This is a genomic window from Streptomyces longwoodensis, assembly GCF_001514125.1.
Classification (GTDB): Bacteria; Actinomycetota; Actinomycetes; order Streptomycetales; family Streptomycetaceae; genus Streptomyces; species Streptomyces longwoodensis.
In genome coordinates, this window is record NZ_KQ948556.1 from 274,185 (window position 1) to 375,517 (window position 101,333).

Annotated in this window: 95 protein-coding genes and 1 tRNA gene; 63 read left to right on the forward strand and 33 right to left on the reverse strand. The window is 72.2% G+C overall.

Features of this window, described 5'->3' with window-relative positions; translation table 11 throughout:
• Positions 1 to 71: 71 nt before the first annotated feature.
• The 13 genes from AQJ30_RS22695 to AQJ30_RS39450 all read left to right on the forward strand — a co-directional run bounded on the left by AQJ30_RS22695 (position 72) and on the right by AQJ30_RS39450 (position 9,194).
• The gene (locus AQJ30_RS22695) at positions 72 to 473 is read left to right on the forward strand and encodes an ATP-binding protein (RefSeq protein ID WP_067237079.1); all 402 of its coding nucleotides are present in this window, start codon (positions 72 to 74) and stop codon (positions 471 to 473) included.
• Between the two features lie 175 nt (positions 474 to 648).
• Positions 649 to 1,500, forward strand: a complete 852-nt coding sequence (locus tag AQJ30_RS22700; protein ID WP_067237082.1) for an RNA polymerase subunit sigma-24 — start codon at positions 649 to 651, stop codon at positions 1,498 to 1,500.
• On the forward strand, positions 1,497 to 2,318 hold the full coding sequence (locus tag AQJ30_RS22705) for an integrase (protein WP_067237084.1): 822 nt from the start codon (positions 1,497 to 1,499) through the stop codon (positions 2,316 to 2,318). The genes AQJ30_RS22700 and AQJ30_RS22705 overlap by 4 nt, the downstream gene beginning before the upstream one ends.
• Positions 2,319 to 2,496: 178 nt before the next feature.
• Positions 2,497 to 2,844 carry an SCO3933 family regulatory protein gene (locus AQJ30_RS22710; protein ID WP_067237087.1) on the forward strand — a complete coding sequence of 116 codons (348 nt, stop codon included), beginning with the start codon at positions 2,497 to 2,499 and terminating at the stop codon, positions 2,842 to 2,844.
• A 5-nt stretch (positions 2,845 to 2,849) separates the two neighbouring features.
• Positions 2,850 to 4,220 (forward strand): FtsK/SpoIIIE domain-containing protein, encoded by a 1,371-nt coding sequence (locus tag AQJ30_RS22715; protein ID WP_067237090.1) that lies wholly within the window; start codon positions 2,850 to 2,852, stop codon positions 4,218 to 4,220.
• Positions 4,221 to 4,306: 86 nt separating this feature from the next.
• Positions 4,307 to 4,987, forward strand: a complete 681-nt coding sequence (locus tag AQJ30_RS22720) for a DUF2637 domain-containing protein (RefSeq protein WP_067237093.1) — start codon at positions 4,307 to 4,309, stop codon at positions 4,985 to 4,987.
• Between the two features lie 15 nt (positions 4,988 to 5,002).
• The gene (locus AQJ30_RS22725; RefSeq protein ID WP_067237094.1) at positions 5,003 to 5,182 is read left to right on the forward strand and encodes a mobile element transfer protein; all 180 of its coding nucleotides are present in this window, start codon (positions 5,003 to 5,005) and stop codon (positions 5,180 to 5,182) included.
• A 16-nt stretch (positions 5,183 to 5,198) separates the two neighbouring features.
• Complete coding sequence (locus AQJ30_RS38760; RefSeq protein ID WP_168218148.1) at positions 5,199 to 5,354, forward strand: hypothetical protein; 156 nt, start codon at positions 5,199 to 5,201, stop codon at positions 5,352 to 5,354.
• 24 nt (positions 5,355 to 5,378) lie between these two features.
• Positions 5,379 to 5,684, forward strand: a complete 306-nt coding sequence (locus AQJ30_RS22730; protein WP_067237097.1) for a SpdD protein — start codon at positions 5,379 to 5,381, stop codon at positions 5,682 to 5,684.
• Entirely contained in the window at positions 5,681 to 7,057 is a 1,377-nt protein-coding gene (gene repSA, locus AQJ30_RS22735; protein ID WP_067237099.1) for a replication initiator protein RepSA, read from the forward strand. The genes AQJ30_RS22730 and repSA overlap by 4 nt, the downstream gene beginning before the upstream one ends.
• A gap of 16 nt (positions 7,058 to 7,073) precedes the next feature.
• Positions 7,074 to 7,244, forward strand: coding sequence for a helix-turn-helix transcriptional regulator (locus AQJ30_RS22740; RefSeq protein WP_067237348.1), 171 nt, complete (start codon positions 7,074 to 7,076; stop codon positions 7,242 to 7,244).
• Complete coding sequence (locus tag AQJ30_RS22745; RefSeq protein ID WP_067237102.1) at positions 7,241 to 8,614, forward strand: tyrosine-type recombinase/integrase; 1,374 nt, start codon at positions 7,241 to 7,243, stop codon at positions 8,612 to 8,614. Before AQJ30_RS22740 ends, AQJ30_RS22745 begins: the two co-directional genes overlap by 4 nt.
• A gap of 196 nt (positions 8,615 to 8,810) precedes the next feature.
• On the forward strand, positions 8,811 to 9,194 hold the full coding sequence (locus AQJ30_RS39450; RefSeq protein ID WP_067237105.1) for a DUF6083 domain-containing protein: 384 nt from the start codon (positions 8,811 to 8,813) through the stop codon (positions 9,192 to 9,194).
• A gap of 176 nt (positions 9,195 to 9,370) precedes the next feature.
• Here AQJ30_RS39450 and AQJ30_RS22755 read toward each other — a convergent pair.
• Positions 9,371 to 9,442 (reverse strand) — tRNA-Arg (locus AQJ30_RS22755).
• A 331-nt stretch (positions 9,443 to 9,773) separates the two neighbouring features.
• Between AQJ30_RS22755 and AQJ30_RS22760 the strand changes: the two genes are divergently transcribed.
• From AQJ30_RS22760 to AQJ30_RS22885, 26 genes are all read left to right on the forward strand, one after another.
• Positions 9,774 to 10,232 carry a response regulator gene (locus AQJ30_RS22760; protein WP_079084207.1) on the forward strand — a complete coding sequence of 153 codons (459 nt, stop codon included), beginning with the start codon at positions 9,774 to 9,776 and terminating at the stop codon, positions 10,230 to 10,232.
• Positions 10,233 to 10,353: 121 nt separating this feature from the next.
• The gene (gene nrtL, locus AQJ30_RS22765) at positions 10,354 to 11,469 is read left to right on the forward strand and encodes an ArgS-related anticodon-binding protein NrtL (protein WP_067237110.1); all 1,116 of its coding nucleotides are present in this window, start codon (positions 10,354 to 10,356) and stop codon (positions 11,467 to 11,469) included.
• A gap of 176 nt (positions 11,470 to 11,645) precedes the next feature.
• On the forward strand, positions 11,646 to 13,037 hold the full coding sequence (gene lysA / locus AQJ30_RS22770) for a diaminopimelate decarboxylase (RefSeq protein WP_067237114.1): 1,392 nt from the start codon (positions 11,646 to 11,648) through the stop codon (positions 13,035 to 13,037).
• A gap of 180 nt (positions 13,038 to 13,217) precedes the next feature.
• Positions 13,218 to 14,516, forward strand: coding sequence for a homoserine dehydrogenase (locus AQJ30_RS22775; protein WP_067237350.1), 1,299 nt, complete (start codon positions 13,218 to 13,220; stop codon positions 14,514 to 14,516).
• 6 nt (positions 14,517 to 14,522) lie between these two features.
• The gene (thrC, locus tag AQJ30_RS22780; RefSeq protein WP_067237117.1) at positions 14,523 to 15,581 is read left to right on the forward strand and encodes a threonine synthase; all 1,059 of its coding nucleotides are present in this window, start codon (positions 14,523 to 14,525) and stop codon (positions 15,579 to 15,581) included.
• A 337-nt stretch (positions 15,582 to 15,918) separates the two neighbouring features.
• Entirely contained in the window at positions 15,919 to 16,848 is a 930-nt protein-coding gene (gene thrB / locus AQJ30_RS22785; protein WP_067237120.1) for a homoserine kinase, read from the forward strand.
• Between the two features lie 426 nt (positions 16,849 to 17,274).
• Complete coding sequence (gene rho / locus AQJ30_RS22790) at positions 17,275 to 19,311, forward strand: transcription termination factor Rho (protein ID WP_067237122.1); 2,037 nt, start codon at positions 17,275 to 17,277, stop codon at positions 19,309 to 19,311.
• A 181-nt stretch (positions 19,312 to 19,492) separates the two neighbouring features.
• A complete protein-coding gene (locus tag AQJ30_RS22795) occupies positions 19,493 to 21,277 on the forward strand; it encodes a trypsin-like serine protease (protein WP_067237124.1) in 1,785 nt (594 codons plus the stop codon).
• A 216-nt stretch (positions 21,278 to 21,493) separates the two neighbouring features.
• Positions 21,494 to 22,627 carry an LCP family protein gene (locus tag AQJ30_RS22800; RefSeq protein ID WP_067237126.1) on the forward strand — a complete coding sequence of 378 codons (1,134 nt, stop codon included), beginning with the start codon at positions 21,494 to 21,496 and terminating at the stop codon, positions 22,625 to 22,627.
• 309 nt (positions 22,628 to 22,936) lie between these two features.
• Entirely contained in the window at positions 22,937 to 23,161 is a 225-nt protein-coding gene (rpmE, locus tag AQJ30_RS22805) for a 50S ribosomal protein L31 (protein ID WP_019326867.1), read from the forward strand.
• A gap of 106 nt (positions 23,162 to 23,267) precedes the next feature.
• The gene (gene prfA / locus AQJ30_RS22810) at positions 23,268 to 24,335 is read left to right on the forward strand and encodes a peptide chain release factor 1 (protein WP_067237128.1); all 1,068 of its coding nucleotides are present in this window, start codon (positions 23,268 to 23,270) and stop codon (positions 24,333 to 24,335) included.
• Between the two features lie 90 nt (positions 24,336 to 24,425).
• Positions 24,426 to 25,265, forward strand: coding sequence for a peptide chain release factor N(5)-glutamine methyltransferase (gene prmC / locus AQJ30_RS22815; RefSeq protein ID WP_067237353.1), 840 nt, complete (start codon positions 24,426 to 24,428; stop codon positions 25,263 to 25,265).
• A gap of 49 nt (positions 25,266 to 25,314) precedes the next feature.
• The gene (locus AQJ30_RS22820; protein ID WP_067237130.1) at positions 25,315 to 25,962 is read left to right on the forward strand and encodes an L-threonylcarbamoyladenylate synthase; all 648 of its coding nucleotides are present in this window, start codon (positions 25,315 to 25,317) and stop codon (positions 25,960 to 25,962) included.
• Positions 25,959 to 26,642, forward strand: a complete 684-nt coding sequence (locus tag AQJ30_RS22825; protein WP_067237133.1) for an arsenate reductase/protein-tyrosine-phosphatase family protein — start codon at positions 25,959 to 25,961, stop codon at positions 26,640 to 26,642. Before AQJ30_RS22820 ends, AQJ30_RS22825 begins: the two co-directional genes overlap by 4 nt.
• Positions 26,643 to 26,734: 92 nt before the next feature.
• Positions 26,735 to 27,973, forward strand: a complete 1,239-nt coding sequence (locus tag AQJ30_RS22830) for a serine hydroxymethyltransferase (RefSeq protein WP_067237134.1) — start codon at positions 26,735 to 26,737, stop codon at positions 27,971 to 27,973.
• A gap of 160 nt (positions 27,974 to 28,133) precedes the next feature.
• Complete coding sequence (locus tag AQJ30_RS22835) at positions 28,134 to 29,483, forward strand: MraY family glycosyltransferase (protein ID WP_067237137.1); 1,350 nt, start codon at positions 28,134 to 28,136, stop codon at positions 29,481 to 29,483.
• A 335-nt stretch (positions 29,484 to 29,818) separates the two neighbouring features.
• Entirely contained in the window at positions 29,819 to 30,232 is a 414-nt protein-coding gene (locus AQJ30_RS22840) for a Cg1360 family ATP-synthase-associated protein (protein WP_067237139.1), read from the forward strand.
• Between the two features lie 225 nt (positions 30,233 to 30,457).
• The gene (gene atpB, locus AQJ30_RS22845) at positions 30,458 to 31,279 is read left to right on the forward strand and encodes a F0F1 ATP synthase subunit A (RefSeq protein ID WP_067237141.1); all 822 of its coding nucleotides are present in this window, start codon (positions 30,458 to 30,460) and stop codon (positions 31,277 to 31,279) included.
• A gap of 74 nt (positions 31,280 to 31,353) precedes the next feature.
• Complete coding sequence (atpE, locus tag AQJ30_RS22850; protein ID WP_024884520.1) at positions 31,354 to 31,584, forward strand: ATP synthase F0 subunit C; 231 nt, start codon at positions 31,354 to 31,356, stop codon at positions 31,582 to 31,584.
• A gap of 42 nt (positions 31,585 to 31,626) precedes the next feature.
• A complete protein-coding gene (locus tag AQJ30_RS22855) occupies positions 31,627 to 32,172 on the forward strand; it encodes a F0F1 ATP synthase subunit B (RefSeq protein WP_067237143.1) in 546 nt (181 codons plus the stop codon).
• On the forward strand, positions 32,169 to 32,984 hold the full coding sequence (locus AQJ30_RS22860) for a F0F1 ATP synthase subunit delta (protein ID WP_067237145.1): 816 nt from the start codon (positions 32,169 to 32,171) through the stop codon (positions 32,982 to 32,984). The genes AQJ30_RS22855 and AQJ30_RS22860 overlap by 4 nt, the downstream gene beginning before the upstream one ends.
• Positions 32,985 to 33,111: 127 nt before the next feature.
• Complete coding sequence (atpA, locus tag AQJ30_RS22865; RefSeq protein WP_067237148.1) at positions 33,112 to 34,704, forward strand: F0F1 ATP synthase subunit alpha; 1,593 nt, start codon at positions 33,112 to 33,114, stop codon at positions 34,702 to 34,704.
• A gap of 19 nt (positions 34,705 to 34,723) precedes the next feature.
• Positions 34,724 to 35,641: a F0F1 ATP synthase subunit gamma gene (locus tag AQJ30_RS22870; protein ID WP_067237150.1), complete on the forward strand. Its 918-nt coding sequence runs from the start codon at positions 34,724 to 34,726 to the stop codon at positions 35,639 to 35,641.
• Positions 35,641 to 37,077: a F0F1 ATP synthase subunit beta gene (gene atpD / locus AQJ30_RS22875; protein ID WP_067237153.1), complete on the forward strand. Its 1,437-nt coding sequence runs from the start codon at positions 35,641 to 35,643 to the stop codon at positions 37,075 to 37,077. Before AQJ30_RS22870 ends, atpD begins: the two co-directional genes overlap by 1 nt.
• Before the next feature lie 121 nt (positions 37,078 to 37,198).
• On the forward strand, positions 37,199 to 37,573 hold the full coding sequence (locus AQJ30_RS22880) for a F0F1 ATP synthase subunit epsilon (RefSeq protein ID WP_067237156.1): 375 nt from the start codon (positions 37,199 to 37,201) through the stop codon (positions 37,571 to 37,573).
• A gap of 130 nt (positions 37,574 to 37,703) precedes the next feature.
• Positions 37,704 to 38,150: a DUF2550 domain-containing protein gene (locus AQJ30_RS22885; RefSeq protein WP_067237157.1), complete on the forward strand. Its 447-nt coding sequence runs from the start codon at positions 37,704 to 37,706 to the stop codon at positions 38,148 to 38,150.
• Between the two features lie 28 nt (positions 38,151 to 38,178).
• On the opposite strand, the gene AQJ30_RS22890 is transcribed toward AQJ30_RS22885, so the two are convergent.
• From AQJ30_RS22890 to AQJ30_RS22900, 3 genes are all read right to left on the reverse strand, one after another.
• A complete protein-coding gene (locus tag AQJ30_RS22890) occupies positions 38,179 to 40,002 on the reverse strand; it encodes a glycoside hydrolase family 18 chitinase (protein WP_067237160.1) in 1,824 nt (607 codons plus the stop codon).
• A 131-nt stretch (positions 40,003 to 40,133) separates the two neighbouring features.
• Positions 40,134 to 40,799, reverse strand: a complete 666-nt coding sequence (locus AQJ30_RS22895) for a response regulator (protein WP_067237162.1) — start codon at positions 40,797 to 40,799, stop codon at positions 40,134 to 40,136.
• A complete protein-coding gene (locus tag AQJ30_RS22900) occupies positions 40,796 to 41,980 on the reverse strand; it encodes a sensor histidine kinase (RefSeq protein WP_067237165.1) in 1,185 nt (394 codons plus the stop codon). The genes AQJ30_RS22895 and AQJ30_RS22900 overlap by 4 nt, the downstream gene beginning before the upstream one ends.
• Before the next feature lie 163 nt (positions 41,981 to 42,143).
• Between AQJ30_RS22900 and AQJ30_RS22905 the strand changes: the two genes are divergently transcribed.
• Entirely contained in the window at positions 42,144 to 42,677 is a 534-nt protein-coding gene (locus tag AQJ30_RS22905) for a hypothetical protein (RefSeq protein ID WP_067237168.1), read from the forward strand.
• On the opposite strand, the gene AQJ30_RS22910 is transcribed toward AQJ30_RS22905, so the two are convergent.
• Positions 42,674 to 43,246 carry a cob(I)yrinic acid a,c-diamide adenosyltransferase gene (locus AQJ30_RS22910; RefSeq protein WP_067237171.1) on the reverse strand — a complete coding sequence of 191 codons (573 nt, stop codon included), beginning with the start codon at positions 43,244 to 43,246 and terminating at the stop codon, positions 42,674 to 42,676. The genes AQJ30_RS22905 and AQJ30_RS22910 overlap by 4 nt on opposite strands.
• Positions 43,247 to 43,637: 391 nt before the next feature.
• Here AQJ30_RS22910 and AQJ30_RS22915 point away from each other — a divergent pair, with 391 nt between their 5' ends.
• Both AQJ30_RS22915 and AQJ30_RS22920 read left to right on the forward strand, forming a co-directional pair.
• Positions 43,638 to 43,961: an STAS domain-containing protein gene (locus AQJ30_RS22915; protein ID WP_067237173.1), complete on the forward strand. Its 324-nt coding sequence runs from the start codon at positions 43,638 to 43,640 to the stop codon at positions 43,959 to 43,961.
• A gap of 274 nt (positions 43,962 to 44,235) precedes the next feature.
• Positions 44,236 to 46,797, forward strand: a complete 2,562-nt coding sequence (locus AQJ30_RS22920; RefSeq protein WP_067237175.1) for an ATP-binding protein — start codon at positions 44,236 to 44,238, stop codon at positions 46,795 to 46,797.
• Positions 46,798 to 47,030: 233 nt separating this feature from the next.
• Here the strand turns inward: AQJ30_RS22920 and nucS are convergent, their stop codons facing one another.
• Positions 47,031 to 47,702, reverse strand: a complete 672-nt coding sequence (gene nucS / locus AQJ30_RS22925) for an endonuclease NucS (RefSeq protein WP_067237177.1) — start codon at positions 47,700 to 47,702, stop codon at positions 47,031 to 47,033.
• A 330-nt stretch (positions 47,703 to 48,032) separates the two neighbouring features.
• On the opposite strand from nucS, the gene AQJ30_RS22930 reads away from it, so the two are divergent.
• On the forward strand, positions 48,033 to 48,425 hold the full coding sequence (locus AQJ30_RS22930) for an SCO5389 family protein (protein ID WP_067237180.1): 393 nt from the start codon (positions 48,033 to 48,035) through the stop codon (positions 48,423 to 48,425).
• Positions 48,426 to 48,506: 81 nt separating this feature from the next.
• Here the strand turns inward: AQJ30_RS22930 and AQJ30_RS22935 are convergent, their stop codons facing one another.
• Positions 48,507 to 49,535, reverse strand: a complete 1,029-nt coding sequence (locus tag AQJ30_RS22935) for an LLM class flavin-dependent oxidoreductase (protein WP_067237183.1) — start codon at positions 49,533 to 49,535, stop codon at positions 48,507 to 48,509.
• A gap of 234 nt (positions 49,536 to 49,769) precedes the next feature.
• Between AQJ30_RS22935 and AQJ30_RS22940 the strand changes: the two genes are divergently transcribed.
• Positions 49,770 to 50,105 (forward strand): ATP/GTP-binding protein, encoded by a 336-nt coding sequence (locus tag AQJ30_RS22940; RefSeq protein ID WP_067237185.1) that lies wholly within the window; start codon positions 49,770 to 49,772, stop codon positions 50,103 to 50,105.
• A gap of 38 nt (positions 50,106 to 50,143) precedes the next feature.
• Here AQJ30_RS22940 and AQJ30_RS22945 read toward each other — a convergent pair whose 3' ends face one another.
• The 7 genes from AQJ30_RS22945 to mce form a co-directional block, all read right to left on the reverse strand.
• Complete coding sequence (locus tag AQJ30_RS22945) at positions 50,144 to 51,016, reverse strand: ABC-2 transporter permease (protein WP_067237188.1); 873 nt, start codon at positions 51,014 to 51,016, stop codon at positions 50,144 to 50,146.
• The gene (locus AQJ30_RS22950) at positions 51,013 to 52,365 is read right to left on the reverse strand and encodes an ABC transporter ATP-binding protein (RefSeq protein WP_067237190.1); all 1,353 of its coding nucleotides are present in this window, start codon (positions 52,363 to 52,365) and stop codon (positions 51,013 to 51,015) included. The genes AQJ30_RS22945 and AQJ30_RS22950 overlap by 4 nt, the downstream gene beginning before the upstream one ends.
• 125 nt (positions 52,366 to 52,490) lie before the next feature.
• Positions 52,491 to 53,261, reverse strand: coding sequence for an ABC transporter permease (locus AQJ30_RS22955; RefSeq protein WP_067237193.1), 771 nt, complete (start codon positions 53,259 to 53,261; stop codon positions 52,491 to 52,493).
• 2 nt (positions 53,262 to 53,263) lie between these two features.
• Positions 53,264 to 54,214, reverse strand: a complete 951-nt coding sequence (locus AQJ30_RS22960) for an ABC transporter ATP-binding protein (RefSeq protein WP_067237196.1) — start codon at positions 54,212 to 54,214, stop codon at positions 53,264 to 53,266.
• A 134-nt stretch (positions 54,215 to 54,348) separates the two neighbouring features.
• On the reverse strand, positions 54,349 to 55,287 hold the full coding sequence (locus tag AQJ30_RS22965) for a coiled-coil domain-containing protein (protein ID WP_067237198.1): 939 nt from the start codon (positions 55,285 to 55,287) through the stop codon (positions 54,349 to 54,351).
• Between the two features lie 183 nt (positions 55,288 to 55,470).
• A complete protein-coding gene (gene scy, locus AQJ30_RS22970; protein WP_067237200.1) occupies positions 55,471 to 59,352 on the reverse strand; it encodes a polarized growth protein Scy in 3,882 nt (1,293 codons plus the stop codon).
• Between the two features lie 231 nt (positions 59,353 to 59,583).
• Positions 59,584 to 60,024, reverse strand: a complete 441-nt coding sequence (mce, locus tag AQJ30_RS22975; RefSeq protein WP_067237203.1) for a methylmalonyl-CoA epimerase — start codon at positions 60,022 to 60,024, stop codon at positions 59,584 to 59,586.
• Between the two features lie 150 nt (positions 60,025 to 60,174).
• Between mce and AQJ30_RS22980 the strand changes: the two genes are divergently transcribed.
• Together AQJ30_RS22980 and meaB are read left to right on the forward strand one after the other, a co-directional pair.
• Positions 60,175 to 61,374: an acetyl-CoA C-acetyltransferase gene (locus AQJ30_RS22980; RefSeq protein ID WP_067237205.1), complete on the forward strand. Its 1,200-nt coding sequence runs from the start codon at positions 60,175 to 60,177 to the stop codon at positions 61,372 to 61,374.
• 63 nt (positions 61,375 to 61,437) lie between these two features.
• Positions 61,438 to 62,394, forward strand: coding sequence for a methylmalonyl Co-A mutase-associated GTPase MeaB (gene meaB, locus AQJ30_RS22985; protein WP_067237207.1), 957 nt, complete (start codon positions 61,438 to 61,440; stop codon positions 62,392 to 62,394).
• Positions 62,395 to 62,477: 83 nt separating this feature from the next.
• On the opposite strand, the gene AQJ30_RS22990 is transcribed toward meaB, so the two are convergent.
• The 4 genes from AQJ30_RS22990 to AQJ30_RS23005 form a co-directional block, all read right to left on the reverse strand.
• Positions 62,478 to 62,954 (reverse strand): MarR family winged helix-turn-helix transcriptional regulator, encoded by a 477-nt coding sequence (locus tag AQJ30_RS22990; protein WP_067237209.1) that lies wholly within the window; start codon positions 62,952 to 62,954, stop codon positions 62,478 to 62,480.
• A gap of 92 nt (positions 62,955 to 63,046) precedes the next feature.
• A complete protein-coding gene (locus AQJ30_RS22995; RefSeq protein ID WP_067237354.1) occupies positions 63,047 to 63,802 on the reverse strand; it encodes an AIM24 family protein in 756 nt (251 codons plus the stop codon).
• 38 nt (positions 63,803 to 63,840) lie between these two features.
• Positions 63,841 to 64,491 carry an AIM24 family protein gene (locus AQJ30_RS23000; protein WP_067237211.1) on the reverse strand — a complete coding sequence of 217 codons (651 nt, stop codon included), beginning with the start codon at positions 64,489 to 64,491 and terminating at the stop codon, positions 63,841 to 63,843.
• On the reverse strand, positions 64,491 to 65,123 hold the full coding sequence (locus AQJ30_RS23005) for an AIM24 family protein (RefSeq protein WP_067237357.1): 633 nt from the start codon (positions 65,121 to 65,123) through the stop codon (positions 64,491 to 64,493). Before AQJ30_RS23005 ends, AQJ30_RS23000 begins: the two co-directional genes overlap by 1 nt.
• Before the next feature lie 165 nt (positions 65,124 to 65,288).
• On the opposite strand from AQJ30_RS23005, the gene AQJ30_RS23010 reads away from it, so the two are divergent.
• Together AQJ30_RS23010 and AQJ30_RS23015 are read left to right on the forward strand one after the other, a co-directional pair.
• Entirely contained in the window at positions 65,289 to 65,633 is a 345-nt protein-coding gene (locus AQJ30_RS23010; RefSeq protein ID WP_067237214.1) for a DUF3817 domain-containing protein, read from the forward strand.
• Positions 65,630 to 65,923, forward strand: a complete 294-nt coding sequence (locus tag AQJ30_RS23015; protein WP_030187368.1) for an MTH1187 family thiamine-binding protein — start codon at positions 65,630 to 65,632, stop codon at positions 65,921 to 65,923. Before AQJ30_RS23010 ends, AQJ30_RS23015 begins: the two co-directional genes overlap by 4 nt.
• A gap of 132 nt (positions 65,924 to 66,055) precedes the next feature.
• Here the strand turns inward: AQJ30_RS23015 and AQJ30_RS23020 are convergent, their stop codons facing one another.
• The 4 genes from AQJ30_RS23020 to AQJ30_RS23035 form a co-directional block, all read right to left on the reverse strand.
• Positions 66,056 to 66,709, reverse strand: a complete 654-nt coding sequence (locus AQJ30_RS23020; RefSeq protein WP_067237216.1) for a TetR/AcrR family transcriptional regulator — start codon at positions 66,707 to 66,709, stop codon at positions 66,056 to 66,058.
• Positions 66,706 to 67,401, reverse strand: a complete 696-nt coding sequence (locus AQJ30_RS23025; protein WP_067237219.1) for a DUF4166 domain-containing protein — start codon at positions 67,399 to 67,401, stop codon at positions 66,706 to 66,708. The genes AQJ30_RS23020 and AQJ30_RS23025 overlap by 4 nt, the downstream gene beginning before the upstream one ends.
• Positions 67,398 to 68,168: a hypothetical protein gene (locus AQJ30_RS23030; RefSeq protein WP_067237222.1), complete on the reverse strand. Its 771-nt coding sequence runs from the start codon at positions 68,166 to 68,168 to the stop codon at positions 67,398 to 67,400. The genes AQJ30_RS23025 and AQJ30_RS23030 overlap by 4 nt, the downstream gene beginning before the upstream one ends.
• A 137-nt stretch (positions 68,169 to 68,305) precedes the next feature.
• Complete coding sequence (locus AQJ30_RS23035; protein WP_067237224.1) at positions 68,306 to 69,289, reverse strand: ArsR/SmtB family transcription factor; 984 nt, start codon at positions 69,287 to 69,289, stop codon at positions 68,306 to 68,308.
• A gap of 92 nt (positions 69,290 to 69,381) precedes the next feature.
• On the opposite strand from AQJ30_RS23035, the gene AQJ30_RS23040 reads away from it, so the two are divergent.
• The 4 genes from AQJ30_RS23040 (at position 69,382) to icmA (ending at position 73,520) form a co-directional block, all read left to right on the forward strand.
• Positions 69,382 to 70,656, forward strand: a complete 1,275-nt coding sequence (locus tag AQJ30_RS23040) for an MFS transporter (RefSeq protein ID WP_067237227.1) — start codon at positions 69,382 to 69,384, stop codon at positions 70,654 to 70,656.
• Between the two features lie 170 nt (positions 70,657 to 70,826).
• Entirely contained in the window at positions 70,827 to 71,336 is a 510-nt protein-coding gene (locus AQJ30_RS23045) for a MarR family winged helix-turn-helix transcriptional regulator (RefSeq protein ID WP_067237229.1), read from the forward strand.
• 70 nt (positions 71,337 to 71,406) lie between these two features.
• Positions 71,407 to 71,745: a DUF3817 domain-containing protein gene (locus AQJ30_RS23050; RefSeq protein WP_067237232.1), complete on the forward strand. Its 339-nt coding sequence runs from the start codon at positions 71,407 to 71,409 to the stop codon at positions 71,743 to 71,745.
• Between the two features lie 74 nt (positions 71,746 to 71,819).
• Positions 71,820 to 73,520 (forward strand): coenzyme B12-dependent isobutyryl-CoA mutase large subunit, encoded by a 1,701-nt coding sequence (icmA, locus tag AQJ30_RS23055; protein ID WP_067237234.1) that lies wholly within the window; start codon positions 71,820 to 71,822, stop codon positions 73,518 to 73,520.
• 125 nt (positions 73,521 to 73,645) lie between these two features.
• On the opposite strand, the gene AQJ30_RS23060 is transcribed toward icmA, so the two are convergent.
• Complete coding sequence (locus AQJ30_RS23060; protein ID WP_067237237.1) at positions 73,646 to 74,266, reverse strand: TetR/AcrR family transcriptional regulator; 621 nt, start codon at positions 74,264 to 74,266, stop codon at positions 73,646 to 73,648.
• Positions 74,267 to 74,519: 253 nt separating this feature from the next.
• On the opposite strand from AQJ30_RS23060, the gene AQJ30_RS23065 reads away from it, so the two are divergent.
• The 4 genes from AQJ30_RS23065 (at position 74,520) to AQJ30_RS23080 (ending at position 78,977) form a co-directional block, all read left to right on the forward strand.
• Positions 74,520 to 75,491, forward strand: a complete 972-nt coding sequence (locus tag AQJ30_RS23065) for a tetratricopeptide repeat protein (protein ID WP_067237240.1) — start codon at positions 74,520 to 74,522, stop codon at positions 75,489 to 75,491.
• Between the two features lie 646 nt (positions 75,492 to 76,137).
• Positions 76,138 to 76,770 carry a DUF6230 family protein gene (locus tag AQJ30_RS23070; protein ID WP_067237242.1) on the forward strand — a complete coding sequence of 211 codons (633 nt, stop codon included), beginning with the start codon at positions 76,138 to 76,140 and terminating at the stop codon, positions 76,768 to 76,770.
• 118 nt (positions 76,771 to 76,888) lie between these two features.
• Positions 76,889 to 77,536, forward strand: a complete 648-nt coding sequence (locus AQJ30_RS23075; protein ID WP_067237245.1) for a DUF6114 domain-containing protein — start codon at positions 76,889 to 76,891, stop codon at positions 77,534 to 77,536.
• Positions 77,526 to 78,977 carry a hypothetical protein gene (locus tag AQJ30_RS23080; protein WP_067237247.1) on the forward strand — a complete coding sequence of 484 codons (1,452 nt, stop codon included), beginning with the start codon at positions 77,526 to 77,528 and terminating at the stop codon, positions 78,975 to 78,977. Before AQJ30_RS23075 ends, AQJ30_RS23080 begins: the two co-directional genes overlap by 11 nt.
• A 107-nt stretch (positions 78,978 to 79,084) precedes the next feature.
• Here AQJ30_RS23080 and pyk read toward each other — a convergent pair whose 3' ends face one another.
• The 3 genes from pyk to pta form a co-directional block, all read right to left on the reverse strand.
• Positions 79,085 to 80,515, reverse strand: a complete 1,431-nt coding sequence (gene pyk / locus AQJ30_RS23085) for a pyruvate kinase (RefSeq protein WP_067237250.1) — start codon at positions 80,513 to 80,515, stop codon at positions 79,085 to 79,087.
• Between the two features lie 73 nt (positions 80,516 to 80,588).
• Positions 80,589 to 81,800 carry an acetate kinase gene (locus AQJ30_RS23090; protein WP_067237253.1) on the reverse strand — a complete coding sequence of 404 codons (1,212 nt, stop codon included), beginning with the start codon at positions 81,798 to 81,800 and terminating at the stop codon, positions 80,589 to 80,591.
• Positions 81,797 to 83,887, reverse strand: coding sequence for a phosphate acetyltransferase (pta, locus tag AQJ30_RS23095; protein ID WP_067237256.1), 2,091 nt, complete (start codon positions 83,885 to 83,887; stop codon positions 81,797 to 81,799). Before pta ends, AQJ30_RS23090 begins: the two co-directional genes overlap by 4 nt.
• A gap of 190 nt (positions 83,888 to 84,077) precedes the next feature.
• Here pta and AQJ30_RS23100 point away from each other — a divergent pair, with 190 nt between their 5' ends.
• Entirely contained in the window at positions 84,078 to 85,103 is a 1,026-nt protein-coding gene (locus tag AQJ30_RS23100) for an ATP-dependent 6-phosphofructokinase (RefSeq protein WP_067237259.1), read from the forward strand.
• Between the two features lie 12 nt (positions 85,104 to 85,115).
• Here the strand turns inward: AQJ30_RS23100 and AQJ30_RS23105 are convergent, their stop codons facing one another.
• The 3 genes from AQJ30_RS23105 to AQJ30_RS23115 all read right to left on the reverse strand — a co-directional run bounded on the left by AQJ30_RS23105 (position 85,116) and on the right by AQJ30_RS23115 (position 88,373).
• Positions 85,116 to 85,850, reverse strand: coding sequence for a DNA-binding protein (locus tag AQJ30_RS23105; RefSeq protein ID WP_067237260.1), 735 nt, complete (start codon positions 85,848 to 85,850; stop codon positions 85,116 to 85,118).
• Between the two features lie 169 nt (positions 85,851 to 86,019).
• The gene (locus AQJ30_RS23110) at positions 86,020 to 86,718 is read right to left on the reverse strand and encodes a response regulator (protein ID WP_067237263.1); all 699 of its coding nucleotides are present in this window, start codon (positions 86,716 to 86,718) and stop codon (positions 86,020 to 86,022) included.
• On the reverse strand, positions 86,715 to 88,373 hold the full coding sequence (locus AQJ30_RS23115; protein WP_067237265.1) for a sensor histidine kinase: 1,659 nt from the start codon (positions 88,371 to 88,373) through the stop codon (positions 86,715 to 86,717). The genes AQJ30_RS23110 and AQJ30_RS23115 overlap by 4 nt, the downstream gene beginning before the upstream one ends.
• A gap of 142 nt (positions 88,374 to 88,515) precedes the next feature.
• Here AQJ30_RS23115 and AQJ30_RS23120 point away from each other — a divergent pair, with 142 nt between their 5' ends.
• Entirely contained in the window at positions 88,516 to 89,937 is a 1,422-nt protein-coding gene (locus AQJ30_RS23120; protein WP_067237267.1) for a cation:dicarboxylate symporter family transporter, read from the forward strand.
• A 120-nt stretch (positions 89,938 to 90,057) separates the two neighbouring features.
• Here the strand turns inward: AQJ30_RS23120 and AQJ30_RS23125 are convergent, their stop codons facing one another.
• On the reverse strand, positions 90,058 to 90,687 hold the full coding sequence (locus AQJ30_RS23125; protein WP_067237270.1) for a TetR/AcrR family transcriptional regulator: 630 nt from the start codon (positions 90,685 to 90,687) through the stop codon (positions 90,058 to 90,060).
• Between the two features lie 193 nt (positions 90,688 to 90,880).
• Here AQJ30_RS23125 and AQJ30_RS23130 point away from each other — a divergent pair, with 193 nt between their 5' ends.
• The 4 genes from AQJ30_RS23130 to AQJ30_RS23145 all read left to right on the forward strand — a co-directional run bounded on the left by AQJ30_RS23130 (position 90,881) and on the right by AQJ30_RS23145 (position 95,912).
• Positions 90,881 to 92,671 (forward strand): MFS transporter, encoded by a 1,791-nt coding sequence (locus tag AQJ30_RS23130; protein WP_079084210.1) that lies wholly within the window; start codon positions 90,881 to 90,883, stop codon positions 92,669 to 92,671.
• A 108-nt stretch (positions 92,672 to 92,779) separates the two neighbouring features.
• Positions 92,780 to 93,166 carry a MerR family transcriptional regulator gene (locus tag AQJ30_RS23135; protein WP_067237273.1) on the forward strand — a complete coding sequence of 129 codons (387 nt, stop codon included), beginning with the start codon at positions 92,780 to 92,782 and terminating at the stop codon, positions 93,164 to 93,166.
• 2 nt (positions 93,167 to 93,168) lie between these two features.
• Entirely contained in the window at positions 93,169 to 93,483 is a 315-nt protein-coding gene (locus tag AQJ30_RS23140) for a thioredoxin family protein (RefSeq protein ID WP_067237276.1), read from the forward strand.
• Between the two features lie 191 nt (positions 93,484 to 93,674).
• Positions 93,675 to 95,912, forward strand: coding sequence for a HelD family protein (locus AQJ30_RS23145; RefSeq protein WP_067237279.1), 2,238 nt, complete (start codon positions 93,675 to 93,677; stop codon positions 95,910 to 95,912).
• 67 nt (positions 95,913 to 95,979) lie between these two features.
• On the opposite strand, the gene glgB is transcribed toward AQJ30_RS23145, so the two are convergent.
• Entirely contained in the window at positions 95,980 to 98,901 is a 2,922-nt protein-coding gene (gene glgB, locus AQJ30_RS23150) for a 1,4-alpha-glucan branching enzyme (RefSeq protein ID WP_425424169.1), read from the reverse strand.
• Between glgB and AQJ30_RS39455 the strand changes: the two genes are divergently transcribed.
• A complete protein-coding gene (locus AQJ30_RS39455) occupies positions 98,882 to 99,271 on the forward strand; it encodes a hypothetical protein (RefSeq protein ID WP_159052352.1) in 390 nt (129 codons plus the stop codon). The two genes, glgB and AQJ30_RS39455, sit on opposite strands and share 20 nt — an antisense overlap.
• A 14-nt stretch (positions 99,272 to 99,285) precedes the next feature.
• Here the strand turns inward: AQJ30_RS39455 and AQJ30_RS23160 are convergent, their stop codons facing one another.
• Together AQJ30_RS23160 and AQJ30_RS23165 are read right to left on the reverse strand one after the other, a co-directional pair.
• Entirely contained in the window at positions 99,286 to 100,674 is a 1,389-nt protein-coding gene (locus AQJ30_RS23160; RefSeq protein WP_067237285.1) for a maltokinase N-terminal cap-like domain-containing protein, read from the reverse strand.
• Between the two features lie 111 nt (positions 100,675 to 100,785).
• On the reverse strand, positions 100,786 to 101,333 hold a 548-nt coding region (locus AQJ30_RS23165), incomplete at its 5' end, for an alpha-glucosidase C-terminal domain-containing protein (protein ID WP_211279062.1).

Genomic DNA, 101,333 nt, shown 5'->3' on the forward strand with positions numbered 1-101,333 from the left:
CTTGCCTGCGAGTCGAGGAATACTCTGCTGCCTGCATCGTCTAGCCCCCTAGACGCAGGAGGAGTTTTCCCATGCCCAAGAACTGGGGCCGCAGCTTCCCCGGCCAGCCCTGGCAGGTGGCCGAGGCTCGTCACTTCGTCGCCGCCCTCTTGGAAGATGAGCCGCCCAGCCTGGTTGATGACGCCGTCCTGGTCGTCGGCGAGCTGGCCGCCAACGCTGTCCGGCATACACGAAGCGGCTGGTACCGAGGCTGGTTCCTCGTGCTTGTCGGCTTCGCGGACGACTTCGTACGTATCCAGGTCATCGACCAGGGCAGTGACGACGAGCCCATGGTGCGCAGCGTGAACAGTCCGGTGGACCAGGGCGGCCGCGGGCTGATGCTCGTCTCAGCCTGCGCGAAGGACTGGGGCGTGAAAGACCGCTCCGGAGGCGGGCGCTGCATCTGGGCCGACCTGGCGCGGGTGGATGTGTGATGGTCGGCCGCGGGGAGACCCGACCGGACTGCCTGCCGGGCGGGAGAAGGTGAGCCCCAAGGGTGTACCTCGGCGGCGGGCTGCGTTCTACGTGATCGGGGTGAGATCAGGACGGCGTCTCGCGCCCGTTCTGTCTAGGGCCCTAGACTCCTGGGTACTGCTAGGAGGTGAAGTCATGTCGGACGAGTTGCAGCGCATCATGGCTATCCAAGACCCGTACCTGCTCCTCCGCGAGGTCACGACCCGGTTGGCCGACGCTCAGCAGGAGGTGACTGAACTCGCCCGGCTTCGTCGCCGAGTGGTTCAGGACCTCCACGCGCAGGGCCTGTCGTACGCGCAGATCGCCACCAAAGCCGGTCTGAGCCGCGGGCGTATCCATCAGATCCGCCACACCGGGCCGGCGCCGGAGGGCGCCTTCCTCGGGCGCGGGGCGGTCGTCATCGCGACACCTCTGCGGCGGGACGACGAGCGCGGGCGCACGGTCGTCGCTGTGGACGACGTAAGTTCCGGCAAGCGGCTCGAAGATCTCGCGCGGTCGTACGGTCTCGACGTCACGTCCGAGCACGTGCCGGTGAGCGGTGACATCGACCTCGACCGTGACGGCCTGGTCGTCGTCTGCGGTCCGCGCATGTCTCAGCAGATGTGGGACACGTACGCCCAGGATCCCGTGCTGAACTGGGAGCAGGCGGATGACGGGCCCTGGACCATCGTCGACCGTCGAACCGGCGAGGTGTACCGGTCCGGACAGGACAGTGATCCTGCTCGTCCGTACGACGTCGGATACATCGGCAAGCTGCCCCGGCCGGACGGCAAGGGCTCGCTCCTCGCGATCGCCGGTATCCACACGCAAGGCTCCCTTGGCGTCGTGCAGTTGCTCGCGTCCGACCTAAACACCCTGTGGGGACAGGTGGGTGAGCACCGGTTCTCCACCCTCGTCGGCGTCGAGTACGACCCGGAGACCAGCGAACCGCAGTCCGTCGAACTGCTTACCCCCCTCTACCGGCACGACGAGGAGTCGGCCGCGTGAGGGTCACCCTCGCGTCCCTGCCCGCACAACCGGGCCGGGAGAACGAGGATTTCGCTGCTGCTGCTTCCGGGGCTGCTGTGCTCCTGGACGGTGCTGGCGTGGCCGGCGCGGATACCGGCTGCTCCCACGGTGTCGCTTGGTTCTCCTCGACTCTGGGCGGGGTGCTGCTCGGAGCCATCACCGCGCATGCTGGCCGGCCTTTGCCTGAGTGTCTGGCTGACTCGATCCGCGCTGTTCGGTCGCTGCATCAGGGCATGTGCGACCTGGACCATCGAGCAAGCCCTACCAGCACAGTCGTTGCCGTACGTGCCCGCGGTGATGCCCTTGAGTACCTCGTCCTCGGAGACTCCTCCCTGCTGCTGGCCGGCGCGGGGGAGGGACCAACCGTGGTCACTGATCGACGCCTGGATGAGGTGGGTAAGCGGCTGCGCGGCCCGGTCGACGCGTTGCCCGCCGGCTCTCCAGAACACTCCGTCGCCCTGGCTGACTACCGCGACGCCCTTACGGAGCTCCGGAACCGGCCTGGTGGCTTCTGGATCGCTGGGCCCGACCCGCGAGCGGCCGAGCATTCCCTGACCGGGGCGGTGCCATTGACCTCCCTGACCTCAGTGACGCTGCTCAGTGACGGGGCGACCCGGCTCGTCGACCGCTTCGAACTCACCACTTGGCAAGAGACCTTGGCCGTCGTCGATTCTTCAGGGCCGGCCGAGTTGGTACGCCGAGTGCGTGAAGTCGAGGCTGGCGACATCGAGGGGCGACGCTGGCCGCGCGGTAAGGCGCACGATGACGCCACCGTCCTTCACTGGGCGCTGCAGTAACCCCGCAACCTCACGCGAAGGCACGCCCGTATATCCCCCTAGACAGTTGACGGGGTGTCGGTCTACTGTTGTCGTCAACCCCCCTAGACAGTTAGGGCGGGCCACCCCTCTGCTGTCTAGGGGGGTAATCAGCGGAAACGGTGCCCGGTGGGGCACTGCCAACCAGTGAGGTTCAGAAATGCGTGTCATTCCCGTCGACGTCTCCTCCGCAACGCTGCTCGTGACCAAGCTGCCGGAGGTCAAGGTCAAGGACCGGCAGACCGGCGAGGTTGCCGTGGACCCGACGACGAACCAGCGGCTCATGGTCATGGAGCTGGTGTTCATCGCGCAGGGCGGCTCAGACATGATCAAGGTCACCGTTCCCGAGGCGGGTATCGGCGAGGGTCTGGTGCAGGGTGCACCCGTCATCCTGTCCGGCCTCGTCGCCCGCCCCTGGGAGAGCGAGTTCGGCGGGCGGATGCGTCACGGCATCGCCTACCGGGCCGACGCCGTCATGGTCAACGCCCCCGCGCCGGTGAAGGGCTGACCGTCATGACCGACACGGTGTGGGTGCTGACGCTGTGCCTGGTCGGTGTCGTCGCGCTGCTGGTGCTGCGTCGGCGTATGCCGGTCGCGTTCTGGTGGCTCGTGGGGTACCCGCTGGTCGCGCTGCGCGTGGTCACCACCTATCGGGCCACCATGGACGCCTGCGGCCTGACGGTTCCGGCCTCTGCTGTCCGCCGGGCCACGGCTCGCCTGGTCGGCAGGGAGGCGGCCCCGGTGCCCCCGCGTCGCTCGTTGCTGCTGCCGACCGGGTCCGGCCTGGTGATGCGCCTGCGAATGGCAACCGGGCAGGCTCCCGAAGACTTCATGGCTTCGGCCGACCGGTTGCGGCACGCCTGGGCGGCTCACGCCGTGCACATCCGACCCACCAAGCCGGGCTGGCTCGAACTCCGGCTCATCGGCTGGGACGTGCTGAACGATGTACGGCGTCCGCTGCGTCAGCGGAAGGGTGGGGGTCTGCTCACGTTCCCGTTGGCGCTGCGGGAGGACGGACGGTGGCACGTACGGGACTTCCGCACCGTGCCGCACGAACTCATCCTCGGAGCCACGCAGTCCGGTAAGTCGGTCTTCCTGCGCAACCTGGTCTGCGGGCTCGCCCGGCAACCGGTCGTGCTCATCGGTATCGACTGCAAGTGGGGCGTGGAACTGGCGCCGTTCGCGCCGCGTCTGTCGGCCCTCGCCGACACCCCGGACCGCGCCAACGACCTGCTGGACGCGCTGCTCGATGAGATGGAGGCCAGGTTCCGCCTCATCGGACTTAGCTCCGCGGCTGGTCCGGACGCCGTCCTCACCTCGGATGTGTGGGGCCTGCCTGAGAAGGTGCGGCCGGTGCCGGTCGTGGTCGTCGTCGACGAGGTCGCGGAACTCTTCCTCGCCGCCAACCGGGACGACGAGAAGCGGCGTGACGCCATGGTCACCAAGCTCATCCGTATCGCCCAGCTCGGCCGCGCGGCCGGCATCTACTTGGAGGTGTGCGGGCAGCGCTTCGGCTCCGAGCTCGGCAAGGGGGCCACCATGCTCCGAGCTCAGCTCACCGGCCGTGTCTGCCACCGCGTCAACGACGAGTCGTCGGCGAACATGGCGCTCGCCGACGTCTCCCCGGAAGCGGCCCTCGCCGCGACCGCGATCCCTGCCGAGCGTCCCGGCGTCGCCATCGTCGGTGACTCCTCCGGCGGTTGGTCCCGCATCCGGTCCCCGCACCTCAGCCTCGACGAAGCTGCGGCCGTCTGCCGCGCCACCTCCGCCCTCGTGCCAGAGCTGCCCCGCCTCGACGCCTTCCGGCCCGCCGTCGCCGTCGAGTCCGCCGGTACAACGGCTCCCGTCACCCCCGTGCCGACCGCGCGCCCGGTGACCGAATAACCCTCCTCCCTTCCCACGGTCGGCGTGACCGCCTCGCGCCAGGTTCCTACCCCTCCCATGCCTCGAACCGGAAGGAAGACGAGCCGATGCGTGCCCACCTCGCCCGCGTGGATGCCGTGATCGTGCAAGCCGTCATCGCGGGCGCCCTGTCCTTCGCCCACCTGCACGACCTCGCCGAAGCGGCAGGACAGGGCGGCTGGAAGGCGTGGGCCTACCCGATCAGTGTTGACCTGCTGCTGGTCGCCGCTTGGCGTCGCATGCGGGCCCACCAGCGGGCCGGGCAACCGGCCGGGGGAGCGCGGCTGTGGTTCCTGGTCGCCCTGGCCGCGTCCCTCGGCGCCAACGTCGCCACGGCCGGTCTCCTCGACCTGGACCACGTGCCCGCCTCGCTGCGGGTCGTGGTGGCCGGGTGGCCGGCCGTCGCCTTCTTCGGCGGAACTCTTCTGGCGCACGAACCACGAACGGCCGAGGCAACTCCGGTGCCCGTCTCTCCAACGCGGGATGCCGAGACGCCTTCGGCTTCACCGGTCGATGAGCTCCCTCGTGACGCCCTCCCGGCTCCGCCGCCGGACGACACCACGGACCCGATCCCTGCCACGGCTCCCGCTCCTCGGGCTGTCGCCTTGCCGCCCGCGCTCGTCGACCGCGTTCAGGCCCTCGCCGAGGAACACCGCGCCACCACCGGCCAACCGGCCGACCCCGACGCCGTACGCGCCCGGCTCGGCCTGCCCGCGTCCATGACGGCCTCCGTCGCCGCTCACCTCTGAGAAAGGACCGCCCCCGTGAACCCGCGCTTCCGCAACGTCCGCCGCTTCGGTCCCGTGCAGGTCGCCTCGTTCCTCGCCCGAGGCCGCAACCGCTACCTCGCCGCCTGCACCGCCCCCCGCTGCGACTTCTCCGCCGAGTACGACAGCCGCACCGCCGCCGAACTCGCCGCCCGCACCCACCGCTGCAAGGCCTGAGAAGGAGACCACCGCCATGAGCGTCCCGCTCTGGTTCGCCGTGCTCGTCGTCGCCGTCCTCGGCATCCAGCTCGCCCGCCCGCCGTGGTGGCTGGTCGCCCTGCTGCTCCTCGGCGGCTACCTCGTCGCCAACAGCGTCCTCGCCCCCGCTGTCGCCACGCTCCTCGACTGACCGCCGCAGAAAGGGACCACCGACGTGTTCATCCCGAAGTACCCGCCCCAGGACACCGCCCCCGCCCCCACACCGACAGTGCAGACCGTCTACCGCCCGGTGCCCTACGCCCCCGCCCTCATCCCGGCTCCGTCCGCCCCGCCGGCCCACCGGCCCTCCGTCCAACTGACCGCCGGAAGCACCCTCGCCCTGGTCGCCGGCGGCGGCGCCGCGGTCCTGGTCGTCGGCGCGGTTCTGGTCTCCATGCTCCTCGCAGTCGCCGTCACCGCCGCCTCGGTCGCGGTCTGCGCGGTCGTCGTCCGCTCGATCCTCAAGGGGAACAAGAGGTGACTCACTCCGCCGTCACGGCGGGCCTGGACCCGGCCACCCTCACCGACGTGCTGAGACTGGCCGGGTCCCCCGGCTTCGACCGCGTACAGGACCAGATCCGCCGCACCGGCGGATGCTCCAACCCGATCCACCTGCAAGGCTCGACCGTCACCCGCGACCGGGCCACCGGCCGCATCCTTCACCGCTACAGCACCGACAGCGAACCCGGCGGACGTCTCCGCATCGCGTGCGGCAACCGCCGCGCCTCCCGCTGCCCCGCCTGCTCCTGGACCTACGCGGGAGACACCTACCACCTCATCCGCGCCGGCCTGGTCGGCGACCCCACCAAGGGCACCCCGGACACCGTCCGCGACCACCCGCGCGTCTTCGCGACCCTGACCGCACCTTCGTTCGGCCCGGTCCACAACCGACCCGGCAACCGGCCGTGCCGCTGCGGAGCCCACCACGCCGAGGATGCGCCGGAACTGGGCACGCCGCTCGACCCGGAGACCTATGACTACGCGGGCGCGGTGCTGTGGAACAACCACGCCTCGGAGCTGTGGCGGTACTTCACGATCTACCTGCGCCGCGAGATCGCCAAGCGGGCCGGGCTCACGCAGAAGGCCGCGCACGCGCAGTCCCGCGTCTCCTTCGGCAAGGTCGCCGAGTACCAGAAGCGCGGGGCCGTGCACTTCCATGCCGTGATCCGCTTCGACGGAGCGGAGGGAGCCGACTCGCCGCCCCCGGCCTGGGCCACTCTCGACCTCCTCACCAGCGCGATCAAGGCTGCCGCTGCCCGCGTCGCGGTCGACGTGCCCCCGGCCGGTGACCAACCCGCCCGCACCCTGCGCTGGGGCACACAGCTCGACGTCCAGCCCATTGGCGCCTTCGACAAAGGCGAGGAGATCACCGAACAGGCCGTGGCCTCCTACGTCGCCAAATACGCCACCAAGGCGGCCGAGAACACCGGCACCGTAGACCGCCGCATCGGCAACAAGGAAGCGCTGGTCCTCCTCGACGTCCCCGAGCACCCGGCACGGCTCATCGCGGCTTGCCTCGACCTGCACCCGCTCTACCCGGACCGCAAGCTGCGCGACTGGGCTCACATGCTCGGCTTCCGCGGCCACTTCTCCACCAAGTCCCGCCGCTACTCCACCACCCTCGGCGCCCTGCGCCAGACCCGCGCCGACTACCGCGCCGCCCAACAACGCGAAGCCCTCGGCCTGCCCGACCCGGACGATGAGGAAGCCACCACCCTCACCCTCGCCCACTGGACCTACGCCGGCCACGGCCACAGCCCCGGCGAATCCTGGCTCGCCGCCACCATCCGCCGGGACATCCAGCTCAACCGCGACACCGCCCGCGAAGAAATCGCCGCCTTGGAAGGAGCCTGACGTGAGAGATGAGCTGATGACCGTCCCGCAGATCCTCGATGAGCTGGGCGGGGTTTCGCGGCGCACGTTCTACCGCTGGCGAGAGCTCGGGATGGGGCCCACGGCATTCAAGCTGCCCAATGGAGAATTGCGCGTTTGGCGGAGTGACTTCACCACGTGGTTGCGGCAGTTGGAGGCGGCGGCATGAAGTCACTCGACGTGAAGGTGTGGGGCGTCCGGAAGAGGAACACTAAGAAGTCGTCTTATGATGTCCGGTGGACTGTTGCCGGGAACGTCTTCTCCGAACAGTTCCGCACCAAGGGTCTTGCGGACCACTACCGGTCGAAGCTTCTCCAGGCCGCGCACGCTGGCGAAGAGTTCGACACGGGGGCGGGCCTGCCAGATTCGATGGTCGAGAAGGCGGCCTCGATGACCTGGTACGCCTTCGCCCTCAAGTACTTGGCCATGAAGTGGCCGCATGCGGCGCCGAACACGCGTAACGGGATCAATGAGTCCCTGACCGCCGTGACGATGGCCCTTCTCGATGAGCGGCCGGGACAGCCGCCCGAGGACCTGATCAGGAGGGCGCTGCGCAACTGGGCTTTTATCCTACCCGGACCGGACGAGCGCGACTTGCCGCCCGACGTCGCCAACGCCTTGCACTGGGTGGCCAAGGCATCGCGTCCGCTGTCAGACCTCGGGGACGCTGCGATCGGCAGGGCGGTCCTGGATTCCCTCAGGCTGAAGCTTGATGGGACGGCGGCCGCTGCGGAAACCGTCCGGCGCAAGCGGCGGACACTCGTCAACGCGCTGCACTATGCGGTCGACCTCGGGGAATTCAAAGAGAACCCGATTGCGAGCATCCGTTGGAAGAAACCGAAGGTGGTTGGGGAGGTTGACCCTCGGGTGGTCGCCAATCCGGCGCAGGCCCGTTCTTTGCTGACTGCGGTCTCCTACGTCGGTGGGTACGGCCGGGCGCGTGGCCGCCGGCTCGTCGGGCTGTTCGCCTGCATGTATTACGGCGCCTTGCGCCCGGCTGAGGCAGTCGGCCTCACGAATGCGGACCTGAAGCTGCCCGAGACTGGCTGGGGAACACTGCTGCTGAACCGAACGCGCCCCAGCGTCGGGAAGCAGTGGACCGACTCCGGCGAGACCCACGACGACCGAGGCCTCAAGAACCGCCCGGCGGAAGAGGTTCGGCTCGTCCCGGTTCCGCCCCAGCTCGTCGCCCTCCTACGGGAGCACCGCGACACGTTCGGCACTGCGGAGGACGGGCGGCTGTTCACCAATGAGCGTGGGGGAGTGGTCGGTTCCTCGACGTACTACCGCGTGTGGCAGGAGGCTCGTGCGCTGGCGCTTCCGCCGGCCGCGGTCGCCTCACCGCTCGCCGCCCGACCGTACGACCTTCGGCACTCGGCGCTGTCGACCTGGCTCAACTCCGGGGTGGATCCGACGGAGGTCGCCGAACGGGCGGGAAATAGCGTTGAGGTCCTGCTGAGCCGTTACGCCAAGTGCATCGATGGGCGGCAAGAGATCGCCAACCGCAAGATTGAAGATCTGCTGCGCGAGTACGAATGATCTCGCGCGTAGGCCGTTAGCCCTCCAGCCCGCTTAGGCCGGAGGGCTTCGCCGCGTCTCGGCCGTGTGCTGTCGGCCATTAGTTGCTGGCTGCACCTGACGGGTCGTATTTCGTCCCGCTGGCGGACGGTCGCCCCAGGAATTGCGTCCGGTTCGCGCTCTACGCCAGGACTGCTGGGCTGGCGACCCTCACGGTATGGGCGTCTTACAGGAGAAACCGCGGCGATTAGGCGGCGGGCAAACTCGCTGCCCCCATTGCGGGCTGTTACAGGACCGAGTGGCGACACTCGAACAGGACTGGGTGCTACTGGAGCCGGACATGCACCCGCTGGCTCACACAGTCCCGGCGGAGCACCGGTGGATCGAGCTGTCCGATGGCCGCGTGACGGTCTACGGGGTGTGTCCGCCGGATCAGTTCCAGCGGTGTCGGATCGAGCACCGCCTAGCCTGCCCGGCGCAGCCGCTGCCCGATCTGTGGCCGTGGCTGACGAGCCTGCGTGGGGAGAACGCGCGGCAGGCTGAGCGACGAGATGACCCCAAGCCCCCTTCACATCCGGAGGAGTGGCCGGACGCCGGCTGAGCGGTACCTCGGAAACCCAAGGGCTGACCAGGGGCGATGTCCCAAGGTTCCTGTCCACGAATAGTCCACGGACCCTGGCATACGGCCGCTCCGGGCCGCACACGCCTGCACATACGCGAAGACCCCGGCCTCAGCGTTTCCGCTGGTGACGGGGTCTTTGGGCACCTGATTCAAGGTGCCCCCGGCAGGATTCGAACCTGCGCACACGGCTCCGGAGGCCGTTGCTCTATCCCCTGAGCTACGGGGGCGTGTCGGTGCGGAGCTCGTTGCTCGCGGCGACGGGTAGAACACTACCAGCTCCGCCGGGGTGGTCATGAACCACTTAGCGGGGGAACGGTGCGTCCGCAGGCCCTCGGCCTGCCACTCCTGGGCCGCCCCGGCGAACCGGCGTCCGCGACGCAGCCAAGACGCCCGTGCCGGGGCCCGGTCAGACGCCGGTGCAGCCCTCAGGGAGACGTCAGCGTCGCCTCCGCAAGTCCCCAGCGCCCGCTCCACCCCCTACGCCCCCCACACCCCCCTCACAAGCCAGAAGTCCGGAAAACCCGGACGCGGTGGCCGAGGGCGACCTACTCTCGAGGGGTGCCAGGCGCGTCGGGGCGGGTTCTCGTTGTGGACGACAACAAGGTCATCCGCCAGCTGATCAGGGTCAATCTCGAGCTCGAGGGGCTCGAGGTCGTGACCGCGGCCGATGGTGCCGAATGTCTGGAAGTCGTTCATCAGGTCCGGCCCGACCTCGTCACCCTCGACGTCGTCATGCCCCGGCTCGACGGGCTCAGCACCGCCGCCCGGCTCCGTGCCGACCCCCTGACCCGTGACCTTCCCCTCGCCATCGTCAGCGCCTGTACCCAGTACGAGCTCGAAGCCGGTCTCGAAGTCGGCGTCGACGCCTTCCTCGCCAAGCCCTTCGAGCCCGCCGAGCTCGTCTCCCTCGTCCGTCGGTTGTTGGAGCGCCCGCCCGGGGAGGGCGGTAGCGCCACCGGTTCCGACACCGATGCCGCCCCGGCATCCAGCTCCACCCCCAGTCAAGCCGGCAGCTAGGTCCGCCCGGCTCCGTCGTGCTCCACTCTCCGTGCGCCCTCCGCACCCCCTCGTCCCACATCCCGGGACCCCCCTCAAACCGGCTCGCCTCCCCACCCCCCTCCTCCCCTACGCTTGTCCCGTGACCCCCGTCGAGCTCTCCCGCACCGTGCTGCACGCCGTCCGGCGTGCCGTCGACGCCGGGGACCTCGCCGTGGATCTGCACGGGCTCCCCGACCTCCCGCGGCGCGTCTCCGTCGCTCCGCCCGGGCCCGGCGGTCACGGCGACTACGCCACCAACGTCGCCCTCCAGCTCGCCCGGCCCGCCGGGCAGCCCCCGCTGCGCGTCGCCGAGGTGCTCCGCCCCCACCTCGTCCACGCCGCCGGCATCCGCGACGTCGAGATCACCGGCCCCGGCTTCCTCAACATCCGGCTCGACCGCGGCACCGGCTCCGGCCTCGTGCAGCGCGTGCTGACCGAAGGGCCGCAGTACGGGTACTCCGACCTCCTCGCCGGGCGCGTCTTCGTCCTCCGCGTCCCCTACGACGTACGCGCCGAAGTCCTCGCCGACTCCCTCTCCCGCATCGTCGCCTCACAGGGCGGCCGGGTCGAGGTCCAGCACGAGGAGTCCGTGACTTCATCGACTTCATCACCGCAGGCACGGCCGCTGTCCGTCGCCGACGGGACCCTGGTCCTCCGTCCCCTCCCCGCCCCCGAGGACCCCACCCCCCTCGGCCTCGACGCCGCCCGCTGGGCCCTGTTGCACCCCGCCCCCCACGACCGGCCCCGCATCAGCGCCGACCACCTCGTGCAGCGCGAGAGCAACTCCCTCTTCCGCGTCCGGTACGCCTACGCCCGCACCCGCGCCGTCCACCGCAACGCCGCCGACCTCGGCTTCGCGCCCCAGCCCGAGCGCTCGCCCCAGTCGACTGCTGACGCCGACGCGCCCGCGAACGCCGACCTCGACACCCTCCCCGAGACCCCTCTCCTCCGCCTCCTCGCCGACCACCCCCGCCTCCTCTCCTCCGTGGTCCCCGTGGACGCGACCCGTCCCGACCCCGGCACCCCCTCCCGCCTCACCCGGCACCTGGTCACCCTCGCCGACGCCGTGATCCCCTTCCTGCCCACCGTCCTGCCCCGCGGGGCCGAGAAACCCTCGGCCGCCCACCGTGCCCGGCTCGCGCTCGCCGACGCCGTCGGGGCGGTGCTGGCCGGTGGCCTGTCCCTGCTCGGCATCGACGCCCCCGACCACCTCTGAGCCATGCGAACGGGAACAGCCACCCAGGTCACCGACGCCACCAGGACCCACCCGGCCGACCACGCCGACCCGGTCATCCCGGCCCCGGCCCACGGGACCGCCCCGGCTCCGGCCCACGGAACCGCCCCGGCCCCCGCCCCGCCCCGCCAGAGCACACAGAGAGCCCCTCACCCGTCATGAGCCGTTCCGCACACCCCGCCGGGCCCCGTCACGCCGACGTCCTCCCCGAGGGGCACTACGCCGCGCCGCCCGCCGACCTCAACCTCCTCGACCCCAAGGTGTGGTCGCAGACCGTCCGCCGGGACGAGGACGGTGTCCTCACCGTCGGCGGGATCCCCGCCACCCGGCTCGCGGAGGAGTTCGGCACGCCGGCGTACGTCCTCGACGAGGACGACTTCCGGGCCCGCGCCCGCGCCTGGCGCACCGCCTTCGGGTCCGGTGCCGACGTCTTCTACGCCGGCAAGGCGTTCCTGTCCCGGGCCGTCGTGCGGTGGCTGCACGAGGAGGGGCTGAACCTCGACGTCTGCTCCGGCGGAGAGCTGGCCACCGCCCTGTCCGCCGGGATGCCCGCCGAGCGGATCGCCTTCCACGGCAACAACAAGTCGCCCGAGGAGATCCGCCGGGCCGTCGCCGCCGGTGTTGGGCGGATCGTCCTCGACTCCTTCCAGGAGATCGTGCGGGTCGCCCACATCGCGCAGGAGCTGGGCACCCGGCAGCGGGTGCAGATCCGGGTCACCGTCGGCGTCGAGGCGCACACCCACGAGTTCATCGCCACCGCGCACGAGGACCAGAAGTTCGGCATCCCGCTGGCCGGCGGGCAGGCCGCCGAGGCCGTCCGGCGGGCGCTGAAGCTCGACGGGCTGGAGCTGATCGGGCTGCACTCGCACATCGGGTCGCAGATCTTCGACATGTCCGGCTTCGAGGTCGCCGCGCACCGCGTGGTCGGGCTGCTGAAGGACATCCGCGACGAGCACGGCGTCGAACTGCCCGAGATCGACCTGGGCGGCGGGCTCGGCATCGCCTACACCAGCGGCGACGACCCGCGCGAGCCGCACGAGATCGCCAAGGCGCTCACCGAGATCGTCGGCCGCGAGTGCGAGGCCGCCCGGCTGACGACCCCGCGGATCTCCGTCGAGCCGGGGCGGGCCATCGTCGGGCCGACCGCCTTCACGCTGTACGAGGTCGGCACCGTCAAGCCGCTGGAGGGGCTGCGCACCTACGTCTCCGTCGACGGCGGCATGTCCGACAACATCCGCACGGCGCTCTACGACGCCGAGTACAGCGTCGCCCTGGTGTCGCGGACCAGCGAGGCCGAGCCGATGCTCAGCCGGGTCGTCGGCAAGCACTGCGAGAGCGGCGACATCGTCGTGCGGGACACGTTCCTGCCCGCCGACCTGGCACCGGGTGACCTCATCGCCGTACCGGCGACGGGGGCGTACTGCCGTTCCATGGCGAGCAACTACAACCACGTGCTGCGGCCGCCCGTCGTCGCCGTGCGCGACGGCGAGGCGCGTGTCATCGTCCGGCGGGAGACCGAGGAGGACCTGCTGCGCCTCGACGTCGGCTGATCCCGAGGGCCCCGAGAACAGAGGGGGCGCGAGGGCTGCGGGGCGCGGCTGGAAGATCTCCTGTCCGCCGCCCGGCGAAAATGAAATAGATGTCTCACGATCCGGACCAAGGGCAGGAACTCCGGTCCGGTGAGTGAGACTGGACCCACCGTAGACGGTAAGAGGAAACGAGGTCGGATGATGCGTACGCGTCCGCTGAAGGTGGCGCTGCTGGGCTGTGGAGTGGTCGGCTCAGAGGTGGCGCGCATCATGACGACGCACGCCGACGACCTCGCCGCGCGCATCGGGGCCCCCGTGGAGCTGGCCGGCGTGGCCGTCCGGCGGCCCGACCGGGTGCGTGCGGGCATCGACCCCGCCCTGGTCACCACCGACGCGACCGCCCTCGTCAAACGCGGCGACATCGACGTGGTCGTCGAGGTCATCGGCGGCATCGAGCCGGCCCGCTCGCTCATCACCGCCGCCTTCGAGCACGGCGCCTCCGTGGTGTCCGCCAACAAGGCGCTGCTCGCCCAGGACGGCGCCGCCCTGCACGCCGCCGCCGAGGAGCACGGCCGCGACCTCTACTACGAGGCCGCCGTCGCCGGTGCCATCCCGCTGATCCGCCCGCTGCGCGAGTCCCTCGCCGGCGACAAGATCAACCGGGTGATGGGCATCGTCAACGGCACGACCAACTTCATCCTCGACAAGATGGACTCCACCGGCGCCGGCTACCAGGAGGCGCTCGACGAGGCCACCGCGCTCGGGTACGCCGAGGCCGACCCGACCGCCGACGTCGAGGGCTTCGACGCCGCCGCGAAGGCCGCCATCCTCGCCGGGATCGCCTTCCACACGCGCGTGCGCCTCGACGACGTGCACCGCGAGGGCATGACCGAGGTCACCGCCGCGGACTTCGCCTCCGCCAAGGCGATGGGCTGCACCATCAAGCTGCTCGCGATCTGCGAGCGGGCCGAGGACGGCGCCTCCGTCACCGCGCGCGTGCACCCCGCGATGATCCCGCTGACCCATCCGCTCGCCTCCGTGCGCGGCGCGTACAACGCCGTGTTCGTCGAGTCGGACGCCGCCGGTCAGCTGATGTTCTACGGCCCGGGCGCCGGCGGTGCGCCGACCGCCTCGGCCGTGCTCGGCGACCTGGTCGCCGTCTGCCGCAACCGGCTCGACGGGTCCACCGGGCCCGGCGAGTCGGCGTACGCCGCGCTGCCCGTCTCGCCGATGGGCGAGGTCGTCACGCGGTACCACATCAGCCTCGACGTGGCGGACAAGCCGGGCGTGCTCGCCCAGGTCGCGACCGTCTTCGCCGAGCACGGAGTGTCCATCGACACGGTGCGGCAGCAAGGGCGGCCGGACTCCGACGGCGAGGCCTCCCTCGTCGTCGTCACCCACCGGGCCTCCGACGCCGCCCTCGGTGGGACCGTCGAGGCGCTGCGCAAGCTCGACACCGTGCGGGGCGTCGCCAGCATCATGCGGGTTGAAGGAGAGTAACCAGCAATGACCCACCAGTGGCGCGGAATCATCGAGGAGTACCGGGACCGGCTGCCGGTATCGGACACCACGCCGGTCGTGACGCTCCGCGAGGGCGGTACGCCGCTCGTGCCCGCGCAGGTGCTCTCCGAGCGCACCGGCTGCGAGGTGCACCTCAAGGTCGAGGGCGCGAACCCGACCGGGTCCTTCAAGGACCGGGGCATGACCATGGCCATCTCGCGGGCCAAGGAGGAGGGCGCGAAGGCGGTGATCTGCGCGTCCACCGGCAACACCTCCGCGAGCGCCGCCGCCTACGCCGTACGCGCCGGCATGGTGTCCGCCGTGCTGGTGCCGCAGGGCAAGATCGCGCTCGGCAAGATGGGCCAGGCCCTCGTGCACGGCGCCAAGATCCTCCAGGTCGACGGCAACTTCGACGACTGCCTGACCCTCGCCCGCTCGCTCAGCGACAACTACCCCGTGGCGCTGGTCAATTCGGTCAACCCGGTGCGCATCGAGGGCCAGAAGACCGCCGCCTTCGAGATCGTGGACATGCTCGGGGACGCCCCCGACATCCACGTCCTGCCGGTCGGCAACGCGGGCAACATCACCGCGTACTGGAAGGGCTACCAGGAGTACGCCGCCGACGGCGTCGCCGCCCGCAAGCCCCGGATGTGGGGCTTCCAGGCGTCCGGCAGCGCCCCGATCGTGCGCGGCGAGGTCGTGAAGGACCCGTCGACCATCGCCACCGCGATCCGCATCGGCAACCCGGCGTCGTGGAAGTTCGCCCTCGCCGCGCGCGACGAGTCCGGCGGCCTCATCGACGAGGTGACGGACCGTGAGATCCTGCGCGCCTACCGGCTGTTGGCCGCGCAGGAGGGCGTCTTCGTCGAGCCCGCCTCGGCCGCCTCGGTGGCCGGTCTGCTCAAGGCGGCCGAGCAGGGCAAGGTCGACCCGGGCCAGCGGATCGTGTGCACCGTCACCGGCAACGGACTGAAGGACCCCGACTGGGCCGTCGCCGGCGCCCCGCAGCCGGTCACCGTCCCGGTCGACGCGGCCACCGCGGCGGAGCGCCTCGGGCTCGCGTAGCACCCGCGCAGGTCCCGCCCGCCCGGGCCACACCCGGGCGGGCGGCACCGGACGCGTCAACCGCGCCCGACGGGGAACGTTCCCCTGTGCCGGGGCACGGAGAACTTGCGACACGCATCGTGCGCCTCCTGTGCGCCCTATGTCGCCGCAGAACCTTCCTTCGATAGGCTGTAGCGAACCCGCCCGCCGCATATGCCCCGCTCGCATGTGCCGCAGCGCAGCTGTTCCCGGACAGCGCCGCTCCGGCGGCCCAGGGTCTTCGTACGTCATCGAATGTCCAGCGAAGTCATTCGACTGTCATTCGACAGTTCCGCAGCTCAAGGAGAGTCAACGAGCGATGGCCGGTCCAGCGTTCCGCGCCGCCGCCGTCCGGGTGCGCGTCCCCGCCACCAGCGCCAACCTCGGCCCGGGCTTCGACGCCCTCGGCCTCGCGCTGGGGCTGTACGACGACGTGGTCGTCCGGGTGGCCGACTCCGGGCTGCACATCGACATCGCGGGGGAGGGCAGCGCGACGCTGCCGCGCGACGAGAAGCACCTGCTCGTCCGCTCCCTGCGCACCGCCTTCGACATCCTGGGCGGCCAGCCGCGCGGCCTGGAGATCGTGTGCGCCAACCGCATCCCGCACGGCCGCGGCCTCGGCTCCTCCTCCGCCGCCATCTGCGCGGGCATCGTCGCCGCGCGCGCCGTGACCATAGGCGGCGAGTCCCGGCTCGACGACACGGCGCTGCTCGAACTCGCCACCGAGATCGAGGGCCACCCCGACAACGTCGCCGCCTGCCTGCTGGGCGGCTTCACCCTGTCCTGGATGGAGGCCGGCGCCGCGCGGGCCATCAGGATGGAGCCCTCCGATTCCATCGTTCCGGTGGTTTTCGTGCCCGGGAAGCCGGTCCTCACCGAGACCGCGCGCGGACTGCTCCCGCGCACCGTGCCGCACGTGGACGCCGCCACCAACGCGGGCCGTGCCGCCCTGCTCGTCGAGGCGCTGACCAGGCGCCCCGAGCTGCTGCTGCCCGCCACCGAGGACCGCCTGCACCAGGAGTACCGCGCACCGGCCATGCCGGAGAGCGCGGCGCTGGTGGAGCGGCTGCGCGCCGACGGGATCCCCGCGGTGATCTCCGGCGCCGGACCCACCGTGATGGCGCTGGCCGACGCGGACTCGGCCGACAAGGTCGAGGCGCTGGCCGGTGCGGACTGGGCCGCCAACCGGCTGAGTCTGGATCTGCGAGGCGCGAGCGTGCTGCCGCTCGCGCCGTCCGGCGACATGTGACGCACGGTTGCCGGATTTCGAGAGGGGGAATGTTTGTTGGATCCGGTAGTGTTAACCTCAAGTCTGCACCCGACCTCACCATGGCGAGGTGCCTCGTGTCCCCGTCAGGGACAGACATTCTTCCGGGAGCTCCCCAAGCCGCACTGCGTTCCGTACGTCGTACCTGGGCAGTACGCCGTACACCGGCGCTGAGCGGCCTTCAGGTGGGGCTACCCCCGCTGGGGGAGCTCCGGAATCGGTGCGACCACGCCACGTGACCCCGGCACCGGGTGCCACGGCTCGAGGAAGCGCCATCACCAGATATCTCTTCCGCCGCTTTGGCGGACCACCGCCCCGGCTCCGTCCGCACAGCAAGGACCGGAACCGGACAGCACAACCGGTCGCCGAGCCAGACAGGCCGACGTCCGCTCCAGGGAAGGACCCTTCGTGAGCGACACCACCGATCTGATGGGCGCACGTGTCGAGGAGACCGCTGCCGCGCCCGCCACGGACGCCTCCGCGCCTGCCGCCGGTGCCGGCTCCCGGCGGCGCCGCGGTACCGGCCTCGAGGGCATGGTGCTGGCCGAGCTCCAGCAGGTCGCATCGGGCCTCGGCATCAGGGGCACCGCGCGCATGCGCAAGAGCCAGCTGATCGAGGTCATCAAGGAGGCGCAGGCCCAGGGAGGCGCTGCCGCGCCCCAGGCCGACGCCGCCGGTGACACCAAGCCCAAGCGCCGCGCCACCTCCCGCACCCGCACGGGCGAGGAGGCCGGGAAGAAGGCGGACGCGAAGGCCGAGCAGGCCCCCGCCGACCAGGCCGCGGCCCAGCAGCAGATCGACATCCCCGGCCAGCCCGCCGGGGGCAACGACGCCCCGGCCGAGCGCCGGCGCCGTCGCGCCACCGCCGAGGCGGGCGCCCCGGCCGGCGCGCCCGAGACCGTCGCCGCCGAGGCCAAGAGCGAGCCGAAGGCCGAGACGCCCGCCCAGCCGCAGGCCCAGCAGGGTCAGCAGGGCCCGTCGCAGCAGGCGCAGGCCGACGCCGGTGACGGCGAGGGCCGCCGCCGCGACCGCCGTGAGCGCGGCCGTGACCGCGACCGCGACCGCCGTGGCAAGGGCGACGACCAGCAGAACCAGAACCAGGGCGGCGGTGGCCAGCAGCGCCAGCAGCAGGGCCAGGGCCAGCAGCAGGGCGGCGGCCGCCAGGACAGCCGGCAGGACAACCGCCAGGACGACGGCTACGACGACGAGGCGGGCGGCCGGCGCGGCCGGCGCGGGCGCTACCGCGACCGCCGGGGCCGCCGCGGCCGCGACGAGATCGCCGCGGAGCCGCAGATCACCGAGGACGACGTCCTGATCCCGGTCGCCGGCATCCTGGACATCCTCGACAACTACGCGTTCATCCGGACCTCGGGCTACCTGCCCGGCCCGAACGACGTGTACGTCTCCCTCGCCCAGGTCCGCAAGAACGGCCTGCGCAAGGGCGACCACATCACCGGCGCGGTCCGCCAGCCCAAGGAGGGCGAGCGCCGCGAGAAGTTCAACGCGCTGGTCCGCCTGGACTCCGTCAACGGCATGGCGCCCGAACACGGCCGCGGCCGCCCGGAGTTCAACAAGCTCACCCCGCTGTACCCGCAGGACCGCCTCCGCCTGGAGACGGACCCGGGCGTGCTGACGACCCGGATCATCGACCTCGTGTCGCCGATCGGCAAGGGCCAGCGCGGTCTGATCGTGGCCCCGCCGAAGACCGGCAAGACCATGATCATGCAGGCGATCGCCAACGCGATCACGCACAACAACCCCGAGTGCCACCTGATGGTCGTCCTGGTCGACGAGCGTCCGGAAGAGGTCACCGACATGCAGCGGTCGGTCAAGGGCGAGGTCATCTCCTCGACCTTCGACCGCCCGGCCGAGGACCACACCACGGTCGCCGAGCTGGCCATCGAGCGCGCCAAGCGCCTGGTGGAGCTGGGCCACGACGTGGTCGTGCTGCTCGACTCGATCACCCGCCTGGGCCGCGCCTACAACCTGGCCGCCCCGGCCTCCGGCCGCATCCTGTCCGGTGGTGTCGACTCGACCGCCCTGTACCCGCCGAAGCGCTTCTTCGGTGCGGCCCGCAACATCGAGGACGGCGGCTCGCTGACCATCCTCGCCACCGCGCTGGTGGACACCGGGTCCCGCATGGACGAGGTGATCTTCGAGGAGTTCAAGGGCACCGGCAACATGGAGCTCAAGCTCGACCGCAAGCTCGCCGACAAGCGCATCTTCCCCGCGGTGGACGTCGACGCGTCCGGCACCCGCAAGGAGGAGATCCTGCTCGGCAACGAGGAGCTGGCGGTCGTCTGGAAGCTCCGCCGCGTCCTGCACGCGCTGGACCAGCAGCAGGCGATCGAGCTGCTCCTCGACAAGATGAAGCAGACCAAGTCGAACGTCGAGTTCCTCATGCAGATCCAGAAGACGACGCCCACCCCGGGCAACGGCGACTAGTCCCCGCCGACGTCGTACGGGTCGTCCCCCTCTTTCGAGGGGGGCGGCCCTTCTGCATGTGCACGTCCACGGTACGATCGCGCTCTTCGGTCGCCCGTTCGACCGCTCACCCAGAACATCACTTCCCGAGGGGGGACTTGTGGGTACACCCACGTCCGGGGGACGGCGTCACAGACGCCGTGTGCGCATCGCCCTGCCCGTCGCCGCGGCCGGCCTCGCCGCCGCCGTCGCAGGCGTCCTGCTGACGTCGTCCGCGCAGGCGGCCGAGACCCCGCCGAAGCCGACGGTCAGCGCACCGTCCCAGGCCGAGCTGGAGAAGCGGCTCGCCGTCGCCGTCGCCGGTGACGACACCCCGGGGCACACCGGCAAGGAGGCGCTGAGCGGCAGCACGGGCACCAGCACCCGTACCGCCGACCCGAAGATCATCGGCGGCACCGCGACGTCCATCACGAGCGCGCCGTGGATGGCGCAGCTGTGGTACGGCGACGACCGCGGCACCGCCACCACCGCCGACGACATCGGCTTCTTCTGCGGCGGCGTGGTCGTCGCCCCGACGAAGATCCTCACCGCCGCGCACTGCGTCCGCGACGAGTACAACAAGAACTACAGCTGGTACGCGCACGGCACCGTCATCACCGGCACCGCGCAACTGCCCACCGTTGACAGCAACGGCCAGATCACCGACCTGCACGGCGGGTCGTACAGCGGCGTCTGGCGGCAGTGGAACCACCCGTCGTACAGCCCGGCGACGATCAACAACGACATCGCCGTGCTGACGCTGCCCAACCCGGTCAAGGCCACGCCGATCCGGATGACGACGGCCACCGACACCGCGTCGTACGCCGCCGGCACCCCGGCCACGCTGTTCGGCTGGGGCCGCACCAGCTCCACCACGCAGGACATCTCCGACGTGCTGAAGACGGCGACCCTGCCGATCCAGTCGGACACCACCTGCGCGGGCGCCTACGGCGCTGACTTCGTCAAGGGCCACATGGTCTGCGCGGGCAACCCCGCCACCGGCAGCGACGAGGGCACCACCTCCGCCTGCAACGGCGACTCCGGCGGCCCGCTGATCGTCAAGGGCCGGATCGTGGGCGTCGTCTCCTGGGGCGTCGAGGACTGCGTCGCGAGCGGCGCGTACAGCGTCTTCACCAAGGTCTCGTCGTACGTCGGCGCCGCCTACCCGCGCGTGGAGGACACCAACCTCAACGGTGACCACCTCGCCGACCTGTTCGTGCGCAACGCCTCCACTAAGACCGCCTACGAGATCGACTCCAAGGGCACCTCGCTGGCCGCCCGCACCTCCTGGGGCAACTGGAACGGCTACAACCTGATCGTCCAGACCGACCTCGACCGGGACGGCTACCAGGACCTGATCGTGCGCCGGTCCTCCGACGGCGACGTCTTCTGGGAGCACTACGTGCCCGCCACCGACTCGTGGACGACCAAGCTGATCGGCGACAACTGGAAGACCCGCCTGAACATCGTCGCCCCCGGCGACATGACCGGCGACTACCTGCCCGACCTGCTGGCCGTGGACTCCACGGGCGCGCTGTGGCTGTACGCGGGCAAGGGCAACGGCGGCTTCGCCGCTCCCCTCAAGGTCGGCGCCGGCTTCAACAACTTCAACCTCGTGCGCGGCCACGGCGACTTCAACGGTGACGGCAACGCCGACCTGCTCGCCCGCAACAAGAGCACCGGCGCCGTGTACCTGTACCGCAGCAAGGGCGTGGCCTCCACGGCCCTGTGGCAGCCCGCGCTGAAGGTCGCCACCTGGACCAGCACGACGTACAACGCGCTCGTGACGGTCGGCGACCTCAACAGCGACGGCAAGGCCGACCTGCTGGCCCGCACCCCCGGCGGCACGCTCTACCTGTACAAGGGGACCGGCGCCAACACGACTGCGAGCTTCGGCACACGCGTCTCCCTCGGCACCGGATTCCAGCAGTACGACCTCCTCGGCTGACCCCCCAGGTGAGCGGGGCGCACCCGCTCCACCGGTCACCCGCCGTGCCCGTCCTGTCACCAGGGCGGGCACGGTCCGTTGTGCAACCCTTTCCCCGGTTTCCCCGTCTGAGGGACGGGGTGACGATGGAGCGGTACGGGTCCGTACGACGGACGGCACAGGCCTGATCCCGACCGCAGGGGGTATCCGACCGCGCACCGACGAACCGAGGAGCACATGTCCGCCGAGAGCACGCCGGAGCCCGGCATACCGGGTGATGACAACGGCACCACCGGTCCCGACGGCGGCAGAGGCCGCCGCAAGCCCCGCGCCCGTCGCCGTGGGCTGATGATCGCGGCGTGGACCGCCGCGGGCGTGGTCGTCCTCGGGGGCGCCGGCCTCGGGTACGTGTACTTCAAGCTCAACGGCAACCTCAGGAGCGTCGACATCGACCAGGCCCTCGGCACCGACCGGCCCACCAAGGCCGACAACGGCAGCGAGAACATCCTGGTCCTCGGCTCGGACACCCGCTCCGGCAGCAACAAGAAGCTCGGCGGCGGCACGGACGACGGCAGCGCCCGCTCCGACACGGCGATGATCATCCACGTGTACCGGGGCCACCGGACCGCGAGCGTGGTGTCCATCCCGCGCGACACCCTGATCGACCGCCCCGCCTGCACCGACCCCAAGGGCGTCACCCACGACGCCGCCCGGGACGTCATGTTCAACTCGGCGTACTCCACCGGCGGGGCCGCCTGCGCGGTCAAGACCGTCGAGTCGATGTCCGGCGTGCGCATGGACCACTACCTCGAGGTCGACTTCGCCGGCTTCCAGAAGCTCATCGACCAGCTCGGCGGGGTCCGGATCACCACCACCAAGGACATCGACGACCCCGAGAGCCACCTGCGGCTCAAGGCCGGCGCGCACACCCTCGACGGCGAGCAGGCCCTCGGCCTGGTCCGCACCCGGCACGGCGTGGGCGACGGCTCCGACCTCGGGCGCATCCAGCTCCAGCAGGCGTTCGTCAAGGCACTGCTCGACCAGGTCGAGCACGTCGGCCTGCTCGGCAACCCGAAGAGGCTGCTGGACCTCGCCGACACCGCGACGAAGGCCGTGACGACCGACTCCGGCCTCGGCTCGGTGAACTCCCTGATGTCCTTCGCGGACGGCCTGAAGGGCATCGGCGCGTCCGACATGACCATGGTCACCCTGCCGGTCCGGTACGACCCCGCGGACCCCAACCGGGTCCTGGTCGAACAGGCCAAGGCCCGTCTGGTGTGGAACGCCCTGAAGACGGACACGGCGATCCCGAAGGCGGCGACGACGGGGAACGCGACGGGTGAGGCGGCGGGTGTCGTCGCCTCCTCGTAGGGGGTGTGCCGGCCGTTCGCGTCTGCGGCCGCTCCGTGGCTCGTCGCGCAGTTCCCCGCGCCCCTGGAAGGCAAGCTGCGGCTGACCCACTCAAGGGGCGCGGGGAACTGCGCGAACGGCCACGAGGCACCCGCACCCGCCCGCGGCGACAGGGCCCCACCCCCGTGGGCGGCACCCGGGAATAGAACACCCGCACCCCCGGTTTGGGAGGATGGCGCCAGTCCTGGCAGACTGGTACGTCGGCTCCGGTTCACGCCCCCGCACCCCGCGGCAGGCGACCCGGCGCCCTCCCGGAACCTAGGAGACACCTTGAAGCGCGACATCCACCCCGAGTACGTCGAGACGCAGGTCAGCTGCACCTGCGGCGCGTCGTTCACCACCCGCAGCACCATCGAGTCCGGCACCATCCGGGCCGAGGTCTGCTCCGAGTGCCACCCGTTCTACACGGGCAAGCAGAAGATCCTCGACACCGGTGGCCGTGTGGCCCGCTTCGAGGCCCGCTTCGGCAAGGCTGCCGCCGGCTCCAAGAAGTAGCGAGCCCCTCTTCGCCGGTCCACGGTCGCGCCCCCGCCCGGGGCGTGCCCGGGACCGGCGTTTTTGGTCGCCCGCACTTCACCCACGTACGCAACAGGAGCCCAAGATGTTCGAGGCCGTCGAGGAACTGGTCACCGAGCACGCCGACCTGGAGAAGAAGCTCGCCGACCCGTCGGTCCACTCCGACCAGGCCAACGCGCGCAAGCTGAACAAGCGCTACGCCGAGCTCACCCCGATCGTCGCCACGTACCGCTCCTGGAAGCAGACCGGCGACGACATCGACACCGCGCGCGAACTGGCCGCCGACGACCCCGACTTCGCAGCCGAGGTCAAGGAGCTGGAGCAGCAGCGCGAGGAGCTGACGGAGAAGCTGCGGCTGCTGCTGGTCCCGCGCGACCCCAGCGACGACAAGGACGTCATCCTGGAGATCAAGGCGGGCGCCGGCGGTGACGAGTCCGCGCTGTTCGCCGGCGACCTGCTGCGCATGTACCTGCGCTACGCCGAGCGCGTCGGGTGGAAGACCGAGATCATCGACGCCACCGAGTCCGAGCTGGGCGGCTACAAGGACGTCCAGGTCGCCGTGAAGACCCGCGGCACCACCGAGCCCGGCCAGGGCGTGTGGGCCCGGCTGAAGTACGAGGGCGGGGTGCACCGCGTGCAGCGCGTGCCCGCCACCGAGTCGCAGGGCCGCATCCACACCTCCGCCGCCGGTGTGCTCGTCACGCCCGAGGCGGAGGAGGTCGACGTCGAGATCAACCCCAACGACCTGCGCATCGACGTCTACCGCTCGTCTGGCCCCGGCGGGCAGTCGGTGAACACCACCGACTCAGCCGTGCGCATCACGCACCTGCCGACCGGTGTCGTCGCCTCCTGCCAGAACGAGAAGAGCCAGCTGCAGAACAAGGAGCAGGCGCTGCGCATCCTGCGCTCCCGGCTGCTCGCCATGGCGCAGGAGGAGGCGGAGCGGGAGGCGGCCGACGCCCGCCGCAGCCAGGTCCGCACCGTCGACCGCTCCGAGAAGATCCGCACCTACAACTTCCCGGAGAACCGCATCTCGGACCACCGGGTCGGGTTCAAGGCGTACAACCTGGACCAGGTCCTGGACGGTGACCTCGACGCGGTGATCCAGGCGTGCGTCGACGCGGACTCGGCGGCGAAGCTGGCGGCCGCGTAGCCGCCCACCGGCGCAAACGACGTACCGAGGACGACACGGAGGACGCGCGTGCAGCAACCTTTTGGGGGGCGACCCCCGAGCCCCCGGAGCCTGCTGCTCGCTGAGGTGGCCCAGGCCACCCAGCGGCTGGCCGACGCCGGCGTGCCCTCGCCGCGCACCGACGCCGAGGAGCTCGCCGCGTTCGTGCACGGCGTCAAGCGCGGCACCCTGCACCTGGTGAAGGACTCCGACTTCGACGCCCGCTACTGGGAGGTCATCGCCCGGCGCGAGCAGCGCGAGCCGCTGCAGCACATCACCGGGCGGGCCTACTTCCGCTACCTGGAGCTCCAGGTCGGCCCCGGCGTCTTCGTGCCCCGGCCGGAGACCGAGTCCGTGGTCGGCTGGGCCATAGACGCGGTGCGCGCCATGGACGTCGTCGAGCCGTGCATCGTCGACCTGTGCACCGGCTCCGGCGCCATCGCGCTCGCCCTCGCCCAGGAGGTGCCCCGCTCGCGCGTGCACGCCGTGGAGCTGTCCGAGGACGCCCTGGTGTGGACCCGCAAGAACGTCGCCGGGTCGCGCGTCGACCTGCGCCAGGGCGACGCGCTGACCGCGTTCCCCGACCTCGACGGCCAGGTCGACCTGGTCATCTCCAACCCGCCGTACATCCCGCTCACCGAATGGGAGTACGTCGCCCCCGAGGCCCGTGACTACGACCCCGAGCTGGCGCTGTTCTCCGGCGAGGACGGACTGGACCTGATCCGGGGCATCGAGCGCACCGCGCACCGGCTGCTGCGCCCCGGCGGTGTCGTCGTCATCGAGCACGCCGACACCCAGGGCGGCCAGGTGCCGTGGATCTTCACCGAGGAGCGGGGCTGGGCCGACGCGGCCGACCACCCCGACCTCAACAACCGGCCGCGCTTCGCCACCGCCCGCAAGGCGCTGCCGTGACCACCCCCACCCACCACCCGCAGTACGTGTACGAGGAGGCCCGCTAGAGATGGCTCGGCGATACGACACCAACGACGCGACCGACCGAGTGACCGGTCTGCGCGAGGCCGCGTCCGCCGTCCGCCGTGGCGAGCTCGTGGTCCTGCCGACCGACACGGTGTACGGCATCGGCGCGGACGCCTTCTCCCAGGAGGCCGTCGGCGACCTGCTGGAGGCCAAGGGCCGCGGCCGCAACATGCCCTCGCCCGTCCTCATCGGCTCCCCGAACACCCTGCACGGCCTGGTCACCGACTTCTCCGAGCTGGCCTGGGAGCTGGTCGACGCCTTCTGGCCGGGCGCCCTCACGCTGGTCGCCAAGCACCAGCCGTCCCTGCAGTGGGACCTCGGCGACACCCGGGGCACGGTGGCCGTGCGGATGCCGCTGCACCCGGTCGCCATCGAACTGCTCACCGAGGTCGGCCCGATGGCGGTCTCCTCCGCCAACCTGACCGGCTTCCCGGCGCCGGAGACCTGCGACGCCGCCCAGGAGATGCTCGGCGACTCCGTCTCCGTCTACCTCGACGGCGGACCGACCCCCGGCAACGTGCCCTCGTCGATCGTCGACGTGACCCGCGAGGTGCCGCTGCTGCTGCGCGCGGGCGCGATCTCCGCCGAGGAGCTGCGGAAGGTGGTACCCGACCTCGAGGTGGCGAATTGACGGCCCCTGACGCGGGGCGTGGCATAGGCGACCGGGAGAGCGCGGCGGAGATCACCACGACCTTCGTGGGGCTGCCGCGCGACAGTTTCCGCATCCTCCACGTCAGCACCGGCAACGTGTGCCGCTCGCCCATCACCGAGCGGCTCACCCGGCATTACGTGAAGCAGCGGCTCGGCATCCTGGGCAGCGCGCTGGTCGTGGAGAGCGCCGGCACCTGGGGCCACGAGGGTGCGCCGATGGAGTCCCACGCCGAACAGGTGCTGGCCGACTTCGGCGCGGACGCCTCCGGGTTCGTCGGGCGGGAGCTGCTCGACGAGCACGTCATCCACGCCGACCTGGTGCTGACGGCCACCCGCGACCACCGCGCCCAGGTCATCTCCATGGGGCACTCGGCGGGGCTGCGCACCTTCACGCTGAAGGAGTTCACCCGGCTGGTGAAGGCCATCGACCCGGCCACCCTGCCGCCGCTGGAGGAGGGCGTGGTCCAGCGCGCCCGCGCCCTGGTCCGCGCCGCCGCCGCGCTGCGCGGCTGGCTGCTGGCGCCCACCGCCGAGGCGGACGAGGTGTACGACCCGTACGGAGCGCCCCTGACGTTCTTCCGTTCGATCGGCGACGAGATACACCAGGCGCTGGACCCGGTGGTGACGGCCCTCACCGGCGTCCCGGCCCGCACCGGCTGACCCGGCCCCCGGTCGCCGCAGCACCGCGGGCGTGCCCGGGGAGCCGGGCCTACATTGGACGTACGTCAGCGTCGACGCGTCCGGAGCCCGTCATGACCGTCAGCCATGCCCTCGAGGCCGACCTGCTGCGGCGGCAGGATCCCGAGCTCGCCGAGATCCTGCTCGCGGAGCGGATGCGCCAGGCGACGACGCTCCAGCTGAGCGCCGCGGAGAACTTCAGCTCACCGGCCGTGCTGGCCGCGCTCGGCTCCCCGCTCGCCAACAAGTACGCCGAGGGCTACCCCGGCGCCCGCCACCACGGCGGCTGCGAGATCGTCGACATGGCCGAGCGCATCGCCGTGGACCGCGCCAAGGCCCTGTTCGGCGCCGAGCACGCCAACGTCCAGTCCCACTCGGGCTCCTCGGCCGTGCTCGCCGCGTACGCGGCCCTGCTGCGGCCCGGCGACACCGTGCTCGCCCTCGGGCTGTCCCACGGCGGCCACCTCACCCACGGGTCGCCCGCGAACTTCTCCGGCCGCTGGTTCGACTTCGTCCCCTACGGGGTGGACGCGGAGACCGGGCTCGTCGACCGGGAGCAGGTGCGCACCCTGGCCCGCACCCACCGGCCGAAGGCGATCGTGTGCGGCTCCATCGCCTACCCCCGCCACCTCGAGTACGCCTTCTTCCGCGAGGTCGCCGACGAGGTGGGCGCCTTCCTCGTCGCGGACGCCGCCCACCCCATCGGGCTGGTCGCGGGCGGCGCGGCGCCCAGCCCGGTGCCGTACGCCGACGTCGTGTGCGCGACCACGCACAAGGTGCTGCGCGGGCCGCGCGGCGGGATGCTGCTGTGCGGCGCGGACCTCGCCGAGCGCGTCGACCGGGCGGTGTTCCCGTTCACCCAGGGCGGCGCGCAGATGCACACCATCGCCGCGAAGGCGGTCGCGTTCGGGGAGGCGGCGACGCCCGCGTTCTCCGCGTACGCCCACCGGGTCGTCGCCAACGCGCGCGTGCTCGCGGCCGGGCTGGCGGCGCAGGGCCTGGCCGTCACCACCGGCGGCACCGACACGCACCTCGTCACGGCCGACCCGGCGCCGCTCGGCGTCGACGGGCGCACCGCGCGCGGACTGCTGGCCGGGGCGGGGATCGTGCTGGAATGCTGCGCCCTGCCGCACGCGGACCTGCGCGGCCTCAGGCTGGGCACGGCCGCGGTGACCACCCAGGGCATGGGGGAGGAGCAGATGACCGCCGTCGCGACCCTGATGGCCCGGGTGCTGCGCCGCGAGACCGACGCCCAGCGGGCCCGCGACGACGTGCGCGACCTGGTGGCGGCCTTCCCGCCGTACCCCGGGTGACGAGGCCGGCGGTGCTCCCGCACACCCCCGGGTTGCGCCCCGTACGACGAAGTCCACAGCCGTACGTGCAACCATCGTTGCTACCCGGAAGTCCTCATCCACATGCGGCCGTCGCTAGGGTGTGGGGCTGAGATGGCCAGCGAGACCTGTGGGGAAGCCCGTGCGTGAATACCTGCTGACGCTCTGCGTCACGGCCGCGGTGACGTATCTGCTGACAGGGCCGGTACGGAAGTTCGCGATCGTGGCCGGGGCGATGCCGGAGATCCGGGCACGTGACGTGCACCGGGAGCCCACTCCGCGCCTCGGCGGGATCGCCATGTTCTTCGGCCTGTGCGCGGGCCTGCTGGTCGCCGACCACCTGGCCAACCTCAACCAGGTCTTCGAGAAGTCGAACGAGCCGCGCGCCCTGCTCAGCGGCGCCGCGCTGATCTGGCTGATCGGCGTCCTCGACGACAAGTTCGAGATCGACGCGCTGATCAAGCTGGGCGCGCAGATGATCGCGGCCGGCGTGATGGTCATGCAGGGCCTGACGATCCTGTGGCTGCCCATCCCGGGCGTCGGCACGGTCGCGCTGACCCAGTGGCAGGGCACCCTGCTCACGGTGGCGCTGGTGGTCATCACCATCAACGCGGTGAACTTCGTGGACGGCCTGGACGGTCTCGCGGCCGGCATGGTGTGCATCGCGTCGGCGGCGTTCTTCATGTACGCCTACCGCATCTGGTACTCGTACGGCATCGAGGCCGCGGCCCCGGCGACGCTGTTCGCGGCCGTGCTGATGGGCATGTGCGTGGGCTTCCTGCCGCACAACATGCACCCGGCGCGGATCTTCATGGGCGACTCCGGCTCCATGCTGATCGGCCTGGTGCTCGCGGCGGGCGCGATCTCGGTGACCGGCCAGGTCGACCCGGACGTGATGAAGCTGTTCTCCGGGTCCGAGCGCAACGCGGTGCACCAGATGGTGCCTGTCTACATCCCGCTGCTGATGCCGCTCACCATCATCGCGATCCCGGCGGCCGACCTGATCCTGGCGATCGTGCGGCGCACCTGGCGCGGCCAGTCGCCGTTCGCGGCGGACCGCGGGCACCTGCACCACCGGCTGCTGGAGATCGGGCACTCGCACAGCCGCGCGGTGCTGATCATGTACTTCTGGTCGGCGCTGATCGCGTTCGGGGCGCTGGCCTACTCGGTGAACTCGGCGTCGATGTGGATCGTCCTCGGCGTCGTGTTCCTCAGCGCGGTGGGCCTGGTGCTGCTCCTGCTGCCGCGCTTCACGCCGCGCGCCCCGCGCTGGGCCGAGGCGTTCGTGCCGCCGCGCTACCGGAGGCGCCGTGCGGCGCCCGCGCCGGAGGCGGCGGAGGGTGCCGGCGGCGCGGCGGACGCCGGGAGCGTGGAGGCGGGCGACGACGAGCCGCGCACTCCCGTCCCCGTCGGCGTCTCGGGCGGCCCGGAGGTGCCCGGCGTCAACGGAGCGACCGCTCTGGGCGCTCGTTCGCGTGTTCCCCGCGGGTGAGAAGGGCCACCGTTCGCCCTCCCGGGGCCGCCGGGCACTGGGTAAGAATCTGACTAGAACATTGCCAACTCGTGGGGGAGCGAACCGCCCCAATACCAGACAAGTCGGCGCTGTTCTCGCTCAGACGCGCAGGCTCACCCTCACGTGTGACAGCCGGCACACCATCCAGGTAAAGACCTCATCAAATAGTTTGTGATACGGTTCACGAGAACCCCCGGTAGAGCCGACAGACCGCAGTGCGACGGTCCGACGGCACGAGGTCTCGACCGCCTCCGCCGGGACTACGCTCGTCCATGACGACACCCCAGCCCCCTTTTGAACGCGGAGTTGCCGCCATGCCGTCCAACGACGTCCGGATCCTGGCCCAGGCCGCTGTGCCCACGGCTGCCGTCGGCGCGATCGCCGCCGTCGTCAGTGGTGTGGTCGCCGGCGGGAAGGGTGCGGTCGGGGCGGTCGTGGCGGCCGTGCTGGCGATCCTCTTCATGGGGATCGGCCTCTACGTCCTGCAGCGGACGGCGAAGTCGCTCCCGCACCTCTTCCAGGCCATGGGTCTGATGCTGTACGCCGCGCAGATCCTGCTGCTGTTCGTCTTCCTCGCCGTGTTCAAGGACACGACGCTGTTCAACCCCCGGGCGTTCGCGCTCACCCTTGTCGCCGCCACCCTCACGTGGATCGCCGCCCAGACGCGCGCCCACATGAAGGCCAAGATCCTCTACGTCGAACCCGAAAAATCGGGGCACTCGTCGTGAGGGGTAGGGCCGGGATAAGGACGCCTGAGAGATCCTGCTATCGTCCGGTGCCAACTGCGGCATCGCGGGCGCGGGCATCCGAGCTGACGCCTGCTCAAGCGCGAGGCGAGATGCCCCTCAGCCGCCCCCACATCCGTAACACCAGTCCCGTGCCGAACCGCGGCTCGCTGCCGCGCCGACACAACGAGGTTGCCGTACCTATGCGCCACGCTGAAGGAGCCCGCGGTGAGTGCTGATCCGACGCAGGTGCTCGCCTTCGAGACCGACTGCCACATCTTCGACGGCTGTGGCTTCCCGGCTCCCGGCCTGCACTCGTTCCTGTTCGAGCCCCTGTGGGGCGACGGCGACAGCAACGTGTACTTCAACAAGACGATGCTGCTGGCGCTGCTCGGTTCCATCGTCATCGTCGGTTTCTTCTGGGCCGCCTTCCGCAAGCCGAAGGTCGTCCCCGGCAAGCTGCAGATGGTCGCCGAGGCGGGCTACGACTTCATCCGCCGCGGGGTCGTGTACGAGACCATCGGCAAGCGGGAGGGCGAGAAGTACGTCCCGCTGATCGTCTCGCTGTTCTTCTTCGTGTGGATGATGAACCTCTGGTCGATCATCCCGCTCGCCCAGTTCCCGGTCACCGCGATCATCTCGTACCCGGCCGTGCTCGCCCTCGTGGTCTACGTCCTGTGGGTGTCGCTGACCTTCAAGCGCCACGGCTTCGTCGGCTTCTTCAAGAACGTCACGGGCTACGACAAGTCGCTGGGAGCGGTCCTGCCGCTCGCGATGCTCATCGAGTTCTTCTCGAACCTGCTCGTGCGCCCCTTCACGCACGCCGTCCGGCTCTTCGCGAACATGTTCGCCGGTCACACCCTGCTGCTGCTCTTCACGATCGCCAGCTGGTACCTGCTGAACGGCATCGGGATCGCCTACGCCGGTGTCTCGTTCATCATGACCATCGTCATGACGGCTTTCGAGCTCTTCATCCAGGCTCTTCAGGCGTACGTCTTCGTCCTCCTGACGTGCACCTACATCCAGGGCGCGCTCGCCGAGCACCACTGAGCCCCGCCCCGCACCACCCCCCAGCCGTCCGGTGGCCAACCCCCACCGGTCCGTAAAGAAAAGGAAGAACTGGCATGTCCCAGACCCTTGCCGCTGTTTCCGGCTCGCTCGGCTCCATCGGTTACGGCCTCGCTGCCATCGGCCCCGGCGTCGGCGTCGGCATCATCTTCGGTAACGGCACCCAGGCCCTCGCCCGTCAGCCCGAGGCCGCCGGCCTGATCCGCGCCAACCAGATCCTCGGCTTCGCCTTCTGTGAGGCGCTCGCCCTGATCGGTCTGGTCATGCCGTTCGTCTACGGCAAGTGATCTGACGATTCACGATCAGCCGACTAGACGAAAGGCACTGACATGAGCCAGCTGCTCATTCTGGCGGCCGAGGAGACCGAGAACCCCCTCGTCCCGCCGATCCCCGAGCTCGTCATCGGCCTCATCGCCTTCGTCATCGTCTTCGGCTTCCTCGCCTGGAAGCTCCTCCCGAACATCAACAAGGTTCTGGAAGAGCGTCGCGAGGCCATCGAGGGCGGTATCGAGAAGGCCGAGGCCGCGCAGACCGAGGCCCAGAGCGTCCTCGAGCAGTACAAGGCCCAGCTCGCCGAGGCCCGCCACGAGGCCGCGCGCCTGCGCCAGGAGGCGCAGGAGCAGGGCGCCGCGCTCATCGCCGAGATGCGTGCGGAGGGCCAGCGCCAGCGCGAGGAGATCGTCACCGCCGGTCACGCCCAGATCGAGGCCGACCGCAAGGCCGCGTCCTCCGCGCTGCGTCAGGACGTCGGCAAGCTGGCCACCGAACTGGCCGGCAAGCTCGTCGGTGAGTCCCTCGAGGACCACGCCCGGCAGAGCCGCGTGATCGACCGCTTCCTCGACGAGCTCGAGGAGAAGGCCGAGGCGGCGCGATGAACGGAGCGAGCCGCGAGGCCCTGGCAGCCGCACGTGAGCGTCTCGACGCGCTGACGGACTCCACCTCCGTGGACGCCGCGCGGCTCGCCGACGAGCTGGCGGCCGTCACCGCGCTGCTCGACCGCGAGGTGTCGCTGCGTCGGGTCCTGACCGACCCGGCGCAGGCCGGAGAGGCCAAGGCCGAATTGACGCAGCGCCTGCTCGGTGCCCAGATCAGCGGCCCCGCCGCCGACCTGGTGGCCGGTCTGGTGCGTTCCCGCTGGTCGCAGCCGCGCGACCTGGTGGACGCGCTGGAGGAGCTGGCGAACACCGCCGACCTCACGTCCGCCCAGCGGGCCGGCAGGCTCGACGACGTCGAGGACGAACTGTTCCGCTTCGGCCGGATCGTCACCTCGAACACCGAGCTGCGCGCCGCACTGACGGACCGGAAGGCCACCGGATCGGCCAAGAGCGCGCTGCTGGGCAGCCTGCTCGGCGGCCGGGCCGACGCGGCCACCGAGCGTCTGGTCACGCGCCTGGTGAGTGCGCCGCGGGGTCGTAGCCTGGAAGCGGGCCTGGACTCGCTGTCCAAGCTCGCCGCCGAGCGCCGCAACCGCGTCGTGGCCGTGGTCACCTCGGCGGTGCCGCTGAGCGACGGGCAGAAGCAGCGCCTGGGCGCGGCTCTGACCAAGCTCTACGGCCGCAGCATGCACCTGAACCTCGACGTGGACCCCGACGTCCTCGGCGGGATCCGGGTGCAGGTCGGCGACGAGGTCATCAACGGCTCCATCGCGGACCGCATCGACGACGCCGCCCGCCGCATGGCGAGCTAGCAGCCAACTCAACACGAACGTACCTACGGCCCTGGTTGGGCCGTGCAGAGGATTCACCTCTTTTGGGGGGGATCCCCATACCCCCCAAGTGAAACTTCGGGCCCAACAAGGAGAGCAGGGAACCCAGATGGCGGAGCTCACGATCCGGCCGGAGGAGATCCGGGACGCACTGGAGACCTTCGTCCAGTCGTACAAGCCGGACGCGGCCTCGCGCGAGGAGGTCGGGACGGTCACCGTTGCCGGCGACGGCATCGCCAAGATCGAGGGACTGCCCTCGGCCATGGCGAACGAACTGCTGAAGTTCGAGGACGGATCCCTCGGTCTCGCGCTGAACCTGGAAGAGCGCGAGATCGGTGCGGTCGTCCTGGGCGAGTTCAGCGGCATCGAGGAGGGTCAGCCGGTCACGCGCACCGGTGAGGTCCTCTCCGTCGCGGTCGGCGAGGGCTACCTCGGCCGTGTCGTCGACCCGCTCGGCAACCCGATCGACGGCCTCGGCGAGATCGAGACGTCCGGCCGTCGCGCCCTCGAGCTGCAGGCCCCCACGGTCATGCAGCGCAAGTCGGTGCACGAGCCCATGGAGACGGGCTACAAGGCCGTCGACGCCATGACCCCGATCGGCCGTGGTCAGCGTCAGCTGATCATCGGTGACCGCCAGACCGGCAAGACCGCGCTGGCCGTCGACACGATCATCAACCAGCGCGACAACTGGCGCTCGGGCGACCCGAAGAAGCAGGTCCGCTGCATCTACGTCGCCATCGGCCAGAAGGGCTCCACCATCGCCGGCGTGCGCCGCGCGCTGGAGGAGAACGGCGCCCTGGAGTACACGACCATCGTCGCCGCCCCGGCGTCCGACCCGGCCGGCTTCAAGTACCTGGCGCCGTACACCGGTTCGGCCATCGGTCAGCAGTGGATGTACGAGGGCAAGCACGTCCTCATCATCTTCGACGACCTCTCGAAGCAGGCCGACGCCTACCGCGCCGTGTCGCTGCTGCTGCGCCGCCCGCCGGGCCGTGAGGCCTACCCGGGTGACGTCTTCTACCTGCACTCCCGTCTGCTGGAGCGCTGCGCCAAGCTCTCCGACGAGATGGGTGCCGGTTCGATGACCGGTCTGCCGATCGTCGAGACCAAGGCCAACGACGTCTCGGCGTTCATCCCGACCAACGTCATCTCCATCACCGACGGCCAGTGCTTCCTGGAGTCGGACCTGTTCAACGCCGGTCAGCGCCCCGCGCTGAACGTCGGTATCTCCGTCTCCCGCGTCGGTGGTTCCGCGCAGCACAAGGCGATGCGCCAGGTGTCCGGCCGACTCCGTGTCGACCTCGCCCAGTTCCGCGAGCTGGAGGCGTTCGCCGCCTTCGGTTCCGACCTGGACGCGGCCTCGAAGTCGCAGCTGGAGCGCGGTCAGCGCATGGTCGAGCTGCTCAAGCAGAACCAGTACGAGCCGATGGCCACCGAGGACCAGGTCGTCTCCGTCTGGGCCGGCACCACGGGCCGCATGGACGACGTGCCGGTCGCGGACATCCGCCGCTTCGAGAAGGAGCTGCTGGACTACCTGCACCGCAAGGAGCAGGGTCTGATGACCTCCATCCGCGAGGGCGCCAAGATGTCCGACGACACGATCCAGGCGATCGCCGACGCCGTCGCGGAGTTCAAGAAGCAGTTCGAGACCTCCGACGGCAAGCTCCTCGGCGAAGAGGCTCCGGCCGCTGCCGCCAAGTGACGTAGGAAGGACCTGACTCATGGGAGCCCAGCTCCGGGTCTACAAGCGTCGCATCCGATCCGTCACCGCGACCAAGAAGATCACCAAGGCGATGGAGATGATCGCCGCCTCGCGCGTCGTCAAGGCGCAGCGCAAGGTGGCGGCCTCCACGCCGTACGCGCAGGAACTGACCCGCGCGGTCACGGCGGTCGGTACGGGTTCGAACACCAAGCACCCGCTCACCACGGAGGCGGAGAACCCGGCCCGTGCCGCGGTCCTGCTCCTCACGAGCGACCGCGGTCTGGCCGGCGCCTTCAACTCCAACGCCATCAAGGCGGCGGAGCAGCTGACCGAGCGCCTGGAGCGCGAGGGCAAGCAGGTCGACACGTACATCGTCGGCCGGCGCGGTGTCGCCCACTACAACTTCCGTGAGCGCAAGATCTCGGAGTCGTGGACGGGCTTCACCGACGAGCCGACGTACGCGGACGCCAAGAAGGTCGCGGTGCCCCTCATCGAGGCCATCGAGAAGGACACGGCCGAGGGCGGCGTGGACGAGCTCCACATCGTCTTCACCGAGTTCGTCTCGATGATGACGCAGACGGCGCTCGACGCCCGGCTGCTGCCGCTGCGGCTGGAAGAGGTCGCGCAGGAGGCGAAGCCGCAGGGCGAGATCCTCCCGCTCTACGACTTCGAGCCCTCGGCGGAGGACGTCCTCGACGCGCTGCTGCCGCGCTACGTGGAGAGCCGGATCTACAACGCGCTGCTCCAGTCGGCCGCTTCGAAGCACGCCGCCACGCGGCGCGCGATGAAGTCGGCCACCGACAACGCGGGCGAGCTGATCAACACGCTCTCCCGTCTTGCCAACGCGGCCCGCCAGGCCGAAATCACCCAGGAAATCAGCGAGATCGTCGGTGGCGCCAGTGCCCTGGCCGACGCGACCGCGGGGAGTGACCGATAATGACCACCACTGTTGAGACCGCGACGGCTACGGGCCGCGTCGCCCGGGTCATCGGCCCGGTCGTCGACGTGGAGTTCCCCGTCGACGCGATGCCGGACATCTACAACGCCCTTCACGTCGAGGTGGCCGACCCGGCCAACGCCGGCGAGAAGAAGACGCTGACCCTGGAGGTCGCCCAGCACCTGGGTGACGGCCTGGTCCGCACCATCTCCATGCAGCCCACCGACGGTCTGGTCCGCCAGGCCGCCGTCACCGACACCGGCAACTCCATCACGGTGCCGGTCGGCGACTTCACCAAGGGCAAGGTGTTCAACACCCTCGGTGAGGTGCTGAACGTCGACGAGCAGTACACGGGCGAGCGCTGGGGCATTCACCGCAAGGCCCCGAACTTCGACGAGCTCGAGTCGAAGACCGAGATGTTCGAGACCGGCGTCAAGGTCATCGACCTGCTGACCCCGTACGTCAAGGGCGGCAAGATCGGTCTGTTCGGCGGTGCCGGCGTCGGCAAGACGGTGCTCATCCAGGAGATGATCTACCGCGTCGCCAACAACCACGACGGTGTCTCCGTGTTCGCCGGTGTCGGCGAGCGCACCCGTGAGGGCAACGACCTCATCGAGGAGATGTCGGACTCGGGCGTCATCGACAAGACCGCCCTGGTCTTCGGTCAGATGGACGAGCCCCCGGGCACCCGTCTGCGCGTCGCGCTGGCCGGCCTCACCATGGCCGAGTACTTCCGTGACGTCCAGAAGCAGGACGTGCTGTTCTTCATCGACAACATCTTCCGCTTCACGCAGGCCGGTTCCGAGGTCTCCACGCTGCTCGGCCGCATGCCGTCCGCGGTGGGCTACCAGCCGAACCTGGCCGACGAGATGGGTCTGCTCCAGGAGCGCATCACGTCGACCCGCGGTCACTCGATCACCTCGATGCAGGCGATCTACGTCCCCGCGGACGACCTGACCGACCCGGCACCGGCCACCACCTTCGCCCACCTCGACGCGACGACGGTGCTCTCCCGTCCGATCTCGGAGAAGGGCATCTACCCGGCCGTGGACCCGCTGGACTCCACGTCCCGGATCCTGGACCCGCGCTACATCACGGCGGACCACTACAACGCGGCCATGCGCGTGAAGACGATCCTGCAGAAGTACAAGGACCTGCAGGACATCATCGCGATCCTCGGCATCGACGAGCTCGGCGAGGAGGACAAGCTCGTCGTCCACCGTGCCCGTCGCGTGGAGCGCTTCCTGTCCCAGAACACCCACGTCGCCAAGCAGTTCACCGGCGTGGACGGTTCGGACGTGCCGCTGGACGAGTCGATCGCCGCGTTCAACGCGATCTGCGACGGCGAGTACGACCACTTCCCGGAGCAGGCGTTCTTCATGTGCGGTGGTCTCGAGGACCTCAAGAAGAACGCGAAGGAGCTGGGCGTCTCCTGACCCCCGGCTGCCCGTGTGACGCGTGAGGGGGCGGGGTCGTCCCGCCCCCTCTGTCACGCCCCTTAGACTTGTACCCAACACCCGGCGAGCAAGAGCCGGGTGGTGACCCGAGGAGCCTCTCTTGGCTGCTGAGCTGCACGTCGAGCTGGTCGCTGCCGACCGCCAGGTCTGGTCCGGCGAGGCCACCCTGGTCGTCGCGCGCACCACGTCCGGCGACATCGGCGTCATGCCCGGTCACCAGCCGCTGCTCGGTGTGCTGGAGTCGGGCCCCGTGACCATCCGTACGAGTGACGGTGGAACGGTCGTCGCCGCGGTGCACGGCGGTTTCATCTCGTTCGCGGACGACAAGCTGTCGCTGCTGGCGGAGATCGCCGAACTGTCGGACGAGATCGACGTCCAGCGCGCCGAGCGGGAGCTGGAACGCGCGAAGGCCGAGGGCGACGCCTTCGCCGAGCGGCGCGCGGAGGTCCGCCTGCGGGCGGCGACCACGCACTGAGCACAGCGCGTATGCGATGACGTCACTCAGCCGCGGTCGGCACCGGAGCAATCCGGCGCCGGCCGCGGCTGAGGTGAATCTGGATGTTTTTTCCGTTCCGTTATCTAGGAGTCGAGGAGGTCGGTAGTCGATGGTCCTCGCTCTGACTGTGTGCGGAATCGTCGTCGCCCTCGTGGTGCTGGGTCTGTTCGTCTTCGGTCTGCGGCGCAGGCTGATCCAGCGCTCCGGGGGCACCTTCGACTGCAGCCTGCGCTGGGACGTGCCGGAACGGCCCGACACCAGCGGCAAGGGCTGGTCCTACGGGGTGGCCCGGTACAGCGGCGACCGCGTGACCTGGTTCCGGGTCTTCTCCTACGCCTACCGCCCGCGCCGGGTCCTGGAGCGCGCCTCGATCGAGGTGGCCGGGCGTCGGCTGCCCGAGGGCGAGGAGGAGCTGGCGCTGCTGTCGGACGCGGTGGTCCTGGTCTGTCTCCACCAGGGGACGCGGCTCGAACTCGCCATGAGCGAAGACGCGCTGACCGGATTTCTCGCGTGGCTTGAGGCAGCCCCGCCCGGTCAGCGCGTCAACGTCGCTTAGAGCCCGTTCCTACGGGTCGAGCACGGTCCTACAGGTTGCTGCTGATCGCGCTCACCAGCTCGCCGTTCGCGGTGTCACCGCTGAACTCCCAGAAGAAGGCGCCGCCCAGGCCCTGGTTCTTCGCCCAGGCCATCTTGGAGGCGATGGTGGCCGGGGTGTCGTAGGACCACCAGTTGGTGCCGCAGTGGGCGTACGCGGTGCCGGCGACGGTGCCGGTGGCCGGGCAGGACGTCTTGAGGACCTTGTAGTCCTCGATGCCCTGCTCGTAGGTGCCGGCCGCGGGGCCGGTGGCCGTGCCGCCCGGGGCGTCCTGGGTGACGCCGGTCCAGCCGCGGCCGTAGAAGCCGATGCCGATGAGCAGCTTGTTGGCGGGGACCCCGATCGCCTTGAACTTGGCCATCGCGTCGGCGGTGGTGAAGCCCGCCTTGGGGATGCCGGTGTACGAGGTGAGCGGGGAGTGCGGGGCGGTCGGGCCCTTGGCGTCCCACGCGCCGAAGAAGTCGTACGTCATCACGTTGTACCAGTCGACGTACTGCGCGGCGCCCGCGTAGTCGGCGGACTCGATCTTGCCGCCGGCCGAGCCGTCGGCCGTGGTGGCCGCGGTGACCAGGTTGTTGGCACCGAACTTGGCGCGCAGCGCGGCCATCAGGTTCTTGTACGCCGCCGCACCCGAGGTGTCACAGCTCAGACCGCAGGCGTTCGGGTACTCCCAGTCGATGTCGATGCCGTCGAAGACGTCGGCCCAGCGCGGGTCCTCGACCAGGTTGTAGCAGGACTGGGCGAACGCGGCCGGGTTGGCCGCCGCCTGGCCGAAGCCGCCGGACCAGGTCCAGCCGCCGAAGGACCAGAGGATCTTGATGTTCGGGTACTTGGCCTTCAGCTTGCGCAGCTGGTTGAAGTTGCCGCGCAGCGGCTGGTCCCAGGTGTCGGCGACGCCGTCGACGGACTGGTCGGCGGTGAAGGCCTTGTCGTAGTCGGCGTAGGAGTCACCGATGGCGCACTGGCCGTTGGTGACGTTGCCGAAGGCGTAGTTGATGTGGGTGATCTTGGCGGCGGAGCCCGACGTCACCAGGTTCTTGACGTTGTAGTTGCGGCCGTAGATGCCCCACTCGGTGAAGTAGCCGAGCTTGACCTTGCCGCCGGGGGGCGGGGGAGTGGTGGTCCCGCCGGTGGTGTGGACGGCGACCGAGCCGCTGACCGGACCGGTCTGGTCGGCGGTGTCGCGGGCCTGCACCGTGTAGGTGTAGTCGGTGCCGGCGGTCAGCCCGGTGTCGGTGTACGACGTGGTGGTCACGGTGGCGACCTTGGCGCCGTCGCGCAGGACGTCGTAGTTCTTGACGCCCTTGTCGTCGGTGGCCGCGCTCCAGCTGAGCTTCACCGAGGTGTCGGTGACGGAGGAGGCGGTGGGGGTGCCGGGGGCGGAGGGGGCGGTGTCACCGGGGACGGTGGGGCCGCCGTCGCAGCTGCCGCCGTTCAGCTTGCAGTTGGCGGGCGAGCCGGGGCCGCTGCCGTTGAAGCCGAAGGAGACGGAGGCGCCGGGGGCGATGGTGCCGTTCCAGCCGACGTTCTTGGCGGTCCAGTGGTCGCCGGAGTTGGTGACCGTGGCGTCCCAGGCCGAGGTGACCTTGGTGCCGGAGGGGAAGTCCCACTCCACGGTCCAGGAGCTGATGCTGCTGGTGCCGGTGTTCTTCACGGTCCACTGACCGCCGAAGCCGGTACCCCAGTCGCTGGTCTTGGTGAAGGTGGCGGTGGCGTTCGAAGCGGCCTCCGCCTGGCTCGCGAGGCCGACCAGTCCGGCCAGCGGGAGCACCAGGGTGGCCATGGCGGCCGCCGCTTTGTGTCTGAAGCGCATCCTGCGTCCTCTGTTTGGGGGAGCGGGGGTGTGGAGATGTGTGGGGGTGTCGTGGGCATGACTGAGCCTTCAGCCCACGGTGCCGCGAGAATAGAAAGGTCTGGACCACAGGTCAATAGGTCTGGACCACTTCACCGGTCGGACGGCTGGATCCCCAACTCCTGCGCGAGCACCGCCGCTTGGACCCGGCTGCGCAGCCCCAGCTTCCCCAGCAGGCGGCTGACGTGCGTCTTCGCCGTCGCCTCGGCCATGTCCAGCCGCTCGGCGATCCCCGCGTTGGACAGCCCCGCGCCGAGACAGGACAGCACCTCCCGCTCCCGCCGGGTCAGCCCGTCGAGCACCGCCGGGTCGGCCCGCGGCTCCCGCGCCGACCCGGCCGCGAACTCCGCGATCAGCCGGCGCGTGACCGCCGGGGCCACGACCCCCTCGCCCCGCGCCACCGTCCGTACCGCCTCGATCAGTTCCCGGGCCTCCGCGCTCTTGAGCAGGAACCCCGCGGCCCCCGCGCGCAGCGCCCCGAACACGTACACGTCCAGGTCGAAGGTGGTCAGCACCAGCACGTCGGCCAGCTGCTCCCCGACGATCCGCCGGGTCGCCGACACCCCGTCCAGGCGCGGCATCTGAACGTCCATCAGCACCACGTCCGGCCGCGCCTCCCGGGCCAGCGCCACCGCCTGCTCGCCGTCCGCCGCCTCACCGACCACCTCGATCCCGGGCGCGCTGCGCAGGATCAGCACCAGCCCGGCGCGCACGGCCGACTGGTCCTCGGCGACCAGCACCCGCACGGGGCCGTTCACCGGGCCCCTCCCGACGTGGTGTCCGCCGCGAGCGGCAGCCCCGCACGCACGGTCCAGCGCTCCCCGTCCGGCCCCGCCGAGAAGGTGCCGCCGAGCAGCGCGGCCCGCTCCCGCATGCCCACCAGACCGGCGCCCGAGCCGGGCGCCAGCGGCCCGCCGCGCCGGACGTACGGGCTGCTCACCCGCACCTCCAGCACCCCGTCCCGCTCGCCCAGCGCCACCGCGACCGGGCCGGGGCCACCGTGCTTCAGGGCGTTGGTCAGGGACTCCTGCACGATGCGGTACGCGGCCAGCCCGACCGGCGCCGGTACCTCCGCGTGCTCCGCGCTCAGACACACGTCCAGACCATTGGCGCGGGCCCCCTCCACCAGCGCGCCCAGCCCGTCCAGGGTCGGCGCGGCCGCGGGCGCCTCCTCCGCGCCCGCGTCCCGCAGGATCCCGATCAGCCGCCGCATCTGGGCCAGCCCCTCCACGCTGTTCTCCCGGATGACCCCGAGCGCCTCCTTCGTGGTCCCCGGCTCGTCGATCGACAGGGCCGCGGTGGAGTGGATGGCGATGGCCGACAGGTGACCCGCCACCAGGTCGTGCAGCTCACGGGCCACCCGGGCCCGCTCCGCGGTCACCGCCTGGACCCGGTCCCGCTCCGCGAGCAGCGCCGTCTGACCGGCGCGCAGCCGGGCGGCCTCGGCGGCGTCGCGGTGGTCGCGCACCAGCGCGCCGGTGGCCGCGGGACCGAACGACACGAGCGCCGCGCCGAGCCCGACGAACAGCGCCTGCGGGTCGCGCCACCACACCAGGAAGCCCAGCGTCACGGCGAGGCTCGCCAGCCCGGTGACCACCGGGACCCGGCGCGCGGCCGACGGGGGCCCGTACAGCACGGCCGCGTACGCGAGGTCGGTGTACATCAGGATCGTCGCCGCGTTGCCCGGGGCGAGCACGTCCAGCACCAGCGCCCCGGTGCCCGCGAGCAGCGCGGCCCGCGGCGCCGACCGGCGCAGCAGCTCCAGGCCGGCCATCACGGCCAGCGCCAGGAGCCCCCAGGCGGGCGGCAGCAGCGCACTGCCCGACGTGGACAGGCCCAGCGCGGACATCGCCAGCCCGCCGAGCAGACCGGCGAGGGCGATGGCCACGTCGAAGCGGTGCGGGCGGGACAGGCGCGGCCGGCCCGGTCGTACGGCCATGTCCCCATCCAACACGCTCACCGGGCCCGCCGCGTGCTGCCCGGGGAGGGTCCGCACTGCATCCTTCGATGTACCGACGGCTCGTCATCGGCGACGACGCGCCCGGCCGTCCCCGCCGTGAGGCTTGAGGGGCGCCTCCGAGGGCGCACGGAGGGAGCGAAGCGTGATCGTCGGGTTGGTCGTCGCCTGCGAGGTGGCGTTCTGGGTGCTGCTGGCCGCCGGACTGGCCGTCCGGTACCTGCTGCGGATGCCGCGCACCGGCCTCGCGCTGCTGCTGTGCGAGCCGCTGCTGGAGGTGGTGCTGTTCGCCGTCACCGCGATCGACCTGCGCCACGGCGCCGCACCGGACTGGCGCCACGGCCTCGCCGCGGTCTACATCGGCTTCACCGTCGGGCTCGGCCACTCCACCATCACCTGGGCCGACGCCCGCTTCGCCCACCGCTTCGCCGGCGGCCCGCCGCCGGTGCGGCCGCCCCGCTACGGCAGGGCCCGCGCCCTCCACGAGTGGAAGGTCGCGGGCCGCTGGATCCTCGCCTGCGCCGTCGCCCTCGCCCTGCTCCAGGCCGCGGCCTGGTACGTCGGCGGCGACGGCGACACCGGCTCCCTGCGCGCCTGGCAGCACCGGATGCTCCTCGTCATCGGCATCAACCTGGTCGTCGCGGCGAGCTACACGCTGTTCCCCACGCGCGAGCGCTAGCGCTCCCCGCCCGGCACCCACAGGACGTCGCCGGTCGCCTTGTTCGCCGTGCGGGCCAGGATGAACAGCAGGTCCGACAGCCGGTTGAGGTAGGTCGCGGTCAGCGGGTTCATCGCCTCGCCGTGCGCCTCCAGCGCCGCCCACGTCGAGCGTTCGGCCCGGCGCACCACCGTGCACGCCTGGTGCAGCAGGGCCGCGCCGGGCGTGCCGCCGGGCAGGATGAACGAGCGCAGCTTCTCCAGCTCGGCGTTGAAGCGGTCGCAGTCCGCCTCCAGCCGGTCCACGTAGAACTGCTCCACCCGCAGCGGCGGGTACTCGGGGTTCTCCACCACCGGCGTCGACAGGTCCGCGCCCACGTCGAACAGGTCGTTCTGCACCCGGGTGAGGACCGTCACGACCTCCTCGCCGAGCCCGCCGAGGGCGATCGCCGTACCGATGACCGCGTTCGCCTCGTTGGCGTCGGCGTACGCGGCGATGCGCAGATCGGTCTTCGGGACCCGGCTCATGTCCCCCAGGGCGGTGGTGCCCCGGTCGCCGGTCCGGGTGTAGATACGCGTCAGATTGACCATGCGGCCAGAGTAGTTCGGGTCAAAGGGGCTCAACTAGGCCGTACGTGGCGACCCCTGACACGCCCGCGGTGTGATGTCCGTCAGATGAGACGTGACGCGCGTTACTAACCCGTCACACAGCGCCTCCGGCCCGCTAGTGTCCCGCCGAGGGGACGTACGGGCCGACCGGTCCGCTGCGCCGGACGGCTGACTCCGGTGACAGCGGGCGCGTGAGGGGGCAGGGCTTCTCCCGGCACGGGAACCACTCGCGTCCCCATGGCCTCACCCCTGCGAGTGAATTCGGTATCGGTTCGCTCACAGACGGCAACCTCCGGACGTCTCCCGCAGTCAGAGGTTGCAACACCGGACCACCACACCGCGGAGCACGAGACGCACGCTTAGGGGAGCGCATATGCACATCAGGGGCGACCACGTCGAGCTGGTCGTCGGGGGCCGCCTCGACGTCCGCAGCGCGGCGGACGCCCGTACGGCCTTGCACGCGGCGGTCGACGACGGCGTCGGCGACCTGGTGCTCGACCTGTCCGAGCTGGACTCCTGGGACGCCACCGGCCTCGGTGTGATCATGGGCGCCCACCGGCGGGCCGGCCGCTGCGGCCGGCGCCTGGTGCTGCGCGGGGTGCCGCCGCAGATGCAGCGCCTGCTGGTGGCCACCCGGCTGCACCGCATCCTCGCCATCGAGGGCGGCCTCGCGGCGGAGTCGCTGCCCCACGTCTGAGCCGCGCGCCGGGGGCCGCGCGCCGCGGTCGTCCGGCACGCCGAGCCGCCCGGTCCGCGGAGAACCGCGACGTCACACACGCAATCCTCACCGGACCGTGACGTCCCGGACCGCGCGGTACCCCGGACTGTCGGAGATACTGGCCCAAGGTTTACGGTTCGTCTGCCCGCCGCCCGCAACCCTCGAGCGGGCACCGGACCAGAAGCGACAGCGCAGTGTGCAGCAAGGCCGGGAGGGGCTACCGCCACACGACGCTTTTGGGGGGCTTGAGCCTATGGACCCGACCAGCCGGGGACCCGAGGAGTACGGCCACGACGCCGAGGACCGCGCACCGCGCCCGCGCCCCTCCAGGGACCCCCTGACCCCCGACTTCGGGCAGCACGCGGCCTCACCGGCCCGCATGGTGCGCCTGGTGGCTGGCGAGCACCTCGTCACCGTCAACCCCGTCGACGGCAGCGAGATCGAGCTCTGCCCGCCCACCGAACGCCCCGAGCGGCCCGCCCGCCGCACCCCCGCGTCCCGCGCCGAGGCCGACCGCGCCGCCCGGCCGCCCGCGCCCGCCGGACCCGACCGGCCCGCGCCGCCCCTGCTGGGCCGTCAGGACGAACGCGAACAGCTCGTCCGGCTGCTCGCCCGCGGCCGCTCCGTCCGGCTCGTCGGCCCCGCCGGCTCCGGCCGCACCCGCATGCTCGACCTCGTCGCCGAGGACTGCGCCGACCTCGCGCCCGACGGCGTGGTCCGCCTCAACGGGTTCCGCCGCACCGCGGCCGACCTGCTCCACGACCTCTTCCACGCGGTGTACGACGCCGCCGAGTACCGCCCCGACCCGGACGAACTGCTCGCCCTGGTGCGGGACGTCGGTGCCGTCGTGGTCGTCGACGACCTCGACGTCGGCGGCGACGAGCTCGACGACTTCCTCGACGCCACCCCCGAGTGCGCCTTCCTCTTCGGCGCGACCCCGGACACGCCCGCACCCACCGCGGACTCCGCCGTCGAGGACGTCGTCCTGCCCGGACTGGACCGGGCCGGCGGCGCCGACCTCATCGAGCGGGCCGTCGGCCGCGCCCTCACCGAGGAGGAGGCCAACTGGGCCGGCGACCTCTGGTTCGAGTCCGAGGGCCTGCCGCTGCGCTTCGTCCAGGCCGGTGCCCTGCTGCGCCAGCGCGACCAGCTGCGCGCCGGCGCCGAGGCGGTCGACGAGTACGGCGTGTTCGAGGACGCCCGGCCGCTCGCCGCGTCCGCGGAGGCCGGCGTCACCGGGCCCGGGCTGACGGGCCTGTCCGACGACGCGGGCGTCGAGGAGATACCGCTGCCCTCCCTCGGCGAGGCCGCCGCGCCCGCCCCGCTGCTCGCCTCCCGGCTCAGCGCCTCCGCCCGCGCCACCCTCCGCTTCGCCGTCGCCCTCGGCGGCGAGGTCCCGCACCAGGCGCACCTGCCCGCGCTGGTCGGCGACACCCACGCCGACGCGGCCCTCGGCGAACTCGCCGCCTGCGGGCTCGTCTCGCCGGTCGGCACCCGCTACCGGCTCGCCGCGGGCGTGCTGACCCAGCTGGAGGCCGCCGGGTACGCCGACGACGGCGCCGGGACCGCCCACACCGCCGCCCGGCACTACGCCTGGTGGGCCGGGCACCCCTCGGTCACGCCCGAGCGGGTGTGCGCGGAGGCCGACGCGGTGCTCGCCGCGCTGGCCGTCACCGCACCGGCCGCGACCGGCCCCGCCGAGGACGAGACGTGCGTGCCCGTGGAGCTGGCCCGCACCGCGGCACCGGCGTTCGCCGCCGGACTCGACTGGAGCGCCTGGGAGGAGGCGCTGCGCTCCGGCGCCGAGGCCGCGCGGCTCTCCGGCGCGGTCGCCGACCAGGCCTACTTCCACCACGAACTCGGCGTCCTCGCCCTGTGCGAGGGGCAACTGGACCGGGCGCGCGCCGAGTTGGAGTCCTCCACCGGGCTGCGCGGCGCCCTCGCCGACAAGCGCGGCACCGTCGCCGGGCGCCGTGCCCTCGCCCTGGTCGCCGACCGCTCGGGCGACGTGCCCGGCGTCGCCTCCCTGCTGGCGCCGGACGCGTCCGACACCCGCCCCGAGCAGCCGGTCACCCCGCCCCGGGGCATCCCCGCGGCGCTCCCCGCCCCGGCCCCGCCCACCCTGGTCACCCACCGGCAGTCCGGCGCCGCGCCGACGCCCGCCGCGCACCGCCGCGGGGGGCTGCGCGGGCTGGCCAAGCGCAACCTCGTCGCGGCCGGCGCGGGCGCGCTGCTCGTCGCCGTCCTCGGCACGGTCGTCACGCTCGGCGCGACCTCCGACAACGACGCCCACAACCCCTCCGACCGGGTCGGCGTCAACCCGTCCGCCACGACCGGCCTCGACGACGGCGCCCCGGGCACGGACGCCCCCGGCGACGACCCGGGCACCGGCGACACGGGCATCGCCACGAGCCGCCCCACGGACCCCGGCCCCGACGGCACCCTGGGCACGTCGGACGACCCGACCCCGACGGGCACGACGGCCCCGACCCCGGGGACGAGCACGTCCTCGGGCCCGCACGACGGCAACGGGACCAGTCCGCCACCGTCCCCCAGCACGTCGGGGTCCCCGTCCGGACGGCCGTCGACCTCGCCCTCGTCCAGCCCCACGGGCTCGCCGAGCGGCTCGTCGACGCCCCCCTCGCAGACGCCGACCGGCTCGGGCACGCCGACCGGGAGCCCGACGAGCGACACCTCGGCGACGGCCGGCGGCGCGGTCACCTCGGTGCCGACCGCGTCCTCGGGGAGCGCGCCCGACAGCGCCGGGACGCCGAGCACGGCGGGCTCGGCGGGGTCCGGCGAGCCGGTGATCTAGGGCCGCCGCGCGGAGGGCGCGCCCGGGGGGGAGCGGCCGCTGGGCCGGGAGCTCCGCCCGGCCCGGCGCCGTCCGCCGGGCCGCGGCGGCGCCGCACCACGGCCTCGGGCCGGTTCGGCACCGCCGGACACCACCGCCGTGGCGGAGCGCCGTCGCGGCGGACACGGCCCGCGGACGTCGAGCGGGCCGTCCGGTCCGGTGGACGGACCGTCAGCGGCGCGCGAGGCGTTCGCTCAGAACAGCCGCAGCTTGTCGTCCTCGATGCCGCGGAGGGCGTTGTAGTCCAGGACGTGGCAGCCGATGCCGCGGTCCGTGGCGAGGACGCGGGCCTGGGGCTTGATCTCCTGGGCCGCGAAGATGCCGCGCACCGGGGCGAGGTGCGGGTCGCGGTTCAACAGCTCCAGGTAGCGCGTGAGTTGCTCCACGCCGTCGATCTCGCCGCGCCGCTTGATCTCCACGGCCACCGTGCGGCCCTCGCCGTCCCGGCACAGGATGTCGACCGGGCCGATGGCGGTCATGTACTCGCGGCGGATCAGCGTGTAGCCCTCGCCGAGGGTGTCGATGCGGTCGGCGAGCAGCTCCTGGAGGTGCGCTTCCACGCCGTCCTTGATCAGGCCCGGGTCGACGCCCAGTTCGTGAGAGGAGTCGTGGAGGACCTCCTCCATCGTGATGATCAGCTTCTCGCCGGCCTTGTTGACGACGGTCCAGACGCCCTCGTCCTCACCGCTGCCCTCCTTCAGCGTGCAGGGCGGCGACATCCAGTTCAGGGGCTTGTAGGCGCGGTCGTCCGCGTGGATCGAGACGCTGCCGTCCGCCTTGACCAGGATCAGACGGGGCGCGGTGGGGAGGTGGGCGGTGAGCCGACCCGCGTAGTCGACGGAGCACCGGGCGATGACGAGACGCATGGTCGGCAACGCTACTCGACACCCCGGGCGGCGCGCGATTCGCCTCCACCGCCCCACGCGCCCCGTCGCCCCCGCCGCCCGGACGCGTCCCCGCCCGTCCCGCCGATCACTCCCTTTCCTCCCTGTACACGGACGTTTCGGGTGTGGCCGATTGTGTGCCTGCCGGGGGTTCCCTTTGTTCGCATTCTCCTGGTGCCGCTCCCGGCAGTTGCCTACGGTGGGAACGGGAGGTCGCGATGCGTGTACTCAGCGTGCGCGGGACGTCCGTGGGGCGGTCTCCCCATCCCTGTCCGGCAACCCCTGTTCTTCCGGGGTGCGAGAGGAGAACCCATGTCGCTCGACGTCTCACCGGCCCTACTCGAACAGGCCGAGCGAGGCGAGGTCGACGACGCAGCCTTCGTCGACTGCGTCCGGACCTCCCTGCCCTACGCATGGGAGATGGTCAGCTCCCTGGTGGCCCAGCTGAAGGTCGACGGCGGTCCGTTCGCCGACAACCAGACGCCCCCGCCGGACGAGCAGGCACGCGGTCAGCTGCTGCGAGCGCTCGCGAGTGACGCGATTCGTGGCGCCCTGCAGCGGCACTTCGGTGTACGGCTGGCCTTCCAGAACTGCCACCGGGTGGCGGTGTTCCCGCTGGACCCCTCGGTCGACGAGACACTCACCCGCTTCACCTCGGTGCGCAGCCAGTTGCTCAACCAGTCCCCGGAACTGCGGGACTGCTGACGCGGCCCCGTCGCTTGCCGCTCCCCGTGCGGGAGGTGCCATCGGCACGGGAGCGGCAAGCGCCCTGCGGCGCGGGGGAGTTCACCCCAGCAGGGGGAGCACCTCGGCGCCCAGCCGCCGTACGTTCTCCTCCGTCGCCGCCAGGTCCCCCGAGCCCTCGACGAGCAGGGCGAAGCGGGAGATGCCGGTGCGCTCGCAGGTCGCGGCGAGCCGGTCGGCGCACCCCTCGGGCGTGCCCACCGGGTGCATCCCGCACAGCAGTTCGGTGTAGGCCACCGGGTCCCGCATCCGGCGGGCGCGGCCGTCCACGGTGACGTGCGCGTCCAGGCCCTGCCGCAGCCAGCCGGGCATCGCCTTCACCAGCGTCTCCACGGCGTCCGTGCGCCGGTCGGCGATCTGGCAGACGCCCGCCGACACGTGGGCCGCGCCGCGGATCTCGTCCGCGGACCGTCCGGCCGCGCGGGCGTGCCGCCGCCACAGGGCGACCATCTCGGCCTTCTCGTCGTCCCCGACGTGCATCCCCAGCAGCATCGGCAGCCCCCGCTCGGCGGCCAGCCGCACGCTCGCCGGCGAGGTGCACGCCACGACCACCTCGGGCCCCGCGGCGTCGGTCAGCGCCTCCGACGGCCGGGGTACCACGGGCACCTCGCGGAACCGGAACCGCTCGCCGTCCGCCCCGACGCGGGCCTCGCGCAGCCAGCGCACCAGCAGATCGAGTGATTCCGGGAACCCGGACTCGTAGGCCGCGAGACCGCTGCCGAACACCTCAAGGTCCACCCAGGGCCCGCCGCGCCCCACCCCGAGCGAGAAGCGGCCGCCGCTCGTCAGGTGCAGCAGCGCGGCCTGCTCGCCGAGCGCCACGGGGTGGGCGGTGGACAGCACGCTGACCGCCGTGCCGACCCGGAGGCGACGGGTGCGGCCCAGCAGCAGCGCGGCCAGGGTGACGGCGGACGGGCACGTGCCGTACGGCACGAAGTGGTGCTCGGCCAGCCAGACCGACTCCAGCCCCGCCTCCTCGGCCACCTCGGCCGAGCGGACCGCCCGGTGCAGGGCCTCCCCCTGACCCTGGCCCGGGAACTGGGCCGCCAACACGAAACTTCCTACGCGCATGGCACTTTCCTGCTTCCTCGGCTCCGACGCGGAGCTCCCCCACGGGGCATAACCGTCCGACACGTGCCGAGGACACGGGCGCGCGGGGGGATTTGCGGATTGTCGGGAGAACCGACCCGGATCCGGCGCCCCCGCGGGGGACTTGTGGGGTGTCGACGCCCTCCGCGTACCCGGCCCGCCGCCGCGTAGGCTGGACGGCGGTCCCACTTCCTGTATAGCCCCGAGAGGTGTCCCGTGTCCCCGCGTCGCAACCGGCCCAAGGGTGCCGACTCCGTGTCCGGCCGCAGCGCCGAGGACGACCGGTCGGGCCGCTACGGCGGCTGGCAGTCCACGGTGAGCTGGCAGGGCGAGGAGTGGAGCGTGCGGCACGTGGCCGGGGCGAGCGCCCAGGGCAAGGCGTACCGCTGCCCCGGGTGCGACCAGACCATCCCGGACGGGGTGCCGCACGTGGTGGCCTGGCCGGAGCACGCGGGCGTGGACGACCGCCGGCACTGGCACAAGGCCTGCTGGAACGCACGGGACCGCCGCACCCCAGGGGTACGGCGGTCCCGCGGCACGCCGAGGTTCTGAGCCGCGCGGCCACCCGCCGCACGGCTCCGTCGGGCCGGCTACACGTCCCGCTTCTCCAGCAGGAAGAAGGCGAAGCCCAGCACCACCGCGGTGGTGCCGAGCGCGATCCACAGCGGGTCCCAGCCGCTGGGGCCGCTGTCGGTGAGCGACGAGGAGTAGAAGATCCCGAGCTGACTGGGGATCGAGTACTCGAACAGGGCCTCGCGCAGGTCCTGCAGGGACTCCGAGAACATGAACAGGGCGATCACCAGCGGGGCCAGCAGCACGCCGATCATGATCGTGATGGCGCCCGCGGAGTGCCGGATCACCGAGCCGATCGCGAGGGACACCAGGCCCAGCAGCGCCAGGTAGAGGGACACGCCGACGGTGGCCTTGAGCCACTCGCTGCCGGACGGCTCCCGCGCGTCGGTCAGCACCGCGGTGTCCACCACCGCGACCAGGAACGTCGACACCAGGGTCACCAGGAACGCCACCGCGAAGAACACGATCGACTTGGCGGCGAGGACCCGGCCGCGCGAGGGGCACGCCACCGTGGTCGTGCGGATCATGCCGGTGCCGTACTCCGAGGCCGTGGTCAGCACGCCGAGGGTGATGACGCACATGCTGCCGAGGAGCAGCCCGAAGAAGCCCATGGACAGGGGGTTCTCGCCGTCCAGGCTGCCGTCCGAGGCGTTGGCCGCGACCAGCAGCGCGGTCACCAGGCCGATGCCGACGACCAGCAGCACGTACACGCCCAGCGTCCACATCGTCGAGCGTACGGACCGGATCTTCGTCCACTCCGAGGCGACGGCGTGCCCGAGGTGCGTGCGCTTCACCGGGATCGGCGAGGTGTAGCCGGGGTACGGCGCTCCGCCCGGGGCCTGCTGGAGGAAGGGCGCGGCCTGCGGCGAGGGGGACTGGGGGCTGCTCATCGGTCGTCCTCGGGCTGGGTCGGGGCGTCGTGGGGAGCGGAGGCGGCGGCCGGGGCGGCGGCGGGCGACGCCACGGGCTGTGCGCCCGCCGCCGCGGGAGCCTCCACGGGGGCCGCGGGCGGAACGGCGGGCGCCGGGGCCTGCGGGGCCGGCTGCTGCGGGGCCGGCTGGGCGTACGGGTTGCCCGCCGGCGGCACCGGACCGGCGCCCGGGGCGACGGGGGCGCCGTAGCCGGGCGCGGGGGCCGCGGGGGCGCCGTAGCCGGGCGCCGGGGCCGCGGGTGCGCCGTAGCCCGCGTACGGGCCGCCGGGCGGTGTCGGGCCGGGCTGGGGCGGCGGCGGGGCGTACCAGCCGGGCTGGCCCTGGCCGGGGACCGGCACGGGCGGCGCGGCGCCGGGCGGCAGCGGCTGCATCAGGCCGGACTTCTGGTCGACCGTCGAGCGGTAGTCCACGGCGGCCTGCGTCATCCGCATGTAGGCCTCCTCCAGCGAGGCCTGGTGCGGCGACAGCTCCCACAGCCGTACGTCGGCCTCGTGGGCGATCGCGGAGATGCGGGGGAGCGCCAGCCCGGTCACCCGCAGCCCGCCGTCCTGCTCGGGCAGCACGTGCCCGCCCGCCTCGGTCAGCGCGGAGGTCAGCTTCTCGCGCTGCTGCGGCTCGCTGTCGGGGGTGCGCACCCGGGCGAAGCCCGCGGAGTTCGCCTCGATGAAGTCCTGCACGCTCATGTCGGCCAGCAGCTGTCCGCGCCCGATCACGATGAGGTGGTCGGCGGTCAGCGCCATCTCGCTCATCAGGTGCGAGGAGACGAAGACCGTGCGGCCCTCCGCCGCGAGGGCCTTCATCAGGTTGCGCACCCACAGGATGCCCTCGGGGTCGAGCCCGTTGACCGGCTCGTCGAACAGCAGCACCTGGGGGTCGCCGAGCAGCGCGGCGGCGATGCCGAGCCGCTGGCCCATGCCCAGGGAGAAGCCCTTGGAGCGGCGCCGGGCCACGTCCTGCAGGCCCACCACGCCCAGCACCTCGTCGACCCGCCGGGCCGGGATGCCGGACAGCTGCGCCAGGGACAGCAGGTGGTTGCGGGCCGTGCGGCCGCCGTGCACGGCCTTGGCGTCCAGCAGCGCGCCGACGTGCCGGGGCGCGTTGGGGAGCCTGCGGTAGGGGTAGCCGCCGATCGTCACCGAGCCCGCGGTGGGGTTGTCCAGGCCGAGGATCATCCTCATCGTCGTCGACTTGCCCGAGCCGTTCGGCCCGAGGAAGCCGGTCACGGCACCGGGCCGCACCTGGAAGGACAGGTTGTACACAGCGGTCTTGTCGCCGTAGCGCTTGGTCAGGCCGACTGCTTCGATCATGCTCCGCACCCATCGAAAGGTTCAGGACAGCGGGCGCACGCGCCCCCGTAAGGGTTAGGAGGATATCCAGCCGCTGACGGTTCCGCCCAAGGGGAAGTAAAACCGCGGTGTCCGGGGCCGCCGGATCACGCGTCCCGCTTCTTCAGCAGCACGAAGCCGCCGAGGAGCGCCGCGAGCACCCACAGCGCCATGATCCCTAGCCCGCCCCACGGCCCGTACGGGGTGTCGTCGTCGAGCGGCGTCACCACCTGCATGATCCTGCTGCCGGCCTGGTCGGGCAGGTACCGGCCGACCTTCTTGGTCGCGCTGACGTTGCCGAGGATGTTGGAGATCAGGAAGAAGAACGGCATGAGGATGCCCAGGGACAGCATCGGCGAGCGCAGCATCGTGGCGACGCCCATGGAGAACACGGCGATCAGGGTCATGTAGAGACCGCCGCCGATGACCGCCCGCAGCACCCCGGGGTCGCCGAGCTGCGCCCGGTGCGGGCCGAGCATCGCCTGGCCGAGGAAGAACGCCGCGAAGCTGGTCGCCAGGGCCACCACCAGCGCCAGCCCCGTGGCCACCGCGATCTTGCTGAACAGGAACGAGGCGCGCTGCGGCACCGCGGCGAGCGAGGTGCGGATCATGCCGGTGCTGTACTCGTTGGAGACCACGAGCACCCCGAACACGATCATCGCCAGCTGTCCGAGGCTCATCCCGGCGAAGCTGATGAACGTCGGGTCGAAGGAGAGCCGGTCCCGCCGGCTCATGCTGTCGAACTCGTTCTTCGACAGCGCGGAGATCAGCATGCCGAGCGCGATGGTCACGACCACGGCGAGGGACAGCGTCCACACGGTGGACGCGACGGAGCGGATCTTCGTCCACTCGGACCGGACGACCTGGGTCACCGCCATGCTCAGTCCCTCTTCCAGTCGTCGCCCCACTGCGGCGCGGCCGGCGCGTCGCTGTGCGCGTGGTACTCCACCGACTCGGCGGTGAGCTGCATGAACGCCTCCTCCAGGGAGGCCTGCTGGGGGCTCAGCTCGTGCAGCACGACGCCGTGCCGGGCGGCCAGCTCGCCGAGCTGCTCCGCCTTGCCCCCGTCGACCTCCAGCACCCCGCCGTCCGCCTCCACCACGGTGACCCCCGCCTCGTGCAGCGCGTCGAGCAGCCGCTCGCGCTGCGGGGTGCGGATGCGGACGTAGGAGCGGGAGTTGCGCGCGATGAAGTCGGCCATGGAGGTGTCGGCGAGCAGCCGGCCCTGGCCGATCACCACGAGGTGGTCCGCGGTGAGGGCCATCTCGCTCATCAGGTGGGAGGAGACGAAGACGGTGCGGCCCTGCGCGGCCAGGGATTTCATCAGGGTGCGCATCCAGTGGATGCCCTCGGGGTCGAGCCCGTTGACCGGCTCGTCGAACATCAGGATCCGCGGGTCGCCCAGCAGCGCGGCGGCGATGCCGAGCCGCTGGCCCATGCCCAGCGAGAAGCCCTTGGCCTTCTTCCGGGCGACCGACGTCAGGCCGACCGTGTCGAGCACCTCGTGCACCCGGGCCCGGGGGATGCCGTTGCTCTGCGCCAGGCACAGCAGGTGGTTGAAGGCGCTGCGGCCGCCGTGCACGGCCTTGGCGTCCAGCAGAGCGCCGATGTAGGTCAGCGGGTCCTTCAGCTGGTCGTAGTGCTTGCCGTCGATCCGTACGTCACCGGCGGTGGGCCGGTCCAGACCGAGCATCATGCGCATGGTGGTGGACTTCCCGGCCCCGTTGGGTCCGAGGAAGCCCGTGACGATGCCGGGTCTGACGGTGAAGGTGAGGTTGTTGACCGCCACCTTCTCGCCGTACCGCTTGGTCAGCCCCTGGAGCTCGATCATGCGGCCACGCTATGACCCGCGTTCGCCGGATGCCAGCCGGGCGGGTGGAAGGGGGCCGGCATCGGCCGCGGCGGCCGGGTACGACGAAGGCCCGCGCCCCCGGGAGGGAGGCGCGGGCCCACGGTCGGCCGGTGCTACCGCGTCTGCTGGGCCGGGACCCCGCGGGAGATCGGCTCGTCGTCCGTGGCCGGCGTACCGGCGGCGGCCACCGCGGCACCGGTCAGCGTGGCGAGCATCTCGCGGACGTTCGTCAGCTGGGCGTTGATGGAGTCGCGACGGTTCGTCAGCGCCGCCAGCTCGCGCTCGGATTCCGAGCGGATGCGGTCGGCCTTGGCGTTGGCGTCGGCCACGATGTCCTCGGCCTGGCGCTGGGCGGTCTCCACCGTCTGACGGGCGCGGCGCTCGGCGTCGGTGCGCAGCTTCTCGGCCTCCAGGCGCAGCTGCTCCGCGCGGTGCTCGATCTCCGCGAGGCGCTTCTCGGCCTTGGCCTGACGGGACGCCAGGTCACGCTCGGACTGCTCGCGGCGCTTGGCGAGGTTCGTCTCGAAGTCGGCGGCGGCCTGGGCGGCCTTGGCGCGGGTCTCCTCGAAGAGGGCGTCGGCCTCCTCGCGCTTGGACTGCGCGTCCTTCTGGGCGTCGGCGCGCAGCTGCGAGGCGTCGCTCTTGGCCTTCTCGACGATCCGGACGCCCTCGTCCTCCGCCTTGGCCTTGCGCTCCGCGGCGAATGACTCCGCGTCGTTGCGCACCTGCTGGGCCGCCGACTCGGCGAGCTCGCGGTGCTGCTCGGCCGCGCGGCGGGCCTCCTCGCGCAGGTCCTTGGCCTCCTCCTCGGCCAGCCGGAGGATCTTCTCGACGCGCGCGCCGAGACCCGCGTACGACGGCTCCGCGTCGCTGACGGCGGCCTGGGCGTTCTGCGTCTCGAGGTGGAGCTCCTCGATGCGCTTCTCCAGGGCGGTGATGCGGGCCAGAGCACTGTCACGGTCGGAGACGAGCTTCGAGATCCGTTCGTCCACCTGAGCGCGGTCGTACCCACGCCGCACAAGCTCGAAGCCGTAGGGGGAAGTGTCGCTCATGGGGTTCCTGTCGAATGAGACCGGTGAGGTGATAGGTGGAATCCTAGGCGCCGATGCGGTGTGTCATCGAGCGGATGCAGTTTTGATCTGGAGAATGACACCCCTTTAGGGTGGCTCGCCGCCGGACGGCTTGCCAATGACGTGGGCAAAGGCCCCAGACTTCAACGGATCGGGCATCCACCGCTAGTTCTCCGGGGACTTGCCACCCGATCGGGGGGCGCCGACCGTCGCGCCGGCCTTGACCCCGCCGTCCTTGCCGGCCGACGGAGCCTCGAACGACTCCAGCGCCTCCAGGACGTCCTGCACCCGGGAGATCTCGGCGTTGATGTCCTCGCGCCGGCGCACCAGGACCTCCAGCTCGCGCTTGCCCTCCTCGACCGTGCGCCGGGCCTCGCGGATCGCCTCCGCTTTCAGCTCCTCGGCCTCCCTGACCAGGGTGGCCTTCTTCTGCTCGGCCTCCTTCAGCAGGCCCTCGGCCTTCTTGACCGCGGCGATGCGCACCTTGCCCGCCTCGGAGTTGGCCTCCGAGACGATCTCCTTGGCCTTCGCCTGCGCCTTGGCCAGCTGCTCCTCGGCCGCCTTGATCAGCGCGTCGCAGCGGTCGCCGGTCGACTTCATCGTCTCGGCGGCCTCCCGGCGGGCCCGCTCGTGCAGCTCCTCGATCTCGGACGTGAGCCGCTCGCGCAGCTCCTCCGCCCGCTCCCGGACGGCCGTGGCGTCCCGGCGGGCCCCGACCAGCAGTTCGTCGGCGTCCGTCCGGGCCTTCTCCACCAGGGAGTTGCCCTCGACGGTCGCCTCGGACACGATCCGGTCGGCCTCCGTGCGGGCCGCGCCGACCATGGTGTCGGCCTGCGACTCGGCGTCCGCGGTGGTCTTCTGCGCCTGCTGCTGGGCCTCGGTGAGCAGCTTGTCGGCCTCGGCCGTGGTCTCGGTGATGAGGGTGTCGACCTGCTCGGCGGCCTCCGAGCGGCGCTTGTTGGCCTCCCGGCGGGCCTCGTCCAGCGTCCGGTCGGCCTCCTGGCGCGCGGAGTTGACGAGCCGTTCGGCCTCGGTGCGTGCCTCGGCGCGCACCCGCTCGGCCTCCGTGCGCACCCGCTCGGCGTGTGCCTGCGCGGAGCCGACCGTCTCGGCGGCCTCGGCGCGCAGCCGCTCCGCCTCGTCGGTGGCCTCGCCGACGAGCTGCTCGGCCCGGGCGACGGAGTCGGCCCGCACCCGCTCCGCCTCGGCGGCCGTCTCCGACTGGAGCCGCTCGGCCTCGGCGAGGGTGTCGTTCTGCAGGCGCTCCGCCTCGGCGCGCGCCTCGGTGATGAGGGTGTCCGCCTGCGTCGCCGCGTCGGAGCGGATCCGGTTGGCGTCCTCGCGGGCGTCCGCACGGGTGCGCGCGGCGGCCTGGTCGGCCTCGGCGAGCGCGTCCGAGGCCTCGGTGCGCACCCGCTGGGCGTGCGCGGACGCCTCCGAGCGCAGCCGGTCGGCCTCCGCGATCGCGTCCCCGACGGTCCGCTCGGCGAGCGCCTTGGCGGCCTCCGTCTCCTCGCTCGCCTCGCGGCGCAGCCGGGTGGCGTCCTCGCTGGCCCGCTCCCGCTCGGCGTAGGCGTCGGCGCGGACCCGGTCCGCCTCCTCCTCGGCCTCCCGGCGGGTGCGGTCGGCGGCGTGCTCGGCGGCGGAGCGCAGCCCGGCGATCTCCTCCTGGGCCTGCTCGTGCAGCCCGGCCACCGAGTCGCGCACCTGCTGGGCGTGCAGCTCGGCCGCCGACACCATCTCGGTGGCGCGCCGGTCGGCCTCCTCCACCAGGCGGATCGCCTCGGCCTGTGCCTCCTCGACGCGGGTGCGCGCCGACGCCAGCAGCTCCTCGCTCTGCTCGCGGGCCCGCTCGCGCTCCTGGTCCGCCTCCTGGCGGGCGGCGCCCAGCAGTTCCTCGGCCTCGCGCCGGCGGCGGGCGGCCTCCTCCTGGGCGGCGGCCAGCGTCTCGGATGCCTCGGCGGCCAGCCGTTCGGCGGCCGCCTGGGCCTCGGCCCGCACCCGGTCGGCGGTGTCCTGCGCCTCCGACTTCAGCCGCTCGGCCTCCCCGGCGGCCTCCGAGCGCAGGCGTACGGCGAAGGCCTCGCCCTCGGCGCGCGAGGCGGACGCGTCGGCGGCGGCCTCGTCACGCAGCCGCTGGGCCTCGGCCTCGGCCTGCTCCTGCAGCGCGCGGATCCGTTCGGCGGCCTCCGAGCGCAGCCGGTCGATCTCCTCGCCGGCCTCGCGGCGGATGCGGGCCGCCTCCTCGCGGGCCTCGGTCAGCGCCTGCTCGGCGGAGGCCAGCCGGGTCTCGGCCTCGCCGTGCAGCCGGGTCAGCTCGGCGGCGGCCTCGGCCTGCCGGGCCTCGACGGCCCGCTCGGTCTCCTCGCGCAGCTCGCGCGCGGCCCGCTCGGCGTCCGCGATGAGCGCCTCGGCCTGCTCGGTGGCCTCGGCGCGGTGGCGCTCGGCCTCCTTGCGGGTGCGCTCCAGGGTGTCCTCGGCCTGGCGGCGCAGCGTGGTGGCGCGCTCGATGGCCTCGGTGCGGACCTTCTCGCTGTCCGCCGTGGCCTTCTGGCGCAGCTCGTCGGCGTCCGCCTTGGCCTTGGCGAGCAGCTCCTCGGCGGTCCTGGCGGCCTCCTCGATCTGCTGGACGGCCTCCTTGCGGGCCTCCGCGCGGATCTTGTCGCCCTCGGCGACCGCGTCCGAGCGCAGCTGCTCGGCCTCGCCGCGCAACCGCCGTGCCTCCTCCTGGAGTTCGACGGTCTTGGCGCGGTACTCCTCGGTGTCGTCCTTCGCCGCGCCCTTGAGCTGCTCGGCGATGTCGTGCGCCTCGGCGCGCAGCCGGTCCGCCTCGGCCTCGGCCTCGGAGCGGATCCGCTCGGCCTCCTCGGCGGCCGCCCGGGTGGTGCGCCGGGCGTCCTCCTGCGCCTTGTTGAGGACGTCCTCGGCGGTCTTGGCCGCCTTCGACAGCTGGGTCGCGCTCTCCTCGGCGGTGAGCGTCCGGGCCTTCTCGGCGGCCTCGGCGACCAGCTTCTCCGCCTCGGCGCGGGCGTCGGCGAGGGCCTGCTCGGCCTCCGCCTTGGTGACCTCGGCCTCCTTGGTGGCCTCCTCGACCAGCCGGGCGACCTGCTCCTTGGCGGTCCGGGTGCGCGTCTCGTTGGCGGCCTCGGCGGTGGTGAGGGCCTTGGCGGCGGCCTCCTTGGCCTCGGCGAGCAGCTTCTCGGCCTCGGTCTGCGCCTTGCGCAGCGCCTCCTCGGCCTCGCTCATGCGCTGCTCGGCGGCGCGGCTGAGCTCCTGGGCCTGGCGGCGGGCGGTATCGGACTCGCTCACCGTGGAGGAGCGCAGCGCCTCGGCGTGGTCGGTGGCCTCCTGCGCCTGTGTGGAGGCCGCGTTCAGCAGGCGCTCGGCGTCCGTGCGGGCGCGGCGCAGGATCTGCTCGGCCTCGGTGCGGGCGGTCTCCGCCTCGCTCTGGAGCCGTTCGCGGGCCTCCCGGGTCAGCCGCTCGGCCTCGGCGCGGGCGGCCGCCATGGCCTGCTCGGCCTCGGCGCGGGACTCCTCGAGCAGCCGGCGGGCCTGCGACTCGGTGCGGGCGCGCAGCTGCTCCGCCCACGCCACGTTCTCGTTGACGTGCGACTCGACGGTCTGGCGGCGCTCGGCGAGCTCCTGGTCGAGCTGCTGGCGCCGGGTCACCGCCTCGGCGTGCAGCTCCGCCTGGAGGCGCGCGGCCTGCTCGGCGTGCTCCTGGAGGATGCGCTGGGTCTGCGCCCGGGCCTGGCTCAGCTCGCGCTCGGCGTCGGCGCGGATCTGGTCGGCCTGCATCTGCGCGTTGCGCAGCAACTGCTCGGCCTGCCAGCCGATGTCGCCCCCCTCGAAGGAGGGCCGGGACATGATGGTGCGCCGCGCCTCGTGCAACTTGGCGCGCAGCACCTCGACCTGGTAGCCGAGGTCCTCGGCGTGCTGGATCGCCTTTTCCCGCTCGGTCTTCAGCCGCTTCATCTCGGCTTCGAACCGAGTGAGGTGGTCGACGTCAGCCGCCGGCTCCCGCTCCTGGCTCTCGTAGCCCCGCACTGCGCGGTCCCATCCGTCCCCTGGTCGCAAGCTTTCCAACGAGCCTCGTCCATCCGCCGGACGGGGCCCCCGGGGAATGGTGTCAGATCAACGGCGGAACCTGGGCTGCTGCCCGCCGCTCGTACCCCCGAAACCCGGACCCCGGCACGGTCCCGCCGTCGCGGACGGGACCCGGTCGCCCGCGTGGTGGCGACGACCGCCCCCAACCCTACCGGCCCTTATGTACGAGGGTCAGTGCTCAGACGACTCAACAGGGGCCGAAGTGACCAGTTCTGTGAGGACTCCGTGGCAGTCCTTGGGGTGCAGGAAGGTGATCCGTGACCCCATGGAACCGCGTCGCGGCTCTTCGTAGAGCACGCGTACGCCCTTGTCCCGGACGGCGGCGGCGTCGCCGTCGACGTCCGCCGTGCCGAAGGCGATGTGGTGCACTCCCTCGCCGTTCTTCGCGAGCCACTTGGCGACGGTGGAGTCCTCGCGGGTCGGTTCGAGCAGCTGGAGGTAGGAGGCGCCGCCGTCGGAGGTGTCGTTGATCTTGAGCATGGCCTCGCGCACGCCCTGCTCCTCGTTGACCTCCTCGTGGAACACGGTGAAGCCGTAGGTGGAGGTGTAGAACTCGACGGTCGCGTCGAGGTCGTGGCAGGCGATCCCGATGTGGTCGATTCGCGTCAGCATGGATTCAGTGCAGCGCTCATGCCCTGGTTACGCAACGTGCGCGCGATCACACCGATGGCCCGATGACGCCGTGTACTGCACGTCAGTACATTCAAAGTAAACCCTCGTTCACTCCTCGGCCCGTGCAGGCCGGTAAGGGGATCGCAGCTCATGTCTTCTGCAACGAACACCTCTGTGATCGTCGCGGGCGCGCGCACGCCCATGGGCCGGTTGCTCGGCTCGCTCAAGTCCTTCTCCGGAGCCGACCTCGGCGGCTTCGCGATCAAGGCCGCCCTCGACCGTGCGGGGATCGGCGGCGACCAGGTGCAGTACGTGATCATGGGGCAGGTGCTCACGGCCGGGGCGGGGCAGATCCCGGCACGCCAGGCGGCGGTCAAGGCGGGCATCCCGATGAGCGTCCCGGCGCTCACCATCAACAAGGTGTGCCTCTCCGGCCTCGACGCCATCGCCCTGGCGGACCAGTTGATCCGTGCGGGTGAGTTCGACGTCGTGGTGGCCGGCGGCCAGGAGTCCATGACCAACGCCCCGCACCTGCTGCCGAAGTCCCGCGAGGGCTTCAAGTACGGCGCGGTGCAGGTGCTCGACGCCATGGCGTACGACGGCCTGACCGACCCGTGGCAGAACATCCCGATGGGCGAGTCCACCGAGACGCACAACGGCCGCCTCGGCATCGGCCGCGCCGAGCAGGACGAGATCGCCGCCCTGTCCCACCAGCGCGCCGCCGCCGCACAGAAGAACGGCCTGTTCGAGGCCGAGATCACCCCGGTGGAGATCCCGCAGCGCAAGGGCGAGCCGGTCGTCTTCAGCAAGGACGAGGGCATCCGCCCGGAGACCACCGCGGAGTCCCTCGGCAAGCTGCGCCCGGCCTTCACCAAGGACGGCACCATCACCGCCGGCTCCGCCTCGCAGATCTCCGACGGCGCGGCCGCGGTGGTCGTGATGAGCAAGGCCAAGGCGCAGGAGCTGGGCCTGGAGTGGATCGCCGAGATCGGCGCCCACGGCAACGTGGCCGGCCCGGACAACTCGCTGCAGTCCCAGCCCTCCAACGCCATCCTGCACGCCCTGAAGAAGGAGGGCCTGGAGGTGTCGGACCTGGACCTCATCGAGATCAACGAGGCCTTCGCCGCGGTCGCCGTGCAGTCAATGAAGGACCTCGGCGTGTCCACGGAAAAGGTGAACGTGAACGGCGGTGCCATCGCCCTGGGTCACCCGATCGGCATGTCCGGTGCGCGTCTGGTGCTGCACCTGGCGCTGGAGCTCAAGCGGCGCGGCGGCGGGGTCGGCGCGGCGGCGCTCTGCGGCGGCGGCGGCCAGGGCGACGCGCTGATCGTGCGGGTGGCCAAGGCGTAACCCCCGCCGCCCGCTGCAGGACCGACGTACGACCCGTACGACCTCTTCGTGAACGGAGCTGTGATGCAGGACGTCTCCTCGCTGGTCGCCCAGGCCAGGGAAGGCCGGCCCCGGGCCGTGGCCCGGCTGATCTCCCTGGTCGAGGGGGCGTCCCCGCAGCTGCGCGAGGTCATGGCGGCACTGGCCCCGCTCTCCGGCAACGCCTACGTCGTGGGCCTGACCGGCTCGCCCGGCGTCGGCAAGTCCACCTCCACGTCGGCGCTGGTGAGCGCCTACCGGCGGCAGGGCAGGCGGGTCGGCGTCCTGGCCGTCGACCCCTCCTCGCCGTTCTCGGGCGGCGCGCTGCTCGGCGACCGGGTCCGGATGTCCGAGCACGCCTCCGACCCCGGCGTCTACATCCGCTCGATGGCGACCCGGGGCCACCTGGGCGGCCTCGCCTGGGCGGCGCCGCAGGCGATCCGGGTGCTGGACGCGGCGGGCTGCGACGTGATCCTGGTGGAGACCGTGGGCGTGGGCCAGTCCGAGGTGGAGATCGCCTCCCAGGCGGACACCTCGGTGGTGCTGCTCGCCCCGGGCATGGGCGACGGGATCCAGGCCGCCAAGGCGGGCATCCTGGAGATCGGCGACGTGTACGTCGTGAACAAGGCGGACCGGGACGGCGCCGACGCCACGGCCCGGGAGCTGAACCACATGCTGGGCCTCGGCGAGGCCCGCGGCCCCGGCGACTGGCGGCCCCCGATCGTCAAGACGGTCGCCGCGCGCGGGGAGGGCGTCGACGAGGTCGTGGAGGCCCTGGAGAAGCACCGGGCGTGGATGGAGGAGCACGGGGTGCTGGTGGAGCGCCGGCGCGCCCGGGCCGCCCGGGAGGTCGAGACGATCGCGGTGACCGCGCTGCGGGAGCGGATCGGCGACCTGCACGGCGACCGCCGCCTCGGCGCGCTCGCCGAGCGGATCGTCTCCGGCGACCTGGACCCCTACCGGGCCGCGGACGAACTGGTCGCGGGGCTCACCGAGGGCTGAGCCCGCGCACGACCCGCACAAGCCGACAGGCGGACCTCCTCCAGGAGGTCCGCCTGTCGCTCGTCATGCCGCCCGTACGCCGCTCAGGGGCGTCCCCGCTGCCCGCGCAGGTGGTCCGCGATGGGCCGCAGGGCCTTGTCCAGCTCCGCCAGCGCCTCGGGGGAGAGCAGGTCGATGAAGTGCCGCCGCACCGACGCCACGTGGTGGGGCGCGACCTTCTTCATCGTCTCCATGCCGTGCTCGGTGAGGACGGCGTAGAGTCCGCGGCGGTCGGACTCGCAGTTCTCCCGGCGCACCAGGTCGGCGTTCTCCATGCGGGTGATCTGGTGCGAGAGGCGGCTCTTCGACTGGAGAGTGGCGGACGCGAGATCGCTCATCCGCATCCGGACGTCCTCCGACTCGGAGAGATTGACCAGGATCTCGTAATCGTTCATTGTCAGGCCGAACGGCTGCAAGTCCTTCTCGAGCTGGTAGGTCAGCAGTCGGTTGACCTCCAGGTGGGTGCGCCAGGCGCACTGCTCCGCATCCGTCAGCCAGCGCGTGGCCGTCTCGGTCTCCATGAATGAAGTCTACCTAAAATGTTGAAAGGCGAACTACTGAGGGTGGTGTGACGGTGCGCACGCGTTCGATGTCACACTCCGCAGACTACCGCTCACAGCCCGAAGCGACGCTGGAGGTCTCCCAGCTGTCCGGGAAGGCGCGGTGTCCCCGACTGCGGTCCCTGGGGGCCCTGACCCCCGCCGCCCCCGGGCACTCCCGCCTGCTGCGGGGTCGCTCCCGTGGCCTGCTCCGCCATCAGCGTCTCGGTGGACTGGAGCAGCACCGTCCCGGCCCCCACGAACTCGAACTGGTGCTCCTCGCCGGAGGCCCCGCCGAGGCCCGTCAGCGCACGTAGACCGCCCATTACCCCGGTCATGTACTGGTGGTCGTAGTGGTGGCACGGGGAGGGGCAGTCGGCCCAGCCGACCAGCGCCTGAGGGTCCACCCTGAGGGGCGGTTCCATGAACACCACCGGACCGTTGGACGCGGCCACGAACTTTCCGGTTCCGATGAGGGTCAGGAAACCCGGCACGATCGATTGCTTCAGCGACAAGCTTGGCTGAAAAGCGAGCAGGTTGCCCGAGCGAATGGTCAGGTTGCCGTTCTCCAGGTCGTACGAATTGACGTCGAAGGCCCGGTCGGCGAGGAGCATCTTGCCCGAGCCCTCGGCCACCACCCAGTCGCTCGCGTGCAGAGGCGAATGGAACGACGTGCGCACCAGACGGTCCAGACGGCCGTGTCCGATGCCGTTGAAGTCGATCGCCCCGTAGTAGGCGATCATCTTCCCCTTCTGCAGGAACCACTGGCTGCCCTTGAGCTCCACGCAGAACGTGTAGGAGTTGACGTTGTCGTCGACGGGCAGCGTCATCGGGTCGTACACCGTCGGCCCCGCGCCGTAGTGGGTGCTCACAGCTTCTCCTCCGACGCCTGGACGTACACCACGCCGCTGCCGCTCAGCTCCAGCTGGAACGCCTCGCCGGAGCCGCGGCCCACCATGTCCCGCCAGCCGAGCGCGGTGGACAGCTTGTTGCGCACGTCGCCGTGGTGGGCGACGTACGCCTGCGGGTCCACGTGGACCGGGCGCTGGGGGGTGATCGGGACCTCGAACACACCGCCGTGCGCCATGACGGCCACCGCGCCGTGACCCTTGAGGGTGGTGGTGAACAGCCCCTGGCCGCTCACCTGGCCGCGGACCATGCCCATCACCCCGCCCTGCGAGCCGAGGAACATCGTGCCCTGCTGGAGGGTGCCCTCGAAGGCGAGCAGCCGGTCGGCCTCGACGTAGAGGGTGTCGCCGGTGAGGGTGATCAGCTGGACGTGGTGGCCGCCGTGCCCGAACAGCACCGTGCCGCTGCCCTCGACGGTCATCAGGGGCGTGTCCTCGTTGGCCAGGCGGCGCCCGATCATGGACATCACCCCGCCCTGGCCGCCCTGCAGGTTGGGGGTAAAGGACACCTCGCCCCGGTACGCCAGCATGGCGCCGCGCTGGCTGAACAGCCGCTGCCCCGGCACCACGGTGGCCTCGATCATCTTGGAGTTGATCTCGCGGAAGGCCATCACGCGTCCCCCGCGATCGTGTTGCGCTCGCTGGGCTGGACGTAGACCAGGCCGTCGCCCTCGAAGCGGATCTGGAACGCCTCGCCGCCGCCCTCGCCGAGGAACGTGCGGAACGTCACGCCGGACTGGAAGGACTGCCGCAGGTTCCCCTGGTGCGCGACGTACGCCCCCGGGTCCACGGACAGCGGGTACTGCGGGCTGACCCGCAGCACCACCGCCGGGCCGTCGGACGTGATCGCCGCCTGGCCGTGGCCCTCGACGGTGGTCGTGAACAGCCCGTTGCCCTGCGAGGCGCCGCGCAGGCCGGTGAACGTCGTCCCCGTCCTGAGGCCGGCGTCCGTCGCGAGCAGGTTGCTCGACTCCACGTACAGCGTGTCCCCCTGGAGTTGCACGAGGTTGATCTCGGAGGCCCGGTCCGCGAACCAGCACGTGCCCTGCCCCCTCACCTCCATCACGGTCATCTGCTCGCCGGTGAGACGCCGGGTCACCATCCCCCGCAGCCCCTCGCCGCCGCCACTGAGCTTCTTGAAGGCCATCTGTCCGTCGTACGCGACCATCGAGCCGTTCTTCGCCTTCACGGCGTCCCCGGTCACGTCGACGGCGAGGACCTTGCTGCCTTGCAGTCGGAACATCGCCACGGAGCGAAAGGTAGCGGCCGGGCGGGTGGAGCGAACAGGGCCCGTGGGTGGAGACCGACCCTGAGCGCACCCCTAGGGCCGCGGTTTGCCACAATGGACGAACGCTTGTGCGTGCGTTCACAAACGCCCGACCGCCGACGCTCCCACCGAAGGTGACCCGTGGACCTCAAGACAGCCGCCGCCCTCCGACGCCTCCGCCTGGTCTCGGCCCCCGAGGCCGTGTCCTTCCTGATCCTGCTCGTCTGCTCCGTGCTGAAGCGGACCACGGACTTCAACGCGGTGCCCGTGATGGGCGCGGTCCACGGCGTCCTGTTCGTCCTGTACGTGCTCTTCTGGGCCGACGCCTGGAACCGCGCCAGGTGGCCGCTGGGCACCGCCGCGCTGTACTTCGTGCTCTCCGTGCTGCCGACCGGCGGCTTCTTCGCCGAGCGCAAGCTGCGCCGGGAGGCCGAGGACGCGGTCATCGCCGCCCGCGCCCGCAAGGAAGGGGTCGTCAACGCATGATCGTCGCCTTTTCCGTGACGCCGCTGGGCGTCGGCGAGGACGTGGGGGAGTACGTCGCCGACGCCGTGCGCGTGGTCCGCGAGTCGGGCCTGCCGAACCGCACCGACGCGATGTTCACCTCCGTCGAGGGCGAGTGGGACGAGGTCATGGACGTCGTCCGGCGCGCCGTGGCCGCGGTCGAGGCCCGCGCGCCGCGCGTGTCCCTGGTCCTCAAGGCGGACATCCGCCCCGGGGTGACCGACGGCCTCACCTCCAAGGTGGAGACCGTCGAGCGGCACCTGGCCGGCTAGCGGGCCGCGGCGCGGGCCGTCGGGGGCCGGCGCGAGGCCGTCGCGCCGGCGTTCGCCCGGCCTCCCGGAGCTGTCCTGTCTCCCGGAGCTGTCCTGTCCCCTGGAGCTGTCCGGCCCGCCGGGCCGGTGGCCTCAGCGCCGCGCCGAGGCCCGGCGCAGGTACTGCCGCACCGCCCGCTGGGCCACCGGCCCCAGCTCCTCCAGCGCGCCCAGCAGGAAGCCCAACTGCTCCAGGGCGTCCAGGGCGGCCGTCGCGCCGGCCGCGTCCGCGCCCTCGTAGAGCTCGATGCCCACGAAGGACGCGGCGACCGCCCGCGCCAGGCCCGGCGGGTCGGCGTACTCGCCGAGCGGGGTGCCGGCCAGCACCCGGGTCAGCACCCCCTCGATCTCCGCGATCCACAGCTCCAGGCCCGCCGCGGTCGCCGGGCCGAGCACCGCGTGCGTCTGGGCACCCGCCAGGAGCTGGCCGAGCAGGGCGACGTGGCCGCCGGCCCGCTCCTCCTCGTGGATGCGGCGGCCCACCGCGAGCAGCTCGGTCAGGGACGACACGGCCGCCAGGCGGTCGCGGTAGCGGGAGACCGACTGCTCCGCGCCGTAGCGGCAGGCGGCCGCGAGCAACTCGTCCACCGAGCCGAAGTGGTAGAAGACCAGCGCCTGGTTGACGCCCGCCGTCGCCGCGATGGTGCGCGCCGAGGTCTTCGCGATGCCCTGCTCGGTCAGGGTGCGCAGCGCGCCCTGGAGCAGCTTGGCCTTCGTCTCCTGCGCCTTGGCCGTCTCCGGGCTCACGCGCGTGCCTCCTCGCGCACCGGCCGCAGCCCCGGGCGCACCCCGGTGCGGCGCACGTCCGCGTACGTCACCGTGAACGAGCCGTCGTAGCCGAACAGCGGGCCCAGATACCGGTTGACCACCCGCACGTTGATCCGGAAGCGGCCCCGCCGCTCGTCGAAGGACTCGCGCACCTCGGCCGTCGCCCCGACCAGCTCGGGCACGCGCACGTCCACCGGGCCCTCCCGGAACCGGTGCTCGCCCGAGCGGATCAGCAGCGAGCCGTCCGGTTCGGCGCGCAGGTGCAGCTCGCTGGCGAGGTGCTGGTGGGTGCCCAGGTAGTCGAGGACGCGGTCGCCCTTGGGGCTGAGCACCATCTGGGCGTCGAAGCGGCGCGGGCCGCCGGGCAGGTCGAAGGTGCGCACGAAGCTCACCGTCTCACGGCCGAAGGAGTCGGCGTAGGGCACGTTCTCGATGACGAACGGGATCCGGCGGCCCGCGCGGGGCACCAGGATGTGGCGCGTGGAGCCGAGCGCGAGGAACGGCTTCACGAACGCCCCGCCGTGCCAGATCCGGTCCATCACCCCCCGCCCCACGCACGCCTCGCCGCTCGCCAGGCCCACCGAGAAGCGGCGGCGCAGCTCGGGGTGCAGGCGCTCGAAGCCGGCTCCCATCGCCGTGCGGAACAGGGAGGCCGCGGCCGGCGCGGTCATCGGGGCGTCTCCAGGGTGCGCAGCACGCGCGGCGCGCGCACGCGTGCCGGGGACCGGCGCAGGCAGCGGCGGGCGGCCGGGGTGCCCGGCAGGGGAGGCGCGAGCAGCGCCACGCACACCGCCACGCTCAGCAGCAGCGGGCACAGGTACGCCAGCGACGCGGCGTACGGACCGAACGACCGCAGAAAGGGCTCCAGACCCAGACCCGTGCACGCGACCACCAGGACCAGTGCGCGCACCACCAGCTCCGTCAGCCAGCGCGCCAGCGCACGCCCGGGCGTGGTGCCCCGCTCCAGCCACAGCCGCAGCCGGTCGAACGACCAGGCCGTCGCCCAGCCCATCAGCGGCCGGAACAGCACGCGGTCGGCGGCGGCGCCGAAGCGGCCCCAGCGGGGGCGGTAGTCGAAGCCCGTCAGGAAGCGCACGCCGTCGCCGTCGGGCACGTAGCGCCAGTAGCCGCTGCCCTCGGCCAGCAGGGAGAGGGGGTGCGGGGAGGAGAAGCGCAGCGCCGAGGTGCGGGTGCCGTCCGGCCGTTCCCGTTCGCCGGCCGAGACGCCGGTCCCGGCGACGGTGAGGAACGGCAGCACGCGCGTGGCGTACCGGAAGTGCTGCGGCTCGCCCTCCCCGCGCGGGAGGTACTCGATCCGGGTGAACCGCAGGTCCCAGCGCTGGTGCGCCGCCGGGTCCTGGGTACGGGCCCACAGGTGGTCGAGCCCGGCGCGGATGCGCGCCTCGACGTAGAGCCCCCGGTGCTCCTGTCCTCGCATGCGGATGTCCCCCCTGTCCGAGCGGGTTTGAGCGATCGCTCAAACCGTCGGGCATGACGGTACACCGTTTGAGCGACCGCTCAAAGAGTTCGGTCGTGGATCCGTCGGTACCTCCGGTCGGCCGGCCGGACCGCCGTTCAGTCGCCGCCCGACGCCAGCGCCATCCCGAGCGGCGTCCGCTCGTACAGCACCTGGTGCCCGTATCGCCGCGCCACCAGCAGGCCCGCGTCGCGCAGCGCCGTCAGGTGGGCGGACACCGAGGACGGCGCGAGGTCCAGGCGGTGGGCCAGGGCGGTGGTGGTCGCCGGGTCGTCCAGCGCGGCGAGGACGGCCGCCCGGCCGCGCCCCAGGAGCCGGGCGAGCGCGTCCGCGCCCGGGCCCGCCGCCTCGGTCCACAGCCCGCCGACGCCGCGCGCCGGGTAGACGAGCGTCGGCTGCCAGGGCGGGTCGAAGCCGCTCACCACGTCCGGCCAGACGAAGACGCTCGGCATCAGCACCAGCCCCTGCCCGCCCAGGTGGCGCTCGTGCCGGCCGCCGGACGCGACGGTCAGCGTCCCCGCGTCCCAGCCGCAGCGCCGGTTGATCTCCGGCAGTACGCCCCCGAGCCCGACCTCCGCCAGCCGCCGCGAGTGGAAGGCGATGTCCGCCTCCAGCAGCGCCCGCAGCCGGGGCCAGTCCGGCGCGATCAGGGTGTGCCAGACGCGCTCCAGCAGGTCGGCCAGCTCCCGGACCATGCGGTGCGGGTCGGCGAGCCAGGCCCGGCCCTGCGGCGAGTCCAGGGCGCCCGGGGTGTCGGCGAGCGAGCGGGCGGTGTCCTCCCGGGCCGCGAGCGGGTCGGCGGCCCGCACCGCGGCGATCTCCTCCTCGAAGGAGGCCGTCGGCCCGAGCGGCGGCGGGCACAGCCAGTCCGGCGAGTGGCCGCGGCGGGGCATCAGCAGCCACAGCCCGGACAGGTCCAGCGCCTCGACGGCCGCGCGGTGGCGGCGCAGCCAGGGCAGATGGTAGCCGTGCCGCTCGGGCCGCTTGAGGGTGCGCGCGGCCTCCTGCGTCTCCCACAGCGGGGACAGGGCGAACCGGCAGCGCAGGAAGTCCTCCTCGCCGAAGCGCAGGTACGACGGCATCGGACACCCCCGGGCGCGACGATCGGCGGCAGAAGATTCGGCCAGGGCCGAAAGACTACGGCCGGCCCGGCGCGCGCCGCACGCTGCTGCCCATGTCCGAGAAGCCCTGCCCGCGGGCAGACGTCCGCGAGGAGACCGCCGCGCCCGCCCCCGCCCCCACGGGCCCGCCCCCCACCGGCTACGGCCGGGTCTTCGCCGTCCGGGAGTTCCGGACCGTGTTCGCGGCGCACCTGCTGTCCATGCTCGGCGTGATCGTCGCCGAGATCGCCCTGTCCGTCCTGGTCTACGAGCTCACCGGCTCCCCGCTGCTCAGCGCGCTCACCTTCGCGCTCGGCTTCCTGCCGTACCTGGTCGGCGGCACCCTGCTCGCCGGGGTGGCCGACCGCTTCCCGGCCCGGCGGGTGCTGGTCGTCTGCGACCTGGTGTGCGCGGCCTGCGTGGCCCCGATGACGGCGCCCGGCGCGTCCATCGGCGTCCTGCTCGTGCTGCGCTGCTGCCTGGCGACGGTCTCGCCGGTGTTCTCCGGGACCCGGACGGCGACACTCGCGGACATCCTCGGCGACGGTGACCTGTTCGTGCTCGGCCGCTCCCTGCTGCGGATCACCGCGCAGAGCGCCCTCCTCGTCGGCTACGGCCTCGGCGGCCTCCTGCTCACCGTGGTGGCCCCGCGCCAGGCGCTGCTGGTCACGGTCGCCACCTTCCTCGCCTCGGCCGCGCTGCTGCGCCTGGGCACCGCGCACCGGCCCGCCCGCGCCCACGACGGCAGCAGCCTGGTGAGGGACTCGCTGCGGGGCGCGGGGCAGGTCCTGGCGCACCGACGGGTACGGGTGCTGCTCCTGCTGTTCTGGGTCCCGCCGGTGTTCTCCGTGGTCCCGGAGGCGCTGGTCGCCCCCTACGCCGACGACCTCGGCGCCGGCCCGGCCGGCCTCGGCCTGCTGATGTGCGCGCTGCCGGTCGGCACGATCGCCGGTGAACTCCTCGCCGGAGCCCGGTTGCGTCCCGCGGCCCGCGAGCGGATCGCGCTGCCGCTGGTCTGCGTGACCCTGCTGCCGTACCTCGGCTACGCCCTGCGCCCCGGCCTCACGGGGTCGCTGCTGCTGCTGGTGGTGGCGGGGGCGGGCTCGGCGTACACGCTGGGGCTGGACCAGTGGCTGGTGCGGGCGGTGCCGGACGAGGTCAGGGGCCGGGCGATGACGCTGCTCACGGCCGGACTGATGACCTTCCAGGGCGTCGGGATGGCCCTCGCGGGGGTCGCGGCCGAACTGGTGGGCGTGCGGGCGACGGTCGCCGGCGCGGGGGTGCTGGGCACCGTGTGCTGCGCGGCGCTGGCGCTGGAGGCGCGCAGGACGGAGGCCGGACAGGCGTGAGGCGCGGGCGGGCGCCGGGTGACCGATCGGGACGCGGAACGGGCTCCGGGCGACCGGAAGACGTGCAGAACGGGCGTCGGGTGACCGGAAGGAACGCGGGACGGGCACTCGGCGACCGAAAGGCGAGACGGGGCTGACCACCATATGACCGCCGGGTAGGGTCTGGTGCCGTGCCGAAGCCCCTCAGTCTCCCGTTCGACCCCATCGCCCGCGCCGACGAGCTCTGGAAGCAGCGCTGGGGAAGCGTGCCGGCCATGGCCGCGATCACCTCGATCATGCGGGCCCACCAGATCCTGCTGGCCGAGGTCGACGCGGTGGTCAAGCCGTACGGCCTGACGTTCGCGCGGTACGAGGCGCTGGTCCTGCTCACCTTCTCCAAGGAGGGCGAGCTGCCGATGTCGAAGATCGGCGAGCGCCTGATGGTGCACCCCACGTCGGTCACCAACACGGTCGACCGGCTGGTGCGGTCCGGCCTGGTGGCCAAGCGCCCCAACCCCAACGACGGGCGCGGCACGCTCGCCGTCATCACCGACAAGGGCCGCGAGGTCGTCGAGGCGGCCACCCGTGACCTGATGGCGATGGACTTCGGCCTCGGGGCGTACGACGCGGAGGAGTGCGGGGAGATCTTCGCGCTGCTGCGGCCCCTACGGGTCGCGGCGCACGACTTCGACGAGCAGTAGCCCGCCCGCCCGCCCCCGCACGGGCGGCCCGGCGGAAGATCGCCCGAAACGGGCCGTTACGCTCGTCTGCATGAAGAAGAGCGTGCTGACCCGCTACCGCGTCATGGCCTACGTCACCGGTGTGCTCCTGGTGCTGCTGACGCTGGGCGTCATCGCGAAGTACCTGCTGCACCTCGACGGCGCCGACGGCTTCACCACGGCCGTCGGCATCGCCCACGGCTGGCTCTACGTCGTGTACCTCGTCGTCGCCTTCGACCTGGGCTCCAAGGCGAAGTGGCCGGTCAAGAAGCAGCTGTGGGTCCTGCTCGCCGGGACGATCCCCACGGCCGCGTTCTTCGTGGAGCGCAAGGTCAGCCAGGAGCTCGAGGCCCGGGTCGCGCAGGACGCGCCCGCGGTCGCCAAGGCCTGACCCGGACCGCCGTACGCGCGCGTGCGGCGGTCTCCCATCGACATTTACTTGGACGTCCTAGTAAATTCGTGGGTATGGACGCTGACGCCATCGAGGAGGGCCGCCGTCGCTGGCAGGCCCGGTACGACGCCGCACGCAAGCGCGACGCAGACTTCACCACGCTCTCCGGCGACCCCGTCGAGCCCGTCTACGGCCCGCGGCCGGGGGACGCGTACGAGGGGTTCGAGCGGATCGGCTGGCCCGGTGAGTACCCCTTCACCCGGGGGCTGTACCCGACCGGCTACCGCGGGCGGACGTGGACCATCCGGCAGTTCGCCGGGTTCGGCAACGCCGAGCAGACCAACGAGCGCTACAAGATGATCCTCGGCAACGGCGGCGGCGGGCTCTCCGTCGCCTTCGACATGCCGACGCTCATGGGCCGCGACTCCGACGACCCGCGCTCGCTGGGCGAGGTCGGCCACTGCGGCGTCGCCATCGACTCCGCGGCCGACATGGAGGTGCTGTTCAAGGACATCCCGCTCGGGGACGTCACCACCTCCATGACCATCAGCGGGCCGGCGGTGCCCGTCTTCTGCATGTACCTGGTCGCCGCCGAGCGGCAGGGCGTCGACCCGGGCGTGCTCAACGGCACGCTCCAGACGGACATCTTCAAGGAGTACATCGCCCAGAAGGAGTGGCTCTTCCAGCCCGAGCCGCACCTGCGCCTGATCGGCGACCTCATGGAGTACACCAGCGCGCGGATCCCCGCCTACAAGCCGCTGTCCGTCTCCGGCTACCACATCCGCGAGGCCGGCGCGACGGCCGCGCAGGAGCTGGCCTACACGCTGGCGGACGGCTTCGGGTACGTGGAACTGGGGCTCAGCCGCGGGCTGGACGTCGACGTCTTCGCGCCCGGCCTGTCCTTCTTCTTCGACGCGCACCTGGACTTCTTCGAGGAGATCGCCAAGTTCCGCGCGGCGCGCCGCATCTGGGCCCGCTGGATGCGCGACGTCTACGGCGCGCGGTCCGAGAAGGCGCAGTGGCTGCGCTTCCACACCCAGACCGCGGGCGTCTCCCTGACGGCCCAGCAGCCGTACAACAACGTCGTGCGCACGGCCGTGGAGGCCCTGGCGGCGGTGCTCGGCGGGACCAACTCGCTGCACACCAACGCCCTCGACGAGACCCTCGCGCTGCCCTCCGAGCAGGCCGCGGAGATCGCGCTGCGCACCCAGCAGGTGCTGATGGAGGAGACCGGCGTCGGCAACGTGGCCGACCCGCTGGGCGGTTCGTGGTACGTCGAGCAGCTCACGGACCGCATCGAGGCCGACGCGGAGAAGATCTTCGACCAGATCAAGGAGCGCGGCCTGCGGGCGCACCCGGACGGGCAGCACCCCATCGGCCCGATCACCTCCGGCATCCTGCGCGGGATCGAGGACGGCTGGTTCACCGGCGAGATCGCCGAGTCCGCGTTCCGCTACCAGCAGTCCCTGGAGAAGGGCGACAAGAAGGTCGTCGGCGTCAACGTGCACACCGGGTCGGTCACCGGCGACCTGGAGATCCTGCGCGTCAGCCACGAGGTGGAGCGCGAGCAGGTGCGGGTGCTGGCCGGGCGCAAGGAGGCCCGCGACGAGGCCGCGGTACGCTCCGCGCTGGACGCGATGCTCGGCGCCGCGCGCGACGGCTCCAACATGATCGGTCCGATGCTCGACGCGGTGCGCGCCGAGGCGACGCTCGGCGAGATCTGCGGGGTGCTGCGCGAGGAGTGGGGGGTGTACACCGAGCCGGCGGGCTTCTGACCCGGCCGCGGGACGGGGCGGCGCCGTCAGGACCTCAGGACCTCTAGACCGCGCCGACCCGCCCGTACCTCAGGACGGCGCCGTCAGGACCGCGTCGTCAGGACCGCGTCGTCAGGACGGCGCCGTCAGGACGGTGCCGCCAGGCCCCGCAGCAGGATCTGGGTGAAGCCGCGCACCCACTCCTCGTCCACCGGGCGGCCGCTGACCAGCGTGCGGTGGACCACCGCTCCCGCGACCATGTCGAAGATGAGGTCCACCGTGCGGGCGGACTCCTCCGGGTCGGTCTCCGGGGGGAGTTCGCCGCGCTGCTGGGCGCGGGAGCGGCCCTCGAGCACCAAGCCCTTCTGCCGGTCGACGATGGAGGCGCGGATCCGGGCGCGCAGGGCGTCGTCCCGGGTCGCCTCCGTCACCACCGCCATCAGCCCGCCACGCGCCTCCGGGCGGGCCAGGATCGCCGCGAACTGCAGCACCACGCCCTCGATGTCGGCCGCGAGGCTGCCCCGGTCCGGCAGGCACAGCTCGTCGAAGAGCTCGGCCACCGCGTCCACGACCAGTTCGTTCTTGCCCGACCAGCGCCGGTACAGCGTCGTTTTGGCCACTCCCGCGCGCGTCGCCACATCGCCCAGGGTGAGCTTGGACCAGCCCAGTTCGACCAGCGCCTCCCTGGTCGCCGCCAGGATCGCGGCGTCCGCGGCGGCGCTGCGGGGGCGGCCGGGACGGCCGGCGGCGGGGCTGCGGCTCTGCATCCCCCGACCATAACCGGCCGTATGCGCGGCGTCGTGAGGGAGATCACCGGGAAGTGGTGTGCGGGGCACCCGGCATGGCATTACGCTACGACTCGTAGCGAAAGCGTGGTGGCGCTCTCGCGCACCGCCCGTGCCGGACGTACACGGGCCACGACCACGCAGGACCAGGCGGGACCGAGCGGCGCGAGGGTGGGGACCCGGCGCCGGGGACCGGCGTTTTCCCGCACACGCGCGGACGGGGGAGGATAGACGCATGCAGCCACGGAACATGTCCATGAGCGGAGTCGTCGACCTCGCCGCGGTGAAGGCGGCCCAGGAGGCCAAGGCGAAGGCGGAGCAGGCGCGCGCCGAAGCGGCCCGCCAGGGCGGCGCGGGGGCCATCTCCCCGGCCGACCTCGTCATCGACGTCGATGAGGCGACCTTCGAGCGCGACGTCCTCCAGCGGTCCGCCGAGGTGCCCGTCGTCATCGACTTCTGGGCCGAGTGGTGTCAGCCCTGCAAGCAGCTGAGCCCGGTCCTGGAGCGGCTGGCCGTCGAGTACAACGGCCGCTTCCTGCTCGCCAAGATCGACGTCGACGCCAACCAGATGCTGATGCAGCAGTTCGGGGTGCAGGGCATCCCTGCCGTCTTCGCGGTCGTCGCGGGACAGGCGCTGCCGCTCTTCCAGGGGGCCGCCGGCGAGGCGCAGATCCGCGAGACGCTCGACCAGCTCGTCGCCGTCGCCGAGCAGCGCTTCGGCCTGACCGGCCTCACGGTCGACCCCGAGGCCGAGCCGGGCGCGCAGCCGGACCCCGCGACCCAGGCCGGCCCGCACGACGGGCTCCTCGAGGCCGCCGTGCAGGCGCTGGACGCCGGGGACCTGGGCGGCGCGGTGCAGGCGTACAAGAACGTCCTCGCCGAGGACCCGGGCAACACCGAGGCCAAACTGGGTCTGGTGCAGGCGGAGTTGCTCCAGCGGGTGCAGGGGCTGGACCCGCAGCGGGTCCGCCGGGACGCGGCCGAGAAGCCGGCAGACCCCCAGGCGCAGATCGCCGCGGCCGACCTGGACCTGGTCGGCGGCCACGTGGAGGACGCCTTCGGGCGGCTCATCGACACGGTGGCGCGCACGGTGGGTGACGACCGGGACGCCGTGCGGGTGCGGCTGCTGGAGCTGTTCGAGGTCGTCGGGGCCGACGACCCGCGGGTCGCGGCGGCGCGCCGGGCACTGGCCCGCGCCCTGTTCTGACCCTCTGGGAGCCCGCCCGTCGCGCCCAGTGACGAAACATCAGGGCGTGTGAAATACGGGTGAAAGTTCCCCCGACGGGGCCGCAGCGGCCGCGCTTTGCCAAAACTTGGTAATCGCGGCCGCTGTTACTTGCAGTAAGTCGGGGGCGTTGGTCTGTCGGGTTCTGTCCATTGATCAATAGTTTTGTTCTGGCCCTTCTTGACACCCTGCGTTGCCGGGCGAGACCTCTGGGTCGTCCTACGGTTATCGCGCCGTTACTAGCGAGTAACGAACCCCCTTGTGCCCGGCGCGAGAATGCACCACGATCGGCCACGCTCGGTCCCTTCCCGCACCCGACCGCCAATCGGGCCACGGGACTTCCTGGGTCCCCACCGGGCAGAGCCGACGACTGTGGAGCCGGCTCTTGGACAGGGGGGTCTTCGCCCACCGCGAAGCCTGTCCTCAAAGGTTGTGCGTGATGCGTGTCAGGCGCGACCAGTGGATGTCGCTCGGGGGTGATCGCCGGTGATTCGGGCGCGGTACACGTGCCTCCGAGAGCGGGCGCTCCCCTTCCCGAGGACGTAGCACTTCTCCCATCCCTGCCCGGCCGAGCCGCCGTCCCGGGGGCGAGCCGGCGCAGGAGATGTACGTCCGAGAAGGAGGAAATATGGAGTCCCAGGTGCGTGGCGGGACCAGATGGAAGCGGTTCGCTGTGGTCATGGTGCCCAGCGTTGCCGCCACCGCGTGCATAGGCATCGCCCTCGCGCAGGGCGCGCTCGCCGCGTCGTTCAGCGTGTCCGGGCAGTCGTTCAAGGTCTCGGCCGACAAGCTCGTCGGCACGGGCTTCTCGCAGTACGGCGCCATCGACTCGGGCTACACGCTCGACGGCAAGAAGACGGCTCACCCCGTCGCCGTCTCGGCGTTCAAGTCCGCGTCGATCACCAACATGTGCCAGTCGGTCGTCACGCCGAACATCCCGCTGCTCGGCTCGGTCAGCCTCACGCTGAAGGCCGGCGGGGGCGGCACGCCGGTCGAGGCGGAGAACCTCTACATCGACGTCGAGGACCTGAGCGCCGACGCGACGTTCAAGGGCATCGACATCGGTGTGGCCGGCAAGGACCTCAGCAAGGGTCCGGGCATCAAGGACGGCGACAGCGCCAACCCCTACGGCTTCGCCCAGCAGGCGGAGTCGGCCACGCTGACCGACGTGAAGCAGACGGCGTGGGCGACCACCGCCGGAACCTTCAAGCTCAGCGGCCTGAAGATGTCGCTGTCGACGGGTGTCAAGGAGTGCTACTAAGCACCTCCTGACGGGCGGGGGAGCCGGTGGCGCCCCCGCCCGTCCACTCTCCCCCCGGGGGAGTCCCACGCACCCCCTCCCACCACCACAGCAACGCCGCACCAGGGAGCTGTTTTCCATGAGCGCCGAGACTCCTGCCGCATCCGGCCAGTTCGCCCGCCGGAGGCTGCAGTTCCGCGCCTGGCGGGGCACGCGGCCGTTCTGGGCCGGCCTGTTCGTCCTCCTCGGCGGACTCCCCATCGCCTACTTCCCGTACGCCCACCTCCAGGTCGGGCACCTGACGCTGGCGATGGCCACCACCGCGGGCGCCGGCTCCCTGATCATCGGCGTGCTGCTGGTCGTCCTGGGCATCAGCCTGTGGTTCCAGAAGCACGTACGGGTCTTCGCGGGCACCGCGGCGATCCTGCTGGCCCTGGTGTCCATCCCCGTCTCCAACCTCGGCGGCTTCCTGATCGGCTTCCTGCTCGCCCTCGTCGGCGGCGCGATGGCCATCTCCTGGTCGCCGGGCGCACCGCCCGCGCCGGAGGGCCCGGGGTCCGCGTACACGGCGGGCGGCGCCCCCGAAGGCGCGATCCCCCCGGCCGGTCCGGGAGTTCCCCCGGCGGCGCCGTACGACGCACCGCAGCAGCAGCAGCCGGCCGTCGACTTCGGCAAGCCCGCGCACGACGACGCGGGTCCCACCCAGGCCCACCCGGCCCTGGGGGCGCACGATCTGTCAGGAACGAGCCCGGCCAACGGGGCGAACGGGAGGCACAGTGCCGGCTGACGAGGTGACCCACGGGACCGAGGTGGACGTGTCCCGTGAGAGAACCGGGCCCCGCCACGCGGCACCCAAGAAGCCGCTGTTCACCAGGTTCCACGTGCCGGCCGGCAAGGCGATAGCCCTGGCCGCGATGCCGACCGCCGTCCTCATGGGGATGGGCTTCACGCCCACGCTCGCCAACGCCGACGACCAGCCGGCCTCCAAGAGCCTCACCGTGGACGAGTACAAGGACTGCGTGGCCGCCCTCACGGGCGCGAGCGCCTCCGCCTCGCCGTCGCCGTCCGCCTCCGCCAGCGAGAGCCCCTCCGCGGACTCGCAGGACGGCAAGGACGGTTCCGCCGGGTCGCAGGACGGCTCGGACACCTCGGCCGGCTCCGCGTCGGGTGCGTCGGGTTCCTCGGGCACGTCGGGTTCGTCGGATTCAGGTTCCGACGACACCGCAGCGCCCCGCCCGTCCGCCACCTCCGAGGCGCCGAAGACGACCGAGAAGTCCTCGACGGGCTCGACCGGTTCGTCCTCCGGCACGTCCGGTGCGGCGGACGCCTCGCCCAGCCCCTCGGCGACCCAGAACGACGGCAACCTGCTCGACACCATCGGCGACGCCCTGGGCGGCCTGCTCACCGGCGGCTCCGACTCCTCGTCCACCGCGACCCCCTCGCCGTCCGAGACCTCTCCGGCGAGCGGCGGCGGCAGCGGTGACACGACGCCGGGGTCCACCGGCTCGTCCGGGGCCGCGAGTTCGTCGGGCTCCTCGGGCTCCTCGGGTTCCGCGGGTACGTCCGGCTCCTCGGGCTCCGGCTCGTCCGCCGGTTCGTCCACGGGCAACGGCTCCGTCAAGGACACCACGGACGCCGTCACCGACAAGGTGAAGGACGCCGCCAAGGACGCCAAGGACAAGAAGGACGCCACCGACTCCCCGAGCCCCTCGAGTTCGGCGAGTCCGTCGGAGAGTGCCTCCGCCGACGCCCAGGACTGTCCCGCCGCCACCGACGACGAGGGCGGCGTCGACAACAAGCTCCTGGTGCCGGACGACCCGTGGTACCTGGAGGCCAGCTCCCTGCTGCTCAAGGGCGCCGACTACCAGGGCGTCGTCGAGGTGCGCACCGCCAACGGCACCAAGAAGAAGGCGCTCAAGTACGTCATCTCCGGCGGCACCGACATCGGCGACCTGCACCAGCTGGTCAAGGACAAGCAGTCCGGCAGGACGTACCACGTCCAGGCCGGCAAGGGCACCACGTCCACGATCCGCGACGGCGACACGGTGATGTACACCGAGAGCATCTCGGGCAACCTGTTCGGCCTGATCCCGGTCACGTTCACCCCGGACAGCCCGCCGCCGCTGAACATCCCGCTGATCTACTTCACCAACGTGAAGGTCACCCAGGCCGGCCAGTTCGGCGGCACCCTGCACATCCCCGGACTGCACCAGTACGCGACCGGCTGAGCCGTCCCCCAGGACCCGTTCGGGAGCCGCACCACGCCTGAGGGCGCCCCCTGGATTCCAGGGGGCGCCCTCAGCGCCGTACGGAAGGGCCCGCGGCCCGCGGGGGGTCAGTCGCGGCCGGTGCTGCCCAGGTGGTGGACCCGGACCATGTTGGTGGTGCCGGCGACGCCGGGGGGCGAACCCGCGGTGATGATCACGACGTCGCCCTCGCTGAACCGGCCCAGCTTGACGACCTCCTGGTCCACCAGGTCGACCATCTCGTCGGTGCTGTTGACGAACGGCACCACGTGCGGCTCCACGCCCCAGCTGAGCGTCATCTGGTTGCGGGTGCCCTCGTCCGTGGTGAACGCGATGATCGGCTGGGCCGCGCGGTAGCGGCACAGCCGGCGCGCGGTGTCGCCGGACTGGGTGAAGGCGATCAGGGCCCGGCCGCCGAGGAAGTCGGCGATCTCGCAGGCCGCGCGGGCGACCGAACCGCCCTGCGTGCGCGGCTTCTTGCCCGGCACGAGCGGCTGCAGGCCCTTGCTCAGCAGCTCCTCCTCGGCCGCCACGACGATCTTCGACATCGTCCGGACGGTCTCGATCGGGTACGCGCCCACGCTCGACTCGGCGGACAGCATGACCGCGTCGGCGCCGTCCAGGATCGCGTTGGCCACGTCGGAGGCCTCGGCGCGGGTCGGACGGGAGTTGGTGATCATCGACTCCATCATCTGGGTCGCCACGATCACCGGCTTGGCGTTGCGCCGGCACAGCTCGATCAGGCGCTTCTGCACCATGGGGACCTTCTCGAGCGGGTACTCGACGGCCAGGTCGCCACGGGCGACCATCACGCCGTCGAACGCCATCACGACGTCCTCCATGTTCTCCACCGCCTGCGGCTTCTCCACCTTGGCGATGACGGGGACGCGGCGGCCCTCCTCGTCCATGACCCGGTGGACGTCGGCGACGTCCTTGGCGTCCCGGACGAAGGACAGGGCGACCAGGTCGCAGCCCATGCGGAGGGCGAAGCGCAGGTCCTCGACGTCCTTCTCGCTCAGCGCGGGCACGTTGACGGCCGTGCCGGGCAGGTTGATGCCCTTGTGGTCGGAGACGACACCGCCCTCGATGACGATGGTCCGCACCCGCGGGCCCTCGACGTCCAGGACCTTCAGCTCGACGTTGCCGTCGTTGATGAGGACCTGGTCGCCCCGGGCGACGTCGCCGGGCAGACCCTTGTAGGTGGTGCCGCAGATCGTCTTGTCGCCCGGCACGTCCTCGGTGGTGATGGTGAACTCGTCACCGCGCACCAGCTCGACGGGGCCCTCGGCGAAGGTCTCGAGACGGATCTTGGGGCCCTGGAGGTCGGCGAGCACACCGATGGCCCGGCCCGTCTCCTTGGCGGCGGCACGGACCCGGTCGTACCGGCCCTGGTGCTCGGCGTGGGTGCCGTGGCTGAAGTTGAAGCGGGCCACGTTCATGCCCGCCTCGATCAGCGCGACGAGCTGTTCATGGGAGTCGACCGCGGGGCCGAGAGTACAGACGATTTTCGAACGGCGCATGGGGCGATCCTATCGGTTTGTTTCGCTCCGGAATATTCCGTCTGGCGGAAGGTACAAATGGGCGTGCTGGTGCTCAGGTGTTCTTTCCGACCAGCGCATAGGTCTGTGTCGCGATCTCCAGTTCCTCGTCCGTCGGCACCACGGCGACCGCCACCCGCGCGGTGTCGGGCGAGACGATCCGCGGCCGGTCCCCGCGCACGGCGTTGCGCTCCGGGTCCACCGCGAGGCCCAGGCCCTCCAGGCCCGCGACGGCCGCCTCCCGCACCGGGGCCGCGTTCTCACCGACCCCGGCGGTGAACGCCACCGCGTCCACCGTGCCGAGCACCGCGTAATAGGCGCCGATGTACTTCTTCAGCCGGTGCACGTAAATGTCGAAGGCGAGCGCGGCGGCCTCGTCGCCCTCGTCGATCCGCCGGCGGATCTCCCGCATGTCGTTGTCCCCGCACAGACCGAACAGCCCGCTCCTCTTGTTGAGGAGAGTGTCGATCTCGTCCATGGACATTCCGCCAACGCGCGCCAAATGGAAGATGACCGCCGGATCCAGATCACCGGAGCGCGTACCCATCACCAGTCCCTCCAAGGGCGTCAACCCCATGGAGGTGTCCACGCACCGGCCGCCCCGCACGGCCGACGCGGACGCGCCGTTGCCCAGGTGCAGCACGATCACGTTGACGTCCTCGGGCGCCCGGCCCAGCAGCTCGGCGGTCGCCCGGGAGACGTACGCGTGCGAGGTGCCGTGGAAGCCGTAGCGGCGGATGCGGTGCCGGTCGGCGATCCTCGGGTCGATCGCGTAGCGCGCCGCCGACTCCGGCATGGTGGTGTGGAACGCCGTGTCGAACACCGCGACCTGCGGCAGGTCCGGGCGCAGCGCCCGCGCGGTGCGGATGCCGGTGAGGTTGGCCGGGTTGTGCAGGGGCGCGACCGGGATCAGCCGCTCGATCTCGGCGATCACCGCCTCGTCGATGACGGTGGGCTCGGTGAAGAACATCCCGCCGTGCACCACCCGGTGCCCGATCGCGGCCAGGTCGGGTGAGTCCAGGCCGAGGCCGTCCCGGGAGAGCTCCTGCGCGACGGCCTTCAGCGCGGCGTCGTGGTCGGCGATCGGCCCGTCGGCCTCCCGGGCGTCCCCGCCGGACGCCAGCGGGGTGTGCTTCAGGCGGGAGGTCTGCTCGCCGATCCGCTCGACGAGGCCCGCCGCCAGCCGGCTGCTGTCGCGCATGTCGAGCAGCTGGTACTTCAGCGACGAGGAGCCGGAGTTGAGGACGAGGACGCGGGTGGCGGTCACTGCTGGGCTGCCTTCTCGAGCGGGGACTGGGCCTGGATCGCCGTGATGGCGACGGTGTTGACGATGTCCTGGACGAGGGCGCCCCGGGAGAGGTCGTTGACCGGCTTGCGCAGACCCTGCAGCACCGGTCCGACCGCGATCGCGCCGGCCGAGCGCTGCACGGCCTTGTAGGTGTTGTTGCCGGTGTTCAGGTCCGGGAAGATCAGCACGCTCGCCTGCCCGGCGACCTCCGAGCCCGGCAGCTTGGTCGCCGCGACGGTCGGCTCCACGGCCGCGTCGTACTGGATCGGCCCCTCGATCTTCAGGTCGGGCCGGCGCCCCCGCACCAGCTCCGTCGCCTCGCGCACCTTGTCGACGTCCGCGCCGGAGCCGGACGTGCCGGTCGAGTACGACAGCATCGCGATGCGCGGCTCCACGCCGAACTGCTCGGCCGTCGCCGCCGACTGGATGGCGATGTCGGCGAGCTGCCGGGCGTCCGGGTCGGGGTTCACCGCGCAGTCGCCGTAGACGAGCACCTTGTCCGCCAGGCACATGAAGAACACCGACGAGACGATCGACGCCTCCGCCTTGGTCTTGATGATCTCGAACGCGGGCCGGATCGTGGCCGCCGTGGAGTGCACCGACCCCGACACCATGCCGTCGGCCAGGCCCTCCTGGACCATCAGCGTGCCGAAGTAGTTCACGTCGGCGACCACGTCGTGGGCCAGCTCCACGGTCACGCCCCGGTGGGCGCGCAGCGTCGCGTACCGCTCGGCGAAGCGGTCGCGCAGCTCGCTGGTGGCCGGGTCGATCAGCTCGCAGTCGCCCAGGTCGATGCCCAGGTCGGCGGCCTGCTTGCGGATCCGGTCGACCGGGCCCAGCAGGGTCAGGTCGCACACCCCGCGGCGCAGCAGCACCTCCGCCGCGTGCAGCACCCGCTCCTCGGTGCCCTCCGGCAGCACGACCCGCCGCCGGTCCGCGCGGGCCCGCTCCAGCAGCTTGTGCTCGAACATCATCGGCGTGACCCGGTCGCTGCTCGGCGCCGAGACCCGCCGCAGCAGGTCGGTGGTGTCGACGTACCGCTCGAACAGGCCGAGCGCGGTCTCCGCCTTGCGCGGGGTGGCCGCGTTCAGCTTGCCCTCCAGGGAGAACAGCTGCTCGGCGGTGGGGAAGCTGTTGCCGGGCACCGACAGCACCGGCGTGCCCGGGGCGAGCCGGGCCGCAAGGGTGAGGATGGCGTCGCCCGGCACCTCGTCCAGGGTGAGCAGCACCCCGGCGATCGGCGGGGTGCCGGCGCTGTGCGCGGCCAGTGAGCCCACCACCAGGTCGGCCCGGTCGCCGGGGGTGACGACCAGGCAGCCGGGGGTCAGGGCGGCGAGGAAGTTCGGCAGCATCGCCCCGCCGAACACGAAGTCCAGCGCGTCCCGCGCCAGCCCCGAGTCGTCGCCGAGCACCACCCGCGCGCCCAGCGCGTGGCCGATCTGGGCGACGGTCGGCGCGGACAGCGCGGGCTCGTCGGGCAGCACCCAGCAGGGGACCGGCAGCCGGCCGGCGAGCCGCTCGGCGAGGGCGTCCCGGTCCTCGCGGGCCACCCGGTTGGCGACCATGGCGAGGACGTCGCAGCCCAGGCCGTCGTAGGCGCGGAAGGCGTTGCGGGTCTCGGCCAGCACCGACTCGGCGCTCTGCTTGCGGCCGCCGACCACCGGAACCACCGACGCACCGAACTCGTTGGCCAGCCGGGCGTTCAGGGACAGCTCGTCCGGCAGCTGGGTGTCGGCGAAGTCGGTGCCGAGGACGAGCACCACGTCGTAGTCCCGGGCGACCAGGTGGAACCGCTCGACCAGCGTGGACACCAGCTCGTCGGTGCCCTGCTCGGCCTGGAGGACGGACGCCTCCCGGTAGTCCATGCCGTAGACGGTCGCCGGGTCCTGGGACAGCCGGTAGCGCGCACGCAGCAGGTCGAACAGCCGGTCCGGGCCGTCGTGGACGAGCGGGCGGAAGACGCCCACCCGGTCGACCTGCCGCGTCAGCAGTTCCATGACCCCCAGCTCGACGACCTGGCGGCCGTCGCCGCGGTCGATGCCGGTGACGTACACGCTGCGCGTCACGTGAGCTCTCCGTTCCCTCTCCGTCACGAAAATCGCCCACCGGGGCGAGCAGAACCCTCTTGACAGTACCCCCGGGCCCGGTTAAGGCGCCCGTCAGTGCCGGGCCGGTGGCCCGCCGCACCGGCCCCGCGGGCATGAAACAATCGGTCGCGGCTCACCGGTACTCACAGCGAGCAGGAGACACAGCACGATGCGCATCGGAGTTCTCACCGCAGGCGGCGACTGCCCCGGCCTGAACGCAGTGATCCGGTCGGTCGTGCACCGAGCGGTCGCCCACTACGGCGACGAGGTGATCGGCTTCGAGGACGGCTACGCGGGCCTGCTCGACGGCCGGTACCGCGGCCTGGACCTCAACGCGGTCAGTGGCATCCTGGCCCGCGGCGGCACCATCCTCGGCTCCTCCCGGCTGGAGCGCGACCGGCTGCGCGAGGCCTGCGAGAACGCCTCCGACATCGTCCGGGACTTCGGCATCGACGCGCTCATCCCGATCGGCGGCGAGGGCACGCTGACCGCCGCGCGCATGCTGTACGACGCGGGCCTGCCAGTCGTCGGCGTCCCGAAGACGATCGACAACGACATCTCCTCCACGGACCGCACCTTCGGCTTCGACACCGCCGTCGGCGTCGCCACCGAGGCGATGGACCGCCTGAAGACGACCGCCGAGTCCCACCAGCGCGTGATGGTCGTCGAGGTCATGGGCCGCCACGCCGGCTGGATCGCCCTGGAGTCCGGCATGGCCGCCGGCGCCCACGGCATCTGCCTGCCGGAGCGCCCCTTCGACCCGGCCGACCTGGTCGCGATGGTCGAGGAGCGCTTCGCCCGCGGCAAGAAGTTCGCCGTGATCTGCGTCGCCGAGGGCGCCCACCCCGCCGAGGGCACCATGGACTACGGCAAGGGCGAGATCGACCAGTTCGGCCACGAGCGCTTCCAGGGCATCGGCACGGCCCTGGCGTACGAGCTGGAGAAGCGGCTCGGCAAGGAGGCCCGCCCGGTCATCCTCGGGCACGTCCAGCGCGGCGGCACGCCCACCGCCTACGACCGGGTCCTCGCCACCCGCTTCGGCTGGTACGCGGTGGAGGCGGCGCACCGGGGCGAGTTCGGGCGGATGACCGCGCTGCGCGGCACCGACATCGTGATGGTGCCGCTGGCGGAGGCGGTCACGGAGCTGAAGACGGTGCCCAAGGACCGCATGGACGAGGCGGAGTCGGTCTTCTAGGAACTCCGTCCCTCAGGCTTCGTACGGGTCCGGGGCGCCCTCGGCCCCGGCGGTCGACCAGAAGGTCGCGACGATCCCGTCGAGGTACGCGCGTCCCGCGGCGCTGGAGTCGGCGGTGCCGCCGCCCCAGCTCAGGGTGGCGGCCATGTGCCCCTGGTAGTCCTGGTGCAAGTCCTGGAGGGTGTCCTCCAGGACCCGCCGGTCCAGCGGCACGATCCGCGCCACCGGACGCACGTACGCCTGCCAGCGCGACTGGACGGCCCGGCGCAGCAGTTCGGCGAGCTGCTCCTCCCGGCCGGTGACGGCCACCAGGTCCGGCAGGGACAGCGCGAGGACCCCGGCGAGGGCGGCCGTCTGCCGCTCGGTGCCGCGCCACGGTCCGCCCTCCTCCGCCCGCAGGTACGCGGCGAGCGGCAGCCCGGCCGCCCGGGCGACGTCCTCGGGGGCCAGGGAGCGGGCGACGCGGTGTTCGCGCAGGGTCCGGGGCCGGCCGATGAGTTCGCCGGGGGAGCACCACAACACCCCGGCCAGCGCGGTGAGTTCGGAGCTGCCCGGGGTGAGCGCGCCGCGCTCCCAGGCCATCACCAGGTCCGGGGTGGCGTGGGCGAGGCCGTAGGAGACCCGCAGGCCGTGGGCGACGTGGTCGGGGCCCATGCCGAGTGCCGCGCGCAGGCGCCGGGCGGCGAGGCCGTCGAACGGCGGGCCCGGCACGGGCGGTGGGGACGGGTGGGGTGAGGGTCGGTGCACGGGGCCACCGTAGGGGCGCCCCCGAGGGGTGACTACGGTCCGTTCCCCCACAATCACCGCTTGGAGGAACGTACGGCGGCGCGCGGCCGGCGGTGTGCGTCCCCTGTCTCGGGGCCGGGTCGGCGGCGTGCGTCCCGCGTCCCGGTGTCCGGCCCCCGCTCGTCGCGGTTCAGCGTCCCGCGCCGGACCCCGGCACCCACCGGTACACCAACTCCGGCCGCCCCACCTGCCCGTACAGCGGCTTGCGTTCGGCGCGGCCCGCCTCCACCAGGTGCTCCAGGTAGCGGCGGGCGGTGATCCGGGAGATGCCCACCGCCTCGGCGACCCCGGCCGCCGTCATCCCCTCCGCCGCCTGGCGCACCGCTCCCGTCACCCGCTCCAGCGTCGGCCCGCTGAGCCCCTTGGGCAGCGCCACCGGGCCGGGGGCGCGCAGGGCCGCCAGCGCGCGGTCCACCTCGTCCTGGCCGCTCGCCTCGCCGGCCGCGCCGCGGAACTCGGCGTAGCGCACCAGCCGGTCCCGCAGCGTCGCGAAGGTGAAGGGCTTGAGCACGTACTGCACCACGCCCAGCGAGACGCCCTCGCGCACCACGGCCAGGTCGCGCGCGGAGGTCACCGCGATGACGTCCGCGTGGTAGCCGGCCGCCCGCAGCGAGCGCGCCAGGTGCAGGCCGTGCCCGTCCGGCAGGTGCAGGTCGAGCAGCAGCAGGTCGACCTCCGTGCGGTCCAGCATCCGCCGGGCCTCCGCGCCGGTGTGCGCCTTCCCGACCGCGACGAAGCCCGGTACCCGGCCCACGTACAGCACGTGCGCGTCCGCGGCCACCGGGTCGTCCTCGACGACCAGGACCCGGATCGGCTGTCCACCCGTCATGCGCCGCCTCCGCCCACCCGCGCGGCGGGAACGGCCGCCCGCAACGGCAGCCGCACCACGAACTCGGCGCCGCCCCCCTCGGCCCCGGCCACCGACAGGTCCCCCGCGTGCCGGTGCACGGCCTGCCGCACCAGGGCGAGCCCGAGGCCCCGGCCCCCCGGGCCGGACGGCTTGGTGGAGAAGCCGCGCTGGAAGACCAGGTCGGTGTGCCCGCCGTCCACCCCGGGCCCGGTGTCGGCGACCTTCAGCACCAGCTCCCCGCCGGCACCGCCCGCCCCGGCCGTCGGCTCCGTCGCGTACGCCGTCACCGTGACCCGGGCCCGGGTGCTGCCCTGGGCCGCGTCCACCGCGTTGTCGATGAGGTTGCCGAGGATCGTCACCAGGTCCCGGGCCGACAGGCTCGCCGGGAGCACGCCGTCGTCGAGGCGGCTGTCCCCGGACACCACCAGCTCCACACCCCGCTCGTTGGCCTGGGCCGTCTTGCCCAGCAGCAGGGCGGCCAGCACCGGTTCGCTCACCGCCGCGACCACCTGGTCGGTGAGCGCCTGCGCCAGCTCCAGCTCGGCCGTGGCGAAGTCGACCGCCTCCTCGGCGCGGCCCAGCTCGATCAGGGAGACCACCGTGTGCAGGCGGTTGGCCGCCTCGTGGGCCTGGGAGCGCAGGGCCTGGGTGAAGCCCCGCTCGGAGTCCAGCTCGCCCATGAGGGACTGCAGCTCGGTCACGTCCCGCAGGGTCGCCACGGTGCCGCGGCGCTCGCCGCCCGACACCGGGGAGGTGTTGACCACCAGCACCCGGTCGGCCGTCAGGTGCACCTCGTCCACCCGCGGCTCCGACGACAGCAGCGCCCCGGTCAGCGGCGCGGGCAGCCCGAGGTCCGCGACCGAGCTGCCGACCACGTCGCCCGCCACGCCCAGCAGCTCCCGCCCGCCGTCGTTGATCAGCGCCACCCGGAACTGCCCGTCCAGCATCAGCAGTCCCTCGCGCACCGCGTGCAGGGCCGCCTGGTGGTAGTCGTGCATGCGGCTCAGCTCGGTGGCGTTCATGCCGTGGGTGTGGCGCCGCAGCCGGGCGTTGACGACGTACGTCCCCACCGCGCCCAGCGCCAGCGCGCCCGCCGCCCAGCCGACCAGCGCCGTCACCTGGCCGCGCACCCGCTCGCTGATCGCCTCCACCTTGATGCCGGCGCTGACCAGGCCGACGATCCGCTTGTCGTCGTCCTCGACCGGGGTGACGGCGCGGACCGAGGCGCCCAGGGTGCCGGTGTAGGTCTCGGTGAACGTCTCGCCGCGCAGCGCGCGCCCGGTGTTGCCCAGGAAGTGCCGGCCTATCTCCGACGGCACCGGGTGCGTCCAGCGGATGCCCCGCGGGTCCATGATCGTGACGAAGTCGACGTCCGTGTCCCGCATGACCCGCAGCGCGTACGGCTGGAGCTGCGCGCTGGGGTGCGGGGTGCGGATCGCCGCGCGGACCGAGGGGGAGTCGGCCACCGCCCGGGCCACCGCGGTCGCCTGCCGGCCGGCCGCGTCCTGCGCCTGCCGCTGGTCGCTGACGTACATGAACAGCGCGTATCCCGCGACGACGGCCGCGATGAGCACGGCCTGCACGGCGAACAGCTGGCCGGCCAGGCTGCGGGGCCGGGGGACGGGGATGCGCATGGAGGTCAGTGTGCCCCTGACCTCGGCCGCGCACTAAATGGCCTGCGGTGTGAACTCAATGAACGGAAGGGTGACCGCTCTCACAGGGGCCGACATAGTCCTGGCTATCTCCCACAGCCCGGACGTGAGCCGCACGCCGGTGATGCCGACGAAGACGTCAAGGAGGGCAGCCGTGGCCGCCAGCACCCCCGATACGGCACCAGCCGCTCCCGCCGCCCGGCGGGACCGCACCCACTACCTGTACATCGCGGTGATCGTCGCGGTCGCCCTCGGCATCGCCGTCGGCCTCGCCGCTCCGGACTTCGCCGTGGAGCTGAAGCCGATCGGCACCGGGTTCGTGAACCTGATCAAGATGATGATCTCGCCGATCATCTTCTGCACGATCGTGCTGGGCATCGGGTCGGTCCGCAAGGCCGCGAAGGTCGGTGCCGTCGGCGGCATCGCGCTGGCCTACTTCCTGGTGATGTCGCTGGTCGCGCTCGCCATCGGCCTGGTCGTCGGCAACATCCTGGAGCCCGGCACCGGGCTCGCCGTCACCGACGCCGTGAAGGAGACCGGCCAGGCGCAGGTCTCGCCGGAGGCCAAGGACACCACCGAGTTCCTGCTCGGCATCATCCCGACCACGATCGTCTCCGCGTTCACCGAGGGCGAGGTGCTGCAGACCCTGCTGGTCGCCCTGCTCTGCGGCTTCGCGCTGCAGGCCATGGGCAGCGCCGGGCAGCCGGTCCTGCGCGGCGTCGAGCACATCCAGCGGCTGGTCTTCCGCGTCCTGGCCATGATCATGTGGGCGGCCCCGATCGGTGCGTTCGGCGCCATGGCCGCGGTCGTCGGCTCGGCCGGCGTGGACGCGCTGAAGAGCCTCGCGGTGCTGATGCTCGGCTTCTACCTGACCTGCTTCCTCTTCGTGTTCGTCGTCCTCGGCGCGCTGCTGCGGGTGGTCGCCGGGCTCAACGTGCTCACCTTCTTCAAGTACCTGGGCCGTGAGTTCCTGCTGATCCTGTCCACCTCCTCCTCCGAGTCGGCGCTGCCGCGCCTCATCGCGAAGATGGAGCACCTGGGCGTCAGCAAGCCCGTCGTCGGCATCACCGTGCCGACCGGCTACTCCTTCAACCTCGACGGCACCATGATCTACATGACCATGGCGTCCCTGTTCATCGCCGACGCCATGGGCACGCCGATGTCGGTCGGCGAGCAGATCCCGCTGCTGCTGTTCCTGCTGGTGGCCTCGAAGGGCGCCGCCGGTGTCACCGGCGCCGGCCTGGCGACCCTGGCCGGCGGTCTGCAGTCGCACAAGCCCGCCCTGGTGGACGGCATCGGCCTGATCGTCGGCATCGACCGCTTCATGAGCGAGGCCCGCGCGCTGACCAACTTCGCGGGCAACGCCATCGCGACGGTGCTGGTCGGCACCTGGACCAAGGAGATCGACAAGGAGCGCGTCGGGCGCGTCCTCGCCGGTGACCTGCCCTTCGACGAGAAGACCCTGCTCGACGAGCACGCCGGGGCACCCGCCACGGACGCCCCCGGGCAGCACGAGGACGGCGAGAAGGAACTCGCCCGCGCCTGACCCTCCGGGCGCCCCCGGACCCACCTGACCTCCGCGCCCCCGGACGCCCGACCCTCCCGACTCCGGATGCCCGGCCCCGCCTGAACCGGGGCCGGGCATCCGGCTTTCCGCCACTAGGGGTCACCGGGGCAGCGCCCCGCTCACCTCCGTCACCAGGTCCGAGGCCGTCGCGGCGGGGACGCCCGCCGCCGTCAGGACCGTGACCGCCGCGGAGCGGCCCGCCTCCTGCGTGCTCAGCAGGCCGTCGTTCACCGCCTCCATCAGGGCGAACAGGATCTGCTCGTGCACGTACGCGAGCGCCGGCGCGGGCAGGGCCGAGGCGAAGACGCCCTGGTCGAGGCCCTGCTGGAGCAGGCGCACGCTGTTCGCCCGCACGGGGGAGAGGCGTTCGCGGATGCCCTGCATGGTGACCGTGCGCTGGGCCAGCGCGACCAGCAGGCGGTAGCGGTCGGCGATCTCCCAGACCGACAGCACGGAGCGGGCCACCGCCTCGGCCGGGTCGGCCACGCCCTCGCGGCCCGCGGCGTGCGCGGACGCCAGCGCCTCCACCGCGTCGTCGACGAGCGTGCTGATCAGCGCCTCCCGGCTCGGGAAGTGGCCGTACACCGTGCGCCGTACGACACCGGCGGCGCGCGCGATGTGGTCCATGGACGCGTCGGGGTCGCGCAGCAGCTCGGCGAGGGCGACGTCGAGGATGCGGCGCCGGTTGAGGTCGGCGCGGCTGGTGTTACCCGTGGTCATGACGGCCATTGTGCCCGTCCGTGGCCGAGGCACCCCCCTCGCCGCCTCCCCCCTCCCGCGTCGCGCCCTCGCCCGCACCCCCTCGACTTGCACAGTACTGTGCAACAGGCGTACATTGCACAGTGTTGTGCAATTACACACTTGTGTGCACTCATCGGCGGCACCCCGCCGTGTACCCGTTTCGAGGAAGGCGATCCCTGCCATGCGACTCGTCGCGAAGGAACCGGTCGAGAGGATGGAAGGGCCCTATGCCCGGCGCTGGTGGGCCCTGCTCGTCCTCTGCCTGAGCCTGCTGATCATCGTCATGGCGAACACCGCCCTGACGGTCGCCGCGCCCGACATGACCGCCGACCTGGGCCTGTCCAGCGCCGACCTGCAATGGGTCATCGACGGCTACACCGTCCCGTACGCGGCGCTGATGCTGCTGCTGGGCGCGATCGGCGACAAGTACAGCCGGCGCGGGGCGCTGGTCCTCGGGCTCCTGGTGTTCGCCGGCGGGTCCGTCGGCGGCTGGCTGGCCGACAGCTCGACGCAGGTCATCGCGGCCCGCGCGGTGATGGGCGTCGGCGCGGCCCTCATCATGCCCGCCACGCTCTCCCTGCTCGCCGCGACCTTCCCGCGCGCCGAGCGCGCCAAGGCCATCACCCTGTGGACCGCCACCGCCGGCCTCGCCATCGCCGCCGGCCCGCTGGTCGCCGGGGCGCTCCTGGAGAACCACGGCTGGTCCTCCACGTTCCTCATCAACGTGCCGGTCGCGGCCGTCGGCCTGGTCGGCGCGTTCGTCCTCGTCCCGCCGTCCCGGGCCGGCCACCACGACCGCATCGACTACGTCGGCGGACTGCTGTCGGTGGTCTGGATCGGCTCGCTGGTCTACATGATCATCGAGGGGCCGCACTTCGGCTGGGGCGCCAAGGCCGTCACCGCGGCGGTCGTCGCGGGCGTGGGCCTGGCCGCGTTCGTCCTGTGGGAGCTGCGCCACCCGCACCCCGTGCTGGACGTGCGCCGCTTCGCCGACCGCCGCTTCGCGGGCTCCAACCTCGCCGTGGCGCTGTTCTTCCTCGCCGTCTTCGGCGCCTTCTACTACCTGACCCAGCACCTGCAGTTCGTCCTCGGCTACGACGCCTTCGACACCGGCCTGCGCATGCTGCCGCTGGCCGGCGCGGTCTTCGTCGGCTCGGCCCTCACCGGCTACCTCACCCCGCGGGTCGGCATGAAGTGGACGGTCACCGCGGGCATGGTCGGCGGCACGGTCGCCCTGGCCCTGCTCACCCGGGTCGACGCCGGGTCGTCGTACGGCGACTTCCTCGCCCCGCTGATCGTGCTGGGCCTGGCCATCGGCCTCGCGCTGTCGCCCTGCACCGACGCCATCATGGGCGCCTTCCCGGAGTCCGAGCTGGGCGTCGGCGGCGCCGTGAACGACACCTCGCTGGAGCTCGGCGGCTCGCTCGGCATCGCGATCCTCGGCTCCCTGCTCGGTACGTCGTACTCCGACCACCTCGGGGACGCGGCCCGGGGCGCCGACCTGCCTGCCGGCACCCTCGCCACCGCCCAGGACTCGGTGGGCGCCGGGTACGCCGTCGCCGAGGGCGTCGGGCACAAGGCGCAGCAGCTGGCGGCGCAGGCCGCGCAGGCCACCGACCCGCAGCAGGCGGCCCAGCTGAAGGGCCAGGCCGACCACCTGGCCGGGGCCGCCCGGCAGATGACCGACGCGGTCGCCTCCTCCTTCTCCGACGCGGTCGCCCACACCAGCCTGGTCGGCGCGGTGATCCTCGGCGCCGGCACGCTCCTGGTCGCCCTGCTGCTGCCCCGCAAGGCCCGCCAGGAGGGGACGGCCGACGCGGCACGGGCCGGGGACACGGACCAGGACCCGGCACCGGCCGGGGACGCGGGCCCGGGCGCCGCGCGGGACGAGGACCGGAACGAGGACCCGGACGAGGGCAGCGCCGACGGCGCCGTGTCCGACGAGCGGACCGGCTCCGCCCGCCGCCGCTGAACTGGCCGGTCCCGCCCCCTGGAGGTGACGGAGGCCGCGGACGAGCGCTGACCTCCCCGGCGCTCGTCCCTTGCCTTGACGTCGGCGTCAAGCCGTACCGTCGGGGACATGCGAATCGGCGAACTGGCCGCACGGACCGGCACCACGACGCGGACGCTGCGCTACTACGAGTCGCGCGGTCTGCTGCCCGCGCGGCGCGACGACCTGGGACACCGGACCTACGACGAGGGCGACGTGAAGCTGCTGCGGCAGATCCGCACGCTCCAGGACTTCGGGTTCGACCTGGAGGAGACGCGGCCGTTCGTGGAGTGCCTGCGGGCCGGGCACCCGGAGGGTGACTCCTGTCCGGCCTCGCTGGCGGTCTACCGGCGCAAGCTCGCCGAGCTCGACGCGCTGATCGGGGAGCTGCAGGCGGTGCGGGCGACGATCGCCGTGCGGCTGGCGTCGACCGACGGCGAGCCACCGTTGTGCGAACTGGGAGGGCAGGAACTGTGAGCGTGACCGAGGTGACGGACGCCGATTTCTCGGCGCAAGTGATCGACTCTGAATTGCCGGTGCTGGTGGAGTTCACCGCCGACTGGTGCCCGCCGTGCCGGCAGATGGGGCCGGTGCTCAAGGCCCTCGCCGCCGAGGAGGGGGACCGGCTGAAGGTCGTCCAGCTGAACGTGGACGCCAATCCGACGACCACCAACCACTACAAGGTGCTCTCCATGCCGACCTTCATGGTCTTCCGGGCCGGGGAGCCGGTGAAGGCGATGGTGGGCGCCCGGCCGAAGCGACGGCTGCTCGCGGAGATCGAGGACGCCCTCTGATTCATGCGAGGCACCCCCGTCCCGGGCCGGGACGAAAGGAATCCCCCGGACGCCAATTGCGTCCGGGGGATTCCTTTGCGTATATTGAATGGTTCGCGACTTCGGACAATTCTGGTCGCGGAAAAGTTCAGTGACCACAGTATATCCGGCCGGGAGCGGAATTGTCAAACACCGAATTTCCAGACGGTGAAATGCGGGAAGAGCAGGAATTCATCGACGACCTGTACGCACGCGTGGACGCCCTGCGCGGTGACACCGAGGCCGGGGTCACGGACGCGCTCGCCCAGGGCAACACCCCCATGCAGGCCCGGCTCGAACGGGACATCCTGGTCGCCGAGCGCTCCGGGCTGCTGGCCGCGCTGAACGCCGTGGACGGCTCGCTGTGCTTCGGCCGGATCGACCTGACCTCCGGCACCACCCACCACATCGGCCGCATCGGGCTGCGCACCGACGACGCCGACCGCACCCCGGTCCTCATCGACTGGCGCGCCGACGTCGCCCGCCCCTTCTACCTGGCCACCGGCCACACCCCGCTGGGCTTGCGCCGCCGCCGGCACATCAGCACCCAGGGGCGCCGGGTCACCGCCCTGCACGACGAGATCCTCGACCTCGGCGACGCCACCCGCACCGGGTACGAGGACCCCACCGGCGACGCCGTGCTGCTCGCCGCGCTCGACTCCGCGCGCACCGGCCGGATGGGCGACATCGTGCAGACCATCCAGGCCGAGCAGGACGAGATCATCCGGGCGCCGCACCGGGGCGTGCTGGTCGTCGAGGGCGGTCCCGGCACCGGCAAGACCGCCGTCGCCCTGCACCGGGCCGCCTACCTCCTCTACGAGCACCGCGAGCTGCTCGCCAAGCGGGCCGTGCTCATCGTCGGGCCCAACCCCGCCTTCCTCGGCTACATCGGCGAGGTGCTGCCCTCCCTGGGCGAGACCGGTGTGCTCCTCGCGACCGTCGGCGAGCTGTACCCGGGGGTGCGCGCGACGGCGGCCGACACCCCGGAGGCGGCCGCCGTGAAGGGCCGCGCCGAGATGGCCGACGTCCTCGCCGCCGTCGTCCGCGACCGCCAGTGCCTGCCCGACCCGGTCCTCACCGTCGAGCACGACCGTGAGGTCCTGATGCTGGACGACGGCCTGGTCAACGTCGCCCGCGAACGCACCCGCGCCACCGGGCTGCCCCACAACGTGGCGCGCGAGTACTTCGAGGGCCACGTCCTCAACACCCTCACCGAGCTGTACGCCGAGCGCGTCGGCACCGACCCCTACGACGGCTCCAGCCTGCTCGACCCGAGCGACCTCACCCAGATCCGCGACGAACTCGCCGAGAACCCGGCGGTCTGGTCGGCCATCGACCAGCTGTGGCCGGTGCTCAGCCCGCAGCGGCTGGTCGCCGACTTCCTCGCCGCCCCCGAGGACCACCTCGACGACGCGGACGCGGCCGCCGTGCGTCGCCCGGTGACCCGCGCCTGGACCGTGGCCGACGTGCCGCTGCTCGACGAGGCCGCCGAACTCCTCGGCGAGGACGACCGCGCCGCCCGGGACCGCGCCGAGCGCGAGCGCTCCGCCCAGGTGGCCTACGCGCAGGGCGTGCTGGACGTCTCCTACGCCTCGCGCACCTACGAGTTCGAGGACAAGGAGGAGGACGACCCCGAGGGGTCCGAGGTGCTGTCCGCGCACGACATCATCGACGCCGAACGCTTCGCCGAGCGGCACGAGGAGGCCGACCACCGCAGCGCCGCCGAGCGGGCCGCGGCCGACCGCACCTGGGCCTTCGGGCACATCATCGTCGACGAGGCGCAGGAGCTGTCCCCGATGGCCTGGCGGCTGCTGATGCGGCGCAGCCCCACCCGGTCCATGACCCTGGTCGGCGATCCCGTGCAGACCGCCGAGGCGGCCGGCGTCGGCTCCTGGGAGGCCATCCTGGAGCCGTACGTGCAGGACCGCTGGGAGCACGCCCGGCTCGGCGTCAACTACCGCACCCCGGCCGAGATCATGGAGGTCGCCGCGGCGGTCGTGCGCGCCGCGCACCCCGGCTTCGAGCCGCCCGGCTCGGTGCGCTCCACGGGCGTACGGCCCTGGGCGCGCGCCACCGACGACCTGCCCGGCGCGGTCGCCAAGGCCGTCGAGGAACTGACCCCCGCCGAGGGCCGGCTCGCGGTGATCGCCCCGCGCGCCCTGCACCGCCGGCTCGCCGCCCGGCTGGACGGCGTGACCGCGGGCGCCGAGCCGGACCTGACCCGCACGGTGGTGCTGCTGGACCCCCGCCAGTCCAAGGGCCTGGAGTTCGACTCCGTGCTGGTGGTGGAGCCCGCCGCGTACGGCACCAGCGACCTGTACGTGGCCCTGACCCGGGCCACCCAGCGGCTCGGCGTCGTCCACACCGGGGACCTGCCCCCGGCCTTGGCCGGCGCGCTCGCCCAGCGGTGAACGGCGGGGGTGGGCACAGGGACGGCCGGGGAGCGCCGCGTGGTGCTCCCCGGCCGTCCCGGGCCCGTCAGGCGGGGCGCAGCCAGACCGTCGCCAGCGGGGGCAGGGTCAGGCGGATGCTCGCCGGGAGGCCGTGCCACGGGTGGGGCTCCGGCTTGACCGGGTGCGGGTTGGTGACGTCGCTGCCGCCGTAGCGGGCCTCGTCGGTGTTCAGGACCTCGTGCCAGGCCGGCACGTCGTCGGGGACGCCGAGCCGGTAGTCGGGGCGCACCACCGCGGCGAAGTTGCTGACCGCCAGCAGCGGGTTGCGGTCGGCGTCGTAGCGCAGGAACGCGATCACGTTGTCCTCGGACGCGTCGCCCGCCACCCACTGGAAGCCGGCCGGCTCGGTGTCCTGCTCCCACAGGGCCGGGGTGGCGCGGTAGACCCCGTTGAGGTCGCGGACCAGGTCCCGTACGCCGCGGTGGTCGGCCTCGGCGCCGTAGGCCGGGTCGAGCAGCCACCAGTCCGGGCCGTGCGCCTCGGACCACTCGGCGCCCTGGGCGAACTCCTGCCCCATGAAGAGCAGTTGCTTGCCCGGGTGGGACCACATGAAGCCGAGGTAGGCGCGGTGGTTGGCGCGCTGCTGCCACCAGTCGCCCGGCATCTTCGACACCAGCGAGCCCTTGCCGTGGACCACCTCGTCGTGCGAGATCGGCAGCACGTAGTTCTCGCTGTACGCGTACACCATCGAGAACGTCATCTCGTGGTGGTGGTACTTGCGGTGCACCGGCTCGTGACTCATGTACTGCAGCGAGTCGTGCATCCAGCCCATGTTCCACTTCAGGCCGAAGCCCAGCCCCCCGAAGCCGCTCGGGCCCCGGTGGTGGGTGGCCCGGGTGACGCCGTCCCACGCGGTGGACTCCTCGGCGACCGTCACCACGCCCGGGCAGCGCCGGTACACCGTGGCGTTCATCTCCTGCAGGAACGCCACCGCGTCCAGGTTCTCCCGGCCGCCGTGCTCGTTGGGCGTCCACTGGCCCGGCTCGCGCGAGTAGTCGAGGTAGAGCATCGAGGCGACCGCGTCCACGCGCAGCCCGTCGATGTGGAACTCCTGGCACCAGTACACCGCGTTGGCGACCAGGAAGTTGCGCACCTCGCGGCGCCCGAAGTCGAACTCCAGCGTGCCCCAGTCGGGGTGGGCCGCCCGCAGCGGGTCCTCGTGCTCGTACAGCGGGCGCCCGTCGAACTCGGCCAGCGCCCACGCGTCGCGCGGGAAGTGCGCCGGCACCCAGTCCATCAGGACGCCGATGCCGGCCTGGTGGAGCCGGTCGACCAGGTACCGGAAGTCGTCCGGGGTGCCGAGCCGGGCCGTCGGCGCGTAGAAGCCGGTGACCTGGTAGCCCCAGGAGCCGCCGAAGGGGTGCTCGGCGACCGGCATCAACTCCACGTGCGTGAAGCCGAGTTCCTTCACATAGGCGGGCAGCTGCTCGGCCAGCTGGCGGTACGTCAGACCGGGCCGCCAGGACGGCAGGTGCACCTCGTAGATGGACAACGGCGCCTGGTGCGCGGGGCGTTCGGCGCGCCGCGCCAGCCACTCGGCGTCGTCCCACTCGTACTGCGAGGACGTCACGATCGACGACGTGGCCGGCGGGACCTCGGTACGGCGGGCCAGCGGGTCGGCGCGCAGGGTGTGCGAGCCGTCGGGCCGGGCGATGTCGAACTTGTACAGCTCGCCCTCGCCGATCCCGGGCACGAACAGCTCCCACACGCCCGAGGAGCCCAGCGAGCGCATCGGATGGCCGGTGCCGTCCCAGAAGTTGAAGGTGCCGGCCACCCGCACGCCGCGCGCGTTCGGCGCCCACACCGAGAAGCGGGTGCCGCGCACGCCCTCGTGGGTCATCGGGTGGGCCCCGAGCACCGTCCACAGGTCCTCGTGCCGGCCCTCGCCGATCAGGTGCAGGTCCAGCTCGCCGAGCGTGGGCAGGAAGCGGTAGGCGTCCTCGACCTCCTGGACCGTGTCCTCGTACGTCACCACGAGCCGGTACGCCGGCACCTCGCGCAGCGGCAGCACGCCGGAGAAGAACCCGTCGCCCTCGTCGTGCAGGTCGGCCCGCACCTCACCGGCCAGCACGGCGACCGCCCGCGCGTACGGCCGGAACGCCCGGAAGACGATCCCGTCCTCCACCGGGTGGGCGCCGAGCAGCCCGTGCGGGTCGTGGTGCGTCCCGGTCAGCAGCCGGTCGCGGTCGTAGGCGGTGAGCGCGGGCGGGGCGGTGGCCTCGACGGGGGTGGGGTCGGCGGCGACGGCAGGAGCGGGCGCCGAGTCGTCCACCACGGCGGGCACCGGCTCGGCCGCGACGGCCGGCGTCGGCTCGGCCGCGGTCGGCGCGGGCACCGGCTCCGCCGTGACGGTCGGCGTCGGCTCGGCCGCGGTGGTCGTGGGCTCGGGTGCCACGGGCGGCGCTGCCGCCGCGGCCGCCGTGGCCGTGGTCTTCCTGGCCGTCGTCGCCTTCCCGGTCGTCGTCTTCTTGACCGGTGTCGCCTTCGTGGCCGTGGTCTTCTTGACCGTCGTCGCCTTTGTGGCCGTTACCTTCTTGGCCGGTGTCGCCTTCTTCGCCGCCGCGGCCTTCTTCGCCGTCGTCGCCTTCTTCGCGGGGGCCTTCTTGGCGGGCGCCTTCTTCACGGCCGCCGGCCCGGCGGCCGTCTCCTCGGCCACCGGCTCCTGTGCGGCGGGCGCCTTCCGGGTGGCGGCTTCCTTCACCGCGGCGGCCTTGCGGGCGGCGGTCTCCTTCACGGCGGCCGTCGTCCTGGCGGCCGTCTCCTTCACCGCGGCCGTCCCCTTGGCGGCCGCCTCCTTCGCCAGTGCCGCCGTCTCCGCGACCGGGTCCGTGGTCCCGGCCGGAGCCTTCTTCGCCGTCGTCGCCTTCTTCGCCGGGGCCTTCTTGACCGCCGCCTTCTTCGCGACCGCCTCCTTGGCCGCCGCCTTCTTGGCCACCGCCTTCTTCACGGTCGCCGTCTCCCCGGCCGCCGCCTTCACGGCGGTCCGCTTCGCCGCCGTGGTGGTGGTCTTCGCGGCCGTCTTCCCGGCCGCGGGCGCCGCGGCCTTCGCCGCGGTCGTCTTCTTCGCGACCGCCGCCGTCTTCCTGGCCGCGGCCTTCTTCGCGACCGCCTTCTTCGCCACCGCCTGCTCGGCGGGCTCCGCCGGCACCGCGGAGCCCGCGGTCTTCGAGGGTTTCGCGGTCTTCGCCGGCTGCACGGCCTTCGCGATCTTCTCGGCTGTCTTCTTGACCGCCGCCTTCTTCGAGTCCTTCGGGTTCGAGCCGCTGGACGAGGGGCTGGGAGTCACGGACGAAGCCTCCTGGGCGAAGCTGAGATGACGGCTGGGGAACGGCTAGGACGGGTCGGACGCGGCGAGCCGCCGCACCGCGGACAGCGGCACGGGGAGCCAGTCGGGACGGTGACGGGCCTCGTAGACGACCTCGTACACCGCCTTGTCGGTCTCGAAGGCCCGCAGCAGCACCGGGTCGGTGCGCGGGTCCACGCCGGAGACCTCGGCGTACCCGGAGCAGTACGCGGCGCGGCAGGCCGCCGCCCAGCCGGGCGCCGGGCTCTCCGCCGAGTGGGCCGCGTAGTCGAAGGAGCGCAGCATCCCCGCGACGTCCCGCTCGATCGGCTGCGGCATCCGCCGCTCGGCCAGCGGGCGGGCCGGTTCGCCCTCGAAGTCGATCAGCGACCACTCGCCGGACGCCGACCGCAGGCACTGCCCGAGGTGCAGGTCGCCGTGCACGCGCTGCGCGGTCCAGGTGTGGCCCTCGGCCGCGAGGTCGGCGAGCGCCGTGTAGGCGGTGCGCAGGCCGGGTGCGTACGGCCGCAGCGCCGGGACGGCCTGCGCGGCCTGCTCCAGCCGCTCGACCATGCCGGCCACCAGCGGGTCCATGTGCGCGTGGCCCAGGGTGGTGGTGGGCAGGGCCCGGGCCAGCGCGGTGTGCACCTCCGCCGTGGCCCGTCCGAGCGCCCGTGCCTCCCCGGCGAAGTCCTCGTCCTTGGCGAGCCGGCGCAGCGCCAGCTCCCAGCCGTCCGCCGCGCCCTGCACGAACGGCTGGAGCACGCCCAGGACGTACGGCTCGCCGCCGAGCTCGGCCTGCATCCACGCGGTCGGCGGCGGTACCCGGCGGACGCCCTCGCGGGCCAGCGCCAGGGGCAGCTCCAGGTCCGGGTTGATGCCGGGCACCACGCGGCGCAGGAGCTTCAGGATGAACGTATCTCCATAGATGACGGACGAGTTCGACTGCTCGGACGTCACCCGGCGGGGCACGAGCCCCGCCCGTATCTCCTGGGTCGGGTCCCGGTCGCAGCGCAGGGCGCCGATCCGCGCGCCGGAGCGCAGGGCCTCGAGCAGTACCTCGGCGGGCCGGGTGTCGTACAGCGCGTCGTAGATCGTGGTGCCGGCCAGCGGGCCCTCGGTGACGTGGCCGATGAGCGCGGGTGCGAGGTGCGGGGGCAGGGCCTCGCGGGCCCCGATGAGCAGCTGGTAGCAGTCGCCGGGCAGCGTGCCCTGGTGCGGGGCGCCCTGGTGGGCGCGCACCAGCAGGTGGTGCAGGCCCAGCGGGCCGCCGGCCGGCAGCAGCTCGGTGGCCGCGACGAGCGAGAAGCCCGTGACGGGCCGTCCCTTGCCGGCGAACCAGCGCTGCCGCGGCAGCCACTCCCGCAACAGCGGGTCGAGTGACGCGAGGAGGCCGGGGCCCGTCGTCAGGGTACGAGTGGTGACCGTTTCCGCCATGGCGTCACGTCCCTTCCCGGGGCGGTAGGGGGTGTTACTAGTGCGTGCCCCGGGCAGGGCGGAGGAAACCGCCCTGCCCCGGGTCCGTGCCTGTGAGGTGGGTCCCTCGCCCTACGCGCCTTCCCGGCGCAGCCGGAACCAGTAGAAGCCGTGGCCCGCCAGGGTGAGCAGGTAGGGCAGGTCACCGATCGCCGGGAACCGCACCCCGCCGAACAGCTCGGTGGGATGACGGCCGTGGAACCGGCTGAGGTCCAGCTCGGTGGGCTGGGCGAAGCGGGAGAAGTTGTGCACGCACAGCACGAGGTCGTCCTCGTACTCCCGCAGGAACGCCAGCACAGCCGGGTTCGACGACGGCAGCTCGGTGTAGCTGCCGAGGCCGAACGCCGGGTTCTGCTTGCGGATCTCGATCATGCGGCGGGTCCAGTGCAGCAACGACGAGGGCGAGGACATCGACGCCTCGACGTTGGTGACCTGGTAGCCGTAGACCGGGTCCATGATCGTGGGCAGGTAGAGGCGGCCCGGGTCGCTGGAGGAGAAGCCGGCGTTGCGGTCGGGGGTCCACTGCATCGGAGTGCGCACCGCGTCGCGGTCGCCGAGCCAGATGTTGTCGCCCATGCCGATCTCGTCGCCGTAGTAGAGGATCGGCGAGCCGGGCAGCG

Bases quoted from the DNA above. Each gene is read 5' to 3' on its own strand.
- AQJ30_RS23110 (WP_067237263.1), bottom strand. From the start codon at position 86,718: ATGACGGGTGGACAGCCGATCCGGGTCCTGGTCGTCGAGGACGACCCG.
- AQJ30_RS22870 (WP_067237150.1), top strand. From the start codon at position 34,724: ATGGGAGCCCAGCTCCGGGTCTACAAGCGTCGCATCCGATCCGTCACC.
- AQJ30_RS22950 (WP_067237190.1), bottom strand. From the start codon at position 52,365: ATGATCGAAGCAGTCGGCCTGACCAAGCGCTACGGCGACAAGACCGCT.
- AQJ30_RS23015 (WP_030187368.1), top strand. From the start codon at position 65,630: ATGATCGTCGCCTTTTCCGTGACGCCGCTGGGCGTCGGCGAGGACGTG.
- AQJ30_RS22955 (WP_067237193.1), bottom strand. From the start codon at position 53,261: ATGGCGGTGACCCAGGTCGTCCGGTCCGAGTGGACGAAGATCCGCTCC.
- AQJ30_RS22745 (WP_067237102.1), top strand. From the start codon at position 7,241: ATGAAGTCACTCGACGTGAAGGTGTGGGGCGTCCGGAAGAGGAACACT.
- AQJ30_RS23025 (WP_067237219.1), bottom strand. From the start codon at position 67,401: ATGACCGCGCCGGCCGCGGCCTCCCTGTTCCGCACGGCGATGGGAGCC.
- AQJ30_RS22710 (WP_067237087.1), top strand. From the start codon at position 2,497: ATGCGTGTCATTCCCGTCGACGTCTCCTCCGCAACGCTGCTCGTGACC.
- AQJ30_RS23040 (WP_067237227.1), top strand. From the start codon at position 69,382: ATGTCCGAGAAGCCCTGCCCGCGGGCAGACGTCCGCGAGGAGACCGCC.
- meaB (WP_067237207.1), top strand. From the start codon at position 61,438: ATGCAGGACGTCTCCTCGCTGGTCGCCCAGGCCAGGGAAGGCCGGCCC.
- icmA (WP_067237234.1), top strand. From the start codon at position 71,820: ATGGACGCTGACGCCATCGAGGAGGGCCGCCGTCGCTGGCAGGCCCGG.
- AQJ30_RS23060 (WP_067237237.1), bottom strand. From the start codon at position 74,266: ATGCAGAGCCGCAGCCCCGCCGCCGGCCGTCCCGGCCGCCCCCGCAGC.
- AQJ30_RS23160 (WP_067237285.1), bottom strand. From the start codon at position 100,674: ATGGCGGAAACGGTCACCACTCGTACCCTGACGACGGGCCCCGGCCTC.
- AQJ30_RS23035 (WP_067237224.1), bottom strand. From the start codon at position 69,289: ATGCCGTCGTACCTGCGCTTCGGCGAGGAGGACTTCCTGCGCTGCCGG.
- AQJ30_RS23115 (WP_067237265.1), bottom strand. From the start codon at position 88,373: ATGCGCATCCCCGTCCCCCGGCCCCGCAGCCTGGCCGGCCAGCTGTTC.
- AQJ30_RS22840 (WP_067237139.1), top strand. From the start codon at position 29,819: ATGCCGTCCAACGACGTCCGGATCCTGGCCCAGGCCGCTGTGCCCACG.
- AQJ30_RS22695 (WP_067237079.1), top strand. From the start codon at position 72: ATGCCCAAGAACTGGGGCCGCAGCTTCCCCGGCCAGCCCTGGCAGGTG.
- mce (WP_067237203.1), bottom strand. From the start codon at position 60,024: ATGCTGACGCGAATCGACCACATCGGGATCGCCTGCCACGACCTCGAC.
- AQJ30_RS22980 (WP_067237205.1), top strand. From the start codon at position 60,175: ATGTCTTCTGCAACGAACACCTCTGTGATCGTCGCGGGCGCGCGCACG.
- AQJ30_RS22740 (WP_067237348.1), top strand. From the start codon at position 7,074: ATGACCGTCCCGCAGATCCTCGATGAGCTGGGCGGGGTTTCGCGGCGC.
- AQJ30_RS22715 (WP_067237090.1), top strand. From the start codon at position 2,850: ATGACCGACACGGTGTGGGTGCTGACGCTGTGCCTGGTCGGTGTCGTC.
- AQJ30_RS22900 (WP_067237165.1), bottom strand. From the start codon at position 41,980: ATGGCCGTACGACCGGGCCGGCCGCGCCTGTCCCGCCCGCACCGCTTC.
- AQJ30_RS23065 (WP_067237240.1), top strand. From the start codon at position 74,520: ATGCAGCCACGGAACATGTCCATGAGCGGAGTCGTCGACCTCGCCGCG.
- atpD (WP_067237153.1), top strand. From the start codon at position 35,641: ATGACCACCACTGTTGAGACCGCGACGGCTACGGGCCGCGTCGCCCGG.
- AQJ30_RS22775 (WP_067237350.1), top strand. From the start codon at position 13,218: ATGCGTACGCGTCCGCTGAAGGTGGCGCTGCTGGGCTGTGGAGTGGTC.
- prfA (WP_067237128.1), top strand. From the start codon at position 23,268: ATGTTCGAGGCCGTCGAGGAACTGGTCACCGAGCACGCCGACCTGGAG.
- AQJ30_RS23125 (WP_067237270.1), bottom strand. From the start codon at position 90,687: ATGGCCGTCATGACCACGGGTAACACCAGCCGCGCCGACCTCAACCGG.
- AQJ30_RS22885 (WP_067237157.1), top strand. From the start codon at position 37,704: ATGGTCCTCGCTCTGACTGTGTGCGGAATCGTCGTCGCCCTCGTGGTG.
- AQJ30_RS22800 (WP_067237126.1), top strand. From the start codon at position 21,494: ATGTCCGCCGAGAGCACGCCGGAGCCCGGCATACCGGGTGATGACAAC.
- thrB (WP_067237120.1), top strand. From the start codon at position 15,919: ATGGCCGGTCCAGCGTTCCGCGCCGCCGCCGTCCGGGTGCGCGTCCCC.
- AQJ30_RS22915 (WP_067237173.1), top strand. From the start codon at position 43,638: ATGCACATCAGGGGCGACCACGTCGAGCTGGTCGTCGGGGGCCGCCTC.
- AQJ30_RS23120 (WP_067237267.1), top strand. From the start codon at position 88,516: ATGCCGACGAAGACGTCAAGGAGGGCAGCCGTGGCCGCCAGCACCCCC.
- nucS (WP_067237177.1), bottom strand. From the start codon at position 47,702: ATGCGTCTCGTCATCGCCCGGTGCTCCGTCGACTACGCGGGTCGGCTC.
- AQJ30_RS22860 (WP_067237145.1), top strand. From the start codon at position 32,169: ATGAACGGAGCGAGCCGCGAGGCCCTGGCAGCCGCACGTGAGCGTCTC.
- AQJ30_RS23005 (WP_067237357.1), bottom strand. From the start codon at position 65,123: ATGTTCCGACTGCAAGGCAGCAAGGTCCTCGCCGTCGACGTGACCGGG.
- AQJ30_RS23100 (WP_067237259.1), top strand. From the start codon at position 84,078: ATGCGCATCGGAGTTCTCACCGCAGGCGGCGACTGCCCCGGCCTGAAC.
- AQJ30_RS22965 (WP_067237198.1), bottom strand. From the start codon at position 55,287: ATGAGCGACACTTCCCCCTACGGCTTCGAGCTTGTGCGGCGTGGGTAC.
- lysA (WP_067237114.1), top strand. From the start codon at position 11,646: ATGAGCCGTTCCGCACACCCCGCCGGGCCCCGTCACGCCGACGTCCTC.
- AQJ30_RS22935 (WP_067237183.1), bottom strand. From the start codon at position 49,535: ATGCGCGTAGGAAGTTTCGTGTTGGCGGCCCAGTTCCCGGGCCAGGGT.
- AQJ30_RS22920 (WP_067237175.1), top strand. From the start codon at position 44,236: ATGGACCCGACCAGCCGGGGACCCGAGGAGTACGGCCACGACGCCGAG.
- thrC (WP_067237117.1), top strand. From the start codon at position 14,523: ATGACCCACCAGTGGCGCGGAATCATCGAGGAGTACCGGGACCGGCTG.
- AQJ30_RS23030 (WP_067237222.1), bottom strand. From the start codon at position 68,168: ATGCGAGGACAGGAGCACCGGGGGCTCTACGTCGAGGCGCGCATCCGC.
- AQJ30_RS22930 (WP_067237180.1), top strand. From the start codon at position 48,033: ATGTCGCTCGACGTCTCACCGGCCCTACTCGAACAGGCCGAGCGAGGC.
- AQJ30_RS22720 (WP_067237093.1), top strand. From the start codon at position 4,307: ATGCGTGCCCACCTCGCCCGCGTGGATGCCGTGATCGTGCAAGCCGTC.
- AQJ30_RS23130 (WP_079084210.1), top strand. From the start codon at position 90,881: ATGCGACTCGTCGCGAAGGAACCGGTCGAGAGGATGGAAGGGCCCTAT.
- AQJ30_RS23070 (WP_067237242.1), top strand. From the start codon at position 76,138: ATGGAGTCCCAGGTGCGTGGCGGGACCAGATGGAAGCGGTTCGCTGTG.
- AQJ30_RS22910 (WP_067237171.1), bottom strand. From the start codon at position 43,246: ATGGTCAATCTGACGCGTATCTACACCCGGACCGGCGACCGGGGCACC.
- AQJ30_RS22830 (WP_067237134.1), top strand. From the start codon at position 26,735: ATGACCGTCAGCCATGCCCTCGAGGCCGACCTGCTGCGGCGGCAGGAT.
- AQJ30_RS38760 (WP_168218148.1), top strand. From the start codon at position 5,199: ATGAGCGTCCCGCTCTGGTTCGCCGTGCTCGTCGTCGCCGTCCTCGGC.
- AQJ30_RS23050 (WP_067237232.1), top strand. From the start codon at position 71,407: ATGAAGAAGAGCGTGCTGACCCGCTACCGCGTCATGGCCTACGTCACC.
- AQJ30_RS22995 (WP_067237354.1), bottom strand. From the start codon at position 63,802: ATGACGCTGCCCGTCGACGACAACGTCAACTCCTACACGTTCTGCGTG.
- pyk (WP_067237250.1), bottom strand. From the start codon at position 80,515: ATGCGCCGTTCGAAAATCGTCTGTACTCTCGGCCCCGCGGTCGACTCC.
- AQJ30_RS22945 (WP_067237188.1), bottom strand. From the start codon at position 51,016: ATGAGCAGCCCCCAGTCCCCCTCGCCGCAGGCCGCGCCCTTCCTCCAG.
- AQJ30_RS22960 (WP_067237196.1), bottom strand. From the start codon at position 54,214: ATGATCGAGCTCCAGGGGCTGACCAAGCGGTACGGCGAGAAGGTGGCG.
- AQJ30_RS39450 (WP_067237105.1), top strand. From the start codon at position 8,811: ATGGGCGTCTTACAGGAGAAACCGCGGCGATTAGGCGGCGGGCAAACT.
- AQJ30_RS22820 (WP_067237130.1), top strand. From the start codon at position 25,315: ATGGCTCGGCGATACGACACCAACGACGCGACCGACCGAGTGACCGGT.
- AQJ30_RS22990 (WP_067237209.1), bottom strand. From the start codon at position 62,954: ATGGAGACCGAGACGGCCACGCGCTGGCTGACGGATGCGGAGCAGTGC.
- AQJ30_RS23075 (WP_067237245.1), top strand. From the start codon at position 76,889: ATGAGCGCCGAGACTCCTGCCGCATCCGGCCAGTTCGCCCGCCGGAGG.
- AQJ30_RS23135 (WP_067237273.1), top strand. From the start codon at position 92,780: ATGCGAATCGGCGAACTGGCCGCACGGACCGGCACCACGACGCGGACG.
- atpA (WP_067237148.1), top strand. From the start codon at position 33,112: ATGGCGGAGCTCACGATCCGGCCGGAGGAGATCCGGGACGCACTGGAG.
- AQJ30_RS23145 (WP_067237279.1), top strand. From the start codon at position 93,675: ATGCGGGAAGAGCAGGAATTCATCGACGACCTGTACGCACGCGTGGAC.
- AQJ30_RS23000 (WP_067237211.1), bottom strand. From the start codon at position 64,491: ATGGCCTTCCGCGAGATCAACTCCAAGATGATCGAGGCCACCGTGGTG.
- AQJ30_RS22700 (WP_067237082.1), top strand. From the start codon at position 649: ATGTCGGACGAGTTGCAGCGCATCATGGCTATCCAAGACCCGTACCTG.
- AQJ30_RS22890 (WP_067237160.1), bottom strand. From the start codon at position 40,002: ATGCGCTTCAGACACAAAGCGGCGGCCGCCATGGCCACCCTGGTGCTC.
- AQJ30_RS22855 (WP_067237143.1), top strand. From the start codon at position 31,627: ATGAGCCAGCTGCTCATTCTGGCGGCCGAGGAGACCGAGAACCCCCTC.
- atpE (WP_024884520.1), top strand. From the start codon at position 31,354: ATGTCCCAGACCCTTGCCGCTGTTTCCGGCTCGCTCGGCTCCATCGGT.